The sequence below is a fragment of the Okeania sp. SIO2C9 genome (assembly GCF_010672455.1).
GTDB lineage: Bacteria > Cyanobacteriota > Cyanobacteriia > Cyanobacteriales > Microcoleaceae > Okeania.
The window spans coordinates 1-101,541 of sequence record NZ_JAAHGO010000028.1; the positions used below are offsets into that span (position 1 = coordinate 1).

General features: G+C 36.1%; 79 protein-coding genes, 3 pseudogenes and 1 riboswitch. Of the genes and pseudogenes, 58 read left to right on the forward strand and 24 right to left on the reverse strand.

All coding sequences use genetic code 11. The features are described from left to right. Positions 1-1,408: 1,408 nt before the first annotated feature. The 5 genes from F6K23_RS21120 (at position 1,409) to F6K23_RS21140 (ending at position 7,415) form a co-directional block, all read left to right on the forward strand. A complete protein-coding gene (locus F6K23_RS21120) occupies positions 1,409-1,903 on the forward strand; it encodes a bleomycin hydrolase (protein ID WP_293159474.1) in 495 nt (164 codons plus the stop codon). Between the two features lie 408 nt (positions 1,904-2,311). Beyond that, a complete protein-coding gene (locus F6K23_RS21125) occupies positions 2,312-3,586 on the forward strand; it encodes a HEAT repeat domain-containing protein (RefSeq protein ID WP_293159476.1) in 1,275 nt (424 codons plus the stop codon). A 155-nt stretch (positions 3,587-3,741) separates the two neighbouring features. Continuing rightward, positions 3,742-4,845, forward strand: a complete 1,104-nt coding sequence (locus F6K23_RS21130; protein WP_293159477.1) for an RNA-guided endonuclease TnpB family protein — start codon at positions 3,742-3,744, stop codon at positions 4,843-4,845. 472 nt (positions 4,846-5,317) lie between these two features. Continuing rightward, entirely contained in the window at positions 5,318-6,328 is a 1,011-nt protein-coding gene (locus F6K23_RS21135; protein ID WP_293159479.1) for an SMP-30/gluconolactonase/LRE family protein, read from the forward strand. A gap of 265 nt (positions 6,329-6,593) precedes the next feature. Continuing rightward, positions 6,594-7,415 carry a tetratricopeptide repeat protein gene (locus tag F6K23_RS21140; RefSeq protein WP_293159481.1) on the forward strand — a complete coding sequence of 274 codons (822 nt, stop codon included), beginning with the start codon at positions 6,594-6,596 and terminating at the stop codon, positions 7,413-7,415. A 648-nt stretch (positions 7,416-8,063) separates the two neighbouring features. Here the strand turns inward: F6K23_RS21140 and secG are convergent. Continuing rightward, entirely contained in the window at positions 8,064-8,297 is a 234-nt protein-coding gene (gene secG / locus F6K23_RS21145) for a preprotein translocase subunit SecG (protein ID WP_124147553.1), read from the reverse strand. A gap of 109 nt (positions 8,298-8,406) precedes the next feature. Further along, positions 8,407-10,005, reverse strand: a complete 1,599-nt coding sequence (gene gpmI / locus F6K23_RS21150) for a 2,3-bisphosphoglycerate-independent phosphoglycerate mutase (RefSeq protein WP_293159482.1) — start codon at positions 10,003-10,005, stop codon at positions 8,407-8,409. Positions 10,006-10,567: 562 nt separating this feature from the next. On the opposite strand from gpmI, the gene F6K23_RS21155 reads away from it, so the two are divergent. From F6K23_RS21155 to F6K23_RS21215, 13 genes and pseudogenes are all read left to right on the forward strand, one after another. Continuing rightward, entirely contained in the window at positions 10,568-11,179 is a 612-nt protein-coding gene (locus tag F6K23_RS21155; RefSeq protein ID WP_293159483.1) for a hypothetical protein, read from the forward strand. A 74-nt stretch (positions 11,180-11,253) separates the two neighbouring features. Then, positions 11,254-12,459, forward strand: a complete 1,206-nt coding sequence (locus F6K23_RS21160) for a hypothetical protein (protein WP_293159484.1) — start codon at positions 11,254-11,256, stop codon at positions 12,457-12,459. Positions 12,460-12,543: 84 nt separating this feature from the next. Beyond that, a pseudogene (locus F6K23_RS21165) lies at positions 12,544-12,866 on the forward strand (transposase); the annotation flags it as partial. Positions 12,867-13,003: 137 nt separating this feature from the next. After that, positions 13,004-13,735 (forward strand): MORN repeat-containing protein, encoded by a 732-nt coding sequence (locus F6K23_RS21170; protein WP_293159486.1) that lies wholly within the window; start codon positions 13,004-13,006, stop codon positions 13,733-13,735. Positions 13,736-14,478: 743 nt separating this feature from the next. Beyond that, positions 14,479-15,099, forward strand: a complete 621-nt coding sequence (locus tag F6K23_RS21175; protein WP_293159488.1) for a DUF6391 domain-containing protein — start codon at positions 14,479-14,481, stop codon at positions 15,097-15,099. 90 nt (positions 15,100-15,189) lie between these two features. After that, on the forward strand, positions 15,190-15,420 hold the full coding sequence (locus tag F6K23_RS21180; protein WP_287520930.1) for a photosystem I reaction center subunit IV: 231 nt from the start codon (positions 15,190-15,192) through the stop codon (positions 15,418-15,420). 601 nt (positions 15,421-16,021) lie between these two features. Beyond that, positions 16,022-16,930 carry a DNA-formamidopyrimidine glycosylase gene (locus F6K23_RS21185; RefSeq protein WP_293159490.1) on the forward strand — a complete coding sequence of 303 codons (909 nt, stop codon included), beginning with the start codon at positions 16,022-16,024 and terminating at the stop codon, positions 16,928-16,930. 164 nt (positions 16,931-17,094) lie between these two features. Next, positions 17,095-17,313 (forward strand): NAD(P)H-quinone oxidoreductase subunit O, encoded by a 219-nt coding sequence (locus F6K23_RS21190; RefSeq protein WP_293159492.1) that lies wholly within the window; start codon positions 17,095-17,097, stop codon positions 17,311-17,313. 138 nt (positions 17,314-17,451) lie between these two features. Then, the gene (locus tag F6K23_RS21195) at positions 17,452-18,705 is read left to right on the forward strand and encodes a transposase (RefSeq protein WP_293159494.1); all 1,254 of its coding nucleotides are present in this window, start codon (positions 17,452-17,454) and stop codon (positions 18,703-18,705) included. Positions 18,706-18,779: 74 nt separating this feature from the next. Then, positions 18,780-19,265 carry a hypothetical protein gene (locus tag F6K23_RS21200; RefSeq protein WP_293159496.1) on the forward strand — a complete coding sequence of 162 codons (486 nt, stop codon included), beginning with the start codon at positions 18,780-18,782 and terminating at the stop codon, positions 19,263-19,265. A 19-nt stretch (positions 19,266-19,284) separates the two neighbouring features. Next, the gene (locus tag F6K23_RS21205; protein WP_293159498.1) at positions 19,285-19,425 is read left to right on the forward strand and encodes a hypothetical protein; all 141 of its coding nucleotides are present in this window, start codon (positions 19,285-19,287) and stop codon (positions 19,423-19,425) included. A gap of 136 nt (positions 19,426-19,561) precedes the next feature. Continuing rightward, on the forward strand, positions 19,562-19,729 hold the full coding sequence (locus F6K23_RS21210; protein ID WP_287279703.1) for a hypothetical protein: 168 nt from the start codon (positions 19,562-19,564) through the stop codon (positions 19,727-19,729). 542 nt (positions 19,730-20,271) lie between these two features. Continuing rightward, on the forward strand, positions 20,272-25,869 hold the full coding sequence (locus tag F6K23_RS21215; RefSeq protein ID WP_293159628.1) for a hydantoinase B/oxoprolinase family protein: 5,598 nt from the start codon (positions 20,272-20,274) through the stop codon (positions 25,867-25,869). Positions 25,870-26,198: 329 nt separating this feature from the next. On the opposite strand, the gene F6K23_RS21220 is transcribed toward F6K23_RS21215, so the two are convergent. Next, positions 26,199-27,263, reverse strand: a complete 1,065-nt coding sequence (locus F6K23_RS21220; protein WP_293159501.1) for a transposase — start codon at positions 27,261-27,263, stop codon at positions 26,199-26,201. A gap of 124 nt (positions 27,264-27,387) precedes the next feature. Between F6K23_RS21220 and F6K23_RS21225 the strand changes: the two genes are divergently transcribed. Further along, positions 27,388-27,789, forward strand: coding sequence for a hypothetical protein (locus F6K23_RS21225; protein WP_293159503.1), 402 nt, complete (start codon positions 27,388-27,390; stop codon positions 27,787-27,789). Positions 27,790-28,088: 299 nt separating this feature from the next. On the opposite strand, the gene F6K23_RS21230 is transcribed toward F6K23_RS21225, so the two are convergent. The 3 genes from F6K23_RS21230 to F6K23_RS41975 all read right to left on the reverse strand — a co-directional run bounded on the left by F6K23_RS21230 (position 28,089) and on the right by F6K23_RS41975 (position 30,623). Next, on the reverse strand, positions 28,089-28,910 hold the full coding sequence (locus tag F6K23_RS21230) for a DUF4465 domain-containing protein (protein ID WP_293159505.1): 822 nt from the start codon (positions 28,908-28,910) through the stop codon (positions 28,089-28,091). A 486-nt stretch (positions 28,911-29,396) separates the two neighbouring features. Beyond that, on the reverse strand, positions 29,397-30,113 hold the full coding sequence (locus F6K23_RS41970) for an RNA-guided endonuclease InsQ/TnpB family protein (RefSeq protein WP_367267770.1): 717 nt from the start codon (positions 30,111-30,113) through the stop codon (positions 29,397-29,399). A 9-nt stretch (positions 30,114-30,122) separates the two neighbouring features. Further along, complete coding sequence (locus F6K23_RS41975) at positions 30,123-30,623, reverse strand: RNA-guided endonuclease InsQ/TnpB family protein (protein WP_367267768.1); 501 nt, start codon at positions 30,621-30,623, stop codon at positions 30,123-30,125. A gap of 246 nt (positions 30,624-30,869) precedes the next feature. Between F6K23_RS41975 and F6K23_RS21240 the strand changes: the two genes are divergently transcribed. Further along, positions 30,870-31,307 carry a DNA-binding protein gene (locus F6K23_RS21240; protein WP_293159507.1) on the forward strand — a complete coding sequence of 146 codons (438 nt, stop codon included), beginning with the start codon at positions 30,870-30,872 and terminating at the stop codon, positions 31,305-31,307. Positions 31,308-31,706: 399 nt separating this feature from the next. Next, positions 31,707-32,090: a DUF4346 domain-containing protein gene (locus F6K23_RS21245; protein WP_293159509.1), complete on the forward strand. Its 384-nt coding sequence runs from the start codon at positions 31,707-31,709 to the stop codon at positions 32,088-32,090. Positions 32,091-32,145: 55 nt separating this feature from the next. Here F6K23_RS21245 and psb32 read toward each other — a convergent pair whose 3' ends face one another. Next, on the reverse strand, positions 32,146-32,871 hold the full coding sequence (gene psb32 / locus F6K23_RS21250; protein WP_293159511.1) for a photosystem II repair protein Psb32: 726 nt from the start codon (positions 32,869-32,871) through the stop codon (positions 32,146-32,148). Between the two features lie 1,389 nt (positions 32,872-34,260). On the opposite strand from psb32, the gene topA reads away from it, so the two are divergent. Next, positions 34,261-36,885 carry a type I DNA topoisomerase gene (gene topA, locus F6K23_RS21255; RefSeq protein WP_293159513.1) on the forward strand — a complete coding sequence of 875 codons (2,625 nt, stop codon included), beginning with the start codon at positions 34,261-34,263 and terminating at the stop codon, positions 36,883-36,885. Between the two features lie 704 nt (positions 36,886-37,589). Here topA and F6K23_RS21260 read toward each other — a convergent pair. Continuing rightward, positions 37,590-37,793: a hypothetical protein gene (locus tag F6K23_RS21260; RefSeq protein ID WP_293159515.1), complete on the reverse strand. Its 204-nt coding sequence runs from the start codon at positions 37,791-37,793 to the stop codon at positions 37,590-37,592. A gap of 216 nt (positions 37,794-38,009) precedes the next feature. On the opposite strand from F6K23_RS21260, the gene F6K23_RS21265 reads away from it, so the two are divergent. Further along, positions 38,010-38,396 (forward strand): hypothetical protein, encoded by a 387-nt coding sequence (locus tag F6K23_RS21265; protein ID WP_293159517.1) that lies wholly within the window; start codon positions 38,010-38,012, stop codon positions 38,394-38,396. A gap of 236 nt (positions 38,397-38,632) precedes the next feature. Here F6K23_RS21265 and F6K23_RS21270 read toward each other — a convergent pair whose 3' ends face one another. From F6K23_RS21270 to F6K23_RS21280, 3 genes are all read right to left on the reverse strand, one after another. Further along, positions 38,633-39,043, reverse strand: a complete 411-nt coding sequence (locus F6K23_RS21270) for a hypothetical protein (protein ID WP_293159519.1) — start codon at positions 39,041-39,043, stop codon at positions 38,633-38,635. 761 nt (positions 39,044-39,804) lie between these two features. Continuing rightward, on the reverse strand, positions 39,805-40,848 hold the full coding sequence (locus F6K23_RS21275) for a sirohydrochlorin chelatase (RefSeq protein ID WP_293159521.1): 1,044 nt from the start codon (positions 40,846-40,848) through the stop codon (positions 39,805-39,807). Between the two features lie 31 nt (positions 40,849-40,879). After that, positions 40,880-41,060: riboswitch (cobalamin riboswitch) on the reverse strand. A 925-nt stretch (positions 41,061-41,985) separates the two neighbouring features. Next, positions 41,986-42,207, reverse strand: a complete 222-nt coding sequence (locus F6K23_RS21280; protein ID WP_293159523.1) for a hypothetical protein — start codon at positions 42,205-42,207, stop codon at positions 41,986-41,988. Positions 42,208-42,569: 362 nt separating this feature from the next. Between F6K23_RS21280 and F6K23_RS42890 the strand changes: the two are divergent. From F6K23_RS42890 to F6K23_RS21350, 11 genes and pseudogenes are all read left to right on the forward strand, one after another. After that, positions 42,570-43,864, forward strand: a pseudogene (locus tag F6K23_RS42890) (RNA-guided endonuclease InsQ/TnpB family protein). 537 nt (positions 43,865-44,401) lie between these two features. Continuing rightward, positions 44,402-44,662 (forward strand): hypothetical protein, encoded by a 261-nt coding sequence (locus F6K23_RS21305; RefSeq protein ID WP_124147250.1) that lies wholly within the window; start codon positions 44,402-44,404, stop codon positions 44,660-44,662. A gap of 740 nt (positions 44,663-45,402) precedes the next feature. Beyond that, positions 45,403-46,833 carry a group II intron maturase-specific domain-containing protein gene (locus tag F6K23_RS21310; RefSeq protein ID WP_293159525.1) on the forward strand — a complete coding sequence of 477 codons (1,431 nt, stop codon included), beginning with the start codon at positions 45,403-45,405 and terminating at the stop codon, positions 46,831-46,833. Positions 46,834-46,838: 5 nt separating this feature from the next. Next, positions 46,839-47,036 carry a hypothetical protein gene (locus tag F6K23_RS21315; protein WP_293159527.1) on the forward strand — a complete coding sequence of 66 codons (198 nt, stop codon included), beginning with the start codon at positions 46,839-46,841 and terminating at the stop codon, positions 47,034-47,036. Positions 47,037-47,329: 293 nt separating this feature from the next. Continuing rightward, positions 47,330-48,019 (forward strand): galactosyltransferase-related protein, encoded by a 690-nt coding sequence (locus F6K23_RS21320; RefSeq protein ID WP_293159529.1) that lies wholly within the window; start codon positions 47,330-47,332, stop codon positions 48,017-48,019. Beyond that, a complete protein-coding gene (locus tag F6K23_RS21325) occupies positions 48,016-48,744 on the forward strand; it encodes a galactosyltransferase-related protein (RefSeq protein ID WP_293159531.1) in 729 nt (242 codons plus the stop codon). Before F6K23_RS21320 ends, F6K23_RS21325 begins: the two co-directional genes overlap by 4 nt. Beyond that, a complete protein-coding gene (locus F6K23_RS21330) occupies positions 48,692-49,954 on the forward strand; it encodes a glycosyltransferase (RefSeq protein ID WP_293159533.1) in 1,263 nt (420 codons plus the stop codon). Before F6K23_RS21325 ends, F6K23_RS21330 begins: the two co-directional genes overlap by 53 nt. Before the next feature lie 367 nt (positions 49,955-50,321). Continuing rightward, positions 50,322-51,170 carry a DUF547 domain-containing protein gene (locus F6K23_RS21335; protein WP_293159535.1) on the forward strand — a complete coding sequence of 283 codons (849 nt, stop codon included), beginning with the start codon at positions 50,322-50,324 and terminating at the stop codon, positions 51,168-51,170. 473 nt (positions 51,171-51,643) lie between these two features. Next, complete coding sequence (locus F6K23_RS21340; RefSeq protein ID WP_293159537.1) at positions 51,644-52,834, forward strand: RNA-guided endonuclease TnpB family protein; 1,191 nt, start codon at positions 51,644-51,646, stop codon at positions 52,832-52,834. Positions 52,835-53,049: 215 nt separating this feature from the next. Then, positions 53,050-53,799, forward strand: a complete 750-nt coding sequence (locus F6K23_RS21345) for a glycosyltransferase family 2 protein (RefSeq protein ID WP_293159539.1) — start codon at positions 53,050-53,052, stop codon at positions 53,797-53,799. 472 nt (positions 53,800-54,271) lie between these two features. Continuing rightward, positions 54,272-55,888, forward strand: a complete 1,617-nt coding sequence (locus F6K23_RS21350; protein WP_293159541.1) for a glycosyl transferase family 2 — start codon at positions 54,272-54,274, stop codon at positions 55,886-55,888. A 204-nt stretch (positions 55,889-56,092) separates the two neighbouring features. Here F6K23_RS21350 and F6K23_RS21355 read toward each other — a convergent pair whose 3' ends face one another. Further along, on the reverse strand, positions 56,093-56,455 hold the full coding sequence (locus F6K23_RS21355) for a phage holin family protein (RefSeq protein ID WP_293159543.1): 363 nt from the start codon (positions 56,453-56,455) through the stop codon (positions 56,093-56,095). Between the two features lie 1,288 nt (positions 56,456-57,743). Here F6K23_RS21355 and F6K23_RS21360 point away from each other — a divergent pair. From F6K23_RS21360 to F6K23_RS21405, 11 genes and pseudogenes are all read left to right on the forward strand, one after another. Then, a complete protein-coding gene (locus tag F6K23_RS21360; RefSeq protein ID WP_293159545.1) occupies positions 57,744-59,582 on the forward strand; it encodes an NAD(P)H-quinone oxidoreductase subunit F in 1,839 nt (612 codons plus the stop codon). 427 nt (positions 59,583-60,009) lie between these two features. Then, positions 60,010-60,150, forward strand: coding sequence for a hypothetical protein (locus tag F6K23_RS21365; RefSeq protein WP_293159547.1), 141 nt, complete (start codon positions 60,010-60,012; stop codon positions 60,148-60,150). Between the two features lie 2,984 nt (positions 60,151-63,134). Beyond that, positions 63,135-64,682: an NADH-quinone oxidoreductase subunit M gene (locus F6K23_RS21370; RefSeq protein ID WP_293159549.1), complete on the forward strand. Its 1,548-nt coding sequence runs from the start codon at positions 63,135-63,137 to the stop codon at positions 64,680-64,682. A 1,491-nt stretch (positions 64,683-66,173) separates the two neighbouring features. Further along, positions 66,174-67,457: a CO2 hydration protein gene (locus F6K23_RS21375; RefSeq protein ID WP_293159551.1), complete on the forward strand. Its 1,284-nt coding sequence runs from the start codon at positions 66,174-66,176 to the stop codon at positions 67,455-67,457. A 736-nt stretch (positions 67,458-68,193) separates the two neighbouring features. Further along, the gene (locus tag F6K23_RS21380) at positions 68,194-68,748 is read left to right on the forward strand and encodes a hypothetical protein (protein WP_293159552.1); all 555 of its coding nucleotides are present in this window, start codon (positions 68,194-68,196) and stop codon (positions 68,746-68,748) included. Positions 68,749-68,770: 22 nt separating this feature from the next. Then, positions 68,771-68,929, forward strand: coding sequence for a carbonic anhydrase (locus F6K23_RS41980; RefSeq protein WP_367267769.1), 159 nt, complete (start codon positions 68,771-68,773; stop codon positions 68,927-68,929). Next, a complete protein-coding gene (locus F6K23_RS21385) occupies positions 68,917-69,180 on the forward strand; it encodes a carbonic anhydrase (RefSeq protein ID WP_293159554.1) in 264 nt (87 codons plus the stop codon). The genes F6K23_RS41980 and F6K23_RS21385 overlap by 13 nt, the downstream gene beginning before the upstream one ends. Positions 69,181-71,052: 1,872 nt before the next feature. Beyond that, complete coding sequence (locus tag F6K23_RS21390) at positions 71,053-71,256, forward strand: hypothetical protein (protein WP_293159556.1); 204 nt, start codon at positions 71,053-71,055, stop codon at positions 71,254-71,256. Between the two features lie 431 nt (positions 71,257-71,687). Continuing rightward, on the forward strand, positions 71,688-72,548 hold the full coding sequence (locus tag F6K23_RS21395; protein WP_293159558.1) for a Tab2/Atab2 family RNA-binding protein: 861 nt from the start codon (positions 71,688-71,690) through the stop codon (positions 72,546-72,548). 80 nt (positions 72,549-72,628) lie between these two features. Continuing rightward, entirely contained in the window at positions 72,629-73,924 is a 1,296-nt protein-coding gene (locus F6K23_RS21400; protein WP_293159560.1) for a TldD/PmbA family protein, read from the forward strand. A 635-nt stretch (positions 73,925-74,559) separates the two neighbouring features. Further along, positions 74,560-74,913, forward strand: a pseudogene (locus tag F6K23_RS21405) (zinc ribbon domain-containing protein); the annotation flags it as partial. A 390-nt stretch (positions 74,914-75,303) separates the two neighbouring features. Here F6K23_RS21405 and F6K23_RS21410 read toward each other — a convergent pair. Next, the gene (locus tag F6K23_RS21410) at positions 75,304-76,584 is read right to left on the reverse strand and encodes a CCA tRNA nucleotidyltransferase (protein WP_293159562.1); all 1,281 of its coding nucleotides are present in this window, start codon (positions 76,582-76,584) and stop codon (positions 75,304-75,306) included. A 425-nt stretch (positions 76,585-77,009) separates the two neighbouring features. Here F6K23_RS21410 and F6K23_RS21415 point away from each other — a divergent pair, with 425 nt between their 5' ends. From F6K23_RS21415 to F6K23_RS21430, 4 genes are all read left to right on the forward strand, one after another. Next, positions 77,010-77,258 carry a Ycf34 family protein gene (locus tag F6K23_RS21415; RefSeq protein ID WP_124144887.1) on the forward strand — a complete coding sequence of 83 codons (249 nt, stop codon included), beginning with the start codon at positions 77,010-77,012 and terminating at the stop codon, positions 77,256-77,258. A gap of 458 nt (positions 77,259-77,716) precedes the next feature. Next, positions 77,717-79,465, forward strand: coding sequence for a serine/threonine-protein kinase (locus tag F6K23_RS21420; protein WP_293159564.1), 1,749 nt, complete (start codon positions 77,717-77,719; stop codon positions 79,463-79,465). 501 nt (positions 79,466-79,966) lie between these two features. After that, positions 79,967-80,650 (forward strand): tRNA (adenosine(37)-N6)-threonylcarbamoyltransferase complex dimerization subunit type 1 TsaB, encoded by a 684-nt coding sequence (gene tsaB, locus F6K23_RS21425; protein WP_293159586.1) that lies wholly within the window; start codon positions 79,967-79,969, stop codon positions 80,648-80,650. Between the two features lie 819 nt (positions 80,651-81,469). Next, the gene (locus tag F6K23_RS21430; protein ID WP_293159588.1) at positions 81,470-81,664 is read left to right on the forward strand and encodes a hypothetical protein; all 195 of its coding nucleotides are present in this window, start codon (positions 81,470-81,472) and stop codon (positions 81,662-81,664) included. 479 nt (positions 81,665-82,143) lie between these two features. On the opposite strand, the gene F6K23_RS21435 is transcribed toward F6K23_RS21430, so the two are convergent. From F6K23_RS21435 to F6K23_RS21445, 3 genes are all read right to left on the reverse strand, one after another. Further along, entirely contained in the window at positions 82,144-82,311 is a 168-nt protein-coding gene (locus F6K23_RS21435) for a hypothetical protein (RefSeq protein ID WP_293159590.1), read from the reverse strand. A 76-nt stretch (positions 82,312-82,387) separates the two neighbouring features. After that, positions 82,388-82,801 carry an MAPEG family protein gene (locus F6K23_RS21440; RefSeq protein WP_293159630.1) on the reverse strand — a complete coding sequence of 138 codons (414 nt, stop codon included), beginning with the start codon at positions 82,799-82,801 and terminating at the stop codon, positions 82,388-82,390. A 542-nt stretch (positions 82,802-83,343) separates the two neighbouring features. Beyond that, positions 83,344-83,529 carry a hypothetical protein gene (locus F6K23_RS21445; protein WP_293159592.1) on the reverse strand — a complete coding sequence of 62 codons (186 nt, stop codon included), beginning with the start codon at positions 83,527-83,529 and terminating at the stop codon, positions 83,344-83,346. Between the two features lie 1,329 nt (positions 83,530-84,858). On the opposite strand from F6K23_RS21445, the gene F6K23_RS21450 reads away from it, so the two are divergent. The 3 genes from F6K23_RS21450 (at position 84,859) to F6K23_RS21460 (ending at position 88,929) form a co-directional block, all read left to right on the forward strand. Further along, entirely contained in the window at positions 84,859-85,089 is a 231-nt protein-coding gene (locus tag F6K23_RS21450) for a hypothetical protein (RefSeq protein WP_293159594.1), read from the forward strand. A gap of 767 nt (positions 85,090-85,856) precedes the next feature. Next, the gene (locus F6K23_RS21455) at positions 85,857-87,101 is read left to right on the forward strand and encodes a hypothetical protein (protein ID WP_293159596.1); all 1,245 of its coding nucleotides are present in this window, start codon (positions 85,857-85,859) and stop codon (positions 87,099-87,101) included. A 286-nt stretch (positions 87,102-87,387) separates the two neighbouring features. Beyond that, on the forward strand, positions 87,388-88,929 hold the full coding sequence (locus F6K23_RS21460; protein WP_293159598.1) for an NAD(P)/FAD-dependent oxidoreductase: 1,542 nt from the start codon (positions 87,388-87,390) through the stop codon (positions 88,927-88,929). Positions 88,930-89,234: 305 nt separating this feature from the next. Here the strand turns inward: F6K23_RS21460 and F6K23_RS21465 are convergent, their stop codons facing one another. The 7 genes from F6K23_RS21465 to F6K23_RS21495 form a co-directional block, all read right to left on the reverse strand. Then, entirely contained in the window at positions 89,235-89,552 is a 318-nt protein-coding gene (locus tag F6K23_RS21465) for a cupin domain-containing protein (RefSeq protein ID WP_293159600.1), read from the reverse strand. A 58-nt stretch (positions 89,553-89,610) separates the two neighbouring features. Continuing rightward, positions 89,611-90,756: a TauD/TfdA family dioxygenase gene (locus tag F6K23_RS21470; RefSeq protein ID WP_293159602.1), complete on the reverse strand. Its 1,146-nt coding sequence runs from the start codon at positions 90,754-90,756 to the stop codon at positions 89,611-89,613. Positions 90,757-90,770: 14 nt separating this feature from the next. Then, a complete protein-coding gene (locus F6K23_RS21475) occupies positions 90,771-91,514 on the reverse strand; it encodes a CmcI family methyltransferase (protein ID WP_293159604.1) in 744 nt (247 codons plus the stop codon). Then, positions 91,514-92,146, reverse strand: coding sequence for a class I SAM-dependent methyltransferase (locus F6K23_RS21480; protein ID WP_293159606.1), 633 nt, complete (start codon positions 92,144-92,146; stop codon positions 91,514-91,516). The genes F6K23_RS21475 and F6K23_RS21480 overlap by 1 nt, the downstream gene beginning before the upstream one ends. A gap of 6 nt (positions 92,147-92,152) precedes the next feature. Beyond that, the gene (locus F6K23_RS21485; RefSeq protein ID WP_293159608.1) at positions 92,153-93,475 is read right to left on the reverse strand and encodes an aminotransferase class I/II-fold pyridoxal phosphate-dependent enzyme; all 1,323 of its coding nucleotides are present in this window, start codon (positions 93,473-93,475) and stop codon (positions 92,153-92,155) included. Between the two features lie 92 nt (positions 93,476-93,567). Then, positions 93,568-94,764 (reverse strand): phytanoyl-CoA dioxygenase family protein, encoded by a 1,197-nt coding sequence (locus tag F6K23_RS21490; protein WP_293159610.1) that lies wholly within the window; start codon positions 94,762-94,764, stop codon positions 93,568-93,570. A gap of 47 nt (positions 94,765-94,811) precedes the next feature. After that, on the reverse strand, positions 94,812-96,122 hold the full coding sequence (locus tag F6K23_RS21495; protein WP_293159612.1) for a DUF3326 domain-containing protein: 1,311 nt from the start codon (positions 96,120-96,122) through the stop codon (positions 94,812-94,814). A gap of 173 nt (positions 96,123-96,295) precedes the next feature. On the opposite strand from F6K23_RS21495, the gene F6K23_RS21500 reads away from it, so the two are divergent. The 5 genes from F6K23_RS21500 (at position 96,296) to F6K23_RS21520 (ending at position 99,937) form a co-directional block, all read left to right on the forward strand. After that, positions 96,296-97,390: an ArsA family ATPase gene (locus F6K23_RS21500; RefSeq protein WP_293159614.1), complete on the forward strand. Its 1,095-nt coding sequence runs from the start codon at positions 96,296-96,298 to the stop codon at positions 97,388-97,390. Between the two features lie 225 nt (positions 97,391-97,615). Continuing rightward, a complete protein-coding gene (gene chlG, locus F6K23_RS21505; RefSeq protein WP_293159616.1) occupies positions 97,616-98,596 on the forward strand; it encodes a chlorophyll synthase ChlG in 981 nt (326 codons plus the stop codon). A 218-nt stretch (positions 98,597-98,814) separates the two neighbouring features. Next, a complete protein-coding gene (locus tag F6K23_RS21510; protein ID WP_293159618.1) occupies positions 98,815-99,003 on the forward strand; it encodes a hypothetical protein in 189 nt (62 codons plus the stop codon). An 18-nt stretch (positions 99,004-99,021) separates the two neighbouring features. Continuing rightward, complete coding sequence (locus tag F6K23_RS21515; protein ID WP_293159620.1) at positions 99,022-99,471, forward strand: hypothetical protein; 450 nt, start codon at positions 99,022-99,024, stop codon at positions 99,469-99,471. 205 nt (positions 99,472-99,676) lie between these two features. Then, positions 99,677-99,937 carry a hypothetical protein gene (locus F6K23_RS21520; RefSeq protein ID WP_293159622.1) on the forward strand — a complete coding sequence of 87 codons (261 nt, stop codon included), beginning with the start codon at positions 99,677-99,679 and terminating at the stop codon, positions 99,935-99,937. A 288-nt stretch (positions 99,938-100,225) separates the two neighbouring features. Here the strand turns inward: F6K23_RS21520 and F6K23_RS21525 are convergent, their stop codons facing one another. Next, positions 100,226-100,348, reverse strand: coding sequence for a hypothetical protein (locus F6K23_RS21525; RefSeq protein ID WP_293159624.1), 123 nt, complete (start codon positions 100,346-100,348; stop codon positions 100,226-100,228). Between the two features lie 352 nt (positions 100,349-100,700). On the opposite strand from F6K23_RS21525, the gene F6K23_RS21530 reads away from it, so the two are divergent. Then, entirely contained in the window at positions 100,701-101,321 is a 621-nt protein-coding gene (locus F6K23_RS21530) for a hypothetical protein (RefSeq protein WP_293159626.1), read from the forward strand. The last annotated feature ends 220 nt before the right edge of the window (positions 101,322-101,541 follow it).

Sequence of the window (101,541 nt, forward strand, 5' to 3'; positions counted from 1 at the left end):
ATGGAGCAACAGCTACCAAACTTAGAGCAGTACACTATATATAGTGTATTGACCTAAGTCCTGATAATGATACTTGTCTTGAGGCGTTAGCGGAGCTTTGCGTCAGCAATCGCTTAACAGATTATAGTGATCGCTCTACTTACTATACGCTATACATAGTGTCTTTGCGTAAGTCCTGTTAATATAATAAGTTATTTTGCATTTAAACCATATATCCAATTTTTGTTAAAGGGAACAGCGGTGCGACCCTGCGGGGTGCGACATATATAGAACCCATTTGAGATCTATATAATTATGGTAGCCAAGTCTTTTCGCCCATCAATGAGTGAGGAAAAATCTGAAAAGGAGTGTTGAATTTTTTGTATTATTTCTCCCCACATCTTCCCTCTTCCCTCTTCCCTCTTCCCTCTTCCCTCTTCCCTCTTCCCTCCTGTCTCCTGTCTCCTAGCTAGAAAAATTTAATATTTATGAAGATACGCTTAGGGGTTCTATAAGTGGTTGTTTTGCTGGCGCACTAACTCCGTTAACCACTGCACGATATGGAAAGCCTAGCATTCCGAGAGGAAAAACGGAACTTCCCGTAAGGTGGGATAGAGTTTGCTAGCGCACAAGTATGTTAACACCTAAGCGTCTTGTAGGAAATTGTCTCCTCGCCATATCCAATCGACCAAGAGAGGAAGCAGGGAATATAGAATTTAAATAATTTTTAGTTAAACTATAAGGACTTAAAAGTTAATTTTTATTACTTTTTTCCTTGATTGCTTGACAAATTTGCAGAAAATATTTAATTTTTGAGAAATCTCTATATGCTTTAGTTTATAGAGAGTATGAAAAACTAAAGGTTTTAAAAAAACAACTTTCTCAAAATAATTTGGAAAATTTTTATGAAGACATAACCTCTGAATAAGAGCTTGATGGAAATTAATCTAACGAGATTATTCAGAATATTAGTTTTGTTAAGTACCTAAGCAAAATTATTTACCTATCCCAATTCTCTGGGATCTTTAGAAGTTCAATAATTCACCTTTTATAGATGTGTAATTAATTTTGCACGACCACTTAAAAATCAATGTCTAGCCAGACTATTTCTGTCAAAAAACTGAAATTTCAATCTATTTCATAATAAACACTATATTTATTTTATGGTAGATGAAATCACAAACAATAACATGATTGGGTAGTTATTTTACATAGCTATATATAGATTTAAGAGAAAATATGATTTTATTTAGTCTATAAAAAAAAACTGAAGTATTTTGATATAATGTCTCTACAAAAGCTTTAGAAGTAGTTGAAGTATAGATTAGGTGATGAAAAAAAAATATAGCTGTAGTTTATCTCGTTTTTTTCTATTTACTATTCATTTATTCTCTCCTGATTTTTGCTTCATTTGCTATAAAAAAAAATAATGAAGTCATTTATTTCAACTGTAATTACTGCTGCTGACATAGCAGAGCGTTTTCCTAACTACTCCGATCTAGAGTGCATTCGAGGCGGTCTACAACGTACTTATGCTCGTATGGAAGCAGCAGAAAAACTAGCTACTCGTATTGATGCTGTGACAAAAGAAGCTAGTGAATGGGTATTTAGAAAGTACCCCGATCTTACCAAACCTGGCGGACATTGTGATTCTCAAGTTAAGATCGAAAAATGTTATCGCGACCTAAGTCATTATCTGAGACTAATTAATTATTGTCTAGTAGTTGGTAGTACTGCTCCTCTGGATGATTGGGGTATTACTGGCCAGCGCGAAGTTTACCGCGCCCTCAATTTGCCTACTGCGCCTTTTGTTAGCGCACTTAAATATACACGGGGTCGTGCTTGTTCCCCCAGAGATATGTCTCCTCAAGCTTTAGCAGAATTTTGGGTTTATCTAGATTATTTAATTGATTCCTTCTCGTAACCAGTGTCGCTGCATAAATACTGTGGTGACTACAAATGATGATCGGGAGATGGGGAGATAATATAATACCAATTTGATAAATGTTTGCTACAAATAGTAAGGAAAAATCAAGCTTTTTAAACACATTTTACCTCAACAAACAAGCCTGTTAAAAATAATGGAATAGGTTCATAAAACCATGTCCGAATGATTAAGTATAATAAAAATTTTCTATTGAAACGCTCTTGAAGAAATATCCCCAATTTATGCTCCGTTTCTAGTGTTATATCTTGAATTTACACCTACTACCTCATAACTTTACGAATGATATAAACTGACACTGAAAGTTTTCAGTCTATGCTTCTGTCGCAAACTGCTGTACGATCTATTCAAGAAACTAATTGTTGATTGTAATTAACACTAGAGAAAATGGATAAGCGTTTTTTGAATATATTCCCCGGATTAAGTGAAGAAAAAGCAATTGCTTTACTAGAAAAACCAATCGAAGAATTAGAAGATAAATCTGATCGTTATATTGCAGCAAGTCATTTAGTTAACTTTCCCAGTGAACGTTCAATCAATGTCTTAATCAAAACTCTACAAGATACAAACCCAGTTCTAGAACATAAAATTGCTAGACGTAAAGCGGTCGAAACATTGGGACGTTTAAATGCGACATCAGCGCTACCTGCAATTAGAGCTTGCTTAAGTGACGAAGACTGTTACACTGTGGAAAATGCTGTCTGGGCAATTGGTGAAATAGGAACTGAAGATCTAGAAATTCTTGCAGAAATTGCTCAATTGTTGGAAAAACCTGGTCAAAGTTATCGTTTGATTATTCAGGTGTTAGGAAAATTTAACTATAAACCTGCAATAAGCAAGATTCAGCAGTTTACAGAATCTGACGACGAACCTATTGCTAGTGCAGCGATCGCTACTGTTTGTCGTTTGACAGAGGATTATTCTCAGATGACAAAAGTAGTAGAATTTTTAGAACACTCAAATGTTAATGCTAGACGGGGTTGTATTCAAGACCTGATTGATACAAAATATTATCCATCTATTCCTAATATTGCTAAATGCCCAGTTTCCATGGTTTTTCGTCTCCGGGGAATTAGACTCCTAGCAGGAACAGGCATTCCCACAGGCGAGATTAACTTTGCTCAGATCGAACCCTATTTAGATTTGGTTGTTCGTGACCATCCCAATGATTTAGAATTAGTCCATGAATACGACCAAACCCCCACTTTAGAATTTTCCATTAAAGAATTATATAGTACAGATTTTGGCAGGTGTTATTTAGCTGGCAAAACCCTTTTAGAGACTTACCCAGAAGTTGCAGGTGTAGCATTAATGGCAACTTTTGCAGAAAGTGCTCATAATGATTATGGCGCTCACTATCATGTAGTGAAGCTTTTGGGTTGGCTTAAATATATTGATGCTTATGAGCTGTTGGTAGAAGCACTGCATAACACAGCGCCTCAGTTTCAGAAATCTCGTGGTGCTGCTGCACTTGCTCTGGCAAATTTAGGAGATGAGAGAGTTATACCTTTACTTAGAGAAAGTATTAGTAATACAAGAATTTTTGACTTGAAATATGCTTGTTTGTTGGGATTAAAACAGTTAGGGGATAGTCAAGGTGCTGATTTAGTTGTTAATGACTCAGATTTATTGATTCAAGCTAAAGCAAAAAATTTGAGTTGAGAATAAATTTAGTTATTGTTATTGATTTTTGTTCCACCAAGCGTTAAATTCCTGAATTTTGTTATGCCTTGGGTTATTGTTAGGCGATCTCTTGAGGGCTTGTAACTGTTGGCTAAAATCTGGTATAATCTATAAAAATCTGGGATTATCTGTTTATGCTACTTGGATTCAAAACTGAACTGCACCCAAATAAGCAGCAAAAAACCTTACTCGCTAAACACGCTGGTGTATCTCGTCACGCTTGGAATTGGGGATTATGGTTGACTAGGAACATCCTTAATCACAATTCAAATAATCCTGAGAGCAAACTTAAATTTCCTACTGCAATCGACCTGCATAAACTTTTAGTAGCAATGGTTAAACCTAAAAACTATTGGTATTATGAAGTGTCTAAAACAGCGCCTCAGTATGCTTTGAGATATTTATCGTTATCTTGGAAGCGTTGTTTTAGTAAAGTCTCAGGGCAACCTAAATTCAAGAAAAAAGGTAGAGATGATAGTTTTCCTGCGGAATGCTACGCAAACACTCTAGATGGGTCAATATCGGTAGGTTTTAATCATATTAAATTACCAAGAATTGGATGGGTAAAAACTTATGAAATACTGCCAGATAATGTATCTCCTAAATCTGTAACTATAACTAAAAAAGCTGATAGATGGTTTGTGAGCTTTAAAGTAGAAACTATACCTCAAATCACTGAGAAGTCAGTAGATGTTGTTGGTGTAGATTTAGGAGTAAAAAACCTAGCTACACTCTCAACTGGTGAGGTTTTTGTTGGTGCTAAGTCCTACAAAAAATTAGAAGCTAAATTATCTAAACTGCAATACCTGAATCGACATAAAGTCAAGTTTTCAAACAACTGGAGGGCAGCACAACTTAAGATAGCTCAGTTACACAAAAGGATAGCCAACATCAGGAATGATGCATTGCATAAACTAACTACTTATTTGGCTAAAAACCACAGTCAAATAGTAATAGAAGACCTTAATGTATCAGGAATGATGGCCAATCATAAGTTGGCTAAGGCTGTTGCTGACATGGGTTTTTACGAGTTCAGAAGACAGTTAGAGTACAAATGTAAGTTATACGGTTCTGAACTAATCATTGTTGATAGATGGTTTCCTAGTTCCAAAACTTGCAGTAGGTGTGGAAAGATTAAAGAGTCTCTGTCTTTGTCAGAAAGAGTGTTTAAGTGCGAACACTGCAATTTTAGCTGTGATTGCTCCGCAACGCTAGCGCGAACGAGATTTGAATGCTAGTTTAAATCTAGCTATGGCGGTCAGTTTGCTCCGCAACGCTAGCGCGAACGACCGTGACAGCTTGTGGACTGGATAACGCCGACGTTGCCAGAATGAAGCAGGAATAGAGCAGATAATCATAGATTTCTATAGATTATCGTAGGTTTCTAAGAACGGTGTACTATTTGTTCCCTTATGGAATTGAAGTTTTATATGAAATACTAAAATTTTTGCTACAAATACGCACGGCTGTTTCCAGGAGTCAGGTAGGTGAGCCGTCGAATTGGCGACGTACAGTAGGAATAGCCTAAATTTGATTTATTACAGTAAAACTCTGTTTTTAGTCAAATCGACATTTCTGGGTCAAGTTTTTTAATCAGCTAAATTATTCGTAGCATTCCTTTTTATATTTCATATTAGAAAAAATTTCTCCCAAGGCCAGCCTTTCTAATATATACTTGTGAGTTGATCGAGTAGAGAAAAAAATATGCAGATGCGTAAGTCTTTAACTGTTTTTTTAACTACAATGGCTGGACTTGTTCTCAGTGCTCCCAACGTGGATGCAGCAGAACTTTATGTCGGTAGCTTTAATAATGATTCAGTTCTTCGCTTTGATAGTAAAACAGGAGAGTTTATTGATACTTTCATCACTGAGGGTTCAGGAGGTTTAGACGGCCCCGTAGCACTAACTTTTAGCCCCAATGACAATAACCTTTATATAATTAGCTTTTTGAGTCGTAACGTTCTACGCTACGATGGCCAAACAGGAGTATTTCTTGATGAATTCATACCCACCGAAAGTGGAAATTTGTTTTTTCCTCAAGATTTAGTATTCGGCCCAGACACCAACTTATACCTCAGTAATACTGGTGCAGATAGTATTAATCAATATGACGGTGTAACAGGAGAATTCCTGGAAGAATTCATTCCTAATCCCAACGATACTACCCTTGTCAATGCTCCTTTTGGAGTGAGATTTGGGCCGGACGGTAAGTTTTATTTTAGCAGCACTTTCACTAATAGTCTATTGAGTTTTGACCCCACCACATCAACTTTAACAACATTAGCAACTATCGAGGAACCTGGTGCATTCCCTGGAGGAATTACTTTTGGTCCTGATGGTAATCTCTATGTTGCTAATTTTGGTGGTAACTCTATTAGTCGTTATAATTTTGAAACCGAGAAAATTGAGCCTTTTGTCCTCAGTATCGATAGCCCAGTTCAACCCCTGTTTGGTCCTGATGGTAATCTGTATGTCAGCAGTAACTCCACAGGAAAGGGAATAACCGTTGCCGGAAGTGTTTTCCGTTTTGATGGCCAAACAGGAGAAATTATTGATGAGTTTATCCCTGCTGGAACTGGGGGACTAGATGGAGCTGGATGGTTAGCTTTCTCAGAAGACAGTGTTTCAACACCAGAACCCTCTGTGAGTCTTTTTAGCTCAGGAGTTTTACTTGGGTTGGGTTTGCTTGGACAAAAACGGCGACAAAAAAACGTTCCATGAAACTTCTCTACAAGGCTTTTAAAAAATGAATATTTAATTTCCGCCAAATGTCTTTTTCTTCTGAAGTTATTGTTGGGTTGCGGGAGAACCTAAGCAAAACTACTGGACTGTTTCATCTAAAATAGTCCGTTAGATGGGGAGGGGAGATGGGGAGATGAGGAGATCAAGACACCTAGAAGCAAAAATCTATTGCACAGTTTTAGGTGTGTCAGTCTACTACAGTAAGATCAAAATTTAATCAAATAGGGTATAGTTCAATATAAATATGCTGCGTTTAATTTGGAAATTTTTCACAATATTTCTTTTATTAACCATCTTTTGGTTAGGCACTCCATTAACAGTAATAGCTGCCAGTGAATCACAGAATATTACTCCTACTCAGTTAGAAGAATTAGATGACCTATTTAATCAAGCCTTAAATGCCAGTAATAACGGTGACTTTGCCAACGCCGAACAATTATGGACTCAAATCCTAGAACAATATCCCGATAATCCAGCAATTTGGAGCAACAGAGGTAATATTAGACTTAGCCAAAATAAAATAGAAGAGGCAATATCTGATTATCAAAAAGCAATAGAAATTTTTCCTAATGCTCCCGATCCTTATCTAAATCGTGGTATTGCTTATGAAAGACTCAACAAATGGTCAGAAGCGATCGCTGATTATAATCAAGTTATAGAATTAGACCCTGAAGATCCAGTTGCCTACAATAACCGTGGCAATGCAGAAGGAGGATTAGGAGAATGGGAAAAAGCCACCGAAGATTACAAAAAAGCTTCTGAATTAGCTCCTGAATATGCCTTTGCTCGTGCCAATTATTCTCTAGCTCTTTACCAAATTGGACAAACTCAGGAAGCAGTAAAAACCATAAAAAGCCTGGTTCGTAAATATCCTAACTTTGCTGATATGCGGGCAGCTTTAACCGCTTGTCTCTGGGAACAAGGCAAAAAAGGAGAAGCAGAAAGTAACTGGGTAGCTGCTGTAGGATTAGATCCCCGTTATCAAGACCTTGATTGGGTAGCTAACGTTCGTCGTTGGCCTCCTACATTAGTTAATAGTTTGGAGAAATTTATTAAACTAGAATAATTATAATTAGATATCGTAGTAGGGCTTGAGCAATAAAGATAGATATTTCCTGTGGTGACATACTCCCACGCTAACCCCAAAGGTATAGCGTGGGCTTCTCGTTTCATAGTCCTGCAATTGCGTGGGACTCCGCGAGCTTTAAGGACGGGATGCCCCGCCGCCCTTTTTGCAAATAAAAAAGCTGCTCACCTAGCGCCGCAATAAGATTTTACATTCCCAACGGATTACTAGGATGGATGGAATATAATCCCATATCTTACTTTGATTTTCATGGTTCATCACGCTGCGGTTGTTAACTCAAACCAGCTTGAGTTTATCATAACATAAAATTTGTAAATTAATGGGACATCGAGTCCCATTAATTTACCGTCGATTCATCTGACACCAAATTTTCAATTATGGTGTGAGGCTTCTCGACGCTCTAGCTAAAGTCCTACTACAAATAAAAACTTTTTTATAACTTAATTATCTGGCAATATTATGTAGGCCATAGAAAATAGGCAATAGTGTAGGAGGATCACTAATTTCCCAGACAAATATCTGGGAACGTATAGTAGTCGCCAGGGTAGTTAGGACATTCTCAAACCTTAAAATTTCGTTACATCCAGAATTCTAAATTCTAAATTCTAAATTCTAAATTCTAAATTCTTACTGTGGTAACCACCCTGCACTAAGAAGTATAGTTAAACCCATAAAAAGTACAGAAAAAGTCCAAGTAATCCTATTCAAAGTTATCTCTGCACTCTTGGTGCTAGTAAACAATTGAGCTTGTCCACCAATACCACCAATTCCATCACCTTTGGGGCTGTGTAACAAGACAAATACAACAATACCTATAGCCGATATAATCCAGATAATTTCTGCAAGTTGAACAACATTCATAATTTTTAATTCGTTAAAAAATCCAAGAATTTCACTGATATTGAGAAGGAGAGGTAATAATTAATAATTAATAATTAATTGTTGAACTGCCTCCTACCTGCCTGACTGACTACAAACCTACTCGTACAGGAGTACGATTTTGTTGAATATCATATCCGGCTTTTTCTATTATTGACCTTCCAGTCATCTCAGGAGGTTGGGGCAACTGTAGAATTTCCAAAATAGTTGGTGCTACATCTGCTAAACACCCATCTTGTCGCAAAGGAACTTCAGTGCCATGACCAGGAATTTTTCTTCCCTCTCCTTCTATAAGTATAAATGGCACAGGATTTGTAGTGTGAGCTGTCCAAGGACTTCCTTCTTCGTCCCACATATATTCAGCATTACCATGGTCAGCAATAATTATTGCTGTGCCGCCTGCTTTACTAATACTATCTAAAAGTTTTCCTAAACAATGGTCAACTGTTTTAACCGCATTCACCGCTGCATCCATCACCCCAGTATGACCTACCATATCAGGGTTAGCATAATTAATCACAATTAGAGAATAGATTTGTTTTTCCACAGCAGCGATCGCTACTTCTGTCACTTCTGCTGCTGACATTTCTGGTGCTTCATCATAATGAGCTACCATTGGACTTTGAATCAATTCTCGGTCTTCTCCCTCAAATGGTTGTTCTAAACCTCCATTGAAAAAGTAAGTTACATGAGCATATTTTTCAGTTTCAGCAGTGCGGAGTTGACGGAGACCATGCTGAGAAATTACTTCTCCGAGAATATTATTTAAGTTTTGAGGCTTAAAAGCCACTAAGACAGATAAACTAGGGTCATATTGAGTAAAAGTTAAAAATGTCAATGGTTGAATTTGTTGGCGTTCAAACCCATTAAAATCTGGATCTACAAAAGCTTGAGTCAATTGACGGGCACGATCAGGACGAAAATTAAAGAATATTACTCCATCTCCAGGTTCTATCGCTCCAGGGGATACTCTAACTGGGATAACAAATTCATCTGTTATACCCTCAGTATAAGACTTTTGTAGTAAATCAGAAGCAGAGCAACCAACCCCATAACCGTCTTTGGTCATCACTTCATAAGCTTTTTGAATTCTATCCCATCGTTTATCCCGGTCCATTGCATAGTAGCGACCGCTAATAGTTGCAATTCGTCCTACACCACTTTGATTAATGTGATATTCTATTTGTTTGAGTACCTGAACTCCTGATTTTGGGTTTGTATCACGTCCATCAGTAATAGCATGAATACAAACATCTGAAATTCCTTTTGCTTTGGCCATATCCAGTAAACCTAACAAGTGGTTTACATGAGAATGAACTCCTCCTGGGGAACATAAACCCACTAAATGTAGTTTGGAATTACGCTCACTAACATCTTGACAACATTTTTCTATGTCTTGATTTTGAGCAATTGACCCATCTTCTACAGCATCAGATATTCTTACCAACTCCTGGGGTACAATTCTCCCCGCACCAATATTTAAGTGACCGACCTCCGAGTTACCCATTTGACCTTCTGGCAAACCTACTGCTTTGCCCGAAGCTTGAATCGAAGTTCTAGGATATGCTTGCCAAAGGCTATCAATTATAGGTGTTTCACCAACAGCAATGGCATTTCCTTCTTTTTCTTCTCGATAACCCCAACCATCTAGAATAATTAGTACAACCGGAGATATAGAAACTGTTCCCATGATTTTTTACCTTTGATACCTAATCTCGGTTCTATAATGACTAAATTCAACATACTACAATTGAGTATATTTTTATCTAATCTCTATTAATGTCTACTAATTAAGTAGACCAGTCTTATTGAAAAGTTTAGCTGAAGTTACTATATCATTCAAATTATTTCTTGATTTTACTTTAGATGAATTTTATTAATATATAAGATTAAATTAGATTTACATAAATTTGATGATAAACAGAGGTAAAATGGAATACATTGAGAAGTTAATTAGAGAAAAAATATAACTCACGATAAACCAATTAATGATGGATAATTTAATTTTTTTTTAATAAATTTATTGTCAAAAAACGAATTTTTAAACAAAATAAAACAGTCAAAACAAATATCCTGATTTTTTTTTTAAGAATTGAATTTTGGTATAACTAGTTCACAATGAAGATTGGCTTGACGCTATAGTTATTGAAAGTAGATCAAAAAAACTTAAAAATGTGATACTTAGAGTAGCAACGATGGTATTTTTGATCTTAAAACTATTGTAAAATTTATCAACATAAACAAAATCTCAAATGAACAAAGTATTGTATTTCGTCAGCATAGGAATATTAGCCTTCTGGATACTTAAAGGTGAGTCTGTAGCACTTAATGATGAAGATATGCAACTAATGGCATTATCAGATTCTGCCAGTTTTTCTAACCAAATCCTAGCTCAAGTTCCAGATTCTCCATCTTCTGATTCACAATCACAATCGACTATTCCATCAGCAGAAGTTCCAGAAAAGTCCAATACAGTTGCTAACTTGATCCAATCTACCGACCCAGAGGAAAGAGAAAAAGTTTTACAGCAAAACTTAGGAAATGAGGTAGATGATACTACAATTCAACCTTCTGAAACAATATCTGTTCCTAGAGGTAGAGACCCATTTTCTGTTGTTCCTGAAATACCAGTACCAGAATTAGCACCAGAAGAATCTTCCGTAGCCCAATTGCCAGAAATACAAGGCCAACAACTACCTGGTCTACCTACCCTTCCTGAAACTACAGCCCCCACTACTTGGCGACAAAATGTTAGAAGGATAGTGCCTAGCGATGATAGTGTCATTGTTGCTCAACAAAGACGAAGAAGACCATTACCTAATGCTTCACCATTTGAAAACTCATTTGTAGAACATGGTTGTTAATATTATCACAAACGTAGTATTATTTTGCTAAATTTTTGCTACCCTTGACAATATTAGGCTTTTCGGAACTAGCAATGCGTAAATTTTTACTAATATTAGCAGCAGGGTTATTATCGGTCTGGATAAGTGGATGTGAATCTCTACCATTTTTTAACAGAGGAAACAGTTCTACTGCCAATACTCCAGAAGCCTCTCCTACTGCAATAGACCCTCCTGAATCTCCTTCTCCAATTCTTTCTGTTGACGAACCTTTCCCATCTCCAGATGTTCCTCAAAAGTCAGATACGGCAAAAGATTTAATTAGGTCTACAGACCCGAATCAAAGAACACAATCCCTCCAACAAGAAGTTCAAACTCAAAAACCTACTTCTATTTCAAGCATTCCAGATACCAGAGACCCCTTCTCCAATTTACCAACTATTCCAGTACCAAGTCGGAGACCGGATCGAACAGGAGATTCTGTATCTACCCAACTTCCTGAATTAGATAGTCAGCAAGTACCAAATATTCCAACTCTACCAGAAACCAAATCCCCTTCCTCTTGGAGGGAACCAGAGTCAACTGCAATCAGAACAAACCAAGGGACGGACTCAAACCAAGTTGCTCAACAACAAAATTCACAACAGCCATCTGCCACAAACAGACAAAATTCAAGTTCAGCTCAATCACCCCCTCCATCAAGGCAAACGGCAACTCCATCAAGGCAAACAGCAACTCCATCAAGGCAAACAGCCAACAGTAAGCTACCGCAAAATACTAACAAACAAGCAGCATTAAAAAACAATACTCAGTCAGGAAAAAATAATAATACAACAGTTGCAGCTCATCCTCCAGGTACTACACAACAATCACAATCTCAAGAGCCACCATCTCCACCAAAACCCCCAGAGTTACCCAGTTCATCGACTCAACAAGTACCAGGTTTACCAGAACTGCCAATAGGGTCAACCCCGCCTCCTCAGTGGCGAGGGCCAGGCTTTCCACCACCACCGCCACCACCACCACCACCACCGCCACCACCACCACCGCCACCAGATACAACTATTGCCGACGGTATAGAAGTTAGCGGAGTTGTGCAAGTAGGACATCAAAAGCAAATCATTGTTAAGGTTCCTACAGAACCTACAAGTAGATATGTAAAAATTGGACAACGATTAGCTAATGGTAAGGTATTGGTAAAGCGAGTGGACTTTAAAACAGGAGCTGACCCAGTTGTCGTGTTTGAGCAAAGTGGTGTGGAAATTCAAAAAGAGGTAGGTAGTCAACCAACAACTGAGTAGTAAAAAAAATCAATTATCATAATTAAATTTCGTCAATTTTGACTGCATGGAAAAACATAATTATGGAAAATTTATGCTGAATAAGAACTGGTAATAATAGATTTCATGGAAAGTCAAATTGAAAGAATTAAAAAAAGACAAAAAAAGAACATACTTTAAAAACACAATTGATAATTAGACAAAAAAGTAGTTTGATTATGTGCCTAGTCAAGAGAAAATAAAAAATCATGATTTTAAACTATTGAAAAATAGTTCAGTAAAATTGAGATAATTTAATTAAAGTTATTGCCGATTAAGGCAATCAAGGAATTGCAAAAATTTATCAATTAAGTAAAACACCGATTAAGAAAAATAAAGAGAAAAAGTTAACAAAATAAGAGAAAAAATATAATCGTCAACTTAATAGATGACGAATGAAAGTAGAACATATTCTAATCCTGAACAAAATCTTAGAATCAATTTCCACAGTTCTGTGCAACTGTATATAATGGAATCAAGAAATAACAGAAACTCTTTAAATTAATAAATAGGCTTGATATCGGCTATGGTGCTATCAATAAAACAACTAAAAATAGCGATATTAACAGGTTCTTGCCTGGGATACACAATTTTGATGTGGCATCCTCAGTCCTTAATGGCACAAGAACAAACAGAAGCACCTTTTTGTGAAGGAAACCCTCCTACTGGCAGAGTTAAATGCAATTATCCCAATGGAGATAATTATGCTGGAGATTTTGTCAATGGAAGACCAGAAGGAAGTGGTGTATATGTCTATGCTAATCGTAATCGCTACGAAGGACAGTTTCGGAATGGCTTTCCTAATGGACAGGGTACTTTTATATTCTCTGATGATTCCAGAGTGACAGGAGTCTTCCAAAATGGACAGATTAGGTCAGGTACAATTATTTTCGCCAATGGCGATCGCTTTGTTGGAGAATTTAACTTAGTGGAGAATCTCTCTAGTAATGTGATTAGTAGTCAGCCTACTGGTCAAGGTCAATTCATTTATGCTAATGGCGATCGCTATGAGGGAGAATTCTTTGCTGGTTCTCCTTTTGGCCCAGGAGTTTTTACTCGTGCTGATGGCATACGATGTCAAGGAGATTTTTATAATTCAGAACTAGATGGTAGAGGAAGGTGTACATATCCTAATGGAATTCGTTATCAAGGAGAGTTAAGAGGAGGAATACCTCATGGTGTCGGGATTATTATAGATGCTGAAGGAAAACGATTTCCAGGAGTATTCCGTAATGGTCAAAGGCAAGAAGAAACATAGTAGACATATCCAGAAAAAGATGGAGTAGGGAGTAGGGAGTAGGGGGAAAAATTTGATAATTTCTGTGGGGTAATTGATTTTATTTTTTATTATTTAGATATGTCTAGTAGTAAATAATACTATCTATGATATAGCATTTCCCATACTCGTGAGGTACAGAATTTTTTGGCTTTGGTAAGTGGAAAATTAGAGGAGTATAAAGATAAAGAAAATAACTGTACTTCATAACTGTGGGAATTGCTATAGATGAAAAATTCCTCATTTAGAATAGGACGGAGATGAAGGAAGAATATAAAACCTTTTTGGTCTTCAGTCAACAATAGTAGAAAAGGCAAAGCTATTCTAAAAGCTATGTAATATCAGAGCTGTTTTGTGTAATGAGAAAACAGCTCCCCTTGCTTCAATACCAAATATCTCTATTGTCTCTGCTTTTTTCTGACTTATTTGTAACCCACATTCCGCACTTCAATTTATATCATTAAAAGTCAAACCATTTATTGATACTTTGAGAAAGTACGAAACTTGAATTTGTCAGACTTATTTACCACTATGAATTAGAGAAGATAAAATAATTATAAATTGAATGAGAAAATAATTTTATAGACTTACATAATAATTTGACTATTTACTATTGTCTCAATATCCACAAGAACTCACAGCTTAAATTAAAATTGGTATATAAATCTTAAAAAGAATAAAATGTAGAAATATTTAATTGCCAAGAGCAAACCAATTAAAACAAAATGACAGCAAGCACCTCTACTTCCTCTGGAAACCAGCAGTTTCCCTTTAATTTTGCCCCCCATGCTACACAAGATAGTGATTTTCTCCAACAACTAGAATTTATTCCTGGCTTAAAAGAAATATTGACAATTAGACAAGTTCATGCTCTAGAACACGCTACAGTTTGGGTACTGAGTGAATTAGCAAACTCAGGAAATTCAACATCTTATGACGAATCAATTGGAGGAATGTCCACACCACAAGGATTTTACCTTTATGGTTCAGTAAATCCATCTCAATTAGAGCACGCAGTAGAAATAGCATTACAGCGAATTACTTCTGGAGAATGGAACTTGGCAGTACATCCTAGATGTGGCACAAATTTATCAGTGGCAATGACCCTCACTCTAGGATTGGCTCTAGGTATAAATACACTTATGCCCAGGAAACCAATTGAGCAACTCTTAGGTTTTGGCATTGCAGCTACGGCAGCGATCCAAGTAGCACCAGAGCTAGGTAATTTAGCCCAAAAATATTTAACAACCGCTATTCCTTTCAATTTAAGAGTGGTAAATATTTCTGTAACTCAAGATTTATGGGGCCGTCCAGCTCATTTTGTTCAAGTATCCTGGCTCAATTAATTGCAACAAAACTTAAAAAAATCTCAGACTGAAAAGATATAGTATGAGAGGACGATTTTACCATTATTAAATTTTAAGGAAAAAAAATTCATGGTTCAACGTGGTTCTAAAGTTCGGATTTTACGCAAAGAATCCTACTGGTATAACGAAATTGGTACAGTTGCTTCCGTGGACAAAAGTGGCATTAAGTACCCTGTTATTGTTCGCTTTGACAAAGTAAATTATGCAGGTTTTAGTGGTAGTGCAGCTGGCGTTAACACTAATAACTTTGGTACCTCAGAAGTAGTAGAGGTAGAAGCTCCTAAAGGTAAAAAGAATTAGCCTCAAACTATTCTTTGAACCCAGAGCTATAGCAAAACCTAAAAAGCTTCGGGAGGAAGTAAGCACTGCCCGTTTTAACGGCTGGTTGAATAACGACACGCGGGTAATAAAGCGGAGTGAAGTTCTGCCATAATAGAAATAGCAAGTAAGAACAAGGTTTGTCTCCATGATCTCTAGCTAGTGCGGTGAAATTCGGGTGGACAGGAGACGGGGAATTGATTTCCTACGACAGTTGTTTGCGTAGCATTCGACACCGAAAAGCAAGCAGGCAGCTAGAGCAGCGAGAAGATTGCTCCAACATATTGAGTAAAACCACTCGTGAAAGCTATTAAAAAAAGTAAGCTAACAGCTAGACAATAGTCTATGCCGAGAAGCCTAGAAGTCTGTTGACAGGCTTGAAGCAAATGTGGATTTATCCCATTTGCGGTTGGTTAACCGCAGAATCCAGGGTGTTTCAACCCCTGGAGATGTCAACTCAGTTGAACAATTCTAATTAAATAAACAAAAATAGGCCAAAACTGGCTCGTATCGATGCTTAACTAGAAAAAATTTCTACAGTTTCTATATAATAATTAAGACTGTGAGAATTATAGTTAACACTGTGCCAGAACTGCCAGAAGTAGAAATAGTAAAACGAGGTCTCAATCAACTGACTCTCAATAAAAAAATAGTGGGTGGGGAAGTGTTGTTAGAACGCACAGTTGCCCACCCAATTTCTGTAGGTGATTTTTTGGGTGGCTTGCAGGGAAAAGCGATCGCGGGGTGGCATAGACGAGGTAAATATTTATTTGCCCAACTCTACAAGTGGGACACAAAAACGCCAAAACTTACACAACTTAAAGAAAACCAAGATGGTTGGTTGGGAGTACATCTACGAATGACAGGCCAACTGTTATGGGTAAAACCAGAAGAAAGTCTACATAAACACACGCGAGTGAGAATATTTTTTGGCGATCGCTCTTCAGGAAGTGGAGGTCATCCTACCAATGAATTAAGATTTGTAGACCAACGTACTTTTGGTCAGATGTGGGGAGTACCACCCGCAACAGAAATATCTCACATTATTACTGGTCTGAAAAAACTAGGTCCTGAACCATTCTCCGCTGAATTTTGCCCAGAATATCTTACCAACAAACTTGACAAAAGACACAGAGCAATTAAAACAGCCCTTTTAGACCAGACAACAATTGCTGGGTTGGGTAATATTTATGCTGATGAAGCACTATTTCTCAGTGGTATTAGACCAACAACTCTGTGCAAAGATTTGACGGAAACTCAAATAGAACAACTTCATCTAGCTATACTCAAAGTATTACAAAACTCTATAGATGCAGGTGGTACAACATTCAGCAACTTCCTAAATGTTAAGGGAGTTAATGGCAATTATGGTGGTGTGGCTTGGGTTTATAATCGTGCTGGTCAACCATGTAGAATTTGTGATACTTCTTTAGAGAAAATTAAACTAGCGGGTAGGTCTACTCATTTTTGTCCTCAATGTCAAGAAGGTTAGTAGAAGCTAAGAGTTGTCTGCTCGTACTTAATCTTCCTGCTATAAGACCAGATTTTGGTAGCCCCCTATAATATTTTTCGGTAACTGTTAGGCTCAACGTCGGGTCATTCACTCCCATTCCGTATTAGAATTTCAACAGAAAATACAAGGGATAGAAATTATATATGGCAGACATTAAAAAAGGTAGTGTAGTTCGTGTTGTGCGAGAAAAACTCGAAAATAGCTTAGAGGCCAAAGCTAGTGACACAAGGTTTCCTCCCTATATATTTGATAGTAAGGGAGAAGTGGTTGATACCAAAGGAGATTACGCTTTTGTCAAATTCGGCAAAGTACCGACTCCAAATATCTGGTTGCGACTAGACCAGTTAGAAGAATTCCAGTAGAAATACCTTTTTCCAACTTGATTCGTCAAGGGGTCTCCCGTTATAATCTGCGATTTAACGGGAGGGGAATTGCCAACAGCAAATTAAACAAGTATCAATTTATGTTCAAATATAGCAATAAAGAGTAGTATAAAAATTATGATAATTACTCATTGCTACAAAATTCAGCCTGCTGGTGAACAGTCAGTCAAAATTGATAATTGGCTAGAACTGTTGCGAAGACATTGGAATTATGCTCTAGGTCAAAGACTAGACTGGTTAAATAGAACTAGATGTCAAGTTGACCGTTGTTCATTAATTTCATGTCCTATTGGTGAAATTTCTAGTAGACCAGATTATTATTTTCAACAATCAGCACTTAAACAGACAAAACAGTTATTTCCTGAGTACAAAGAAATATATTCAGAAGTTCAACAAATTAACTTACAAAGACTAGATAAAGCTTGGAAACGTTGGCTAATACCCGATAGTTCTGGTAAACGTGGAGGAAGACCAAGATTTAAAAAATCAGGAAAGTTAAGGTCATTTTGTTTCAGTAGAGTCAATCATCCCAAAGCAGTAATTAAATTTGATGGAAAACAAATAATTACTACAAGGTTTGGAGCTATTCCTGTAATATTTCATAGACCAATTCCAGATGGATTTACGATTAAAACTGCAACTATAACCAAAAAGGCTGATGGTTATTATGTAAGTTTTAGCTTAGAAGATAAGTCAGTTCCTAGTTTGATTTCTACAGAAGATATCAAAACTGCTGTAGGTATTGACGTAGGGTTAAAAGAATTTTTGACTACTAATACTGGTGAGACTGTTTCTGTTCCTAAATTTTATAGAAAATCTCAATCTAATTTAGCAAGAAAGCAAAGAAAAATAGCTAGAAAAGAAATTGGGTCTAATAACTGGAAAAAGGCACAAAATAGAATAGCTAGACTACATCAACATATAGCCAGGCAAAGAGAAGATTTCCACTATAAGACTGCTCATAAATTAGTTAAACAATATGACATTATTGCAGTTGAAAACTTAAATATTAGAGGTTTAGCAAAAAATACTAAACTATCAAAATCAATTTATGATGTAGCTTGGGGTAATTTTATGGAAAAATTGAATGCAGTGGCGGTAAAACGCGGTGTTCATCTAATCAAAATTAATCCTCACAATACGTCACAAAATTGTAGTAATTGTGGTCAAAAAGTGCCTAAGACTTTATCCGTTAGAATTCATTCTTGTCCTAAATGTCAAGTAGTTTTAGACAGGGACGAAAATGCAGCAATTAACATTTTAAATAAAGCGTTAAACGAGGTGGGTATCATCTTGTCTGCTTGTGGAGGCTTAGACGGTGGTCAGCCTGTGAAACAAGAAACTTCTTTGTTTGAGAAGCTCCCGTTATAATCTTCGATTTAACGGGAGAGAACTTCACTGGCGTTTATTGGTGATTTCATAAATATATATAAGGGAATCTGGAGATGTCAACAGAAAATCAGAGTTTAGAAGCAGAAACAAATATTAATTTAGAGCACGCTCAAGAAAGTGTTGAAGATATAAATAAAACTCGTTTACTGCTTACTTTATGGGATTTAGGAGGAGAAGGAGAGACGGCAATAGGAGTAAAAAAAAGTGAATTAACTACCAGAGTTAAAAGGAAAAAATACGGTAAAAAAATAGGTAAATATCAAGGAGTATATGAGGAGTTAGAAAAATCAGGAGCAATTAGAATTGAGGTGAAAAATAGAGCAGTATTAGTTTTTATTACAGATATAGGTAAGCAAATGTTGGGAAAGGGTTTACAAAATCCTGATTTTAATTTTGAAGGAACTGTAGTAGCTGCGAGGTTAGCAAATACACTTTTGAGATGGATACGAGAAATAGGTAATCATAGAAATTTGACAATGGAGATAGAAACAACGGCAATTTCCGAAATTCCTGAAGTAAAGCTACACGAAGACGAATAATAATGAATTTATAGAAGTAATGTTATGGCAATGGAATGGAACAATTAGACAAAGCTATATTTATGACCGAATAGGGAAAATTATAGATATCTTTTATGAACCAGATTTGGTATTAATTGGTAAGTATAAAAAATTGAATAAAATTATTTATGATAATTAGTAAGGCAATAACTGTTACTACTATTGACTACTAGGTTTTAGGTGGTAGGTATTGAGTTTTAGGTGGCACATAATTATGAAATTTATTAACTTGTCTATCTTTAATCTACAGGCAACTTTGATGAAAATATTATTCTATGCAACTTAGAAATAAATTGGGTATTAGAAATGAGTTTGGCATTAGAGATGAAATTTACAGATTATTCAGGGAAAAAGGAATAGAAAATTTACATCAAGAATTACTGCTAGATTGTGAATATCTAGATGGTTTAACTTTGGAAAAGTTACATAATCAAACTATGTAGAAAAACCCTGCTACTTGGAATTATTCTGTTAATTGCATAGATAAGGTAGGAATAATTTAGAGTTAGAAGCTTTCAGGAATGGAAAAATCAAAGCAAAAAATCTTCAACCTGGTGATGTAATAGTGAGACTTTGATATTTTCGACGGTGAAAATGGCTTTAAACTCAACAGTAGCAAGAAAAAATAAGAAATTCAGGCTAACAATAACTCTTTGCGTAGCATGACCCAGGAAAATCTAGATATATTAAGAAATAGGCTATTTTGATGTTAAAGGATTACACAGCAAGGGTTTAATGCTTTTTCTGCTAAACTATATAGACATATTGTAAAATTAAAAATCCAATCAATTTTTATAGATAAATTATCAATTATTTCTCCCTAGTCCCTCTTTTCTGGAGATGTCTAATGAGGTACAAGATTTGCGGTTTTAATGAAAAGAAAATCAAGTCTACCTCACTTACATCAACATAGGTATAACTATGAACATTCTGTTATAAACTACTCAAATTTATTAAATTCTAAACTAATATGGCTAACACATCTATGGCTAACAACTCTTGGCAATTTTGGATAGACCGTGGAGGTACATTTACTGACATAGTTGCTAAAGCTCCGGACGGTCAAATTATTATTCATAAACTATTATCAGAAAATCCCGATCGCTACGAAGATGCTCCAGTACAAGGAATTCGTGAAATATTAGGAATTCCTCAAGATCAACCTATTTCTTCTGAAGAAATAGAAGTGATTAAAATGGGTACTACTGTTGCGACAAATGCTTTATTAGAAAGGAAGGGCGATCGTACAGTTTTAGTTATTACGAAGGGTTTTAAAGATGCTCTAAGAGTTGGTTATCAAAACCGACCAAATATTTTTGCTAGAGAAATTATTTTGCCGGAAATGTTGTATGAGAAAGTTATTGAAGTTGAGGAACGTTATACGGCGAAGGGTGAAGAAATTATTTCACTTCAAACAACGGAGTTAACTATTCAACTTCAAGAAGTTTATGCAGCAGGAATTAGAAGTTGTGCCATTGTTTTAATGCACGGTTATCGCTACCCGAAACACGAACAAAAAATTAAAGAAATTGCTCAAGAAATAGGATTTACTCAAATATCTGTATCTCACGAAGTTAGTCCTTTAATGAAATTAGTTAGTCGGGGAGATACTACTGTTGTTGATGCTTATTTATCACCAATTTTACTAAGATATGTCAATCAAGTTAGTAATTCTTTGAACTGCTTTGAAAATTTAGAAACAGAGGATATATCTTCTCTCCGAAATTCCTCTGAACCTAGTTTTGAAAGAAAGGAAATAGGTGGTGGAGTAGGAGGAGGAGAAGAGAATAAAACAGATTTAACTTTAACTTTTGGAAAAGTAAATAGTTCCAATATTTCAGAAAGACAGCCAGTTAAATTAATGTTTATGCAGTCAAATGGCGGTTTAACAGATGCTCAAAAATTTCAAGGTAAAGATAGTATTTTATCTGGACCTGCTGGTGGAATTGTTGGAGCAGTTCAAACAAGTAAAATGGCTGGTTTTCATAAGATAATTAGTTTTGATATGGGCGGTACTTCTACTGATGTTGCTCATTACGCTGGAGCAGAAAATAAAACAATAGAATACGAACGAGAATTTGAAACAGAAATTGCAGGGGTACGACTACAAACTCCGATGATGTCGATACATACTGTTGCTGCTGGTGGAGGTTCAATATTATTTTTTGATGGTTCTCGTTATCGTGTCGGACCTGAATCTGCTGGAGCAAATCCTGGTCCGGCTGCTTATGGAAAAGGCGGACCTTTAACAGTCACAGATTGTAATGTAATGGTGGGAAAAATACAGCCGGAATTTTTTCCGAAAGTCTTTGGGAAAGATGGAAATTTACCTTTAAATTTGGAGATTGTTAGAGAAAAGTTTACTCAGTTAGCAGCAGAAATAGGTAATAGTAAAAAACCAGAAGAAGTAGCTAGTGGATATTTAGCGATCGCTGTGGAAAAAATGGCAAATGCGATTAAAAAAATCTCTTTGGAAAAAGGTTATGATGTTTCAGAATATACTCTTTGTTGTTTTGGTGGAGCTGGGGGGCAACACGCTTGTTTAATTGCTGATGCTTTGGGGATGAAACAAATATTTATTCATCCTTATGCTGGAGTTTTATCAGCTTATGGCATGGGATTGGCAGATATTCGAGTTATGAAAGAAAAGGCAGTTGAAAAAATATTAACTCTAGAATTATTGCCAGAAATTAAACAAATTTTAGCCACACTAGAAACTGAAGCTAAACAAGAAGTAAACTCCAATCAAAATCAAATATCTTTATCGAAAATTCACATCAAATATCAAGGCAGTGACTCAACATTAATCATAGACTTTGCCGAAAATATCTCCATAATGAAATCCGAATTTGAAACAGCTCATCAACAAAGATATGGATTTATCATGGCAGAAAAATCTCTAATAATTGAAGCAGTTTCCCTCGAACTTATTCAACAAATGGAAACCCCAGAAGAAACAGAAAAATATCCCACTCAAAAAACTGCCATAACACCAATTACAACAACAAAAATCTACACCTCCGGAAAATGGCAAGATACACCTATTTATCTACGAGAAAACTTACAACCAGGAACAAAAATTAATAGCCCCGCCTTAATCATAGAAAAAACCGGAACAAATATTATTGAACCAGGATGGCAAGCAGAATTAACCCTCAAAAATCACCTCGTATTAACCAAAATCAAAACCACAGAAAAATCTCTAGACCCAACCACAAAATCTCAAACAAAAATCCCAACATCAGCAGACCCAGTAATGCTAGAAATATTTAATAACCTATTTCGAGCGATCGCCGAACAAATGGGAATTACATTACAAAAAACTGGCTCCTCAGTAAACATCAAAGAAAGACTAGATTTTTCCTGCGCCATCTTCGATAGAGACGGTCAATTAGTTGCCAATGCACCTCACATTCCCATACATTTAGGCTCCATGAGCGAAAGTGTTAATGCCGTAATTTCTGATAAAAAAGATATCCTCAAACCAGGAGACGTTTATGTTTTAAATAATCCCTATAACGGCGGTACTCATTTACCAGACATAACAGTTATTACTCCCGTATTTCCACCTCTAGAAAAACCAAAAGTTCCTTCTGTCATTGCTAACCATGATTTACAAAACAAGAACAATAATACTTTTCCTGAATCCTTACCCAGTGAGGAAACTTTATCCGATACAAAGATTGCTTTAGACGATAAATCTATTACTCAAAAGTTGAAGTCTGTACAGCTTTGTGGCAATGAAAAATTAATTTGGGAGAATCAGACAAATACTTTTCCTGAAACTAATACCAGTGAGGAAACTTTATCCGATACAAAGATTGCTTTAGACGATAAATCTATTACTCAAAAGTTGAAGTCTGTACAGCTTTCTGGCAATGAAACTTTATCCGATACAAAAATTACTTTAGGCGATAAATCTATCACTCAAAAATTGAAATCTGTACAGCTTCCTGACAATAAAAATTTAATTTGGGAGAATCAGACAAATATTTTTCCTGAAATTAATACCAGTGAAGAAACTTTATCCAATACAAATATTGCTTTAGGGGATAAATCTACCACTCAAAAATTAAAATCTGTACAGCTTCCTGGCAATGAAAAATTAATTTGGCAAAATCAGGCAAATATTTTTCCTGAAATTAATACCAGTGAAGAAACTTTATCCAATACAAAGATTGCTTTAGACGATAAATCTATTACTCAAAAGTTGAAGTCTGTACAATTTCCTGGCGAAGAAACTTTATCCGATACAAAAATCACTTTAGGCGATAAATCTATCATTCAAAAATTGAAATCTGTACAGCTTCCTGACAATAAAAATTTAATTTGGGAGAATCAGACAAATATTTTTCCTGAAATTAATACCAGTGAAGAAACTTTATCCAATACAAATATTGCTTTAGGGGATAAATCTACCACTCAAAAATTAAAATCTGTACAGCTTCCTGGCAATGAAAAATTAATTTGGCAAAATCAGGCAAATATTTTTCCTGAAATTAATACCAGTGAAGAAACTTTATCCAATACAAAGATTGCTTTAGACGATAAATCTATTACTCAAAAGTTGAAGTCTGTACAATTTCCTGGCGAAGAAACTTTATCCGATACAAAAATCACTTTAGGCGATAAATCTATCATTCAAAAATTGAAATCTGTACAGCTTCCTGACAATAAAAATTTAATTTGGGAGAATCAGACAAATATTTTTCCTGAAACTAATACCAGTGAAGAAACTTTATCCAATACAAATATTGCTTTAGGCGATAAATCTATCACTCAAAAATTGAAATCTGTACAACTTCCTGGCAATGAAAAATTAATGTGGGAGAATCAGACAAATATTTTTCCTGAAATTAATACCAGTGAAGAAACTTTATCCAATACAAATATTGGTTTAGACGATAAATCTATCACTCAAAAATTGAAATCTGTACAGCTTCCTGGCAATGAAAAATTAATGTGGGAGAATCAGACAAATATTTTTCCTGAAATTAATACCAGTGAAGAAACTTTATCCAATACAAATATTGGTTTAGACGATAAATCTATCACTCAAAAATTAAAATCTGTACAGCTTCCTAGCGAAGAAACTTTATCCAATACAAATATTGGTTTAGACGATAAATCTATCACTCAAAAATTAAAATCTGTACAGCTTCCTGGCAATGAAAAATTAATTTGGCAAAATCAGACAAATACTTTTCCTGAAACTAATTCCACTGAAGAAACTTTATCCAATACAAATATTGGTTTAGACGATAAATCTATCACTCAAAAGTTGAAATCTGTAAACCCTCCTGCCAATGAAAATATTATCTCTGAAAATGAAACAACTACTAGCCTAACTCACCCTGAAAAGACAGAAAAAAGAGAAACTCCCATATTTTATGTAGCCTCTCGCGGTCATCATGCAGATATAGGTGGAATTACCCCCGGTTCCATGCCACCCCATAGTAAAACAGTAGAAGAAGAAGGAATATTAATCGATAACTTCCAACTCGTCAAAAACGGAAAATTCCAAGAAACAGAAATATTAAACATCCTTACCTCCGGCAAATATCCTGCCAGAAACACCAGCCAAAATATCGCCGACCTCCAAGCACAAATAGCAGCAAATGAAAAAGGTACACAAGAACTTCAGAAAATGACAGAAAAATATGGCTTAGAAACCGTACAAACTTACATGAAATTCGTTCAAGATAACGCCGAAACATCAGTACGTCGAGCCATCAAAAAACTCTCTTCATCACTGAAAAAACAAATTTCCACATCCACCTTCGATGACAGCAATAAAATCCAAGTTTCTGTTAGTCTCGACCAAAAAAATCTCAGTGCAAAAATAGACTTTACAGGAACATCTCCCCAACTTCCCACCAACTTCAACGCACCAACCGCAGTATGTAAAGCAGCAGTTTTATATGTCTTTCGTACCCTAGTTGATGATGATATTCCCCTCAATGCAGGTTGTCTCAAACCATTAGAAATTATTATCCCCGAAGGTAGTATGTTAGACCCCAAATATCCCGCAGCTATTGTCGCTGGAAATGTCGAAACTTCCCAAACTATCGCCGACACTCTATACAATGCCTTAGGAATAATGGCATCCTCTCAAGGAACCATGAATAATTTCACCTTTGGCAATAGTAAATATCAATATTATGAAACCATTTGTGGAGGTTCCGGTGCAGGTATTAACTTTCATGGCACCGACGCAGTACATACTCACATGACCAACTCCCGGTTAACCGACCCCGAAGTTTTGGAATGGCGGTTTCCGGTATTGTTAGAAAATTTTGCCATTCGTTCCGGGAGTGGAGGTGAAGGTTTATATAAAGGTGGCAATGGAGTAATTCGGAAGATACGTTTCTTGGAGCAGATGACCGCCGGGATATTATCAGGTCATCGGGTCGTTTCTCCCCCTGGTTTGAATGGTGGGGGTGATGGTTTAGTAGGAAGAAATTATGTAGAACGCAGTGATGGGAAAATTGAAGAATTGGGGAGTACCGCCACTGTGGAGATGAATGCGGGTGATGTATTTGTCATTGAAACTCCTGGTGGTGGGGGAGTAGGAAAGTCGTAGGGTACGTTTCATGTCGCACAGCGTTAGCGGAGCTTTGCGTCAGCAAAACGCACCTTACTATTACATTTACCGAATAATTAGGGCTTGCTGATTAAATCTCAAAGCATTGACTGATATTGGTTGTAGCATCTTTGGGTCTCAAAAAGTTCCAGCTTTTCAGTCGAAAGAGCTGCAAAAAGCTAGTATTTTGGGACGATTATGGCAGAAAAATCAAGGGACAATTTTTCCGACTACCTCCTCTATAATTCCCATTTATCCTGGGTTCTGACTCCTACCCCTGCCCCTACCAAAAGACTTTCCATAGGCAAACCCTAATTAAGGTTTAAAACTCACATCTTGCACCTGACAAAACAAAGTTCCAAACCATGTTCATAAAACCAGGGATTTAGTAACTTTAATTTTTTGATAAGGGAAAGGAGTAAAATCTGAGGTAAGAGCAAAACTAAGGCTTTTTCGGCTGAATCATACCAATCTAAATCATCAAAATAACCATTATGTAAATAAATCCAATAAGCTAATAAATAAGAAACGAAAGAAAGAATTAACCAACGATAAACGCCTAATAAAGTTTTTTGTCCAAAACGATGAAGACTAAATTGATGTTTGGCTGTTTTAAAGAAACCTTCAATCTGCCATCGACGTTTTCCCCAACGGAGGATAGTTTTTCCCTTCATAGGTTTAGTTGAAATCACAAATCGCTTGACTCTTTTTCCATCTCGTTTTAACCAAACCCATGATAAGAATACAGGAAAATCTAAACCATTTAGATAAACTTGTTGTCCACGAGTTTTTAGTTCAGATACCTTACGTCCATCAGTTAATTTTCTGGTATTAGGGATGCCAAGAATTCCATGATGATTAAAGGAATCGTCACGGAGTTTTTCAATGAATTTAATTGTCCCAAAAGCTGTATCTCCTAAAACATAAATTTGGAAAGATTTGGTCAAAATAGAAGGCAATGTATTCAGTAATTTTAAAGCTAGCTGAGAAGGTGATGGAGTACCTTTGCCTCTATATACACGAAAACTCCAAGGAAATCGCCAATTACCTATAACTAAGTAAAGAACAACGATGTGTAAACCCTTTTTATGATTATAGACTCTAACCAATTCTTTTAGATGAACAAACTTGCCAACTTTTTCAAGAGTTGTTAAATCTAGAATAACTTGTAAAATGGGTTTTCGTCCTTTTCTTCTTTGAGATAAAACTAAGTTGAGAATAAAAGAACGAACGGTGCGGATGAGAGAACGAGTTGACCAATTATAATGATTTAAGAAGCGACTAATAGCACTTTCTGATTTGGTTTGACAATGATGAAGAACAGCATTTCCTTGACTATTGAGAAACAACCCTAAAACAGATTCTAGAGTTTCTTTTTGGTAAATGGTGGGCATTAATTGTTTTAAAGAGGAAAGTAATTCGTCAACTTGGGATCAAATAGGGTGAGGCGACATAGTTCTCTAGTTTCAATAGAGAACTATAATAACATGTTCCATAAATAATGAAAAAGCTCAAAAAATGGCTAAAATCAACAGTAATCTAGAAATAGCAGAGCGAGCAGACCGTATTAGAGAAGCTATAGCTGCTTTAAAACGTGAAAAATCAGAAATTGAAGCTTCAGGATGGGTTGCTCCTGCTGATTGTTATGTAGCACGGTATCAAGCCAAAGGGCAAAAATATCATTATTGGTATTATCAACTCAAAGGGTCTAGGTCTGTTTTCCAAAAAAGTAATAAAAAAGGGGAATTTTCGCGTTTTAAACATTTAGGAAAAGCAGGAAGTCAAGCACATATAGATGGAGTGAAGGCTGTTATTAGAAGAGGTAAAATCGAGCAATTAACTTCAGCCATTGAAGCACTTTATGAAAGTTGGTTAGATTTATATCCCGATGAAGAAAAAGCAGGTCATCGGGTAGAGTAACATTAATTTACGATCTGGTTTTTATTATTTCTTAATTATAGTTCTCTATTTAGAAGAGATAACTAACTCCCACCCCTGATCAGATAGGCATTTCAGGCATCGGTCTTCATATCAACTTTTGTTGGTGCAAGATGTGAGTAAAACCTCTCCTTTAAAGGAAAAAAAAGAAAAGATTTTCACGCTCCGCGTCAATCTTCTTCTTTTCAAGGAGAGGTAATTGTTAATTATTAATCATTAATTGTTGAATACCTTATTATGTTTGTCTAGAGCTTATAGATCCATAACTCTAGCAATTAATCCTATTTGCGCTTTAACATTGAACCAACGCCAACAGCACCCAATACTAATAAACCAAGATTTGAAGCAGATTCTGGTACAGATTTGTGTAAAATCAGATTATCCAAAGCAAAATATGCTGGGGTATTTAGCCCAAATTGAGGGTGATTATCAGATGAGGTGAGTCCGAAGGAAAGTTTAGTTGCAGCGTTGAGAGGCGATAAATCGACTAAACTCCAATCATCAACAATGAAGTCTTGGGAGTTATCTGCAAAACGATAATCCGCTAAATAGAACTCTACACTTCCTACCGAAGTATTAGAATCATCCAGACCATTAATTGTCAACAAAAAGAAGTCAGGATCGTTGCCAGATACACCACCAAACTTCTTGGCAAACTGATCTCCATTCAGCATAGAGAGAACAGCGTAGGTTGTATTTGTAATCCTTACAGAATCAACCGAATAACCATCAGGTAGCTCAATCATGGCATCACCCGGATTAAAGGTAAAAGCCACGCCATAATTTCCCGTTCCACCAAACCCAGTACCAGTAAAGGCACTATATTGATTCATGAAACCTGGTGTTGTAGTGTCAGAGGTATTTGAATACGACCATCCTGACCAACTTCCAAAAGTGGAATTAAAACTATTGTTAAAAAAAGCATCCTGACTCGTAAATCCTCCAGCGCCATCAGAACCATTGTAAAATTCTTCAGGTCCAAGGGTCAAATCCTCAAAGTCAACTACTCTCGAAATATTTGTAGCTTTTGCAGGAGCAACAAAAACTCCTAATACTATTGCTACAGAAAAAATTAAAATAGACTTGAAATCTTTGATATTCATCGTTAGCTCACATTTAAATAGTTTTTACCCGCTATTTTTATTTTTGCCTAAAGTAGCAAATCTTAGTACACAATACTTACATATTCTCTAAAATAGCAAGCGTTTATTCATAACTTCACTGAATCTTTAAAAAACACACATAAAATCCTGCTAAACTTCACTGAATCTTCATAAAACTTCCCTTGAATACCATAAATATTTTCTCAATGCCAACTATTTATGTTATGTGTAACTTTACCGAATCTTTAAAATTAACAGAAAAATTCAAAGGAGGAATATTTTTTTATGACCAAAGTCACATATAGCCTTTATCAGGCACGCCCCTGTACAGTTGTCTTTCTCTCCCGAAAAACCTAGAATTTTGTACCTCACGCTTTTTAGGAATTGCTATATCAGCGATCGCCTTTTTTAGAAATAGGCCATTACATTAGAGATAACTACTTAGTTATTTTTGCTTATTGACTTTTTTGGTGACATACTCCCACACTAACCTTGCGGTATAGTGTGGGCTTCTCGTTTCGCAGTCCTGCTATTGCATCGGACTCCACGAGCTTTAAGGACGGGATGCCCCGCCGCCCTATTTTTAATATTTATTGCCGCGTTTACATCGCGGTCAATAATAACACCGCAATGTGGGCAAGAATGAGTTCTTATTGATAATTCTTTCGGCACTTTTTCGCCGCAATTTGAGCAATCTTGGCTAGTATTTTTGGGGTTTACTGCTATAGTTTTCTGTCCAGCATTCTCGGCTTTGACAGTTAAAATCGTCAGAAATTGCCCCCATCCAGCATCGTTAATCGACTTGCTCAATCTGGTTTTTGCCAGCCCTTTAATATTTAAGTTTTCATGGGCGATAACTTCAGCTTTTAATAACAATTCATTGACTGTTTTGAAATGAAAATCTTTCCGTTTATCGGCTACTTTTTTATGTTGTTTAGCTACAGATTTGACAGATTTTAACCATCTTTTGCTGCCTTTCTTTTTACGGGATAAACGTTTTTGTAGAGTCTTTAATCGCTTCTGAGAAGAGCGATAATATTGAGGAATTGGAACCGATTCTCCTTCACTTGTTACCAAGAAGTTTTTCAGCCCCATATCGATTCCCAGAGTATTTTCTGTTGTCGGTTCGAGATCAGGGAAATAGGGAATCGATTTATCTTCTAAGGATAGGGTGACATAATAGCCATCAGCTTTACAGCTAATAGTAACGGTTTAAGAGTGAAAACCTGACGGCAATGGTCGATGTTGAATCAACTTTACTTTACCAATTTTCGGTAAATTAATCTTATTTCCCTCAAGACATTCTTGCTTTATTTGAGGGTAAGTAAAGCTACGATAACGACCTTTTCCTTTAAACCTTGGTTTGCCTAATCTCTGCCCATTTTTATCTGCTTTAAACCATCTTTCAAAAGCCAGTTTTACCCGTTTAATACAATCTTGCAATACTTGAGAATGAATTAACTTGTACTCAGGAAATTTGTCTTTGGTATTGAGCAAATCCTTTTTCTGAAAGTAATAATCCGGGTTATCTTTCAACTTCGGAATTGGCATTATTAACGGGCAAGCATTAACCGGACAACGGTTTTCTGACCACCATGAGAACCGCTCACCCAATCTATAGTTGTACTGCCGACGCAACAATTCGAGCCACATTTCTATTACTGCGACTTGTTCTTTGTTGGGCCTAAGCTTGTACTGGTAAGCGGTTCGCATATCTGCTTTAATTTGGTGTTTGCTTTTATTATAACACCAATTTTCAAAAATGACAACTATTACGTAAGCGGAGTAACAATTTCAACTTTAAAAAAATATATTGAAAATCAGAAAACTCCAGAATAATATTGCTAATTAAGTAGGCATCGAACCTACTTAATTAGCCACCGATTCATCTCACACCAAATTAAAAATTACGGTGTGAGGCTTCTCGGCGGTCTAGCTAAAAAAATCAAAAGACTTTGGATGATTCCGTTGAATAAACGAGGGATGCCAGAGATTACAGCAGGTAGCCGTGGTCCTGAAGGTACTTGGAACAAAAATCTACGCACAGGCAATACCTTTATTCATGTTCTGCGAAAGACCATTGACTATAACCGAGATAATGGAACTTCTCATCCAGCAGTTGCCGTGAAAGTGGGAGATAAAAAAGATTATTGCCATGCTCTGAAAATTAACGGACCTTGCCAAATCGTTTATCAACCTCATCAACCGAATAGAAGTCAAGCAGGAGGTGCCCGTTTGTGGATAGAAGTAGAACCACAACATATAGTAGAGCGAGTATACTTCAGTGATGGAGATTATGGTCCGCCACCAGAAGTAGTTGAGCAGCGGGCAAAAATTAAGAGGTCAAAAAGTCAAAAGAAAAAGTCAAAAAAGAAAGGAAAGAAGATAAATACCTAATCCTATTTAGTGATGTTTGGTGCATAAATTTCCATTTCTCAGCTAACCTAAATATAGGAGTCAAGGAATGGCGGTTTCCAGTATTGTTGGAAAATTTTGCCATTCGTTAATTTATCTATATCTATAAATAGAAATTAAGAACTAAAAATTGATGATATTTTATTGATTCATAAAAATTTAGATCAATCTGGAATTTTAGCCTCTGTTAGTTAAAGCTTGGATAGTGAGATAAGCAGTAATTTTTACAGTTTACTTTCTAAAAATCAAATGGATTTACCGACTAAGAGTGCTACTGCTACAAAACTGCTGATATTTGATTTATAACTAATTATCCAAACTTTATATTAACCCTCCAATAAAAATGTAGAATAAAATATAGATAATTCTAAGATGTAACTTATGAATCTAACACTTGAAGAAGTAAACACCATTGATGAAAAGCTTTCAAGACGTCATATAGACCTCGATTCAGGTGGTTACTTTATTATTTTTCTTGACCGAGAAGCAGGTTTAATATGTGCAAAACACTTTACTAATATTATTGACAACCGTGGTTTGGCTATAGATCCAGAAACAGGAAAACCGATTCCAGCAAAAGGCAAAGTAGAACGTACTCATACGAGAATATTTACTGCGAGAACTGCAAAAGAAATATGTGTAAAAATATTGGAAGAAACCCCACCCTGTCCAGTCACAATGTTAGATCATGCTGCTTATTTGGGGCGGGAATTTGTGCGTGCAGAAATGGCTTTATTAACTGGTAAGGAATATATTCAGGATTAATTGAATTAAGGATAACGATCAGAAATTAGACTTTTACTATTCTCCTTAATTTCTATCAAGAAAAACCTTGATACCAGAAATAAGTAACCATTGGTACAATTGTAGCTACAACTAGCAATACAACTACTAAGATAGTTGCACTTTGATCGTCAGTTTCTTCTGCTGATTTAAAAGTAGCTACTACTTGTGCTGCAAGCTCATCTTTAACTTCCGGAGGGCCTGGATCGGGTTCTCCAGATAATACAGCACTCAGGCGATCGCTAGCTGCTAAAAAAGCTTCATTGTATTTGTTGCCATCTCTAATAGGTACTTGAATGGTTTCATCAACTACACTTTGAGTAATCTCATCAGACATAAGTTCTTTTACTACATCGCCGATCCGAATAGCATCATTATTGGTGAGAGTATCTAACACTATTAAAGTTTGATTGGCTTTTGTTTGTGGAGTAGGAAACCATTTGTCAAATAGCTTTTCGGTAAAACTATCCACGGTCTCACCATAGTCTAGGCGACGGATAGTAACAAATCTAACTTCATTGCCAGTAGTATTGGCCAAACTTTCTAAGGTATTGTTTAGTTTACTCTTTGTTATTCGACTGAAAACTTCAGCATCATCAACAATGAATGTATGATCGCCTGCCGCTAAACTTGGCATTTGATAAACTCCAGTTGCGGATGCAGAAGATAAAGGCAAGATAGTAGTCATAATAATTAATAGCAGGGATACTATTAAAGTTTGGAGATTTTCAAATTTGAAGGTTTTATTGAATAGTTGTACCATCAGATACTTTTCAGTTTTTGGTAAAAGTTAATTTTTTTGAGAGTTACAGCTTTTTGCCATAGTCAATGACAGTGGGAAAGCTTTACTAGACTTTACTTACTTTATCATATTTATAGACAGCAAAAAACTAAACAGAACCCACGCACTGTTACTCAAATCATCTTTTCGAGGCTAATATTTATCTAAGTAGAGCAGGCTAAAAAAAAGAAGTTGTATTTTTAATCAAAAAGCCCCTAAACGGAATGAATATAAATTTTGAGCTAATTTACAATTTGATACATAGCGCCAAAAATTTACCATGTTCTACTTAGTTGGTTTTCCCCTAACTTTTAATCTTTGACTTTTTTTTATCTTTTCTGTGGCGAGTTGAATACCTTAAAAAAACTTTGGTTCTCTGATACTTGTTGCTTAGAGCAATTCCTAAGTACAAGCATTACTGTACAAAACCCCATAACTCTTCTATTGGTCAGCATTCCCTTGCGCCTGACGGCGACGCGGGGTCTGACCGCAGTTTTCAAGGTGCAAACACTACAGTTAAGTAGCTATAGGTTTTTAGAGCGGTTGAATATTTTTCCGCTATTTAAATCATAGCACAAAGTCCCCCTAAAAGGGGGAGGCTTTAAACCCAATTTTTCGGTGAAATTCTTGCTTTTCCCTTTCAAATATAAAAAAAAAGCTTAATTATATTGACATTAAGAATAAGTCATGCTAGCAAATCGTATAAGGTAATTACTAAATTAAAGCTTATGTCCATCAAATATATAGCTGATTGCAGATAAGTTAATTATGAACATGGAGCAAAACCCAGAATGCTCTAATCTCAGTTCTCTGTTAAGTAACAATCTAAAAATCCAGTAACTTAATACCCGATAAAGTTGCAAGGTAGTCCTGTATAGTAATGATGAATGGTGGCTGAAATGCTTGCTATACCGTTACCGAAAAAATTACAATGCACCACTACCAGTTGCAAATTGCTATAGATTTTGGCAGAAACAAAAAATTAAGATAGCGTAGAAAAAATATGACTTTATACTGTAATGCCTAAAATGCCTAAGCAAACTAAACAATGAAATTCTATTAATCCTGACCGAAAAATTCTGGTCAATAGCCTCCCCTTTTAATTGGATAAAAAGCTGTCTTTAGCGTTTGCCATAGCATTCCGTAAGGAAAGTTTCCCGTAGGGTGATGGGGAGGTTTCGGAGCCATATCCAATGGACTAAAAGAAAGAGAATATTCCAGATTTCAATTCACTTTACTTTCCTAGGTCATGCTGCACAAACAGCTAGAGGTACTGATAACTGATAACTGAAATGACCCATTGACCACTGGTGCATATAATTCCTAACCTAAATATAAAATCCCAGCTTGTAACATCTTAAATAAAGTCTTATGTCAACCCTTGTTATTGTCGAATCTCCTACTAAAGCCCGCACCATCCGTAACTATCTACCCTCCGACTATCGGGTCGAGGCATCCATGGGTCATGTGCGTGACCTGCCACCTTCTGCTGATGAAATACCAGAAAAATATAAAGGAGAAAAGTGGGCACATCTAGGCGTAAACGTAGACTCAAATTTTGAACCCCTCTACGTCGTCCCTAAAGACAAAAAGAAAACCGTCAAAGAACTTAAAGATGCTTTGAAAGAAGCTGATGAATTAGTTCTGGCCACAGATGAAGACCGAGAAGGAGAAAGTATCAGTTGGCATTTACTGCAACTACTAAAACCGAAAGTTCCGACTAAGCGGATGGTATTCCACGAGATTACTCCAGAAGCTATCCGTAAGGCGATCGAAAACTGTCGCAACATAGACGAACAGTTAGTCAGGGCACAAGAGACAAGGCGTATTCTAGACCGACTTTACGGTTATACTCTCTCTCCTGTACTGTGGAAAAAAATAGCCTGGGGCCTCTCAGCAGGTAGGGTACAGTCAGTAGCAGTTCGACTATTGGTAAACCGAGAACGTCAACGTCGAGCTTTTAAACAAGGAGGTTATTGGGATTTAAAGGCTAGTTTAGAACAGGCAAAAAAACCTTTTGAGTCTAAACTTGTTACTCTTGGGGGGACAAAAGTAGCTACTGGTAGTGACTTTGATGAGAATACAGGCAAAATAGCTGAGGGTAGAAATGTTGTTTTGTTGGATGAAGCTCAAGCAGAAGCTCTGAAGGAAAGGCTGCAAGATAAACCTTGGACTGTTAATAGTGTTGAAGAACGAGCTGTTAAACGTAAACCATCTCCACCATTTACCACTTCTACTTTGCAACAGGAATCTAACCGTAAACTAAGAATGGGTGCTAGACAAACAATGCGGACAGCCCAAAATCTATACGAACAGGGTTTTATTACCTATATGCGGACAGACTCAGTTCATTTGTCCGATGAGGCGATCGCTGCTGCTCGGAGTTGTGTGGAAAAAATGTATGGTCCAGAATATCTTAGTCCCCAACCACGACAATACACTACCAAAAGTAAAGGAGCGCAGGAAGCTCATGAAGCTATTCGTCCTGCTGGTCAAACTTTCCGCACGCCGCAGGAAACAGGGTTGAGTGGTCAAGAACTTTCTCTTTATGACCTAATATGGAAACGCACAGTGGCTTGCCAAATGGCTGACTCTCGTCAAACCCATATAACAGTTAACCTGCAAGTAGAAGATGCGGGTTTTCGTTCTAATGGTAAGCGTATAGACTTTCCTGGTTTTCTCCGGGCTTATGTTGAAGGTTCCGATGACCCAGAAGCAGCTTTGGAAGACCAAGAAGTACCTTTACCTCCTTTGAAACAAGGCGATCACCCAAGTTGCAAAGATATAGAAGTAGTGGGGCATGAAACTCAACCACCTGCTAGGTTTACTGAAGCATCTCTGGTAAAAACTCTGGAAAGTGAAGGTATTGGCCGTCCGAGTACCTATGCTAGTGTTATTGGTACTATTGTTGACCGTGGTTATGCCAAACTTCAGAATAATGCTTTAGTTCCGACTTTTACTGCTTTTGGTGTCACAAGTCTATTAGAAAAGCACTTTCCTGAATTTGTCGATGTTAAATTTACCGCCCGTATGGAACAAACTCTGGATGATATTTCTACTGGTGAGGTTCAGTGGTTACCTTATCTACGAGAATTTTATTCTGGAGAAACTGGGTTAGATACTCAAATTAAGGAACAGGAAGAGCATATTGACCCTAAGTTAGCCCGCACCATTGAATTGGATAATTTGGATGACGAACCAGAGATGACTTATCGTATCTGTATTGGTAAGTTTGGTGCTTATATTGAGGCAGAAAATGGTGAAGGTGTTGTTAAGGCTTCTATTCCTGAAGATTTAACTCCATCAGACTTAGACCCAGAACAAATAGAGAAACTGCTAAAGCAAAAAACAGAGGGTCCAGAGGTGGTAGGAGTTCACCCGGAAACTGGCGATACTATTTATATGACTACTGGTCGCTACGGTCCTTATGTGCAATTAGGTGATGAGTTGGAGGGTAGTAAGAAAAAACCAAAGCGAGCTTCTTTACCCAAGGGCGTGAATATGGAGGATGTGACTCTGGATATGGCGGTAGGGTTATTGTCTTTACCTCGTACTTTGGGAGTTCACCCAGAAACGGGTTGCAAAATTCAAACTAATTTAGGACGTTTTGGGCCTTATGTTGTTCACGACCAAGGTAAGGAGGTTGGTAAAGATTATCGTTCTTTGAAAGCGGGGGATGATGTTTTGACTATTACTTTGGAACGTGCTTTGGAGTTATTAGCTCAGCCTAAAGCTAAACGTGGTAGTCGTGCTAAGGCTGCACCTCCACTCAAAGATTTGGGTAAACATCCTGAAGATGGAGAGGCTGTGGGTATTTATGATGGTCGGTATGGACCTTATGTGAAGCATGGTAAGGTTAATGCTTCTTTGCCAAAGGATACTGCTGTTGAGGATGTGACTTTGGAGCAAGCTGTGGAACTTTTGAAGGCAAAGGCTAGTAGTAAGAAGTCTACTCGAGGTAGAAAGTCTACAAAGTCAAAGGCGGAAAATAATTAGAATTTTGGTTATATTTAGATTACTAAGTAGTATGGTGGGTAAATATTGATTAGACTTCTTGTAAAAGTATTTTTCTGATAGTGTTTACGTCAATTATTGTCCACTGTTCCCTGTTGCCGACTTCCGCAAGAAGTCTATTGATTGAGATGAATGGTAAATCTGATTAGGTTTGCCCACCATTTAGATATCTAGTAGGGATTGTTGATGGAAAGTCTCTACAATTAGTAGTAATTTAGTAGTAATATAGAATCCGGTTATATAGTATATGTTGATAATTCTATAATTACTTTAATATTTAATCGGACTCACTCCCCCACTACCCTACTCCCAACTATACAATAACTATTTAACCGGATTCTATATAAGTCGTATGGTAGGCCAATATTGATTGATTGAGATGAATGTTCGACAATTAATGATTATGACCTCTCCTTCAAACAGATAGGATTGGCGAAAAGGATTTTTTTAATTTATCTCAACGTTGGTTGAAGACCCGCGCTCTCCCAAAGGGGAGCGTCGGGATGAAAATCAATCAATGTTGCGGGTTTACACATAGTATGTTATGATTCACATCTTGCACCAACAAAAGTTGATATGAAGAACGATAACTGAAATACTTATCTGATCGGAGGTTGGAGTTAGTTATCTCTTCTCAATAGAGAACTATAATGAAGAAATAATAAAAACCAGAGGGTAAATTAATCTTACTCTACCCGATGACCTGCTTTTTCTTCATCGGGATATAAATCTAACCAACTTTCATAAAGTGCTTCAATAGCTGAAGTTAATTGCTCAATTTTACCTCTTCTAATCACAGCATTCACTCCATCTATATGTGCTTGACTTCCTGCTTTTCCTAAATGTTTAAAACGCGAAAATTCCCCTTTTTTATTACTTTTTTGGAACACAGGCCTAGACCCTTTAAGTTGATAATACCAATAATGATATTTTTGCCCTTTAGCTTGATACCGTGCTACATAACAATCAGCAGGAGCAACCCATCCTGAAGCTTCAATTTCTGATTTTTCACGTTTTAAAGCAGCTATAGTTTCTTTAATACGGTCTGCTCTCTATGCTATTTCTAGATTACTGTTGATTTTAGCCATTTTTTGAGCTTTTTCATTATGGAATATGTTACCATAGTTCTCTGTTATAAGAAGAGAACTATGTTGCCTCACCCTATTTTATCCCAAGTTGACGAACTACTCTCCTCTTTAAAACAATTAATGCCCACCATTTACCAAAAAGAAACTCTAGAATCTGTTTTAGGGTTATTTCTCAATAGTCAAGGAAATGCTGTTCCTCATCATTGTCAAACCAAATCAGAAAGTGCTATTAGTCGCTTCTTAAATCATTATAATTGGTCAACTCGTTCTCTCATCCGCACTGTTCGTTCTTTCATTCTCAACTTAGTTTTATCTCAAAGAAGAAAAGGACGAAAACCCATTTTACAAGTGATTCTAGATTTAACAACTCTTGAAAAAGTTGGCAAGTTTGTTCATCTCAAATAATTGGTTAGAGTCTATAATCATAAAAAGGGTTTACACATCGTTGTTCTTTACTTAGTGATAGGTAATTGGCGATTTCCTTGGAGTTTTCGTGTATATAGAGACGTTATAAGTGAGTTCCAGCAAATTTTGAGCGATTGTAATTATTTGATTTTTATCAACCATATCTATAAGCTGAATTGTACAAATATTTTTTTTGATAACCTTGCCCTTCACTATCCATACTTTTATATCTATAGTCATTCTGAATAAGACTGGAACACTTTTTTACCTGAAACTCTTTCAAGGCAAGAAACCCTTGTCTCAATCTTAACTGGAATGACTATATCTACATAGCCTAGCCATCCTAATAGACTTTTTTTCATAACTTGATTAAAACTTCTTATAGGAAAGTGAGCCAGACAAATATCTGATAATTCAACACTGGGTATGTCACCATTTGCGCTTGTTATATCATGTCCGGTTGAATAATTAGACTTTGGTGGAAGGAAGGCAGGAGGCAGGAGGCAGGAGGCAGAAGGTTTTCTCAAGAGTGTCACCTTAATTTTATACACAAACGATGCTACCGGACATGATATTACTCTATGACTACCTTGATTGATTTTAATACCAAATTGAAATGAAGCTGCATAGAATAATATTTCAAGCATAATTGACCGCAGGTAAGCGTAGATAGAGATAAATCTATTTAATGAATTTCATAATTCTATGCAACCTCATATAAAACTGGTATAAGTTGATAATTAACACTACCGCTAGCTCTGATTTATCCCAAGGATTTCTAATAACAGTAAACTTAAAATAACTATTGAATATCTCTGAAGATACTTCTAACTTAATATGTTTAGCCATCAAATGTTGAAGACCACCTGTTTGATATTTGTTTGGCAATCCCCAAAATTGCTACTTGGTTCTAGGATGGGGAAAAAGAACATCTTCAATAGAGCTGCCAGCCGTTTTTGGTATGTGGATAAAAATACATTTGTATCGATCGGATATCATTGTTGAATCTATCTTTTAAATTACTATTTGGCTATGCTAATTTAGGCTGTTACAGCAGAGAAAAAAACAAGTTACTGTTAAAGCTTAAAAAATTCATCATGCCACTTTTTCAAAATTCACAACTGTAGCATTTCTGGAGATTGTCACGGGGATATTAACACTTCTCTCTAAAGATTAACCTCAATATTTTTCTCCCTAGCAATCACAGTAAAAAATTCAAGTAAGTATTCGGCAATGACACTTTTTCAAATTTACAACTGTAGCATTTCTGGAAATTGCCACGGGGATATTAATGCTTTTCTCTAAAGATTAACCTCAATATTTTTCTCCCTAGCAATCACAGTAAAAAATTGAAACAAGTATTCAGAAATGCCACTTTTTCCTTCTCCTAACTTCAGTCCTTCCTTCTTCAAGGAATTTGCCAAATACGCTGATGATATTGTTCTGGGTTAGGGTAAGGATCGACTGTAGAATTAGTATTGTCGTGACTATTATGGTTATGGTCATGGTTGTGATGATGATGACCATGACCGTGAGAATGTGGTTCACCAGCAACAGCAGCTAACCGAAACTTACACATTTCACAGTTCATTTGTACTTCTCCTAACTGTGTCTCTATTTCTCTTTCTCGCAATAATTCTAATAATGTTGGATGCGCTCCCATTTCTGGCAGACAAGTCATAGAAATATCTGGATATTGTTCTTGTTGTTGAGCTGTAATATCAAATATTTTCTTGACCAAAACTCCGGTAAATAGAAAGTAGGGCAAAACAATAATACGCTTCGGTTGATATAATCTAGCTCGCCGAAAACCTTCTTCCAAACGAGGGTGAGTAATGCCAATAAAACAAGTTTCAACTGTTAGATAACCACTGCCTTCCCATAACATTCGAGCCAGTTTATAAACATCTCCATTAGCATCAGGGTCACTCGAACCTCGCCCTACAAATAATAAGACTGTTTCAGAGGGATTAAAATTAGTTTCCTCTAATTCCGTTAGACGTGATCGCCACAATTCTAAAATCTTGGGAGTAATGCCAAAATGTCGTCCATAATGGAATTTTATTTGAGGATGTCGTTGTCTTGCCTGGTCTAATTCATTGGTAATATCAAATTTATTGTGGCGAGCTGCAAATAATAAAATTGGTAAAGCAGATAATTCTGTGTAACCTTGTTCTACACATTTATCTACTCCTTCTTGAATAGTAGGACCTGTTAATTCTAGAAAGCAAGGTATTACAGGTCGAGATTTATCTAAATTTTGATAAGCTGCAACAAAATCTAAGAAAGTTTGTCTTCCGTCAGCATCTCGTGTACCATGACCTATCAATAATAAAGGTCTTTGTAGTGGTAATGGAGGTAATTTATGACTTGTAGAAATACTACTTATTTCTTCTGCTGAAGTTAGATTTTCTTGTGCTTTGATTTCTGAGTTTTGAGTTGAAGATTTCATTAATTATCCTTTCCTGTGTCAGGCAGGAAGCTAGGGTTTACAAGTTACAAGTAGGTGTTCTGGCTGATCGAGTTCTTTTGATTAGCAAGTAGTTATTTATTTTATCTATTAACTATTTTTATCAATTTGTCGATTTACAGTTGCCGCACAGCCCCGGACTTACACCGGAGTTTCCCCACTTTTTCAGCAAAATATATATAGCAGTGTAAGCATTTCCTGCGGAATGCTGGACAAACAGCTATTAGCTGTAAGCTAGCCTCCTCCGGAGGAACTGCGGACTTCAGCAACAAGACTCTCTCCTTAAGGACAGTATTTAAATTAACAACTGACTTTAAGGGCAAGGGAGGCAACTTTTCTAGTAAGACAATTAATAAAGCTTTTATCTTAAACTAAAAGCAATAGCTGATAGCTGATGGCTGACCGCTGAATGCTTACATAGCAATTAGCACATCACCCATGCATATTCATATTTTTTTCTCGATATTACTTCGTTTTCAAAGTCAGTTAATATCTTTAATTTATACAGAAGTTGCTATCAATTATTTTTGTAAAAATTGCCACTATTTTTTAATCCTGGCTTACAGCACATTGCAGGTTTATGAGGTACAGATTATCCAATCATTATTTTAATGAATTAATGAATATTGTTATTCTGTTGGTGTACCTCACTTACTTGAAAAGTGGTGTAACTTTTAGTTATTTTAGCAGACTTAATTTATTATGCAATTCTTAAAAAATTCTAATGATTAATTAAAATTTGCTAGATTACCACTATTAAACTTATTAATACCAAATCCGACCATCGAAAGCTAGTTTTTCCAAATTTTCTTAACCCTTCTGCAACCTACCTTCTGTTTTACCAATTGATAATGAATTGATAATGAATTAATCAAGGTTTAAAGCCTCTTTTTTTAAGAAGAAAAAGCAAAGAATTTCTTCGGTTGTATTAGTCTTGTTCATTTTAGACAGAGGTCATTTCAGTTATCAGTTATCAGTTATCAGTTATCAGTACCTCTGCAATAAGGAGGCTTGAAATCTGAAATATTCTCTTTTTTTATCCCCTTAAAAGGGGAGGCGCATACCCAGAATTTTTCGGTAATTATCAATTATTCATGCTTCAATTTTTGAATCTTTTAATTAGCTGGATTTTAGGGCCGCCTCACCATCGCCATCTTTAAGCCAAAATTTATATGTTTTGTCAGTTATCAAAGCTGCTGTAGTGTAGGAATAGTTAAAATTATTCTGTTTATCATTGTGGTCAGCACTCAAAGAAAAACGGCGGGGGGATGAAATTAAGGTTGCACGCCAGAAAAAATTCTGATACATTAAATAAACTTCGGTTAACTCGAAACCTTGCATGATTTTTTAGTCAACAAAATAATAATCAAGAATATAACAAGGAAGGCGATCGGGAAAATGATATTACCCAAAATTTGGGGTAGGTGTCTCCCCCTTAAACGGGGCAGGGTAAATTTATTGTCATTAGAGAAAAATTGATGGGGAAATGGGGACCCACCCCTAACATCTCCCAGGAGGGGAATGTGGGGAGGTGGGGATATCTGTAATATTTGCACAATTTTTTGTATTTCTTATGAATATTCTCTGACGACAAAGAATTAGCCCTCCTGCCTTAAGCGGGGGAATTTTGAATGCATATAGTCGCAGACATGCTCAACTGTGTGGTATATTTTTATCGTAGCATCAAACGATCAAACATTTCTATGCTCATCTATGAAATGAAGTTGCAAGGCACACAAGGCCAATATAATCAGCTAGACTCAGCCATTAGGACTGGTTGATTTGTGGGAAATAGCATGATCCGAGCATGGATAGATAGAGAAATTAAAAGTCGTAACGATGCCTACAAATACTGCACAAAACTAGCACATAATCTTGAGTTTCCCTGGGCCAAATAACTCAACTCAATGACTAGACAAGCTCATGCACAGAGGGCATGGGCAGCAATAGAAAGATTCTATCGAAATTCTCAAGCTAATGTTGCTGGTAAGAAGGCGGTGCGACCCCGCGACGACGGCAGCTCCCTTGCGGAACGCGCACCAACAGAGGTTTTCCCAAATTTCCTTCCGAATGCTACGCAAACAAAAAATACCTTGTGAGAGACTCAGTAGAATACAAAACTAGCGGATGGAAACTATCGGAGGATAGACGCTATTTAACTTTCACTGATGGTTTTAAAGCAGGTACTTTTAAACTTTGGGGTAGTCGAAACCTTCATTTCTATCAAATCAAGCAAATCAAACGAGTCACAGTTGTCAGAAGAGATGATAGCTAGTATGCTCAATTCTTGATTGACACGCCCTAGAGAGGAGGAGAAAAACCTCAAAGGGCAGCAATTAGGAATAGACTTAGGTTGAAATCATTTCTATACAGATTCTCAAGGCCAAAAAATAGAGAATCCGAAATTTTTGAGCAAAGATCACAAAAAAATCAAAAAACGACAACGTGGTCTATCTCGTACTCAAAAGAGTAGTCAAAACAAAATTAAGGCCAGAAATAGATTAGGTAGAGCGCATCTGAAAGTTTCACGCAGACGTAACGACTGGGCAGTTAAGTTAGCACAGTGCGTCATACAGTAAGTGCGACTTGGTAGCGATCGAAAACCTGAAAGTGCGTAATATGATCAAACACCATAAGTTAGCAAAGTCCATAGCAGATGCAGCATGGTACAGGTGAGCGAGAATGGTTGGAGTATTTTGGAAGAGTTTATGGTGTGCCTCTGGTAGTAGTAGAACCTACATATACTTGTGTAAATTGTTCAAACTGCGGTGGTCTTGTGGTTAAAACTCTCAGCACCAGGACTAATCAATGGCCACACTGTGGTTATATTGCCGACAGGGGAGAATTCAGCAATCAACATACTCATTCTCTGGATTAAGAGAATCAGCAACTACCCTGGGGCACAGTTGGAATAACGGCCTCCGGAGAGAACGACCTCTACTTGAAGGAGGAAACTCCAACAAGTAAGTTGACTCGACGAAACAGGAAAGTCTCATAGTGATGTGGGAATCCCCTCGCTTTTAGGCAGGGGAGAATGTCAATGAAAGGGCGATTTTTAATAGTCAAGCAGGAGAGGTTTTTCAACAGAGGAAGATTTTCAGAAAATATCCCCTACTCCCCCACTTCTTCTTGAAGGATTAAAAAAATCTAAGTTATCAAATATTCGGCCAAAATAACACTTTATAGTCTCGATACTTATAAAGAACATCTACAAAAGAAAAAAGATTCAAAACGTGGACTTGTTAACTGCAAAAGAAAGTTCTGCGGGATATAGGGAAATAAAAAATTTCAGCTTTGCAGATGATATTTATAATTTCAAGGAACAATCATCTCCTATTTATAGACGTAACTTTATACTATATTACAACCAGTCTTAAGCTGAAAAAAAGTTGTGAGGAGAAAACAATCTTTCACCTCTAACGGCAATTCTCAACCAGAGTTAGCCTAGAATATTCAAAACTAATTAAGCAAGATTGGTAACAAAACGATAGAATCGTAAGCCGTAGTATCTGACAACATAATTCTGAAAATTACCATGAATGACACAACTAACGAATTACTCGAAAATATGCCCAGGGAGCAGAGGGTTGGGCAACTGCGCAACTTAATTGAAACTTTACACATAGCTGATGAAGTGGCCAGTAAAGGCTATTTAATCACCAGCTCAGAGTTAGCAGATTTAATGGACATCAATGCCAGTGCTGTCACCAGTCGTGGAGACCATTGGGTCTGGCGGAACTGGGTAGTATCTAGAGTACGTCGTGAAGGAAACCAAAGTGCGATTCGTTTCTGCTAAAAGTCAAGGCCATCAAGTTAAGACGTGAGTAGAGTAAGGCCATAAGCCTTATAACTAAATGACCTTGGAGGTGAGATTCCTTCCGCCCAGGTGCAGGGTTGACAGCATTACCCCTACGGTAGCGAGTAGCGACCAATCCGTAAAGCGGGGTAAAAAGGTGGTAAAGCTCTTAGCTTAAATGAGTTTCCATCGAGCACAATACCCATTGGATAGCGAAAAGCGAAGATGTAATTGAAGCGTCGTAATTTTTAACCAGTGAAAGAAGCTGTGACACTGGAGCCAAAAGGCAGAGGATAGGGAGTTAGCGAGTTTTGGTTCGGCTAATAAGCACTTCCCTTAAACCCGGCGTAAAGCATCGTCCTAAAGGTATATAAATAAGGTCATTTGGAACGAAGTAACCCATGAAAAACTCTTGAATTATTTAGCATTCAGCACTCAGCAATCAGCTTTCAGCTATGCTCACCCTTATTTGGGTTTTGAAGCTAATAGCCCTACTATAGCAGAAGTCAGAAGTTAAATTCTTGCTGTGACATCTTTAAGAGACCCGATAATGTCATACTGCCTTCAGCTATAGGTATTGATAACTGATAACTGATAACTGATAACTGAATCAAGTAGGTGCTAACCGGATGTTTGATTGGGAAGGATTGTGTCAGAAGCAAAGGCCCTTATTTAATGTAATGGGATAGGCTGACGGACACACGGTGATTTGGAATGTAGAGTTTGATTAGGTAATAGAAATGTCCAATACGAGTTTAAAGACTACGGTGGAATGGCAGGAATGGCGCGATATTAACTGGTTAAAGGTTGAGCGTCACGTCTTTAAGTTACAGGACAGAATCTACAGAGCCTCTGAGAGTCGTGATTATGTTGCATTTCGTAGACCCCAAAAAATTTTGCTGAGGTCCTGGTACGCTAAGTTATTGGCCGTGCGTGGGGTGATTCAAGATAACCAGAGTGAGAAAATTTGGTCTTCGGAAAAGCTGTTTGCTTTGGCTGAAACTTTGGACATAACTGGCAAGGTTAAGTCTAGGAGAGGCACTATGGAGGACTACGCTCTACAAATACTTGTCAAGATGGCTCTGGAGCCAGAATGGGAGGGTATTTTTGAATCTAGTTGTTATGGGTTTAGACCGGGGCGATCGCCTCAAGATGCCGTAGAAGCAATTTTTGGTTTTGTCAAGCTGGAGCCTAAGTATATGCTTGAGGCTGACATAGCTAAGTCTTCTGAGGGTATTAACTACGAACTATTACTGGAAAGGCTAGGTACTTATCCTACATTGCGTCGAAAAATCAAAGTTTGGTTGAAGACTGGTGTGATGGATGAGGAAAGCTTGTTTCCAACGGAGGAGCAGATGGCAAGGGGTGGAGTTATTTCTTCATTTCTGGCAAATGTGGCTCTTCATGGTATGGAGGAGCAAATCAAGGAGTATGCTGAAATTTTTGATTTTCAATCTGTGGAAAGCGGGTATGAAGTATCAAGGGTGGATAGCAGTGAATACTTGGGTTTGGTTCGCTATGGTAGTAGTTTGGCGATCGCTCATAAAGATATAGATGTGGTTCAAAAATGCCAAGTAAAGGTTAAAGAGTGGTTGTCTGAAATAGGGCTGGAGTTAAAACCAAGTGGGACAAGAGTGGTTCATACTTTATATGAGTATGGTGGAGAAAAACCAGGGTTTGATTTCTTGGGGTTCAATATCAGACAATATGAGGTGGGCAAAAATCAAGGTAAGCTTGGTTTTAAAACTGAAGTCAAACCAAGTGACCAGAGCATGAAGAGTCATTATCGTCAAATCGCTGAGGTTATAGATGGACATAAGTCTGCACCACAGGTTGCTTTAATTAGAAGGCTTAATCCTATTATTCGGGATTGGGTCAACTATTACTCGGCTGTGGTGAGTAAGAAAGCTTTTAGGGATTTGGATCATTTAGTACACCAAAAACTCTGGCGTTGGGCAAGAAGAAGACATTCCAATAAAAATAATGACTGGATTTCTCAAAAGTATTGGCATTCTGGGGAAAACAGAAAGGAATTTTCGTGTAGTTATGAGGATGGCAGTGGAGTGAAGCTGTTGAAACACACAGAAGTTCCTCTTGTTAGACAGGAGAATGTTAACAAGGACTGGTTTTATTGGAGTAGGCAAAAAGACTTTCAATTTTTGAACAAGTAGGGTGGTTGTACTACTCAAAAGGTAAGAAGGGGAAAGTTTTGGGTGCTATTGAATTGCATAGACATTGCTACGATCTGAAAACTGCTAAGAATAGTGGTAGAGGTACTCATTTTGATTGGAGCCAAATCACTGAGGAGCCGGATGAGGTGAAAGTCTCACGTCCGGTTTTGGAGACGAGTAATTCTAGTGATGGAATTGCTTAGTTTAACTTCTCTGGCAATTAGAAAGAGTTGATTAATTTGATTCCTAATTTTTTCTGTAATTAGGGATAGGTGATGATAGCGATCGCTTACTTTTTTAATTGGGGAGCGATCGCTTCAATAGTTTTAATCGGTGGTTGCCCCTCGTCGCGCCAACCTTGTATTTACGCTAGGTGATTAAGCGAATTTAACATTAAGGGGCTTAGTGATATTATTAGAAAGCTAATCTAGTTTTCTTTTAATATTGTATATCCTACAAAATGCTACTTAATCTAGTATCTTAATAATCAGAAAGTATGTTTGATTTAGTTATACCTATAATGAAGAAAAAATGTATCAAGCACACACTGGAGTATTACAGTAATCAAAAACTGTATTTAAACAAAATATTACTTGTAGATTATTTACCAGAATACACAAATAGCTTGTTACATAAAAAGTATACAATAGTTAATCATATTTGGTTGAAATATAGAAAGTATTTCAACAAATCATTTGCTCTAAATATTGGGATTGATTATGCAACTTCACATTACATTATATGTTGTGATGCAGATGTATTGATAGATGAAGTGACGCTACATAAATGGGATTGCTATATACGTAATTATAAAGATGTTTTTATTTCACTCAAAACTGTCAAAGAAAGTGAAAGTGATGAAGAAAGACCAGGTTATGGAATTGTATGCGGGACTAGAAATTCATTTCTTAGTATAGAAGGATATGACAGTAGTTATATAGGTTGGGGTTTTGAAGATTTAGATATTCTAAACAGAATGTATCTTTTTGGTAAAGATATTGTTAGACTTGGTCATGGCTTGCACTTGTCTCATGATGATGAAGAAAGAATGCAAAATTATGCCACCAAGAGTAAGCAAGATTCTCGTACTATAAATCTTAAAAGGTATGAAAATAAGAAATTAAGCAACAATCTTTATGGTACTTTTAGTAAAGATGTTAAAGAGGCAAAATTAGAATTGATATGAGTGTAGCTCTCCTTATCGCCTATAGAAACCGAGAAAATCACCTAAAAACGCTTATAAATTGGGGAAGCGAGTTAGGTTATTTTGAAAGTCCTGATTTTGAATTTATTTTAGTAGAGCAATCAAACTCCCCTTCATGTCAAAATACCTGTCTAGAATATGGCATCAAGTATCATCATGTATGTGATGATGGTATTTTTCACAAATCTAGACTTTTAAATATAGGATTAAATTTATCTAACGCGGAATTTATAACACCTTTTGATATTGATCTAGTTCCCATAAAAGATTCACTTAAAATGCATCTTGCTATAGCTTCTAAATATAAAGATTCTCTTTTTATGGGATATAGGATGATGTATCCGGAAGATTATATAGATAGAGATAGTATATTCGATATAGATTTATCTATTTGCAAAGTAGCCCCAGAAGATAAAGAAACAGCCGTCTTTAAACAACTTGTAGATCAGGAAAAGTTTGGTGTTGTTCCATTTTTTAGAAAGGAAACTCTTCTTTCAGTAAAAGCATGGGATGAAGCATACATTGGATGGGGTGCAGAAGATCAAGATTTGATAGAAAGATATACAAAAAACTGCTACTTTTTACGCTCCCCAAAACTGATATATATCCATTTGAATCATAGTGATGACTTAATGTGGAAAGAAGATAATCATATTGAGAAAAATAGAAAATATTATTACAAAAAAAGAAAAGCTTATGAATTATAAGTTAGTTCAAACAACTTTAAATGATTTAACAAATATGTTTTACGAAAAGCAAATATTAGAAGGAAATTATGTATTTATTATTCAAGAACAAAATGTAGATTTTTGTATTGTAATATCAGTTACGAGCTTCAGTTTTATTTCTCAAAAGATTAACAACATAATAAAATTTTTTGAAGACCAGCAGTTAGACTATCTTTTTTTAATTGAGCCAAAACTACCTCCAAAAGATAGTGCCAGAAATGATGAAATTGTTACAAATGCTATTTTCAAAAAAGAATACTTAGATGAAATTATTAAATATGATCAGCCAAGTAGTATAGAAAAATTATGCTATTTATCTGCTAAAAGCATAATTGATAAAAAAAATGAACCAAATATTATGGCACGATCCTATGAAGACTTATCTTGTCCTAATTCATCTTATAACTTGTCTAGGGAATTTACTGTAATTATACCTCATCAGGGAGATTTAAATTATCTAGATATTTGCCTTAGTCAAATGCACAATAGTATGAAAACTCCAAAAAATATTTGGGTTTACTTTGATGAGGAAATACGTGAAGAACATATTTCTCTCGCAAGTCAAAAATTTTCTTATGTCTATAGAGCAGTAAAACCGTTTAATCTTGGTCCTTATGTTGCTAGAAATCATGGATGCCAGGAAGCTAATAGTCAATATCTATGTTTTCAAGATTCGGATGATATACCCACGAAAGATCGCTTCATTGAATTATACAATTATGCGGTACAAAATCCCTTTGTTGAGATGGCTGGATGTCATGAATTAAGAATTGACGAAATTCAGAAAAAAATTATTGCTATTAGGTTTCCTATTGAAGTAACAAAAGCTTTATGTAAAAAAGCAAGCCATCCTCTTTTTTTTCCAACTTCATTTGTAAAGAGAAATAGTATTTTAAAAGCTGGTGGATTCTCCACTGTTAGAAGATTTGCATCGGACTCACAGTTTCTATTGAGAGCTTATTTTTCAATGAATATAAGAAACATTGATAAATTTTTATACATAAGACGGAAAAGGCAAGGTTCTCTAACTACAAGTGAAGAAACTAGACTTGGAAGTGAAGAAAGATTAAACCTAGATAAATTATGGAAATCAGATTTTGAAAAAATCAAATCAGGAGAACTTTCTTTGTCGAATTCATCCCTGGAAGTTGAGTTGTTAGACATAAAACCTATATTTCATTTGATTTGAACTTCAAAAATAAGATAAAAAAGCGGAAGAAGCACTTGAGTTAATTACAAAGGTTAGAAGATACTGTTGGCGAAAGTAATCATTTTGTAACTCATGACAATACACAAGATATTTGATTAAGTAAAAATACTTTATTTATCAGAATGGTAAAATATTATATTTAGATAGCCGTGTATAGTAACGGTAAATGAAGGCTAAAACCCTAACTATAACGGTTACTTAAACAATAACCATGCACTACGACCTTTTGAATAATTAGTATAAATATCAATTTTTAAGTCAAAATTAAGCTAAATTTCACAAGTTACTCATGCCGTTCGTTTTTCATGGATATGTAATGAAATTACTATAAATGGCAGAATAATTTATGAGTTCTCAACTTAAGAAGTTATTATTTTTCTTACCGCTACTTATATTTTTAGCTAGCTGTGGTGGAAGTCCGACAAATCTAGGCGAAACAAATCAAGGTACACAAGAATCTACTACTACTTCAGCTCAAGCATTTAATTATCAAGATTACAACTCAATTTTAAAGGAATATGTCAACGCAAAAGGGTTAGTTGACTACGAAAGATTAAAGGAAAATAGGCAAAAACTTGATGATTTTAATGCTGCTATTGGAGCTGTAACGCCAAGCACTTATGATTCTTGGACAGATGCAGAAAAAATCGCTTTTTTAGTTAATGCTTATAACTCTTTTACTTTAGAATCTATTATTGATAATTACCCCACTAAAAGTATTAGAAGAATCCCTGGTGTTTGGAAGATTCGTAAATTCGATATAGTTGGGCAACAATTGACATTAGACCATATCGAACATCAGATTTTAAGGAAAGAATTTAATGAACCAGGAATTCATGTTGCCTTAGTTTGTGCTGCAATAAGTTGTCCTCCTCTGAGACGAGAAGCTTTTACTGGTAGTCAATTAGAGCAACAACTAAATGACCAAGCTAACCAGTTTCTCATCAATAATCAAGGCTTCCGAATTGACCGTGAAAATAATGCTGTTTATTTTTCTTCAATTTTTAAATGGTTCGGTGAAGATTATAAAAAAACTTATGGTCAAGAACCAACTATTGATGGCTTGAATGAAACAGAAACGGCAATCGTAAATTATGCTCATAAATATGTAAATCCTGACGATCAAAAGTATTTAAAACAGGGTGGTTATCAAGTTAAATATTCTGACTATGATTGGTCTTTGAATGTTCAATAATATCTAAGCTTTCAGCCGTCAGCTATCACCTATCAGCTATTTTTTTAATGTAGTAGAAGTTATGGCAATTTCCACAGTTATGAGGTACATTTACGCTCCCCCTAAATCTCCCTTAGAAAGGGGGACTTTGAAGACTCCATAAATGTTCAATAATATTTAAGCTTTCAGCCGTCAGCTATCAACTATCAGCTATTTTTTTAATGTAGTAGAAGTTATGGCAATTCCCACAGTTATGAGGTACATTTACGAACCCCCTAAATCCCCCTTAGAAAGCTATGCTTTATAAACATCTTTACTTAGAGGATGTTTGAAAAGTTGTTGAATACTAAATTTTGCCCCCCTAGCCCCCCAATTCTGGGGGGAACAAGAATCTATTAGCTGGTAAAAGTCCCCCAATTTTGGGGGATTTAGGGGGTTTGTAACTGTTGGCTAAAATCTGGTATTATCTCTTAAAATCTGGGATTATCTGTTTTATGTTACTTGGATTCAAAACTGAACTACACCCCACAAACCAACAAAAAACATTACTAGCTAAACACGCTGGCGTAGCCCGTCACGCCTGGAATTGGGGTTTATGGCTAACTAGAAATATCCTGACTCACAATTCCAATAATCCCGATACTAAACTTAAATTTCCCACATCTATCGACCTGCATAAACTTTTAGTAGCAATGGTTAAACCTAATAACTATTGGTACTATGAAGTTTCTAAATGTGCGCCTCAATATGCTTTGAGGTATTTATCGTTATCTTGGAAGCGTTGTTTTAGTAAAGTCTCAGGACAACCTAAATTCAAGAAAAAAGGTAGGGATGATAGCTTTACTCTTGATGGCTCAATATCGGTAGGCTTTAATCACATAAAATTACCAAGAATTGGATGGGTAAAAACTTATGAAATACTGCCAGATAATATCACTCCTAAATCTGTAACTATTAGCAGGAAAGCTGATAGATGGTTCATTAGTTTCAAGATAGAAACAGAACCTCAAATTACAGACAAATCAGTAGATGTAGTTGGTGTTGATTTAGGTATAAAATCACTAGCTACACTATCAACAGGGGAAGTATTTGATGGTGTCAAACCTTACAAAAAGTTAGAATCATTACTATCACGATTACAATACCTAAACAGGCATAAAACCAAGTTTTCCAAGAACTGGAAAAAAGCACAGCTAAAAATAGCGAGACTACACGAAAAGGTAGCTGACATCAGGAAAGATACATTACATAAACTAACAGCCTATTTGGCTAAAAACCACAGTCAAATAGTGATAGAAGACCTGAATGTATCAGGAATGATGGCAAACCATAAGTTAGCTAAGGCTGTTGCTGACATGGGTTTTTACGAGTTCAGAAGACAGTTAGAGTACAAGTGTGAGTTATACGGTTCTGAACTAATCATCGTTGATAGATGGTTTCCCAGTTCTAAAACCTGTTCTAACTGTGGAACTGTAAAAGAGTCTCTGTTGTTATCAGAGCGCGTTTTCAATTGCGAACACTGCTATTTTAGTTGTGATAGAGACTTGAATGCAGCGTTAAATTTAGCTATGGCGGTCAGTTTGCTCCGCAACGCTAGCGCGTTTCGCGTCAGCGTTGCAAAGCAAACGACCGTGACAGCCTGTAGACTGGATAACGCCGACGTTGCCAGGTTGAAGCAGGAATAGAACAGACTATCTATAGATAATCATAGATTTATATAGATAATCATAGGTTTCTAAGAACGGCGCGTGATATATTGCTAGTGGCTGAAAGTTCCTAGTGTCGTTTGTAAATAATTTTGCTTATAAAGCATAGCTTTCTAAGGGGGGCGATCTAAAACTATTAAAGAACTGCTATAAACAAATACTTGCTTCATTTTTCAGAAAAAAAATTAAAACAAATGCTTTTAGAAAAAATATTCGTAATTATTCCTGTTTTGAATGAAGAATCTACCATTACAAATGTAATTAAATCATTACAATTTTACGGACTAAAAAATATAATGGTAGTTGATAATGGTAGCACCGATAAAAGTATAGAAAAAGCGATAAAAGCAGGTGCAAAAGTTATCAAAGAACCCATCCCAGGTTATGGTAGAGCTTGTTGGCGTGGCATTGAAAATACACCTGTAGAATGTGATTGGATTTTATTTTGTGATGGAGATGGTAGTGATGATTTAAAGCAACTACCAAAATTTTTAACTGCTACTAATAAATACGATTTAATATTAGGCGATCGCCGTGCTACAAAAGCAGGTAGGTCTGCTATGACTCCCGTACAAAATTTTGGTAATAAATTAGCTACTTTTTTAATTGGTTTAGGGTGGGGATATTGGTATCAAGATTTAGGACCTTTGCGTTTAATTCGGAAGTCTAGTTTAGAGAGAATTAGAATGCAAGACCGAGGTTTTGGTTGGACGGTAGAAATGCAAGCTAGAGCTGTAGAATGCGATTTAAAAATAACTGAAATTCCTGTTGGTTATCGTCGTCGTCAGGGTGGACGTTCAAAAATTTCAGGTACTATAAAAGGTAGTTTTCAGGCTGGAACAATTATTCTTACAACTCTTGGTAAATTGTATTTAAAATATCTTTGGAAAAATATAGAATTGCAGAATAATACTAACAAATTGAAAAAGCCAAAACAGGTTTAATTAGGGTTTGCTGAAAAAGTCTTATGGGTGAGGGTAGCAGACAGGAGACAGGAGACAGGATGAACGGGGAATGAGCGAGAAGGTAGGAGTAAGAATTGTAAGAGTGATTTTTCGGCTTTTGCTTCGGTGAAAATCCTCACTTTTTTAACCAGAGCAACCGAAAAGCTCATACTTTATTAAACACATAAAAAATCTCAAACCAATATCAGTCAATGCTTTGATATTTAATTTGATATTTAATCAGCAAGCCCTAATTACTTCTAGGGGGGAGGGGCGGGTTCATGTAAATTTAGTGTTGAGCAATTAATTTAATGCGGAACCCGCCCCTACTATTTCCACATTTTACGCGTGTCACGCCACTACGGATCTTCCATGGAAAGTTCCTACTGCCTACTGCCTATTGCCTACTGCCTACTCCCTTATTTATAAGTATTTAATCAGACATAATATTATATATATTTGAAGCTATTTTATGACTCTATTTTCTGTAAGTTCTACTAAGAAAAATCTGCCTTTATTACTAAGTTCATTTTTGATATTAGTAGGCGCAATTTTCATAGTTCCCTACGGTAGTTTTCAGGAAGCTGGTATTGTCATAAAATTTTGGATTGGTATCAGCATAATTAGTTTAGGTTTTATAATTTCTTGGGCAATACCTTCAATTAATTATGCTTGGTTTTGGAGTATAACTATTCTGGCTAGACTAATATTAATTCCCATGGAACCAGGGAGTGATATTTGGCGTTATTTGTGGGAAGGTTACATTCAAAATTTGGGTTTTAGTCCCTATAATTTAGCACCAAATGCTTTAGAATTAATTCCCTATAGAACAGAGTGGTGGTCATTAATGAATCATCCTGATACTTCTGCTATTTACCCACCTTTGATTCAATTAGGGTTTCGATTTTTAGCACTGATTAGTCCGTCAGTATTTGTCTTTAAGTTTGCTTTTATCTTGGCAGATTTAGGTATTTGTTGGTTATTAAGTAGAAAATTTAGCCTGCAAAAAACTTTGATTTATGCTTGGAATCCTTTGATTCTTTACTCCTTTGCTGGAGGTGGTCATTATGATAGTTGGTTTATCTTACCATTAGTGGGAGCATGGTTAGTTTTTGTTGAAGAAGGAAGAGGGAAGGAGGAAGAAGGAAGAAGGAAAGACCGAAGTTGGAAAAACTGGATGGAGACTCAAACTCCTGTTGAAGAAGGAAGAAGCAAGGAGGAAGGAGGAAGAAGGAAAGACCGAAGTTGGAAAAAGTGGATGGGAACTCAAACTCCTGTTGAAGAAGGAAGAAGCAAGGAGGAAGAAGGAAGAAGGAAAGACCGAAGTTGGAAAAAGTGGATGGGAACTCAAACTGTAGATGGCGGGATATTAAACTCAAAAGAACAAGATAATTATCGTTGGTATTGGAGTGCTTTTTTAATTGGTATAAGTGTGGCAATAAAATGGGTTTCTTTACCAATTTTATCTTTTGTTGTTTGGCAGAAAATATTATGTTTTAGAGAACAAGATATTGGGATAAATAATACTAAATTAATTAGCAATTTTTTCTATACAAAAATTCGACAAGTTCCACAGGCAGGTTTTTTATTATTAATTGGTTTATTACCGATGTGCGTTGCAGCTCTTAATTTTTGTGAACTTGGAAAATGTTCGCTTATTCCTACAAGTTCAAATTTTGTTGTTAATGGTCGTAGTGCTGAATTAATTCCTTATTTAGTAAGCTTTGTTTCGGAACAATCTACAAAATTTAACTGGATTTATGGAATTCCTCTTTGCTTAGGAGCAGGAGTTTTAATCTGGAATTGTCGTAGATTTGTTAGTTTTGCTGAATGGTATTTTTTCTTGTTATTAACTTTATCTCCTATAGTTCATTCTTGGTATTTTACTTGGTTTATTCCTTTTGCTGTAGCAACTAGAAATTTAGGGATAAGATGGGTGAGTTTGTCAGGATTTATTTATTTTGTTTTGCCATACAGACAAACTTTAGGAGATAATAGTTGGGTTTTAACTCCAATGGAAAGATACTGGTTATGGCTGCCTCTAATAGTAGGATTTATTTGGAGTAAGTGGAAAGGGAATAGGGAATAGTAGGAAAAACATTTGCTTATCTAAGAGGTTGTCTGAGAAGTCCCATTTGCTACATCCAAGCCCCCCAAATCCCCCAAAATTGGGGGACTTTTTAGAAGCAAATTGACTCTTGTTCCCCCCAAAGTTGGGGGGCTAGGGGGGCAAAATTCAGTATCAAAAAACTTTTAATATTTTTCCTTCTTCCTTCTTCCTTCTTCCTTCTGATTAAATATTTTGAGATTCTTCCGATTTATTAACAAACCCGCCAATAAAACTAGAAACAAAAGATAACACAATTGCCCCCAAAACTGCCGGCCAAAAACCATCAACTTCTAAACCAGGAGTAAAATATCCTGCCAATGATAAAGAAATTCCATTTACTACTAATAAAAACAACCCTAAAGTTAAAATTGTCAGAGGCAAAGTTAAAATTGTTAAAACTGGTTTCACAAACGCATTTACTAACCCCAAAACAATTGCTGCAACTGCTGCTGCCGGAATACTATCAACTCTTACACCAGGTACAACAAAAGCTGTAATTAAAAGTGATAAAGTTGCCATTAACCAAGTTAGGAAAAAACTAACCATAGCTATTTTTTTAACCTCCTCTTAATCGCGATTAAATTGTTTTATCTAATTATATAGTGTTTTTATAGCAGAAGGCATAGGGCAGAAGGCAGAAGGCAGAAGGAAAAATCTTACCTGGTCTAACTTTTAGACTCTTGAGCTGTCCGCGTCAGGAACAGTTTTAAGACTAATCTATAATTTTTCTTCATTCCTTATTCCCTAAAAGCATAAAACGGTAGTGGTGCATTGTAATGGTATAGACAGTGGGAGCATCTTACTCCCGTTCTCAGTCAGGGATGGGGCGGGTTTATCTAAATCAGGACTTACGCAAAGACACTATGTATAGAGTCTAGTAACTATTGTCCAATAGTTACAAGTACTATATATAGCGTATGTGCGTAAGTCCTATAAATTTTATGTTAAGCAATTAATTTAATATTGTAATGGTATAGACAATGAGAGCATCTTGCTCCCGTTCTCAGTCAGGGATGGGGCGGGTTTATCTAAATCAGGACTTACGCAAAGACACTATGTATAGAGTCCAGTAACTATTGTCCAATAGTTACAAGTACTATATATAGCGTATGTGCGTAAGTTCTATAAATTTTATGTTAAGCAATTAATTTAATATTGTAATGGTATAGACAGTGGGAGCATCTTGCTCCCGTTCTCAGTCAGGGATGGGGCGAGTTTATCTAAATTTTATGTTGAGCAATTAATTTAATATTGTAATGGTATAGACAGTGGGAGCATCTTGCTCCCGTTCTCAGTCAGGGATGGGGCAGGTTTATCTAAATCAGGACTTACGCAAAGACACTATGTATAGAGTCCAGCAACTATTTGACAATAGTTACAAGTACTATATATAGCGTATGTGCGTAAGTCCTATAAATTTTATGTTAAGCAATTAATTTAATATTGTAATGGTATAGACAGTGGGAGCATCTTGCTCCCGTTCTCAGTCAGGGATGGGGCGAGTTTATCTAAATTTTATGTTGAGCAATTAATTTAATATTGTAATGGTATAGACAGTGGGAGCATCTTGCTCCCGTTCTCAGTCAGGGATGGGGCGGGTTTATCTAAATTTTATGTTGAGCAATTAAGAATAGGGCGGAACCCGCCCCTACTATTGCCACATTTTAAAGCAAAACTGCTGTATATCAAATTAAGCTGCCATAAGCAACACATAAATAATTCAAATTATTGGCCAAACAAAAATATTAATATTTGTATGGAACTTAATATAAAATTAACTATTAATTAAATAAAGTAGCAAGTTATTTATCAAAATCTCGCAAAAAGAAAAATAATGCTATCAAATGACTTTCTAGAAACAGTTTGGTTAATACCTTGCTATGCCATCATCGGCGCAGTTTCAGCCATACCATGGTCTCCCGGAATTATTAAACGCACTGGGCCAAGACCAGCAGGTTATATTAATCTGATTATGACCTTCATCGCTTTCTTACATGGCTTAATCGCTCTATCAGTAGCTTGGAATCAACCAAATCAAGAATTATTAATACCTTGGCTAGATGTGGCCGGGCTAAATATCACCATTTCCCTAGAAATATCTACCCTCACTATTGGGGCGACTATATTAATTACTGGTCTTAATCTTCTGAGCCAGATTTACGCGATCGCCTATATGGAAATGGATTGGGGATGGGCACGTTTCTACTCCCTACTGGCATTGTTTGAAGCTGGAATGTGTGCCTTAGTTTTGTGCAATTCCCTATTCTGGAGTTACATCGTTCTAGAAATTCTCACTCTGGGTACATATTTATTAGTGGGGTTGTGGTTTAGTCAACCATTAGTAGTGACAGGAGCAAGAGATGCTTTCCTGACAAAACGGGTGGGAGACTTATTTTTGCTCATGGGAGTAGTTGCTTTATTACCTCTAGCAGGAACTTGGAATTATACAGAGTTAGCTGAGTGGGCAAAAACTGCAAACATTGCTCCTACAACTGCTACCTTATTAAGTCTGACTTTAATTGCCGGACCTCTGGGTAAATGCGCTCAGTTTCCCCTACATCTGTGGTTAGATGAAGCAATGGAAGGACCAGTGCCAAGTACTATTTTACGGAATTCGGTGGTGGTAGCGGTCGGAGCGTGGGTGTTGATTAAAGTGCAACCTGTTTTAGCTTTATCTCCTGTTGCTTCCACAGTAATGATTGGAGTGGGAGTGTTTACAGCGGTTTGTGCTTCTTTAATTGCTATTGCCCAAATCGATATTAAGCGATCGCTTTCTTATTCGGTGAGTACTTACATGGGTTTGGTATTTATCGCTGTGGGAACTGGTCAAGACGAAACTGCTTTGATGTTGTTATTTACATACGCTTGTGCGATGGCGTTGTTGGTAATGAGTACGGGTGGGGTAATTTTAAACTGTGTCAGTCAAGACTTGACTCAATATGGTGGTTTGTGGTCTCGTCGCCCCATTACGGGAATTTCTTATTTAGTGGGTGCTGTTGGTTTAGTTGCTTTGCCTCCTTTGGGTAGTTTCTGGGTACTGTTGCAAATGACAGATTATTTGTGGAGTAGTCAACCTTGGTTAGTAGATGTGTTGTTGTTGGTGAATGGGTTCACTGCTTTTAGTATTATTCGGGAGTTTGGTTTAATTTTTTGCGGTAAACCTAAACAAATGACCGAGCGATCTCCTGAAGGTTTATGGTCTTTGGTTTTGCCGATGACTATTTTGGCTGGTTTTACGTTGCACGTTCCTCTGTTGTTGGGGCAATGGCAACTACTACCGGATATCGCGACTATTAATAAAACTGTTGCTGGTTTATTATTTTTATCCAGCGTGCTTGGTTTTGGTATTGGTGGTTTGATTTATTTAAATGATAAGTGGGAGAAACCAATTAAGTTTCCTTTCCCAGCAATACAAGACTTTTTTGCCTACGATTTTTACACTGTAAAACTGTATAGAATTACTATTGTTTTTGTGGTGGGTTTGGTATCAAGAATTATTTCTTGGGTTGACCGCTATCTTGTGGATGGTGTAGTTAATTTTGTGGGTTTAGCTACTGTATTTGGTGGTCAAGGTTTAAAATATAATGTTTCTGGTCAGTCTCAGTTTTATGTATTGACAATTTTGATTGGTATGACTCTATTATTAAGTTGGTTAGTAGTAGGTTTATTTTGAAAAGCGGTCAGCATTTCAGCAATCAGCTATCAGCTATATATAGGGAGGGGGAATACCATTTGTAGGGAGCAAATGGTGGTTTAAAAGTAAATTTGCGTAATTGATTAAAAAGCCGTTTGCGTAGCATTCAGTAGGAAGAGCTGACCGCATAGTCAAAAATAACTGTAATGCTTGGCTTGAATTTTTGAAATATTTAAGCCTGCCATAAAGCTGATTTAACAGCGGGTTAATTTACGGAAAAATTTCAATCATTTCCATGGATAATCTGTAGATTACACTTAAAAATTACCTGTGGGTTGTAGTAGACTAAAATTTTGAGATGTTGAATCTAATTTGATTTAGTATTCAGTAAATTTACAGGAAAAAATCTCAATCAATTATTTAGGGAAATCATCCATAGATGACAGTCAAAAATGGCGTTGCATAAATGCGGAATGCGGGTTTTAATAGTTTTGTGGAATGGGCATATTGCCCGTTACTGATATTTTTTAGTAGCCAGGATACCCACCCCACTGATATTCATCCCGCTTCTCAGCAATGGCCAAAAATCACTCTGGTGGTTGGTTAATATTTGGGAAATTTTTAAGCTGATAGTTAACCTGATTTAGCAGGGGGTTAATTTGAGGAAAATATCTCAATTATTGGAATAAATAATCTGTAGATGACACTCATAATTAACCTGATTTAACAGTCACTTAATTTCCAGAAAAATATCAATTATTCCCACGAATAATCTGTATATGATACAGAAAAATCAGGGGTTTTCTCAGATATAAATTTTGAGATGTTGAATTTAGTCTGATGATGGAACTGATTTAGCAATGGGTTGATTGGAGGAAAAATTTCAATCAATAATGTTCAGAAAATTCTCTGTAGATAACGCTCAAAAATAACTCTGGTGGTTGGTTAATATTTGGGAAATTTTTAAGCTGATAGTTAACCTGATTTAGCAGGGGGTTAATTTGAGGAAAATATCTCAATTATTGGGAGCAATAATCTATAGATGATACGGAACAATCAGGAGTTTTCTCAGATATAAATTTTGAGATGTTGAATCTAATCTGATTTAGTATTGGGTTGATTTACGGGAAAAATTCAATCAATGATGTTCAGAAAATTCTCTGTAGATGACACTCAAAAATAACTCTGGTCGTTGGCTAATATTTTTGAAATGTTTAAGCTGATTTAGCAGTGAGTTAATTTACGGGAAAACTTCAATTATTCCGTGAATAATCTGTAGATGATACTAAAAAATCACCCGTTGTTTGTACTAGACTAAAATTTTGAGATGTTGAATCTAATCTGATTTAGTAGTGGGTTGATTTACGGGAAAAATTCAATCAATGATGTTCAGAAAATTCTCTGTAGATGACACTCAAAAATAACTCTGGTCTTTGGCTAATATTTTTGAAATGTTTAAGCTGATTTAGCAGTGAGTTAATTTACGGGAAAATCTCAATTATTCTGATGAATAATCTGTAGATGATACTGAAAAATCAGGGGTTTTACTAGACTAAAATTTTGAGATGTTGAATCTAATCTGATTTAGCAGTGAGTTAATTTACGGGAAAATCTCAATTATTCTGATGAATAATCTGTAGATGATACTGAAAAATCAGGGGTTTTACTAGACTAAAATTTTGAGATGTTGAATCTAATCTGATTTAGCAGTGAGTTAATTTACGGGAAAACTTCAATTATTCCGTGAATAATCTGTAGATGATACTGAAAAATTACCCGTTGGTTTTACTAGACTAAAATTTTGAGATGTTGAATCTAATCTGATTTAGTATTGGGTTGATTTACGGGAAAAATTTCAATCAATGATGTTCAGAAAATTATCTGTAGATGACACTCAAAAATAACTCTGGTCTTTGGCTAATATTTTTGAAATGTTTAAGCTGATTTAGCAGTGAGTTAATTTACGGGAAAATCTCAATTATTCTGATGAATAATCTGTAGATGATACTGAAAAATCAGGGGTTTTACTAGACTAAAATTTTGAGATGTTGAATCTAATCTGATTTAGTAGTGGGTTAATTTACGGGAAAATCTCAATTATTCCGTGAATAATCTGTAGATGATACTAAAAAATCACCCGTTGTTTGTACTAGACTAAAATTTTGAGATGTTGAATCTAATCTGATTTAGTAGTGGGTTGATTTACGGGAAAAATTTCAATCAATGATGTTCAGAAAATTATCTGTAGATGACACTCAAAAATAACTCTGGTCTTTGGCTAATATTTTTGAAATGTTTAAGCTGATTTAGTAGTGAGTTAATTTACGGGAAAACTTCAATTATTCCGTGAATAATCTGTAGATGATACTAAAAAATCACCCGTTGTTTGTACTAGACTAAAATTTTGAGATGTTGAATCTAATCTGATTTAGTAGTGGGTTGATTTACGGGAAAAATTTCAATCAATGATGTTCAGAAAATTATCTGTAGATGACACTCAAAAATAACTCTGGTCGTTGGCTAATATTTTTGAAATGTTTAAGCTGATTTAGCAGTGAGTTAATTTACGGGAAAATCTCAATTATTCCGTGAATAATCTGTAGATGATACTGAAAAATCACCCGTTGTTTGTACTAGACTAAAATTTTGAGATGTTGAATCTAATCTGATTTAGCAGTGAGTTAATTTACGGGAAAATTTCAATTATTCTGATGAATAATCTGTAGATGATACTGAAAAATCACCCGTTGTTTGTACTAGACTAAAATTTTGAGATGTTGAATCTAATCTGATTTAGCAGTGAGTTAATTTACGGGAAAATTTCAATTATTCTGATGAATAATCTGTAGATGATACTGAAAAATCACCCGTTGTTTGTACTAGACTAAAATTTTGAGATGTTGAATCTAATCTGATTTAGCAGTGAGTTAATTTACGGGAAAAATTCAATCAATGATGTTCAGAAAATTATCTGTAGATGACACTCAAAAATAACTTCGGTCGTTGGCTAATATTTTTAAAATGTTTAAGCTGATAATTAACCTGATTTAGCAGTGAGTTAATTTACGGGAAAACTTCAATTATTTTGATTTGTAATTGTTTTAGGATTTTGTAACTGGTCAGTTATTTCCGCCATCCTGCGCTAGGAAACGGGGAACAGGGAATACAGGAATAAATAGTGAGGTACAGTTTTAAAATTATAGCAATGAGCTTCAGGTATTTACAATGTCCAGCTCACAGGACAATCTAGAAAAGGTGTACAAAAAATAATGTGTAAATATGCCAGCGCACATTGCTATAATATCTTTTTCCCTACTCCCTACTCCCTACTTCCTACCCCCTAAAATCCTAAAACTCCCTACTCCCTAAAGTCCTAAAATTTTCTACCTCATAAACCCCAAAACTGCTATAAAAATCTATGTCATGGCAGGCTATTATTTTAATTAGTTTGACTCTCTGATTAAGCTGGTTAATAATAAATTGTTATGAGGCAAAACTTTCAATCATCCCCATGAATAATTCCCACATCAAAATCAAAAATCTATGTCGTACTAAATTCAAATTTAATTAACAGAAAAATCACATAAAATCATGCTCAGTGTTTTAATTATAATCCCAATTTTAGGGGCAGCTTTAGTCGGATTTTTTCCAGGAAAAATTACCGATGAAAAATTACGAAAAATTACCTTAGCAATTGCCCTATCTCTAATAGCTTGGACTGTAGAAATTGCCATTAAATTTAACCTAAATAATCCAGGTTTACAATTTCAAGAACATTTTACCTGGATTCCCCAATTAGGTTTAACCTATAATCTTGGTATAGATGGTTTATCCCTACCATTACTCGCCCTAAATTCCTTACTAACATTCATCGTAGTTTATGGATATGGTAATAATGTTGATCGCCCGCGATTATACTACCCCTTAATTTTGTTAGTAAATGCTGGAATAGCAGGTGCTTTTCTCTCCGCAAACCTATTATTATTCGTTCTATTTTATGAACTAGAATTAATCCCCATCTATTTATTAATAGCAATTTGGGGTAGTAAAAAACGAGGTTATGCAGCAACCAAATTTCTCATCTATACAGCAGTATCCGGAATTTTGATATTAGCAGGATTTTTAGGAATAACTTGGTTAAGCAATTCTCCTAGTTTTGATTATGACCTAATCTCCACCCAAGGACTATCCCTAAAAACCCAACTTATATTATTAACCATTCTATTAGTAGGATTCGGCATTAAAATTCCATTAGTACCTTTACACACTTGGTTGCCAGATGCTTATGTCGAATCATCTCCCCCTGTCACAATTCTTCTAGGTGGAATATTAGCAAAACTAGGCACTTATGGACTATTGCGTTTTGCCTTAGGATTATTTCCCGAAACTTGGCAAATAGTCGCCCCTGGAATGGCAATAATTGGTACTTTTAGCGTCTTGTATGGAGCATTAGCAGCGATCGCTCAACAAGACATAAAACGGATGGTGGCCTACAGTTCGATTGGCCACATGGGTTATATTGTGGTTGCTGCTGCGGCCAATACACCTTTGAGTTTAGTGGGAGCTATTTCTCAAATGGTTGCTCACGGTTTAATTTTAGCGATTCTATTTCACCTGGTGGGTGTGGTGGAGAGCAAAGTTGGCACTCGCGAATTATCTGTTTTGAATGGTTTGATGAGTCCTGTGCGTGGTTTACCTTTTACGAGCGCTTTATTAATTATGGGTGGAATGGCAAGTGCAGGTATTCCGGGAATGGTTGGTTTTGCTGCTGAGTTTCTGGTATTTCAGGGTAGTTTTTCGGTGTTTCCTATTCCTACTCTTTTGTGTATTATTGCTAGTGGTTTAACTGCTGTTTATTTTGTGATTTTGTTAAACCGTACTTGTTTCGGCAAATTAGATAATGATACAGCTTATTATCCTAAAGTGATTTGGTCTGAACGTACCCCTGCTTTAGTATTAGCAGTAGTGATTTTCTTTTTAGGAATTCAACCTACTTGGTTAGTGCGCTGGAGTGAAGCAACTTCCAATTTTTTAGTGACTAATTCTTCTATAGAAATTCAAAAGTCAAAAGTCAAAAGTCAAAAATTAGCTAGTTTGATAAATACAGCAGATATTAATTTCCTGGAGTACAGAAATTAGGTTTTTTTGTCAGATATAAAAACTCTGTAAGAATATTTCTCAAAATTCCTACTAATATCAAGTTTGGATAATTATAATGCAGTTGGTTGGGTTAAGCGCTAGCGCAACCCAACAACAATAATTATATTTGTTGGGTTTATCCTCTGAATAAGCTCCACTAAGGTGGACTCAACCCAACCTAAAAATTTCTACAAAGTGCCAAATTTTTATGATTTCCATTTAAGCAAACATGATATAACACCTAATACCTACCAGCTAAAACATCAAAAATTATGACACAAACAAAAACAAAACTTTTCCTATGAATTTGCCGAAATTAATTTCCCGTCTCGAAGTAGCGAAACCCAACAGATACAAACTCAAACTTAATGTGCGAATAATTATTTATAATACCGTAGGTTGGGTTAAGCGCTAGCGCAACCCAACAAATATAATTATAGTTGTTGGATTTATCCTCCGAATAAGCTTCAACCAAATCTACAAAGTGCTACAAAGTGCCAAATTTTTATGATTTTCATTGAATCAAACATGATATAACACCTAACACCTAAAACCTCAAAAATTATGACACAAATAATAATAAAACTTCCCCCCTTCCAACATGAATTTGCCGAAATTAATTTCCCGTCTCGAAGTAGCGAAACCCAACAGATACAAACTCAAACTTAATGTGCGAATAATTATTTATAATACCGTAGGTTGGGTTAAGCGCTAGCGCAACCCAACAAATATAATTATAGTTGTTGGATTTATCCTCCGAATAAGCTTCAACCAAATCTACAAAGTGCTACAAAGTGCCAAATTTTTATGATTTCCATTTAAGCAAACATGATATAACACCTAACACCTACCACCTAAAACATCAAAAATTATGACACAAACAAAAACAAAACTTTTCCTATGAATTTGCCGAAATTAATTTCCCGTCTCGAAGTAGTGAAACCCAACAGATACAAACTCAAACTTAATGTGCGAATAATTATTTATAATACCGTAGGTTGGGTTAAGCGCTAGCGCAACCCAACAAAAATAATTATATTTGTTGGGTTTATCCTCCGAATAAGCTCCACTAATGCGGACTCAACCAAATCTACAAAGTGCTACAAAGTGCCAAATTTTTATGATTTTCATTGAAGCAAACATGATATAACACCTAACACCTAAAACCTCAAAAATTATGACACAAACAAAAACAAAACTTCCCCCCTTCCAACATGAATTTGCCGAAATTAATTTCCCGTCTCGAAGTAGCGAAACCCAACAGATACAAACTCAAACTTAATGTGCGAATAATTATTTATAATACCGTAGGTTGGATTAAGCGCTAGCACAACCCAACAAATACAATAATTGTTGTTGGATTTATCCTCAGGATAAGCTCCACTAATGCGGACTCAACCAAATCTACAAAGTGCTACAAAGTGCCAAATTTTTATGATTTTCATTGAAGCAAACATGATATAACACCTAACACCTAAAACCTCAAAAATTATGACACAAACAAAAACAAAACTTCCCCCCTCTCAACATGAATTTGCCGAAATTATTCACCGCCTCGAAGCAGGTGGAGCAATGCTACCAGATACCCCAGAAAACCTAATGCAAATTATCGGTATTTATAAAGCTTATGCAGTACCAATGGATTTCTATTGGCGTGACTTACTTTATATTGCCGAACGAGTATTTTTAAACCCCTTACCCTTCTTTAAATACTTCCTACCAAAAGAATATTTAGAACTTCATAATCACTATGCAGGTGATGATGCAGACTTGCGAGTTTGGCGTGGAGAAGCAACAGCTCATCCTGAACTTTTAGCATTTATTGAAAAGGGAGAAAGTGGCAAAAAATCAAAATTATTACATCACTTATGGCATGACAGAATTAATATGGAATTTGCCGAAGCTTGTATGCGGGCAATGTTTTGGCATCGGGAAATGGGAGGTAAATTTGACCCTTATTTAGATACTCCTGAATATAAGGCTGCAGCGGATAAAGCAATTAAAGCTTATTTTAAAGGAAATCCTGTAATGTTAGGTCTGTATAAACTATTCCCAGAAATGTTTATCGAACAGGTCAGACAACTTTCTTATTACAGTAATCTTGGTTTGTTTTGGGAAGTAATGGCTGCTGTTTTTTTTGAAATGTTTGATTTATATAATGAAGGGAAATTAACCAGCGTTCCAGAAGCAATGAATTTTCTAGTAAATGGAATTTTTGCTGTAGCAAATCGCCCGATTTATCATCATGTTTATATTCGAGGTGAGTTACATGAAATTATTCCCAAATCTTGTGGTTTTACTTGGTTATTTGAAGCTGCTTTACCTTATGTAGAAGCTGTCTTTTATCGTACTGCACCTTTCCGTGGAACAAAATCTTATAATGCTCAGGCAAAACAAGTACCAGAAAATCAAAAAGACTTTCATTATGGCATTCTTTATGCAGATGTTTTTCCCGTGGGAAATGCTGGTATTCCTCCCACATTATTAATGCAGGATATGCTGCATTTTTTACCATCATTTTTAGTTGATTATTACAAACAATATTGTCGGGGCGAAGATGATATGTTGATTCAGTTAGGAATTACTTTTCAACGTTCAATGTATTGTGTAACTTCAGCAGTTATTCAAGCATTAAGACAGGCAACATTACATCCTTTAGATGACCCAGACCTAGAACATTTAAAAGCAAATCGTGCATTTTTTGAAGAGCAATTAGATAGATTTAAGCGCCCAGAAGCTCGGTTGCGAGATATTCAGCGTCAAGATTATCGTTAATATAATTAGGGTTTGCGCTTCACTAGTCTTTTAGTAGGAGTAGAAGACAGCTATACTGGAGAAAAGGGAATGAGCGAGGTGGTAGGATTCAATAATTAATAATTAATAATTAATAATTAATAATTAATTATTACCTCGAAGCGTGAAAATGGAATTGATTGACAAAAAGAGGATTTTTACCTTAATTATTCGGATTTGAATTGTCAATTTGGGATTGTTCTGCCCAACTATGAGCCTAAAATGCGCTCCATGCATGAGCGTTTTAGACGTGATACCAGGCACTGCAATTCGATTCCAAAAAGGCTAAAACCTTTATCTGTAAATACTTTTAGATTTAATCAGCAAGCCCTAATTAGGTAAGGAGTCAGGAGTTATACCGTTTCACTGAAGTCAGATAGGGGAGCCGTCGGATTAGCGACGTACAGAAGCCAGAAATCATAAGTCATAAGTCAGATTTGATCGACTGAAAACTTTGATAAGACCATAGTTTCAGGCAATTATTTGACATTTAAAGTTGGAAACTATTTGTGACATCCCTAAAGTGAATTGCTATTACCAAGTGACAATTTTAGGATGAAAGTTGAACGAAAAACCTTAAATTTCCTTGGCCAATTATCCAGAAATTATGAACAATTTCAGCAACTTTCTCAAGAAAATTGTCTGTATTCCTTGTAGCCTTGTAGACGGAAATAGGTTAACCTATTAACGCCTAGTCCTATAAAAGAAAAAGATGACCATGAAACCAAATTTCTTTGCACTTTTAATCGTATCTGCAGTAACCACAATGGCTGGTTGCACGAACCCTCAATCTACGCCAATAGTACAATCTGCGCCATGCGAAAATCCTGTCACAGAAAACGATGTTCTAGCTGCACAGCAAAGCTGGGGTGAAGCGATTGTCGCCATTGGCAAGGCAGAAAACCCACAAGCAGAAGCACAAAGTACTCTTGACAGACTTTATGGTTATGATCTTGGTACGGTTTTGTTCAAACCTACACTGGCCAGCGATGATCCGTTCAGAGGCACGGAGAAAGAGGCTTTGTCTTATTTTGTCGGCGGCAGCATCAGCGAAGATGAAGGTTTTGCTCTTGCACCCTTTAACAATGTGCGCTTTGAGAATGAAGGAATTATTACCCAGTGCAATACAGCAACCTCGATGGGTGAGTATTTTTTCACCAAAGCAGACGGTAGCGAGATCAAGGTAGAATATACTTTTGGTTATGTTCGTGATGAAAACGGCGATCTGAAAATCAATCTGCACCATTCATCTCTGCCGTATCAACCGCAATAAGGGCGATCGGTAGTAACGGTCGATGGAATTGCCCGTAGTTGCACGAACCTTCGAACTACCCCTAGTTCGAGAAGCCGGAAATATTGTGACTCTAGAAGAAACGGGTAGTATAGAATACAGTACTTTCGTATTAGGTTCAAAAGTGTTAATGGTACTAGGGCATGAAAATTGTGGGCACTAAAAACAGCTATGGAAGGTAAACCTGTTCCTGGTCAAATTGGCAGTATAATTTCTGCTATTAGACCTGCTGTAGAAATTGCTAAAGGTAAAGCTGGATCTCCTGTAGAAAATGCTGTTAAAGCTAATGTAATGGAGCAAATAAAAATTATCAATTTTTCTCCAGCTATTACCCAGTTAGTTCAGGAAAACAAATTAAAAATTGTAGGTGGTTATTACGATCTAGATCGAGGAAAAGTGTATTTGATTAGTTAAAAGACATAGAAAAATCTGCATTACTTTTATTTGCCTGTATTTTCTGTTTCTTAACAAAGTGAGAGTAATAAAATGTCCTGTCCTTAATTACTTTTTTTTCAACAGACATTTGTATAAAGTCTTTGCTGTCTCAAATTCAAGAGAAGTAATGTTATACTCATAGTAATTCTGCAATATTATCGTTAATAACTTTGAAAAAGGATGCTGATTTAGTATCCTTTTTTTAGTTGAGCTGTATTTCCGATGTTTGATTATTTATGAGATGATCAATTTACTCTTTTTCCTCTCTCAGTTAGATATTTTTGAAGATGCTCCTCTGATGTTACCCAAGCCTTTAAGTTTGCATCCCAACAAAACTTTATTTTATTCCTAATTCTCAGAGTATGAATTCTCTGAAAAGATACTCCTAGAAGTCTAGCTACATTAGTTTGAGTGAATTTATCTTTCATAGTTGATAGGGTTGATAGGTTAGTTTATATTGCGATGTTTTGGAATAAATCTAAAAGTTACATCTATAAATAATGACCTATTCAGGTATTGTAGATGTTCTAATATCATCATAAATAGTAAAAACCAATGCTTCAACAGCAGTCTTACTGAACTTTAATGATTTTTATGTGTATTCAAAAATTATATTTACCCTAGAGAATTTACTCATATACTACACTAAAATACCCAGTTAAGCTTTTTCTATTATATTTTTTTGTCTGATTTTATAGTTACTCATGCTAGTATTGAACTAATACCAATTCCTACTTATGAAAGAAAATTATAATTTTTTCCTGCTCTGTTGAAGTAAAAAATAATATATTTTGCTGCTTGAAATCTTTAATCAAAATAGAAGCTAATCCATGGTTTCAAAGAGTAGATATAGCAGAAGGAAGAAGAAATGTTGTCTGAGCTTTAAGCTTTTGATATGTCCTCAGCTTTCCTGAGATTGCTATATTTCGGAAAAATACCTGTATTAAGTCGCAAACTACTGTCAGGTGCCCAATAGTCTAATAATATTTGCTATACATCCTTCTTTCCTACTATCAATTAAGGTGTTCCTTTCATTCCATAGATATAAATCTAGATTTAGCATTCCTTAGTACAGTTGTGTAAAAATACAGCGTATTTCATATTAGTCAGGTACACCAGTAACGGGCAAGATGCCCGCACTACAAAGACTTTACCATTCTTATTTGTACCTCATTTACCTGAAATCTGCTGTATCTGGCAAAAAGGGAATAGGCAGGGACTAGAGAAAAAGGCATAGGGAACTAGAGATAAGAGTTTCAGACTTTCGAGCTATTTTTGATTCTTTACAAACGATTTAGGATTGCTATTATAGTGTCAACTTTTGTGACAATTTTCTCTATCTTCACAAGTTCTTCATATTTATAGATTACCTTAATTAGCAAGGTTAGCAACTTGACCTAAAAGCTGAGATATAAATATCAAATTTGCATTTGGAGATAAGAGAAATGCAATCAGTTTATATAATTCTATTAACTCTTTCTGCGAGTTCTGCATTAATTTATAAGCACACCTCTGAAGACATATCCTTTGTTTTAGCTATATTAACGGGATTAATAAGTTTATTCTGGGGTTTTGCTTGCTCTCCATTAATTTTTCAGCTTTTCATAGTGCTTAGTTTATTTTGTTTTTACAAAGTTTACTCACTAGATAGCGAAGATATAAGTTAATTAAAAGAAGCTTATTTCAAGTTTTTTAACACAATTTTTATGATTTTTGTAGCTGAACCTATCTATATAGATACAAGGCTTCAATAATTTAGTCTGATTTTAATTACCCTGATAAAATCATCAGTTATTTGTTATGGGTTTGTTGTTAAATCTTGTCATATTTTTCAAATAAATGAGGTATATTATGCATACTTGTCCTTGTTGCTCTACAACATTACTACGCCATGCACGTCATAATAGTATTTACTGGTATTGTCCACGATGTCGAGAAGAAATGCCTGACTTAGAATTAATGTTATTAACTCGTTCTCAAGTATTTCAGCCTCGTGGAGACTGGTTAAGTACTCGTAAACAAAACTCTAGAGTATTAATAAATGTCCCAGCATAGATTATTTCCATCCGCTGAAAAACCTTTTTTGTTTGTAAATACTATTAAGGAAAGAAAAGGAGTCTTTTTGAGGCTTCTTATTTTTTTCAGTAGGAAAGTTGAAAATTATAATATAAATTTAAAAAAAGAATGTTATATGAATATAGATTAATATTACAAATAATCAAAAGAATGTTACGAATAATTTGAGTAATTAAAAGACTTTTTTGGAGATGTCTTTTTGACTAAAAAGATAAGTTTCGACCTAAAAAATGATATAGAAGCCATTCCCATAGGACTCCTGACTCGGTCCTTCCCCTCCTGGGAGGGGCGCGCTGGTGGGTTGACTTCTAAAAAATAACCTCGCTATTTGTAGCAAATATTGATCAAACAGGTATAATACCTTCCTGCCATAGCTTAGAATAACTGTACTATCAATTTAAGAGTAAGGCATGGGAACTATTTGGGAACTAGACTTTTACAGTCGTCCAATACTTGATGAAAGACAAAAAAAACTCTGGGAACTCTTAATATGCGAAAGTCCCCTAGATATTAATCATCCTACAGACTCTTTGTATCGTTACTCTGAGTTTACAAGTAACCAAGAAGTAAACTCAATTTGGCTACGGAGCGCCATTGAAAAAGCGATCGCTGATGCTCCAGAAGCACCTCAAAAAATTCGCTTCTTCCGCCGTCAAATGAACAACATGATTACCAAAGCTTGTGCAGAAATGGCCATACCTGCAGTTCTAAGTCGTCGCACCTACACACTCAACCAGTGGCTACAACAACGAATGGAAGAAGTTTATCCCACTTATTCTAGTTATCAAGCAGGAACAAATCCTTCAATTCAATACATGAGTCCCGCACCACAGCCTCTACCAGATGCCTTAATTGGAGAAAAATGGGCATTTGTTAGTTTAGAAGTTGAGGCTTTTGCAGAAATGTCAGAGTGGGACATTGATTTTGAAGAAGCTTTCCCCCTGAGCATGATGGGTCTTGCACCCAATTTACAGATTCCAGGTTTAATTATTTATTCATCTAGGGCAAAACCTTTAGCCGCTTGGATGTCAGGATTAGAATTAGCTTTTGTCAAATTTAATTTAGGTCCTCCAGCTAGATTACTACTAGAAACTGGGGGTAATGACTGTTGGATTTTAGCTAATCTGGCTAATTCATCAACTATTGAGGAGGCTAAAAGATTTTCCGAAGCAAAGTCGAAAGTCAAACAAGTTCATTTTCTAGCTGTACAGTCAAATCCAGAATCTGAATCATTTGCTGGTTTTTGGTTGCTGCAAGAAATTAATATCTAGTTAAGTTTTGGGTACTGGACGTTGGTAAAATCCTACTAACAACTCTATTGTCCAAAATCATAAATCCCAAACAGAATTTTATGACCCAATTAGCAGAACAACTGCTAGAAGTAGCTGCCAAAGCAGGAGCTGAGGCAGCAGAGGTATTTCAAGCCCGATCGCACTCCCGGCCCGTATTTTTTGAAAGCAATCGACTCAAACAACTAGAAAGCACTCAGTCAGAGGGTATAGCGCTCCGACTTTGGCGAAATGGATGTCCAGGAATAGCTGTAGCTCATGGGCCAGTGGAACCTAAAGCTTTAGTAGAACTTGCCCTGTCTATAAGTAGTCTTAATCAACCAGAATATATTGAACTATCCTCGAAAGCGAAAAATCGATATTATCCTAACCAAGGAATATCTATATCAGTCGAACAACTTGTAACTTGGGGAAAAGAAGCGATCGCATTAATTCGAGAAGTTTATCCAGATGTGATTTGTCATGGAGAATGGGACTGCGAAATTGAATCTACTCGTTTAGTTAATTCCCTGGGACTAGATTGTCATCATATAGATACAACCCTTAGTGGTTATGTAGAAACTGATTGGGTCAGAGGTGATGACTTATTAAATATATCTGATGGCCAAATTCAGCGAAATAGCCTTGACCCGAGGAAAGTAGCAAATCGAATCTTGCAACGATTAGATTGGGCACAAAAAAATGTGACACCCCCTAGAGGTAGAGTACCTATTTTATTTACGGCTAAAGCTGCAGATTTATTATGGGGTACTTTCTCTGCTGCTTTGAATGGCAAACAAGTGTTGGAAGGTGCTTCTCCTTGGAGCGATCGCTTGGGGGAAGTAGTGACTAACAAACATATTACTATTTCCCAAGAACCAGAGGAAGGACCGTTTAGTTGTCCTTTTGATGATGAGGGTATTCCTGCCCGCTCTATAGTATTTATTCAAAACGGCGTTTTACAATTGTTTTATACAGACCGAACTACTGGCAGATTATTGGGGAGTGGGACTACTGGTAATGGGTTCCGACCAGATTTAGGTAGCTACCCTACACCAGAATTATTTAATTTCATAGTTCAGCCAGGAGAGCGATCGCTAAAGGAATCAACTACTATGTTGGATGATGCAATTATAGTAGACCAAATTCTGGGTGGTGGTGCTGGTATTTCTGGTGACTTTTCGATTAATGTTGAACTTGGCTATCGTGTGAGAAAAGGTGAAATAGTTGGTAGAGTTAAAAATACGATGGTTGCTGGTAATGTCTATACAGCATTAAAGCAATTAGTAACATTGGGAAATGATGGCGAATGGAACGGTTCTTGTTATACTCCCCATGTAATTGTAGAAGGATTATCTACTATTAGCAGAATAGATTGAGTTACTTACACAATCATTAATAATTATTATTAGCTCTTAATTTTATTTTGATCGTAATATCATATCCGCTTAGTTAGCGATAAAAAATTTTATCCTGTCCTATACTTTCCTATACTTCTCGACCGAATAATTAAGGCTTAAAGCCTCTTATTTTTTAGCAGAAATAAATCAAAAAAATTATGTTCGCCAATCCTACCCGTTTTCAGAAAAGGTGATTATTAATTATTAATTGTTGAACTTCTTTCTCCCATTAGTCACTTATAAGTGGAACTTTAAGTTCTTCTCGGATTCGATATTAATCCTTCTTTTGTTAAATAGAGGATAAATCAACAATTCCTACATCCTATAATTTTTGTCTAGAAAACGATTTCCCCTTTTTGCCTCTAAAAAAATCTTTAACAAAAATATTAGCGAATAATTAAGGTTTAAAGCCTCTCCTTGGCTGCGCCGCGAGCTGTCCCTCTACAAGGAGAAACAGCGGTCGATCGCGACAGCGGAACGGAGTTCTCTCTTCGTAGCTTCCCCGTTGGGTGGGATGGCGCAGGAAACCTGCGCCATATCCAATCGACCAAGAGAAGAAAATTTTTTCATGATTAGTCAATTCTCTTCAATTCATGGAGAGGTAATAATGGCATTGGTTAGAGCATTTTGGTAGAAAGTATGGAAAAGTAACTGTAGCAGTTCCGCCACATAATACTAGCCAAAACTGTTCTAGTTGCGGTCAGACAGTCAAGAAGTCTCTATCAACTCGCACTCACATTTGTGATCATTGTGGGTTTGTAGAAGACAGAGACGTAAATGCAGCGTTGAATATTCTGCAAAAAGGACTTTCTACGGTGGGGCACACCGAAAGTAACGCTTGGGGAGACACACCCTCTAGTTCTGTAGGAGAAATCCTGCATGATTATGGTGAGTCATTGTTCGCGCAGCGTTGCGTCAGCAAACCAAGAATCCCCGTCGCGAAGAGCGCGGGGAGTGTCAAATCATGAAGCAGATTTGATATCAGGAAGAGAGAGAATCACAAAGATGAGCGTAGTTATGACGATTCGAGAATTTTCAGGACTTACGCAACAGCACTAATGATACTGGATAAATCTGGAATTATGACCAACTTATACGCTATATATAGCGGTACTTAGTAAGTTATGATTTTTTTTATCAAAATAATATGGGTCGCGCAACCCCGCCTTTTAAGGCGATCGGGTTTTTGGAGAGTTGCTCAAATCCCCTACTTCCCCTCCGGTGGAGGGGGAGGGGCTAGGGGTGGGTTAACTTCTGTACGTCGCCAATCCGACGGCTCCCCTATCTGACTTCTGACTTCTGACTTCTGACGCGCGTTAAGTCCAATCAAACGGATTTGATATCATTGGTCTTTTTTTTCAATATTTATTCCCTCTTCCTTCTTCGTTCTTAATTTGAATTAATTTTTCTGCTAATTGAATTGCTTCAACTTTAGTGGAAATTTTTCCCTCAGCTCGTGCTATTTTAATTTCTGTTAATAGTTGACCAATTATCGGACTTTTGGGTAATTTTAATACTGTAATTAAATCATTTCCGTTCAATAAAGGAGTGGGGTGAGCAACTTGGTCTTCTGGATTAATATAACGTTGAATTAAACAATCAATTTCTGTTATGGATATTCCTTTTCCTACTCCTACAACTGCTAAAGCAGGAAAATTTTTTCCTATTTCTTGAAATAAGAAAAATTGTTGCCTCACAGACATCTGAGAAATTTCTATTTCTGAGAGTTTAGCTAAACCTTTAATAACTGCCATCGTACTCCTAATTTCTGCATTGCTATACTTCAACCCCATCAATTCAACTTCCGCTTTTTCTGGATCGGAATTAACTAATATTGCTAATTTAGCGATCGCCAATAAAGAGGTTTTGACTGTATCGCGTACCCCCCTTGCTAACTCATCTTTTAACTGAGACCAATTTTTTCCTAATTCCTCTGCTACTATGTCTACTTGTTTTGCTATTTCCCAATTTTCTCCCGCAGTAGGAAAATAACTAGAAAGTAAACCATCTTTCCAAGCTTTTTCTATCCAAACCATACCTTGGGGATGACTCAATAAATAACCTAATTCTGTCTGCACTCTTTCTGGTGCAACTTGGGTCAGCAAAGGTGCAAACTCTCGAATAACTGTTTGAGTTTTTGGTGAAATAATAAAATCTAACTGCGCTGCTTGACGATATGCGCGTAATAGTCGGAGAGGGTCATCTCTGAGATTAGCAGATTTTACCATTCTAATGATACCATCTTGCAAATCCTTCAGAGCATTAAATAAATCTATCACCTCATCATTAAAAGGATTATAAGCGATCGCATTTATCGTAAAATCTCGTCGCCATAAGTCTTCTTCTAGACTATTACCTTCTATTTCAGCAAAATCAACTGTAGTCCCTTTAAATACCACCCTAGCAATTTTTCGTTCGGCATCCAATACCACAAACCCCGCTTGATACTGCTTCGCAATACTTCTGGCAATATTAACTGCTTGGTCGAGGATAATAAAATCTAAATCCAAATAATGACTTTTCCGCTTCAGCAAAGCATCTCGCACAGATCCACCGACCAAATAAACAGGTTGGGGCAACATTTCTCGGTCAAATGGCCAATTTTCCGGAGATAAAGCAGACAGGGAATTTATCGACATTGCTAAAAAAAATCAAGTGAACTTCTCTGTAATTAGACTTTCTGAGTAGGAAATCAGCGCTACGCGCAACTCAGAAGTCACAAGTCAGAAGTTAGAAGTTAGAAGTAATATCTGACTGGGTTTGAGAATTTAGGAATGTCCTAAGCTTTGTTTGGACTGCTATAAAATTAATTTGAGCTAGAATATAAACTCATCAAATTATTAAAATAGTAAATTGTACCATGTCCGGATGATTAAGTTTAATAAAAATGTTCTATTGAAGCGATCTTGAAGGAATATCCCAAGTTTCTGCTGTGTTTTCAGTATTCAATCTTGAATTTAGACCTACCACCTACCACCTAAGAACTTTATTATCACTAATCAAACGGACACGATATTATTGCATCAATTAAGATTAGAGTTGAGGATTAACGAGGTACTTACAAATGTGTATTTGTGTTAACTGCCACTATGTAGATCGGTGTGTCACCTATCATGCTGTAGAAACTCAGCACGAACAACTTCATTTAACAGAAAATCCAGACTTTGACCCGGTTGAACCTACAATCAATGTTAACATTCGTCCTCAAAATAATGAAATTGAAATGGAGTGGGATGTTGTTGGTTGTGAAAGTTTTAAAGAAGAAATGGGCAAATGGGCAAAATTAAGACCAGGTGAACTTATCCCTACTTAAAGTAATTCTAATTCTTGATTTCCCCTTCTTTTTATAGATAGAGTGAGAGTAGGAAATAGTATAGAAAAGGAGATTTTATGTTCGCTCAAATTATTTACTATTTATGAATATAGCGAAACTCCCAGACAACAGGCAATAGGGGGAATAAAAAACTAATCATATTAGACTTTTAGCTATGGGGGAGTTCCTGCAATTTGTAAATGTACCAGCACACCCTGCTATAACTTTAATCTCCCACTTCTTTAGGAAAAATAAGAGTTATTAATTTGCTCTATTTTATAACTGAAAGAAAAATATAGCGTTTATTCCCTGTTTAACGAATTACTACTCTATACGGACGTTGCATACAACGTCCCTACCTACTCCCTAAAAATTATGAATTTTGTACCTCATGCTTGTTAGGAATTACTATATCATCAAATCAATAATAAAAATCTTTATTTATCTATTCTAATCTAATGAGTTATTGCTACTTTCCCACCTGCAAAAATCCGCAAAATCCTACCAAGGCTGAATTTTGTCAGAGTTGCAACTCACCATTGTTACTAATTCCCCCAACAACTGGTGAAGATGAAAAAATAGAAACAAAGAAAATTATTCATTCACCAGATAATAATCTCAAAATAGCTAACCAGTCTCGCTACCGTATTCTTAAATTAATTGGGCAAGGTGGTTTTGGTAGAACTTTTTTAGCAGTAGATGAAAAAGATTCTATTCGACAAGTTTGTGTAATTAAACAGTTTTTTCCTCAGAATACAAATTATTACCATCATTACCAAAATCCTATTCAATCTTCAGAAACAATTTCTGGTAATGAGTCTCTTCAAGTAAAGACAAAAACTCAAAAAGCTTCAGAATTATTCCAGCAAGAAGCACAACAGTTAAAAACTCTAGGTATTCATTCTCAAATACCCAAACTGCTAACTTATTTTCAAAAGGATGAACAACAATATCTAGTTCAAGAATATATTGAAGGCAAAAATCTCGCCCAAGAATTGGCAGAAAAAGGTGTGTTTACTGAAGCTAAAATTCGGGAATTATTAAATGATTTATTGCCAGTATTACAGTTTGTACATAAGTCTAAAGTTATTCATCGAGATATTAAGCCAGAAAATATTATTCGTCGCACTACTGGTCAACTGGTTTTGGTAGACTTTGGTGCTGCTAAGTTAGTGGAGAAAAAAGGTTTACCTCAAACTGGAACTATTATTGGTAGTGCTGCTTATACTGCTCCCGAACAACTTATGGGTAAGGCCGTTTTTGCTAGTGATCTTTATAGTTTGGGTATTACTTGTATTCATCTTTTGACTCAAGTTTCACCTTTTGATTTGTTTGATAGTAGAAACAGTAAGTGGGTATGGCGAGATTATTTAAAAATGCCTGTTAGTAAAGAATTCGGTCTAATTTTAGACAAGATGTTGGAAGGTGGAACAAATCGGCGTTATCATTCTGCCACTGCTATTATTAGACATCTTAACCCTCGGTCTAACTATATGGAAAATGTTTATTTTTCTCCTTCTTCAGCAGTGCCGAAAAAGTTGACTGAGCAAGCAGAAATTAGACGGGAGTTACAGGAAGTTTTGGCTACTGAGTCAGTGAAAGTTCAGGTGAGTCGTGTCAAAAAAACTTTAACTGTTGTGATTAGTAGAAATTCAGAAAAATCCGCTAATTATGCTCAAATTTCAAAGACCATTTCTGCGAAGTTAACTGATTTAAGATTGCAAAATATAGATAAGATTAAATTGCTAGGTAAGCTTCAGGGTAAGACTGTGCCAGAGTGGGAACAAGTATTGAGAATTGATCGTAAAGCTAGGTGGAAAAATAAAATTTTGAGATTACAAAAAAATCAGCATTTTGTTAAGATATCGCAGTTAGGAACTCAGAATTTTTGGTTGGCTAGATTTAAGGAAAAAGAATTTTGGTTAGATGCTTTGATGTTTGCTTTTGCTTGGTTTATTTTTGGTAATCGGATAATTATTTGGCATCCGATAATGGCTGTTATCATTGCATCAGTTTTTACTACGGTTAAGCATCTGGTCGGAAAACAGAATAAATTGGCAACTAATAATTTATTTACTACTGTGGCAACAGTATTTTTAATCGTGGGTTTGTTAGGGGGTAAATTATGGATTTCTGATATTTTTGGGTTGCTTTTAGGTTGCTTATTTGTGGCTTTACCAATATTTTATGCTAGAGAGGAAATATAATTTGGGTTTGCTGAAAAAGTCTTATGAGTAAAAGTAGGAGTCAGTCCTCAGGAGAAATGGAAATTATAGAGGAGGTAGTCGGATATATTTGTCCCTTGATTTTTATGCCCAACTCTTGCCCAAAATGCTAAATTTTTGAGCTTTTTTGACCAAAAAGTTGCACTTTTTTCCCTCTAAAAAAGCTAAAGCTTTTATAGATAAAGCCTTTGAGTATTAATCAGCAAACCCTAATTATTTAGTAGTTTTATTGATATATCCATATAGTTATTTATTGTAGATGCAGGGAATAGGAAACCGAGCTAATTTTACGAAGTCAAAAGTCAGAAGTTATTTTGATACGTCGCCCTACCAACGACTCTCCTACCTGACTCCTACCGACACCAGAAGTATTTGTAGAAAATATTTATCACGCCTGGTATAAAAGTTGATTTTAGCCAAAAATAAAATTAATCTTCCTTCTTGCTTCTCCCTTCTTCTTTCTTCCTTCTTACTTCAATAACAATGACAAATACAGAGAAAAAATACGGTTTAGGAATTCATACAAGTAGTCCAGAATTAGGTTTAGCTATTACTGATTTTGCTGAAGATATTCGCTGGCAAACTTGGAATTTAGGGCGAGACTTATCTACTCATTTACATCAGAAATTGCAGGAGTTTTTACCACCTCAAGATTGGCAGGATTTAAGCTTTATTGCTGTTGCTAAAGGTCCAGGAAGTTTTACTGGTACTCGTATAGGAATAGTAACTGCTAGAACTTTAGCTCAACAGTTAAATATTCCCCTATTTGCAATTTCAACTTTAGCAGCAGTAGCTTGGTCAAATAAAAATCAAAATCAGGATTTATCTCTACAAATGCCAGCTCAAAGAAATCAGTTATTCACAGCTATTTATCAACTTGAAGAAATGGGTATCAATCCTCTTTTAGAAGAAACACTAATGACTCCAGAAGCATGGGAAGAAACTTTGAAAAACTGGCAAAATTCATATCAGTTAATTAAGGTTGAAAATGGTTTAGGAGAATCTGTTTTAAGTCTATTAGAATTAGCTCATTTAGAATGGCAAAAAGGAAAGCGATCGCATTGGTCTGAAGCATTACCTTTTTATGGACAACATCCCGTTCTTGAGCGGGGGAGTAGGGGAGTGGGTAGGGACGTTGCATCCCACAATCCGTACCACAAAATGTAGCAACCGAAGAAGGAGTCAGGAGACAGCTATACTGGAGACAGGAGACAGAATTTTAGAAGAAAATTATAGCTGCCGTGATTGAGTCATCATCAGAGCAAGTATTTATGCGTAAATTATTTACTAGGAATTTGATGAACGAAAAAAGTATTGAGATGATTTGCATAGTATAAATACCTACCAAGCTACAGATTCATATACTACTTTTAATGATACGCTCTTGAAGTGCGGAATTTGGGTTGCATACAATTTCCTACAGAGAAGTAAACATAAGAATAATTAACAATAACTGGCGTACTAATTATCAAAAAACTTATTTACTTAGGGTGTTAATTACTTAATAGTTGAAGTGTCACTTAAGTTAAGCATTATTTTTTCACGCTTGGTATAAAATCAACTGTTTGAAATTTACTAATTATGCTTTTTTATTCATCAATATATCTACAAAAGTTTTCGAGTTGATTAAGTACGAAGTTTTATGCTTTTAGGGAAGAGCGGTGCGACCTCGCGTCGGTGACAGACGCATCTGGTAGCGCACCAAGAGAGGGAACACCGGAGCTGGGAACAGGGAATGAATAAAAATTATAGATTATTCTTAAAGTTTACCTTACTATCCTGAAATTTACCGAAAAATTGTGGTTTAAAGCTTCCCCTTTTAAGGGGATAATAAAGAAAAATTTTCATGAATTTGTCAATCCTCTTCAATTCATAGAGAGGTAATTATTCATTATTCATTATTCATTATTAATTGTTGAATGTAGTATTATGTCTGCTTAATTACAGCAAATTCCAAGTATATGAAGTACAGATATTAACAATTAAATGTTTGTAGTACGGGAATCTTGCCCGCTATGGGTGTACCTCACAAAGGTGGAATCTGTTGTATATTTGTATATCAAGTTGGATCGTAAACATGGGAAAATTAATGATGTTGAAGTTGAGTTAATAGGTATAGCACAAGGAAAAAAGAAGAAGGAAGAAGGAAGTTTGAAAAATCTTGCGTTGTCTGAATTTTAAGCTTTTGATATTTCCTAACCTTTGCTTCGACTTGCTATAATACTAAACCCGGTTTATAGAATATCCTTTTATGTAAATGGGGATATAGGATGTAGGAAAAATGAGGAGAGGATTTAATCTTACATCCTATAAAGTATTTTTGAGAACCGGATTTGGTATAATTAAGGAGGAGAAAAAAAGTCAAATAAGAGACAGTAGAGTTTTTTGTTAGTAATTTAAGCAGGCATAATATTAGGATAAAATTTTTCAATTAGTTTGTCACCCTAAATTATGATTAGTATCTAATATCAAATATCAAAATTTTTGCTACATCTTATTGAGAGCAGGTAGTTGGTAGCAAGGAGTAGGAAGATAAGGAAAAATATATCTTTATTTGATTGCTAAGAATTGCTAAAAACATTACTAGTCCTGCCTTATTTATGAATAACTGAAGTGTTCAAAAAATATATCATTATTTTTAGGAATTGCTCTAATACTCCTTAATCTTTTTCTTTCTGCACATCATTGATTTTTTGCTTTTTGTGATTTGCCTCATTGTTTGCCTCTATTTCTGCTTTTGCATTTTCTTTTTTTTCCATTTTTTCTTGCCAATCATTTAGTTGGTTGAAAAGTTTTTGATTAATATTAAATACTTGTTTTTCCGACATTATTTTCACCTCATATATCTATGCAAAAAATCAAATATAGATAGAGACTATGTTAACCGCTATCTACTTATTATAGCTATGAAATAGTTTTCCATAGGGGTAGTAAAATTCCTACTAAAGCACCTATCAATAAAGTTATAATAGCTAAAGAACTAATACCAAACCCTAAAGTTCGCTTCTCTGCAGCCTGATAATAACCCCAAGCAAATAAAATTCGCCCCACTACCCAAACTGTACCAATACCAGCACCCCATAGTGAGCTAATAAATATAGAAAAGAGCCACAAAGACGGTAAAAATAAAATTATTTGTTCTACAGTATTTTGTTGTACTCTCAATACCCGTTCAAAATTTGGCTCTCCAGTCATTTGAGGAGGCGTAATGTTGTATTTTGCTCTAGCTCTACCAACATTAATAGTCACAATAAAATACATTAATAAAGAGACAACTGTTATTAAACTTGGCCACAAAATTGCTTGTGTTTTTAGCATAGCGATCGCTTTTGAAAGATTATTTATTAAGGCAACTTTATTTACATAATAGTTTTGATGTTTATTTTTCACAAGTAGGCGATCGTTACCATTTTATCGAAACGTAGGGTTTTGTCCACTATAAAACCCCATCTCTTTAGAGGGAAGATAGATGGACTCCCCAAGGTAAAAATAGGTGATTTCCTAACGAATGCTGACTCTTCCAGAGGAGCTTTCTTTCGGAATGCTCCGTAAACGCAAATCGCAAACTATCTTACCTATTTTAACAATTAATTTAACTCAAAACATACACAATTAAATATTTTTATACTATACTTATAAGGTATCCACTCAATATGATGGGGAAGGCAATTATTATAATTGCCAAGACCAACCAAAGGAACTAACAGAACAGCGATACGGCTGACGCCACCCTCCGCGAACGTAAATAATAGTTGCCAGAGAGGGAATATTACCAAAAAATGAGGTCTAAAGCCTCCCCTTTTAAGGGGATGAAAAAATATTTAACTCAGTATTTCAAGCCTCCGACTTTAGTCGGAGGTTCACTGATAACTGATAACTGATAACTGATAACTGAAATGACCTATCTGGGAAATGCGATCATGTACATATTCAAAAAAACTCAATCCTAACTTACGAGTAGTAGCAACAAGGGACATAAAAGTATGCCAAGATGCAGTTCCCTCAGCCGTCTGAGTGCCATAACTTATATTGCGTCTCCTCACCATCGTTCTAGCAGCTAACTCCGCTGGGTTATTTATTATGCAATGGCAATTCCGGATGCTCTAACACCAACAGCAACTCCGAGATTTTAGTCGCAGTTAATCGTTTTCGTTCATCCAATTGCTGATCACCACTCTGAGTAGTGAAAAGTCTTCAACAATGAATAATGAATAATGAATAATGAATAATTACCTCTCTATGAATTGAAGAGGATTGACAAATTCATGAAAATTTTTTTTTATTATCCCCTTAAAAGGGGAGGCTTTAAACCACAATTTTTCGGTAAAAATTCAGAGCGTAGTCTTTGTGCAGTTGAAAGTGTGGGAGCATCTCTATAGAACCCCCGATCGTATCTTTTGGGAAAAAAGTATATACTTTACGCATCAAGTAGCGTACACCAATTATCATAACCAAGACCAGGTTCAACAATTAATAATGAATAATGAATAATGAATAATGAATAATTACCTCTCCATGAATTGAAGAGGATTGACAAATTCATGAAAATTTTTCTTTATTATCCCCTTAAAAGGGGAGGCTTTAAACCACAATTTTTCGGTAAGGGCGAATGGCCATTCGCCCCTACAGTATAGACTCTTATCTTTAAAGACTGAATAACACCGATGCTACCGGATTTGATATAACCCTTGAATATTAGAGATGTATTGCACTCTCAAGTACGCTGCTCAGTTCAATAATGGATAATTGGTAATGGATAATTGATAATTACCTCTCCCTAAAAGGAAGAGGATTGACCAATAAGGAAAAAATTGATTTTTTTCCCCTTGAAAGGGGAGGCTTTAAACCTGAATTATTGAATTATTGAATTATTAATTTTTCGGTAAAAAAAAGCGATCGGGGACAACTCTAATAATTATTGATTCACTTATCTGTAAAAAATACTTGCAATGCTGGTATCAAGTCAATCATGATTTTGTTTTGACAAAGCTACCAACGGCATTAAAAGACCGGAGTGCAGTTTTATTGTCTCGGTTTTCCTTCTTGCTCCGTCCTTACTCTGAGGAAACCGAGAGAGCGGGGGGTGCGCTTTTTTTACCCATTGTCAAATGGCATCAGTATGGGATGATGTCGGAAGTATAGAAATGTGATCAGACAATATTGACTACTTTAAATCAATTCCAGTAAACATTCCTAAAGTTAATATTTTACTTGATCATGGATACCAAGAGCGAAAAAATCATACAGGAGTTAAAAAAAATCTATCCTGGGATTATGACCAAAATTCAGATTGTATCTATCACCAAAACAATCATTGGCACAGAAAAAACAGGAAGGAAAAACAGGGTAAGTTCGGGTCAAAGCAAGGTTGGTCATTGAAAGAACCAATTCCTGGATTAGCAGATGTAAAGCTTGATCAAAAACTTTGTTTACGTTTGCTTGGTGCATCCCGTAGAGAAGCATTCGGCAGGAAAAGAACTCTGGAAAATGCTACTGCCAAGATTAATATGCTGTTTGATTCGACTAATGCTCCAGAGATTAGCGATCGCCTAAGTTTTAAAAGATATGATCAGGGGTTCCATATAACCCATTTGATAGCTATATAATTATGGTAGTCAAGTCTTTTCGCGCAGCGTTGCGTCAGGGAACCAAGAATCCCCGCATCTTTAGACCGGGGAGTGTCAATCTGAATACTATATAGCAATTTCCATAAACAGTTAGATACAAAATTCGTTTGTTTGAGGCAGTAGGGAGCACTAGATAACTATAGTTTACTTCCTGACAATGAAAATTGTGTACCGACCAATATGACTACTTTTGCCAGACTACTATTTCTCAAAAATGGTGTTAGTTGTAATTATTTGATTACGAACTATCCGTATTCACACTTAACTAAAAGCTTCTGCTTTTACAGGGTTTCAGTAAACTTATCATCAAAAAATCTACTGAACTCTTAGATTCTTCATCAAATCTTTACATAAAGTCAAGTAATTCCAGAGTAAAATTAATAGTTAGAGTATAATCTAATTTTTATACTTAATTTAGCTTATAAAGAAGGACTAAGATTGTAATAAGCAAAAGTTATAAACTAGAGTGAGTATTACAAACTTTAATCTGTATTTCACATTTAACCTAATTCATAACGCATATTTTTAGGTAAATACGGACATTGAGCATATTTTTATATGAGTTAAATTTACTATCATAATATCAAAAATATTGGTCTAACAAATCTGTTCAAAACTGCAATTTAATTATTATTGAAATATCTATTCTACTAAGCCAGATATAATCATCAATTATTACAAAAATATACTTGATTGAAGAGCAAGTTAAATTAGCTTATAATTAATTTCAGAGGGAATTTTCAAGAATGTCAAATTATAATTTAAACTCTTTATCAACTAATAATAATCGTAAATCTGCCAAACAAGAACAGCGACTTTATCAGCATTTACAAGATTTAGCTCGTCAACAAAACCCCGAAGAGTCAATTGGTAATTTTAGGACTCTATTTATTGATGCTTCTGGATACTTTATCCCTGAAATATGGGAGGCAATGGAAACAATTATTGATGCCGATCCTGATGAAGAAGAATTTCATAATATTCTCAATAGAAGTTGCTATATATTAATTAACCGTTGGTTACAAAACCCACAACTGCAAAAATCAATTCCAGAATTAGTAAGTATATTCCAGGTAAAACCAAATAAACTGCCCTCTTGTTGGACTTCTAAACGTGTACGCACTTTAATTCGCAGTTTTACTGAAACTGAAAAATATGTAGCCTTACAACGTTTGGCTAAGATGTTTATCAGGGAAACTCAAGAAAATACAAAAATTGTAGACCGGAAGTTAGAAAAATTAATTGATCGATATCCATATCTATATGAACATTGTTTTCTAAATGATGAGAGTACTGATGAAGAGCAACAAAAAATTAAAATGATTAGAAGAAAACAACAGCAAAAATATGAAATAGATTTGTCTAAATATATCACTTATCAAAGGTTGCCCAGAAAAAGCAATTCTGTTGAAAATCCTACTTTAATGAAAAACGAAGAATTAAATGAAGCAGTTAAGTATTTTACCAAAAAAGTTCATGGTAGCCAAACACTACGAGACCAAGCTCAACAATTTAAAACTTATTGTGATTTTACTGGTTCTTATGGTACTTTTAAAGATGGGCTATATGAATACTTAACTGATACAATTGACCATGGTTATAGTAAACGTCAATTTAATCACAAATTATATAATAAATTACAAAATACTTGGTCTGATAATAATACTCAAAAACCCAATGATTCTCTAATTTTAGGTACTTGCAAAAAAATGTTAGATTTTCTAGTTGTTGAGAGTATTGAGCAACCAAAACATTTTGTTTTTTATGACCTGATTAATAATCTTGGGGAAACAATGGCGATCGGTATGTTGTTGAAGATTGTATTATTTTGTCACCAAGCTAAACCTTATTTAGAACAAAAATTTTCTATTCTTTTTAATCATTATCAAGGAGCTACCACTGGTAAAGTTTGGTGGTTAGTTAAGTCAATGGAAACTCTTAATGTTGCTTTTAGCACGAACTTAGGAGGGATAAACCGATGTTGTTTTTAATGATTTATTCCGCCTCCTGCTAATATTAAAATTATAGTGGTTCATTTTATTAATTCTAAATATATTATATAATTAAAAGGTTGTAAGTTATTAAAATGACTTGTTTTTCATAATTAAATTGAGAATTTACTTACCCAGGAAAAATTTTGAGGCGTGAAGTTTTTGCAAGATTTAAGTTAAATTATTTTAATAAATTTTTTCATCTTAATTTGATAAATCCCCAGTATTTTTAACACTTGCTTGACAAGTTGTTATTACTCTACCTCATCAACCTGAAATACGCTGTATGTATAATCGCATTTTAGACCTAGATTGTCCATTTTCTTTTGAGCGCTTGTATAGTCATCCTGGCCCTCTTATTCCCTACGACCAGGGCGGTACTCGCAAACAAGTTGCAATTATTGGGGGAGGAATTGCTGGACTTGTTAGTGCTTACGAACTAAGTCAACTCAACCATAAAGTTACTTTATTAGAATCTGACTCTCGTTTAGGAGGAAGGATTAAAACTCATTATTTTAGTGATGGAACTTATGGAGAATTAGGTGCAATGCGGATTCCTACAAGTCATGGTTGCACTTTACACTATATAGATCAGTTTAAGCTACCAAAAAGACCTTTTATTAATTACAATCCCGCAGCTTTTTATTATCTTAGGGGAAAGAAAACTCGTTTAGATAGTTACCAAGAACTTTTTTCTATTTACAATTTAACCCCTGATGAAAAAAAAGACCCTGGGGTAATTTACGATCGCTTATTGTCAGAGTTAATTAATTCTTTCTCCGAACAGGAGAAATGGGAATTATTTGCGCCTACTTTCACCAGCGATCAAGTTAGAAAATGGGATAATTTAACAGTCACCGACTTTTTTCAAAACCATCTTTCTCCCGATGCTTTTGAATTACTAGGTCATGCTACCGGAGCAATTCATTATAATAAAGTTTCTCTACTAAATGGTTTAATTGATTTCTTTGCTTGGCATCAAGTTGAACAATATCAGTTAATTGGAGGAATGGAAACTTTAGTTAACGCTTTGGTTAAAAGAATATCAGCAACAATCCAGACTGAAGCCAAAGTAACAAATATAGCAATAACAGATCAAGGTGTTCGAGTTTTCTGGAATAAGTTAGATAAGCAAGAAACCGCAGAATTTGACTATATTATTTGTACTATTCCAACTACTGCTTTAGCTCGGATTAATTTTGACCCTATTTTGCCTAAAAAACAACAGGAAGCTATTAATAACTTAGGTTATTGTAGTGCTAGTAAAACTATATTACACTGTACCGCCCGTCCTTGGGAATTTGCAGAAAATATTTATGGTGGGGGAAGTTTTACCGACTTAAATATTGAAAAGTGTCGGTATCCTTGCGATAATGCTCAATTAGATACAAATAACTTTTCTCAACCTCATTTTGTGGCTAAAAATAAAGATATTTCTTATCAGCCATCTGTATTAACTGCTGCTTATCGTTGGGAAGATAATTCTAGAAAGTTTGTTACTTTAGATGAGTCAAATAAAACAGATTTAACCTTAGAAGAAATTTCCCAAATACATCCTAATATTAAACAATATACTGATGATGTTGTTCATAGTATTTGGGATGAAGATAATAATCCGGGTTCAGGTTCTTATGCCTATTTTGCCCCTGGCGATCGGGAAAAATATCAACCTTTTCTTGGTCAACCTTATCCTATAAATAATCCCCGTGTATTCTTTGCCGGGGAACATTTAGGTATTAATCATGCTTCAATTCAAGGGGCAATTCAAACGGCCCTTGCTGCAACTATTGATGTTCTCGAAACTAGCTTATATAGCAGTCCTAAATAGGTTGTGGCAGATTAAAAAGTAAATAAAAAAGTTGAAACTCTTACCTGTTGCCTGTTGCCTAAAAAGCAGTAAGATTTTTGCCACAAATAAAATAGGATTGCTATAGTGCTTTTCATTATGGATATGATGATTCTGAAAACCATAATTATATCATGTTCCCCCTCCGGGGGAGCTACGCTAACGGTAGAAAAGTTATAATTAGGCTCGTAGTTGGACTTTAGTCCTAATACTAAGCATTGTAAGGGCTAAAGCCCTACTACAAACAAAAACTTTATTATAAGTAATTATCCGAACATCATATTAGCCTATATTTGAGTACCGCTAACATTATCTTTCCATTGGTAAGCATAAAGCCAAATCAAGTGATTAGCTGTTTTTCCAGGATTTTTAAACGTATGAGGAACATTTGCAGGAACTCGAAATTCTTGACCAACAGTAGGGTAGTAAGTTTTTCCTTCAAACGATACTTCTAATTCTCCTTCTAAAAGGATAAATATTTCATCACTCTCATGACCGTCACTGGACCAATCGTCTCCAGGAGGTGTTTCATAGGTTTCACACTTAAAACCTTTATTTTCCCACTCATTTTTTAGTTTTTCAAAATCAATATTGAGGTGTTTCATAATTTTTAATTCTTTTCTTCCTTTAGTGCTAAGTTGGTTTCAAACTTGTTGGTTATATTCAATTGTTATGGCTGAATTTTTGATTAAACTCACGTTGATAAAAGTACCGCCCGAGAACATAATCCCATTCAATATATCCAACCCTAAACTCTCGACTTCCTGAATTTGATTCAAAAGCAGTCCTTCCGTGCAGAATTCTAAAGTTTTGCATGAGCAAACAATCTCCTGGTTCAAGTCGAAAACGGTATTGGTAATCCTGATTTTTCAGGTAGTGAGAAAAGGTGATGTAGGCTTGATAAAACGCCTCTATTTGCTCGGCAGGAAGAATGGGAGTACAGTTCTTGTGACTAAAACGCACGGCAACAATTTCGTCTTCGCGATCCAGTTCAATAATAGAATGTTTGGGACGGAAAGAATATTGATATTCAGGTTCTACTCGGCAAAAAGGAATTAGAGTTTCTGCCAAAATCCGAAAGTCGTTAGGATGATCTTCGCGAAAGTCCCTCGCAACAGAAAAACCATCAACCACTAAAGATTCCCCACCAATAGTATCATTAGTAACGGAATACAAAAACTCTGTTACTTTGTGATTACACCAGAAACTTAAATCGGTGTGAGGTGTTAAAGTATTACTTGTCGCCGCAATATCTCTCTCTGCTAAACTGGTATTTTGAGTAATAATCGTTCCATACTCTGTGTTGCGAATTGGTCCCAAGGATACCAAAAAACTTTCTAACTCTTCCAAGGGTATGTTACGAATAACAACAAATCCTAATTGCAACAACTGATTCATCCAAGATTCCCGACTACAGGATTGGAGATCGTACTTCTGTATCGAGTTGGTTTCCAGCCATGCTTTATTCCAAAGAATAACCTGTTTTTCAATCTCTTCTGTATTGTGAACATCATAGGTATTATTGAGCAACCAAGAAATTGGAAAAATACTGCGATGCGGAGGATTTTCATCCCAGTCAATAATTAGATTATTATCTTGTATTTGAATCGATAAAGGTTGAGGCGGTGTCTTGTGCTTGCTAATGTCATTCAGTTTTTCCCAAGAACCGCCATGGCGAGATTGAGAATCTAAGCAATTATCACGCAACCAAATGTAGTAGAACCGTTTACCCGCAACAGTAACAAATGATTGGTTTGCACTCAATTCAATATCTCGATCTGGTTTGAGATGGCTGTGATTGATGGTCATTGACTTTTTCGTTTTTAGATTTTTTTTAAAAAAGAATTCCAATTTTTAGAGGCGTTGTATCCATACATATCTTGATAAAAGGTATCGATATCATAATCTTCTTCATGTTTCATTAACCAATTTCTAAAGTCATCCAGTTTCCGCACTCCTCCTTCAATATATTCTTTGTCACCCCAATCCCACCAAACCTCCCACATAAATTTGTTAGTATCTTCGACAATCAAGTAGTCTCCACTTTGCAAACCGTGACAATGGAAATATTCAACAACTCCAACCATATTTACATGAGCATCCTCTATTACCAGCCAAGGATGCTCTAGAGTTGAAAGCATCTCAGGAGGTAAAGCAGTACTGATGTTGTTACAATCGCCTTCTAAAAAATGAATTCTAGAGTCTGCTTTTGCTTTGTCATCAAGCTGAGAAAGATCGATATCTACAGAATGAACCTGACCTTCTATGCCAAATAATTCTAAATTATCTGCCAACCAAATTGCACTGCCACCCTTGAGAGTGCCTAGTTCAATAATTGTTTTCGGGCGAAGTTCATAGATGAGCATTGGATAAATTGCAATTTGGGTGGGGTCTTTATCGATCATGATCCCTTTCCATGTTTGCAAGTAGGCGTTTTCTGTCAAAGGTCTCCAAATAGACTTGGGAATATCGCAGCGATCTTCTCGGTCAGAGATTTTGACAAATCTTTTATTCTTGGAAGTTTCTTGTTCGGACATAGATAATTTATCAATACTTTGACTATTCATTAAAATCGCTCCTTTTTAAAAGCCAAAAGATACATCAATTTGACTTCATCATAGATCGGAAAATCATCTTCACTGACTAATCTCCAGGGTAATTGAGCTAATGCCATCTGCATTTCACTGCGATAGTCTTCCCGTATAGTCAACAAGAAAATTCCTTCTTCTTTTAAAAGACCGAATAGATTGTTTAGTACCTCAAGTCCAGCATGGGCATAAGCAAAAACTCCTGCTGCAATAATAGCATCAAAAGTTACTGAATTGCTAAAAATTTGGGAATCTTCTAAATTACTGTGATGGAGAGCTTTGTAAACTTCTCTCTCTTTAGCGATCGCCAGCATTTTTTCTGACAAATCCACAGCAGTCAGATTAGTATATCCTTGTTGGGCTAAGGCTTGGCCTACTAACCCTGTCCCAGCACCAGCATCTAAGATTGTGGCATCTTTCTGAGGAAGCAGTTTGCTTAATGTCCGTGCTATGTTGGCAGGCATAAAAGACCAATCATCTTTCACATCTGCATCGTAAGTCTTAGCCCAACTATCGTACTTGTTTTTTAATTCTTCGGTACTTTGGGTATCACAAATACCAGATAACCAAGGTCTTGTTTCTAAAAAATTTTTGGCTTGTTCTTCGACCATTCTTAATCACTCCCTCACTACTTCAACAACAGTATCAGAAGATAAACGTTGTAAATGCCAATTAGTAATTTCTTCTCCTGATATCAAAATTGGACTTCCTGGGGGAACTTTTTTAATCCAACAACTACTGATTTTACCCAATGCTTTCTCAATTGGTAACTTTTGTTTCCTGCAAAAGAAAGCATCCTTGGGTAACATTTTCATCACCGGATTGCGACAATAATAACTATCAGGTAAAACCTGTTTTATTGGTTTTTCTCTCAGAATAGGTACAACTTTAGCCAAAGTTTCCCGCATAAATTGGAAATCCTGTGGATTGTGATGAAAAGAGAAAATTAATAATAATCCCTCCTCTCCTGCAAATTCCCCATCTATGCCATATTCGTACAAAAATTCGGCTAACTCTTCCCCTGTAATGCGATCGCTCTTTAAATAAATTTTTAGAGGATCGCTAACTTGGGAATCGTAAGTTAACACCTTCCCGTAATCATCCAATTGACTGCGGAGGCGATCGCATTCCTGAATAGCTTGATCAAATAAAGCTTTACCTTCTTCAGAATACCCCTTCTTAATAGCATCTTCAAGACTCAGTATCAACAAATTACTACGGGTAGTGGTTTCAAATAAAGGCAAAACACCCATCACTTGTTCGGTACTAAACTGCGAAGATTCAGGTAAATGTAACAAAGCAGTTTGTACTAAACTTCCCGTATATTTGTGCATACTATGGGAAACTATATCTGCACCAACACTAATTGCCGATTGCCATTGTTCGTCGAGGAAGGGAAAATGACTACCATGAGCTTCATCCACTGCTAAAGCTATCCCATGCTTCTGACAATAATGAGCGATGGTTGCAAGATCGATAGTTACCCCTTCATAACTCGGATGAGTTAGTAACAGTGCTGATACGCCACTCGTTTCTAAAGCAGTAATTACCTCATCAGTAGTAGGCATTAGCGACTCAGAAGAAATAAAATAAGGCTCTAATCCAGATAAAATGATGCCGTTTATGGTGGCAATATGACTATTAAGAGCAATAGCAACTCGTTGATACTGAGTACCTAATAAAGCACAAGCGGTTAAAACCCCTTGAGTTCCGCCTCCAGTCATCCAAAAGGTATGTTTAGTGCCATACATTTCAGAAAAATGTTTTTCTATGCTCTCAGTGCGAGGGCGAGTCAGAAACGGCACATCATATTGATAGATTTCTTGAGAGAGGCGATCGCTATTTTGAGAAATTCCTTGGTGGGCAGGAGTATAAAGACCCACCTGCACATCCTGATTATGAGATGCGATGAGTTTATAAGCAGAAGAATGTTGAGTCATGGTTAATTTATGCCCAGATTTGGAAATGCTGATTGTTCAGATCTCAAATAAAATTCCCATATCAGATATGGAGTACTAATATCAACAGGAACCTACGCTAACGTTACTTGTTCATTACTTGTTTCTTGTAGAACCCTGTTGTAGCCAAAACGATCTTCACCCCTCAGTAGCACAGCTTTCCACTTGTCCAACTTAATTTTTTTTCCACCCAAAATTTCTACATCATAGCCCTCCTCAAGCATCTTCTTAGTGTAAACGTGCGTGTCTGGTCTGACTATACGACCAACGACAGCCCATCGATCTTTGTTTGTTATATTATCCGTTGAGGCGTGAACTGTTCGCTCGCAAAAGATTATGGCCTCTCCAGCTTTTGCTTCTAGGAAATTGACATTTTGCTGATCAATTTGATAATCAAGTTCTACTCCGTATTTACCGAATACTCTGTCTCCTTGACCAACGTCGCTTGCGTGTTTAACTGGATAAATTTCCCGTCGAGAACCAGAAACCATTTTCAGGCAAGACCTTTCTTTTGGTGCATCAGTAAGCGCGATCCAACAAGTGACCTGAAAAAGATCTTCCACGTCTGGCGGTTGTAGCAATGACTCTTTCATATCAGTGCTTAACCAAGTACTGGTTTGATGCCAAGGTGTGCCGCTGCTAAAAGAAGGTGTGTGGAAAAAATAAGAGCGCCACAAAAGCAGATCTTGTCCCAGTATTTGAGCGCAACGTTCGGTAATCGCTCGATTTTTAAATAAATTCATTAAGGTAGGACTTTCTAGATGACGGTTTACCGTATTCAATTTACTGAACACTGATTTTTCAGCTTCACTCAACGAGTTAATATCGCCGCCTTTTCCATTGCCTTTCTGTTGAGTTTCAATTTCGTAATCGCCTCTGGTATAGGAAAATATATTTGATTCCTTCTTGGTAGCTAAGTCTACTAAATCTTCTTTCAGTCGTTTCATCTCTTCTTCTGAATAGCCCAGATCGAAAGGACCTATATAACCTTTTTCATGGAAAGCATGAAGATCTTCTTCTGTCAATTTATACTCGGCATCAACGATCGCTTTTGGCTCATAAGACGCTGGTTCTCGCATCTTGCAGTAATAATCGAAAAATAACGTTTTTCCTCCTGACTTAAATGCCACCCAAAACATATAATTATTCCACCCTGTAGGCAATTTATCCATCAAAATTTTAGGTAACAAGGGATGAATAAATTTCAGTTTGACCAGCATAAAAACAAGTATCAGCTTGAGACGATACAAAAAGTGCGGTTGGTAAATCATGTTTTTGAAACTTTTGATTTGACTAATGGACTAAGTTTTATATTTAGTTACAGAAAAATCGGTTTAAGTTGTGGCATTGGACGAATTGTACTTTCAACTGCAATACCATTGCGTAATGCTAATAGCAATCCCGCCGCCTCCATGTAGCTATTGACACGATAGATCGGGTTGCCCTGAGTTTCAATTTGCAATCTTTCGGGAGTAATATCGTACTTAGTGGTATTATCTTTGACTAATATTACTGGCACACCTTGGTCTAAAGACGCTAAGAAAGGTATATTTCCCACGGTTGTTTCTGGCATTACCACCGCCGAAACATTCTCTACGGATATCCTAGTTTCCCCTGCTGCTACGGGAGTATCAAACTTTACCGGGCGAGGAGAATTGATTAAACCATTGAGAGGAGAACAAAGATAGGCACTAGAAATTAGTTCTGCTCCATCTCTCGGATCTACCAGCTTACCAAATCCTGTATGTTCCCACTCCAATAATAGAGGCGCATGAGCAGCAGTAAAGGGATAAAAATTAGTGGTCATGTGGGTCAAAATTGCTTCCGCACCGCCCCAGGGATTGGCAATAGATTCTCCTCGATAATAGGCTTGACGTACTTTATCATCTACTTGCAAAGTGGTCATTAAAGCCACTGCCCCAGCAGAAGAACTTTCCACCACATCTAGAGCTTTCATCAACTCGTCCATCCCTTTAAATTCCCCAGAAGCATTACCATACTGAGAATAGGTACAGGTGGTTTCCACAGGGCCACCCGTTACAACTACAGGGTCAATATTAATCCCGCCTACAGCACGCAAACCATTGAGAGCATTAATAACATTATTTAAAAATCGTTCATCTTTGGGTTTTTCTATAATTGCAGCTATGTTTTTCCGCTTCTCTGGAATAACTCCAATATTACCCAGAAGTAATTGACAGATTAAATTACCTTCCAGATAAAGAACATTATCCTGACCGAAATAGATATCCGACGCTGTAACTGCATTAGGATTTGTTACCAGATAGTCACAAGCGGAGGCTAACAAATTGGTACTCGGAGTAGCATCTCCGGCAAAACCACCAATTTCTGCTCTGACTCCTGTAGGAATAATACTCACTACTACAAATGGCTGATTAGAAACCCGTTGACGAATATTAATGTCTAGTAACGATGACCAAACAGGATTTCTTTCAGTATCTATGAAACTCGATTCAAAAGTTAGAGTATCACCTTCAACTTTCGTTAAAATCAAGCGAATGGGAACCCCTGGTAAGGGAAGATTCCCTATTTCTTGGGCAATTTTTCTCCAAGTCCGTTGTTGTGGAGGACATTGAATTTCAAAATCTTTAGTATAGACTTGGGACATTAGGCAAGTACATATAATTATTTTCAGCTTTAAAATATCATTCTAATAGTCAACTAAATTATGACAAAATGTAAAGGCTCCTTATCAGTATTCTATGCATAAGGCTTTTCTAGGTCATGCTGCGCAAACAGCCAAAGGTACTGATAATTGATAACTGATAACTGATAACTGAAATGACCATTACTTATACATTTTTGGGTAAAGGTGGCACGGGTCGAACTACTATAGCATTTGCCACTGCAAAAAAATACGCCAGCCTTGGTAAACGAGTCTTATTTGTCGGACAAGAACCTGCTTCAACATTATCCTTGTTATTAGGTGCTAATATTGGCCCAGAACCTACAGAAATAGACTCCAATCTCAAAGCAGTTAATATTCAGGCAGCAAGTTTACTAGAAAGCGGTTGGGAAGAACTGAAAAAACTAGAAGCTGAATATATCCGTACACCCTTCTTTAAAAAGGTATATGGTCAAGAACTAGGAGTATTACCAGGAGTAGAAGGAATTCTGACTATTAATGTTATGCGGGGATATAGTGCTAGTGGGGAATATGATGTAATTATTTACGATGGCACCGGAGATAAAGAGACCCTCAGACTTTTGGGTTCGGCGGAAATTATGAGTTGGTATATTCGTCGCTTCCGTCAAGTTATTCTCGACTCAGACCTCTACAAAGCTATTTCTCCATTTGTTCAACCTGTTAGTAGTGCTATTCTGAATGTTGATTGGACTGGGGATAATTTTTCTCAACCAACAGCAAAAATGAATGAATTGTTGGATAATGCCAAAGCTACTATAGCTGACCCAAATAGGGTAGCAGCATATTTGGTTACTACAGATGATAAGGCAGCGATCGCCACAGCAAAATATTTATGGGGAAGTGCTCAACAAGTTAATCTGACTGTAGGGGGAGTAATTCTGAATCAAGCAGATTTCGCAGATAATGTTGCTGATGAATTTGCACCACTATCTGTAACTCCTATTCCCCGTCGTTCTACTGAAGATTGGCAACCTCTAATGGATGCTCTGCCAGATTTTAGCCAAGCAGTTAAGGCACCTAAGCCTATTATCATAGATATTCAAAAAAGTCAAGTAAGTTTATTTTTGCCTGGTTTTGATAAAAAACAAATTGGACTTACTCAATATGGACCAGAAGTAACAATTGAAGCTGGAGACCAGAGAAGAAATATTTTCCTTCCACCTCCTCTGAGCGGAAAACCTGTGACTGGTGCAAAATTCCAAGATGGTTATTTGATTATTTCTTTTTAGAGGGAGTAGGGATTCAACAATTAATAATTAATAATTAATAATTAATAATTAATTATTACCTCTCCTAGAAAACGGAATGGATTGACTCAATGGAAGTCTCTACAATGGTCTACTAAAAGAAAAACTGTTGTAATTTTAAAAAAAGTAGGCTGAAAAACTGCTCACAAAACTTTTTGAAATTTAGTAGATAGATAACTTTTACTCATCACAATAATCTAACTAAAAATGACTAATCAAGAAACAAAAACAGAAGAAAATAGTACTGCTAAAACCAGACAATTATTAGGAATGAAAGGTGCAGCAAGTGGAGAAACTAATATTTGGAAAATCCGCTTGCAATTAATGAAACCGATAACTTGGATTCCTTTAATCTGGGGAGTAGTTTGTGGAGCTGCATCTTCAGGAAACTACGGTTGGAATCTAGAAAGTGTATTACAATCTGCTACTTGTATGTTAATAGCAGGACCTTTGATGGCGGGTTATACACAAACTTTAAATGATTTTTATGACAAAGAAATAGACGCTATTAATGAACCTTATCGACCGATTCCTTCAGGTGCAATTTCTATTCCTCAAGTTGTGACTCAAATTCTAGTTTTGTTACTATCAGGGGTTGGCATATCATATCTTCTCGATTTGTGGGCAGGTCACGAATTTCCAATGATTACTATATTGTGTTTGTTCGGAGCATTTTTAGCTTATATTTATTCAGCACCTCCACTAAAGTTAAAACAAAATGGTTGGTTAGGAAATTATGCTTTAGGTTCTAGTTATATTGCTTTGCCTTGGTGGACTGGTCATGCTTTATTTGGAGAGTTAAATTTAACAATTGTAATTCTGACTTTGTTTTATAGTTTTGCTGGATTAGGAATTGCTGTAGTTAATGATTTTAAGAGTGTGGAAGGAGATGAAGAGTTGGGTTTAAAATCATTACCAGTTATGTTTGGCATTGGTACGGCGGCTTGGATTTGTGTATTAATGATTGATATTTTTCAAGCTGGAGTGGCAGCTTATTTAATTAGTATTCAAGAAAATTTGTATGCTGTAATTTTGCTATTGATGGTAATTCCTCAGATTACTTTTCAGGATATGTATTTTCTCAGAAATCCTCTGGAAAATGATGTGAAATATCAAGCAAGTGCCCAACCTTTTTTAGTATTAGGAATGTTAATTACTGGTTTAGCTCTGGGTCATGCAGGAGTTTAATTCAGTAAGAAGGAAGAAGGAAGAAGGAAGAAGGAAGAAGGTATTCATTTGAAAGGGGGGGAGGAAGAAGGAAGAAGGTTAAAAATTTTCTAATAGACATCTCCAAAAATTCAAAATCAAATCAATTATTTTTTCCTACTCCCTACTGTAAGGACGTTGCATGCAACGTCCCTACTTTTCTTAACTTTCAAAAGACAGAATAAACTCAATTTCATCGAATGACAAAAAAAACCAAAAAAGTCGATATTAGTAGTAAACGTCTCATTGGAATTGCCCCGAATCGTTGGGTAGAATGGGTGACAGAAATTACCAATATTACTATCGAAGAAATTATTTCTTCAGACTTTCAATGGGTAAGTCGAGAAGGGGATGTTTTGCTCAGTGTTTCTAGTCAAGAACATGGATAATTTCTGGTTCTGAATGAAATGCAATTAAGGTACAACACAGAAATGCCACGTCGGATGCGTGCTTATGCCGCATTAGCAGAAGAAAAGTACAAAAAACTTGTTTATCCGGTATTAATAAATATTCTCCAACCAAGAACAACCACAGAAATAGTAAATTGTTATGAATCAGAATTTTTGAATCTCAGAGCGTATCAAGACTATCGAGTTATTAACCTGTGGGAAATAGAAGCACAAACAGTTTTTCAACAACCTCTTCCTTCTTTACTTCCTTTTGTTCCTATTCTTAAAGGTGGAGGAGAAGAAGCAACTGTCAGACAAGCATTGCAACTTTTGCGGGAGGATGAACAACTTTTAGAATTAGAAAATTTACTAGCATTTTTTGCTACCTTTGTATTGACATACTCCCGACGTTGCCCTTACGGGACAACGCGGGATTCTTCAGTCTGGGAAACCCTGACCGCTGTTTAGACAGAGGTGATGTCCTCCCCCTGTGTTGGACCTTACAATAACAAAATGTACCTAGCTTGTCAAGGGCATATGAACGTTTAGCTTATGAAGGTATCCGAATCTTGGCCCTGGCTTGACCATACGACGCTAAAGGTGCGGGAGAGCGCGGGACTTCCCGCCAGGGAAGTTAAAGACCGAAATAGTACAACAAATAATGAGGTGGGATATGGCAGTTTTACAAGAATCTCCCTGGTATCAACAAATCTTACAAGAGGGAGTAGTAATTGGCGAACAAAGGGGTGAACAAAGAGGAATACTTTCTGGAATAGAACTAGGATTAGAATTGAAATTTGGGGAATTAGGAAAAGAGATATTTTCAGAGATTAATGCTATTGAAAATATTCAGGTTTTAGAAACAATTCTCGCCTCTCTCAAAACTGTGGAAACTATCGAACAATTAAGGCAAATTTATCAAAATAGGGAGTAGTTAGAATAATTACACAGGTTATCAGGAGTCAGAAGTTCCGTAAGTGTTCCTTAAATCTTGATATATGACATTGATTTGTCTAAACTCGCCCCCCACGCGGAAGCAGTCAAAAAATTGTAGGGGCGGGTTTTTTCCGTTATCAGTTATCAGTAGCTATGATTCGTCCGGTTTTTGAGGGTATCAGATGCAACTCTTTCTATGGCGATCGCGAACGCTGAATAGATAGACTATTCCTTCTGTTTTGTTATTCTCTTTGGGATTTTTCTGTACCAAGCAGGTGTTTATCAATCACGCTGTAGTAGTTTCCAGATTGAGTTCGCGATCGATACCGCTCATATTCTTGCGCGTGAATTTCGGATAATCTAAGTGTATCAAAAAGCGATCGCTCCCAATACCTTTATAAATGAACAATTAATGTTCTAGAAATTGTAATTGACAAAAATTTACCCCAATCAAACTTAGGCTAGGTACGATGAAAATTAAAGGCTGACAAAATTACTCAAAGCACTGATAGATAAACGGTTGAGCATTTTCAACCAGAGACTTACGGAAAGAGGAATGTTCGCGGGTGTTGAAAATAGTAAGGAAGATTTACTTAAAGGAAATATTCTTTGTATTACAGACTCAGAAGACTTACGGAAACGATGTTACCGATCGATGAAGATTTGATGAAATTGGCAAAATGCTGTTGACAGTAGGGGGGGGTGGGAGAGAATAGAATGAATGAGAGAACAAGAAATACAACACACAAGAGATAAAAATAATGATGAATTTGAAGAAAACTATTTTTTTGTCAATTGCTACTGGCGCTGGCGCTGCTCTTTCCTTTTCCTTTGCCAGTCTGTTTGCCAGCTCTGAAGCCCATGCATTTAGTATAATTCGTGAAAATGGAGATACGGGTGCAGTAACCAGAATAGAGGGGTTAAGTGTTGAGGTTGAGGGGGTAGCGACTTTATATGATGTATCTTTGCTTGGAGGATCTGCTGTGGATGTGTACGGAGATACTTTCGACTTTATGACGTCGGACTTCGCTGAAGCTGCGGCTGCAGCGGTGATAGAGGCTCTAGGAGAAGACGAATGGACCGGGATAAGGAGTGGACTCAAACGTGATGGGGTGCATGTGGGATACGGAGATATCGGAGTTGATATGAACGTAATAGTAGATAAAGATTCCGCTGTGCGCAGCGACTCTTTATTTTCTCTAGAGCTATTTACACTCCAACGGTTAAATGGTGTAGTATCAGAAGGTAGTGCAAAGTGGGCGAAGTTCGAGGAGGCGCAAAGAGGAGGGACAGCATCAACTCCTGAACCCAACCTAATTTTTGGTTTTATCACACTAAGCGGTTTAATGCTAGGTAACAATGCTAGGAAGAATAAAAGCTAGAAAGAAGAAGAGAGGGGAGTTTTCTTCAGTTATCAGTTATCAGGAGTCAGGAGACAGGAGTTAACCCACCCCTCGCCCCTCCCCCTCCCAGGAGGCAGGGCTGTTTCATTCTCACTAAGCGTGTAGAATTATAGAGTAAAGAGCAGATTTATTGATGTAAATTGGCCAATATGCCAGTATATGAAAATATATGGAAAAAAGCCTCATTGATTACCTCAAA

Bases quoted from the DNA above. Each gene is read 5' to 3' on its own strand.
- F6K23_RS21140 (WP_293159481.1), top strand. From the start codon at position 6,594: ATGCTGCGTTTAATTTGGAAATTTTTCACAATATTTCTTTTATTAACC.
- F6K23_RS21345 (WP_293159539.1), top strand. From the start codon at position 53,050: ATGCTTTTAGAAAAAATATTCGTAATTATTCCTGTTTTGAATGAAGAA.
- F6K23_RS21445 (WP_293159592.1), bottom strand. From the start codon at position 83,529: ATGGTGAGGAGACGCAATATAAGTTATGGCACTCAGACGGCTGAGGGA.
- F6K23_RS21530 (WP_293159626.1), top strand. From the start codon at position 100,701: ATGATGAATTTGAAGAAAACTATTTTTTTGTCAATTGCTACTGGCGCT.
- F6K23_RS21485 (WP_293159608.1), bottom strand. From the start codon at position 93,475: ATGACTCAACATTCTTCTGCTTATAAACTCATCGCATCTCATAATCAG.
- topA (WP_293159513.1), top strand. From the start codon at position 34,261: ATGTCAACCCTTGTTATTGTCGAATCTCCTACTAAAGCCCGCACCATC.
- F6K23_RS21265 (WP_293159517.1), top strand. From the start codon at position 38,010: ATGGAATATGTTACCATAGTTCTCTGTTATAAGAAGAGAACTATGTTG.
- F6K23_RS21180 (WP_287520930.1), top strand. From the start codon at position 15,190: ATGGTTCAACGTGGTTCTAAAGTTCGGATTTTACGCAAAGAATCCTAC.
- F6K23_RS21380 (WP_293159552.1), top strand. From the start codon at position 68,194: ATGAAACCAAATTTCTTTGCACTTTTAATCGTATCTGCAGTAACCACA.
- F6K23_RS21130 (WP_293159477.1), top strand. From the start codon at position 3,742: ATGCTACTTGGATTCAAAACTGAACTGCACCCAAATAAGCAGCAAAAA.
- F6K23_RS21335 (WP_293159535.1), top strand. From the start codon at position 50,322: ATGAGTTCTCAACTTAAGAAGTTATTATTTTTCTTACCGCTACTTATA.
- F6K23_RS21360 (WP_293159545.1), top strand. From the start codon at position 57,744: ATGCTATCAAATGACTTTCTAGAAACAGTTTGGTTAATACCTTGCTAT.
- F6K23_RS21370 (WP_293159549.1), top strand. From the start codon at position 63,135: ATGCTCAGTGTTTTAATTATAATCCCAATTTTAGGGGCAGCTTTAGTC.
- F6K23_RS21420 (WP_293159564.1), top strand. From the start codon at position 77,717: ATGAGTTATTGCTACTTTCCCACCTGCAAAAATCCGCAAAATCCTACC.
- F6K23_RS21395 (WP_293159558.1), top strand. From the start codon at position 71,688: ATGGGAACTATTTGGGAACTAGACTTTTACAGTCGTCCAATACTTGAT.
- F6K23_RS21170 (WP_293159486.1), top strand. From the start codon at position 13,004: ATGGTGCTATCAATAAAACAACTAAAAATAGCGATATTAACAGGTTCT.
- F6K23_RS21305 (WP_124147250.1), top strand. From the start codon at position 44,402: ATGAATGACACAACTAACGAATTACTCGAAAATATGCCCAGGGAGCAG.
- F6K23_RS21200 (WP_293159496.1), top strand. From the start codon at position 18,780: ATGTCAACAGAAAATCAGAGTTTAGAAGCAGAAACAAATATTAATTTA.
- F6K23_RS21195 (WP_293159494.1), top strand. From the start codon at position 17,452: ATGATAATTACTCATTGCTACAAAATTCAGCCTGCTGGTGAACAGTCA.
- F6K23_RS21245 (WP_293159509.1), top strand. From the start codon at position 31,707: ATGAATCTAACACTTGAAGAAGTAAACACCATTGATGAAAAGCTTTCA.
- F6K23_RS21435 (WP_293159590.1), bottom strand. From the start codon at position 82,311: ATGTCGGAAAAACAAGTATTTAATATTAATCAAAAACTTTTCAACCAA.
- F6K23_RS21495 (WP_293159612.1), bottom strand. From the start codon at position 96,122: ATGTCCCAAGTCTATACTAAAGATTTTGAAATTCAATGTCCTCCACAA.
- chlG (WP_293159616.1), top strand. From the start codon at position 97,616: ATGACTAATCAAGAAACAAAAACAGAAGAAAATAGTACTGCTAAAACC.
- F6K23_RS21515 (WP_293159620.1), top strand. From the start codon at position 99,022: ATGCAATTAAGGTACAACACAGAAATGCCACGTCGGATGCGTGCTTAT.
- F6K23_RS21480 (WP_293159606.1), bottom strand. From the start codon at position 92,146: ATGGTCGAAGAACAAGCCAAAAATTTTTTAGAAACAAGACCTTGGTTA.
- F6K23_RS21400 (WP_293159560.1), top strand. From the start codon at position 72,629: ATGACCCAATTAGCAGAACAACTGCTAGAAGTAGCTGCCAAAGCAGGA.
- F6K23_RS21415 (WP_124144887.1), top strand. From the start codon at position 77,010: ATGTGTATTTGTGTTAACTGCCACTATGTAGATCGGTGTGTCACCTAT.
- F6K23_RS41975 (WP_367267768.1), bottom strand. From the start codon at position 30,623: ATGCGAACCGCTTACCAGTACAAGCTTAGGCCCAACAAAGAACAAGTC.
- F6K23_RS21120 (WP_293159474.1), top strand. From the start codon at position 1,409: ATGAAGTCATTTATTTCAACTGTAATTACTGCTGCTGACATAGCAGAG.
- F6K23_RS21475 (WP_293159604.1), bottom strand. From the start codon at position 91,514: ATGAATAGTCAAAGTATTGATAAATTATCTATGTCCGAACAAGAAACT.
- F6K23_RS21375 (WP_293159551.1), top strand. From the start codon at position 66,174: ATGACACAAACAAAAACAAAACTTCCCCCCTCTCAACATGAATTTGCC.
- F6K23_RS21520 (WP_293159622.1), top strand. From the start codon at position 99,677: ATGGCAGTTTTACAAGAATCTCCCTGGTATCAACAAATCTTACAAGAG.
- F6K23_RS21490 (WP_293159610.1), bottom strand. From the start codon at position 94,764: ATGATTTACCAACCGCACTTTTTGTATCGTCTCAAGCTGATACTTGTT.
- F6K23_RS21325 (WP_293159531.1), top strand. From the start codon at position 48,016: ATGAGTGTAGCTCTCCTTATCGCCTATAGAAACCGAGAAAATCACCTA.
- F6K23_RS21225 (WP_293159503.1), top strand. From the start codon at position 27,388: ATGGCTAAAATCAACAGTAATCTAGAAATAGCAGAGCGAGCAGACCGT.
- F6K23_RS21500 (WP_293159614.1), top strand. From the start codon at position 96,296: ATGACCATTACTTATACATTTTTGGGTAAAGGTGGCACGGGTCGAACT.
- F6K23_RS21205 (WP_293159498.1), top strand. From the start codon at position 19,285: ATGTTATGGCAATGGAATGGAACAATTAGACAAAGCTATATTTATGAC.
- F6K23_RS21410 (WP_293159562.1), bottom strand. From the start codon at position 76,584: ATGTCGATAAATTCCCTGTCTGCTTTATCTCCGGAAAATTGGCCATTT.
- tsaB (WP_293159586.1), top strand. From the start codon at position 79,967: ATGACAAATACAGAGAAAAAATACGGTTTAGGAATTCATACAAGTAGT.
- F6K23_RS21210 (WP_287279703.1), top strand. From the start codon at position 19,562: ATGCAACTTAGAAATAAATTGGGTATTAGAAATGAGTTTGGCATTAGA.
- F6K23_RS21190 (WP_293159492.1), top strand. From the start codon at position 17,095: ATGGCAGACATTAAAAAAGGTAGTGTAGTTCGTGTTGTGCGAGAAAAA.
- F6K23_RS21455 (WP_293159596.1), top strand. From the start codon at position 85,857: ATGTCAAATTATAATTTAAACTCTTTATCAACTAATAATAATCGTAAA.
- F6K23_RS41980 (WP_367267769.1), top strand. From the start codon at position 68,771: ATGGAATTGCCCGTAGTTGCACGAACCTTCGAACTACCCCTAGTTCGA.
- F6K23_RS21160 (WP_293159484.1), top strand. From the start codon at position 11,254: ATGCGTAAATTTTTACTAATATTAGCAGCAGGGTTATTATCGGTCTGG.
- F6K23_RS21220 (WP_293159501.1), bottom strand. From the start codon at position 27,263: ATGCCCACCATTTACCAAAAAGAAACTCTAGAATCTGTTTTAGGGTTG.
- F6K23_RS21175 (WP_293159488.1), top strand. From the start codon at position 14,479: ATGACAGCAAGCACCTCTACTTCCTCTGGAAACCAGCAGTTTCCCTTT.
- F6K23_RS21125 (WP_293159476.1), top strand. From the start codon at position 2,312: ATGGATAAGCGTTTTTTGAATATATTCCCCGGATTAAGTGAAGAAAAA.
- F6K23_RS21135 (WP_293159479.1), top strand. From the start codon at position 5,318: ATGCGTAAGTCTTTAACTGTTTTTTTAACTACAATGGCTGGACTTGTT.
- F6K23_RS21355 (WP_293159543.1), bottom strand. From the start codon at position 56,455: ATGGTTAGTTTTTTCCTAACTTGGTTAATGGCAACTTTATCACTTTTA.
- F6K23_RS21230 (WP_293159505.1), bottom strand. From the start codon at position 28,910: ATGAATATCAAAGATTTCAAGTCTATTTTAATTTTTTCTGTAGCAATA.
- F6K23_RS21510 (WP_293159618.1), top strand. From the start codon at position 98,815: ATGACAAAAAAAACCAAAAAAGTCGATATTAGTAGTAAACGTCTCATT.
- F6K23_RS21270 (WP_293159519.1), bottom strand. From the start codon at position 39,043: ATGCTTGAAATATTATTCTATGCAGCTTCATTTCAATTTGGTATTAAA.
- F6K23_RS21460 (WP_293159598.1), top strand. From the start codon at position 87,388: ATGTATAATCGCATTTTAGACCTAGATTGTCCATTTTCTTTTGAGCGC.
- F6K23_RS21430 (WP_293159588.1), top strand. From the start codon at position 81,470: ATGTTTGTAGTACGGGAATCTTGCCCGCTATGGGTGTACCTCACAAAG.
- F6K23_RS21470 (WP_293159602.1), bottom strand. From the start codon at position 90,756: ATGACCATCAATCACAGCCATCTCAAACCAGATCGAGATATTGAATTG.
- F6K23_RS21280 (WP_293159523.1), bottom strand. From the start codon at position 42,207: ATGCAAGGTTTCGAGTTAACCGAAGTTTATTTAATGTATCAGAATTTT.
- psb32 (WP_293159511.1), bottom strand. From the start codon at position 32,871: ATGGTACAACTATTCAATAAAACCTTCAAATTTGAAAATCTCCAAACT.
- F6K23_RS21340 (WP_293159537.1), top strand. From the start codon at position 51,644: ATGTTACTTGGATTCAAAACTGAACTACACCCCACAAACCAACAAAAA.
- F6K23_RS21465 (WP_293159600.1), bottom strand. From the start codon at position 89,552: ATGAAACACCTCAATATTGATTTTGAAAAACTAAAAAATGAGTGGGAA.
- F6K23_RS21155 (WP_293159483.1), top strand. From the start codon at position 10,568: ATGAACAAAGTATTGTATTTCGTCAGCATAGGAATATTAGCCTTCTGG.
- F6K23_RS21350 (WP_293159541.1), top strand. From the start codon at position 54,272: ATGACTCTATTTTCTGTAAGTTCTACTAAGAAAAATCTGCCTTTATTA.
- secG (WP_124147553.1), bottom strand. From the start codon at position 8,297: ATGAATGTTGTTCAACTTGCAGAAATTATCTGGATTATATCGGCTATA.
- F6K23_RS21320 (WP_293159529.1), top strand. From the start codon at position 47,330: ATGTTTGATTTAGTTATACCTATAATGAAGAAAAAATGTATCAAGCAC.
- gpmI (WP_293159482.1), bottom strand. From the start codon at position 10,005: ATGGGAACAGTTTCTATATCTCCGGTTGTACTAATTATTCTAGATGGT.
- F6K23_RS21275 (WP_293159521.1), bottom strand. From the start codon at position 40,848: ATGAAATCTTCAACTCAAAACTCAGAAATCAAAGCACAAGAAAATCTA.
- F6K23_RS21440 (WP_293159630.1), bottom strand. From the start codon at position 82,801: ATGCTAAAAACACAAGCAATTTTGTGGCCAAGTTTAATAACAGTTGTC.
- F6K23_RS21390 (WP_293159556.1), top strand. From the start codon at position 71,053: ATGCATACTTGTCCTTGTTGCTCTACAACATTACTACGCCATGCACGT.
- F6K23_RS21310 (WP_293159525.1), top strand. From the start codon at position 45,403: ATGTCCAATACGAGTTTAAAGACTACGGTGGAATGGCAGGAATGGCGC.
- F6K23_RS21215 (WP_293159628.1), top strand. From the start codon at position 20,272: ATGGCTAACAACTCTTGGCAATTTTGGATAGACCGTGGAGGTACATTT.
- F6K23_RS21240 (WP_293159507.1), top strand. From the start codon at position 30,870: ATGATTCCGTTGAATAAACGAGGGATGCCAGAGATTACAGCAGGTAGC.
- F6K23_RS21365 (WP_293159547.1), top strand. From the start codon at position 60,010: ATGCGGAATGCGGGTTTTAATAGTTTTGTGGAATGGGCATATTGCCCG.